Source organism: Pseudooctadecabacter jejudonensis, from assembly GCF_900172275.1.
In the GTDB taxonomy this organism is placed as follows: Bacteria; Pseudomonadota; Alphaproteobacteria; order Rhodobacterales; family Rhodobacteraceae; genus Octadecabacter; species Octadecabacter jejudonensis.
The window spans coordinates 340,032-451,799 of sequence record NZ_FWFT01000003.1 but is presented as its reverse complement, the minus strand read 5'-3'; the positions used below and the strand labels follow the sequence as shown (position 1 = coordinate 451,799).

Annotated in this window: 110 protein-coding genes (2 of these 110 running past the window's edge); 67 read left to right on the top strand and 43 right to left on the bottom strand. The window is 60.6% G+C overall.

What is annotated here, in order from left to right:
* Together PSJ8397_RS11315 and PSJ8397_RS17400 are read left to right on the top strand one after the other, a co-directional pair.
* A protein-coding gene (locus PSJ8397_RS11315; RefSeq protein WP_085864705.1) for an alpha/beta fold hydrolase crosses the window boundary here: on the top strand, positions 1–1,828 show its 3' portion. It extends 170 nt beyond the left edge of the window; the window shows 1,828 of its 1,998 coding nt (coding positions 171–1,998); its start codon lies beyond the left edge, outside the window; its stop codon occupies positions 1,826–1,828.
* The gene (locus PSJ8397_RS17400; protein WP_085864704.1) at positions 1,825–3,099 is read left to right on the top strand and encodes an FAD-dependent oxidoreductase; all 1,275 of its coding nucleotides are present in this window, start codon (positions 1,825–1,827) and stop codon (positions 3,097–3,099) included. Before PSJ8397_RS11315 ends, PSJ8397_RS17400 begins: the two co-directional genes overlap by 4 nt.
* Here the strand turns inward: PSJ8397_RS17400 and PSJ8397_RS11305 are convergent.
* A complete protein-coding gene (locus PSJ8397_RS11305) occupies positions 3,096–3,530 on the bottom strand; it encodes a GFA family protein (RefSeq protein ID WP_159453134.1) in 435 nt (144 codons plus the stop codon). The two genes, PSJ8397_RS17400 and PSJ8397_RS11305, sit on opposite strands and share 4 nt — an antisense overlap.
* Positions 3,531–3,668: 138 nt before the next feature.
* Here PSJ8397_RS11305 and PSJ8397_RS11300 point away from each other — a divergent pair, with 138 nt between their 5' ends.
* A complete protein-coding gene (locus PSJ8397_RS11300; RefSeq protein ID WP_235000700.1) occupies positions 3,669–4,769 on the top strand; it encodes an alcohol dehydrogenase family protein in 1,101 nt (366 codons plus the stop codon).
* 27 nt (positions 4,770–4,796) lie between these two features.
* On the opposite strand, the gene PSJ8397_RS11295 is transcribed toward PSJ8397_RS11300, so the two are convergent.
* The 8 genes from PSJ8397_RS11295 to PSJ8397_RS11260 form a co-directional block, all read right to left on the bottom strand.
* On the bottom strand, positions 4,797–6,131 hold the full coding sequence (locus tag PSJ8397_RS11295) for an NAD(P)/FAD-dependent oxidoreductase (RefSeq protein ID WP_085864703.1): 1,335 nt from the start codon (positions 6,129–6,131) through the stop codon (positions 4,797–4,799).
* Positions 6,132–6,159: 28 nt separating this feature from the next.
* Positions 6,160–7,710, bottom strand: coding sequence for a trimethylamine methyltransferase family protein (locus tag PSJ8397_RS11290; RefSeq protein ID WP_085864702.1), 1,551 nt, complete (start codon positions 7,708–7,710; stop codon positions 6,160–6,162).
* A complete protein-coding gene (locus PSJ8397_RS11285) occupies positions 7,707–9,179 on the bottom strand; it encodes an aldehyde dehydrogenase (protein WP_085864701.1) in 1,473 nt (490 codons plus the stop codon). The genes PSJ8397_RS11290 and PSJ8397_RS11285 overlap by 4 nt, the downstream gene beginning before the upstream one ends.
* Positions 9,176–10,084, bottom strand: coding sequence for a dihydrodipicolinate synthase family protein (locus PSJ8397_RS11280; protein ID WP_085864700.1), 909 nt, complete (start codon positions 10,082–10,084; stop codon positions 9,176–9,178). Before PSJ8397_RS11280 ends, PSJ8397_RS11285 begins: the two co-directional genes overlap by 4 nt.
* Positions 10,074–10,778 (bottom strand): GntR family transcriptional regulator, encoded by a 705-nt coding sequence (locus PSJ8397_RS11275; protein ID WP_085864699.1) that lies wholly within the window; start codon positions 10,776–10,778, stop codon positions 10,074–10,076. Before PSJ8397_RS11275 ends, PSJ8397_RS11280 begins: the two co-directional genes overlap by 11 nt.
* A gap of 78 nt (positions 10,779–10,856) precedes the next feature.
* Entirely contained in the window at positions 10,857–11,426 is a 570-nt protein-coding gene (locus PSJ8397_RS11270) for a TetR/AcrR family transcriptional regulator (protein ID WP_085864698.1), read from the bottom strand.
* On the bottom strand, positions 11,416–12,492 hold the full coding sequence (locus tag PSJ8397_RS11265; protein ID WP_085864697.1) for a flavin monoamine oxidase family protein: 1,077 nt from the start codon (positions 12,490–12,492) through the stop codon (positions 11,416–11,418). Before PSJ8397_RS11265 ends, PSJ8397_RS11270 begins: the two co-directional genes overlap by 11 nt.
* 5 nt (positions 12,493–12,497) lie before the next feature.
* Entirely contained in the window at positions 12,498–13,166 is a 669-nt protein-coding gene (locus tag PSJ8397_RS11260; RefSeq protein WP_085864696.1) for a cupin domain-containing protein, read from the bottom strand.
* A 351-nt stretch (positions 13,167–13,517) separates the two neighbouring features.
* Here PSJ8397_RS11260 and PSJ8397_RS11255 point away from each other — a divergent pair, with 351 nt between their 5' ends.
* The 6 genes from PSJ8397_RS11255 to PSJ8397_RS11230 all read left to right on the top strand — a co-directional run bounded on the left by PSJ8397_RS11255 (position 13,518) and on the right by PSJ8397_RS11230 (position 18,510).
* Positions 13,518–14,279, top strand: a complete 762-nt coding sequence (locus tag PSJ8397_RS11255; RefSeq protein WP_143515445.1) for a TIM barrel protein — start codon at positions 13,518–13,520, stop codon at positions 14,277–14,279.
* Positions 14,280–14,352: 73 nt separating this feature from the next.
* Complete coding sequence (locus tag PSJ8397_RS11250; RefSeq protein WP_085864694.1) at positions 14,353–15,291, top strand: sugar ABC transporter substrate-binding protein; 939 nt, start codon at positions 14,353–14,355, stop codon at positions 15,289–15,291.
* A 113-nt stretch (positions 15,292–15,404) separates the two neighbouring features.
* Positions 15,405–16,487, top strand: a complete 1,083-nt coding sequence (locus tag PSJ8397_RS11245) for an ABC transporter permease (protein ID WP_085864693.1) — start codon at positions 15,405–15,407, stop codon at positions 16,485–16,487.
* A gap of 10 nt (positions 16,488–16,497) precedes the next feature.
* Positions 16,498–17,271 (top strand): ATP-binding cassette domain-containing protein, encoded by a 774-nt coding sequence (locus PSJ8397_RS11240; RefSeq protein WP_085864692.1) that lies wholly within the window; start codon positions 16,498–16,500, stop codon positions 17,269–17,271.
* Complete coding sequence (locus tag PSJ8397_RS11235) at positions 17,268–17,501, top strand: hypothetical protein (protein ID WP_085864691.1); 234 nt, start codon at positions 17,268–17,270, stop codon at positions 17,499–17,501. The genes PSJ8397_RS11240 and PSJ8397_RS11235 overlap by 4 nt, the downstream gene beginning before the upstream one ends.
* Positions 17,502–17,511: 10 nt before the next feature.
* Positions 17,512–18,510, top strand: coding sequence for a LacI family DNA-binding transcriptional regulator (locus PSJ8397_RS11230; RefSeq protein ID WP_085864690.1), 999 nt, complete (start codon positions 17,512–17,514; stop codon positions 18,508–18,510).
* Positions 18,511–18,516: 6 nt separating this feature from the next.
* On the opposite strand, the gene PSJ8397_RS11225 is transcribed toward PSJ8397_RS11230, so the two are convergent.
* Genes PSJ8397_RS11225 through PSJ8397_RS11215 form a run of 3 tightly spaced genes read right to left on the bottom strand, consistent with a single transcriptional unit; the run spans position 18,517 to position 21,703 of the window.
* A complete protein-coding gene (locus tag PSJ8397_RS11225) occupies positions 18,517–19,671 on the bottom strand; it encodes a Gfo/Idh/MocA family protein (protein WP_085864689.1) in 1,155 nt (384 codons plus the stop codon).
* Between the two features lie 28 nt (positions 19,672–19,699).
* Positions 19,700–20,587, bottom strand: coding sequence for a TIM barrel protein (locus PSJ8397_RS11220; RefSeq protein ID WP_085864688.1), 888 nt, complete (start codon positions 20,585–20,587; stop codon positions 19,700–19,702).
* Between the two features lie 12 nt (positions 20,588–20,599).
* Positions 20,600–21,703, bottom strand: a complete 1,104-nt coding sequence (locus PSJ8397_RS11215; RefSeq protein WP_085864687.1) for a Gfo/Idh/MocA family protein — start codon at positions 21,701–21,703, stop codon at positions 20,600–20,602.
* A gap of 122 nt (positions 21,704–21,825) precedes the next feature.
* Between PSJ8397_RS11215 and iolD the strand changes: the two genes are divergently transcribed.
* The 5 genes from iolD to iolG are packed head-to-tail and all read left to right on the top strand — an operon-like array spanning position 21,826 to position 27,364.
* Positions 21,826–23,697 (top strand): 3D-(3,5/4)-trihydroxycyclohexane-1,2-dione acylhydrolase (decyclizing), encoded by a 1,872-nt coding sequence (gene iolD, locus PSJ8397_RS11210; RefSeq protein WP_085864686.1) that lies wholly within the window; start codon positions 21,826–21,828, stop codon positions 23,695–23,697.
* Positions 23,697–24,677 (top strand): PfkB family carbohydrate kinase, encoded by a 981-nt coding sequence (locus PSJ8397_RS11205; protein ID WP_085864685.1) that lies wholly within the window; start codon positions 23,697–23,699, stop codon positions 24,675–24,677. Before iolD ends, PSJ8397_RS11205 begins: the two co-directional genes overlap by 1 nt.
* Before the next feature lie 11 nt (positions 24,678–24,688).
* Positions 24,689–25,549 (top strand): 5-deoxy-glucuronate isomerase, encoded by an 861-nt coding sequence (locus PSJ8397_RS11200; RefSeq protein WP_085864684.1) that lies wholly within the window; start codon positions 24,689–24,691, stop codon positions 25,547–25,549.
* On the top strand, positions 25,546–26,385 hold the full coding sequence (locus PSJ8397_RS11195; protein ID WP_085864683.1) for a class II fructose-bisphosphate aldolase: 840 nt from the start codon (positions 25,546–25,548) through the stop codon (positions 26,383–26,385). Before PSJ8397_RS11200 ends, PSJ8397_RS11195 begins: the two co-directional genes overlap by 4 nt.
* A complete protein-coding gene (gene iolG / locus PSJ8397_RS11190; protein WP_085864682.1) occupies positions 26,378–27,364 on the top strand; it encodes an inositol 2-dehydrogenase in 987 nt (328 codons plus the stop codon). The genes PSJ8397_RS11195 and iolG overlap by 8 nt, the downstream gene beginning before the upstream one ends.
* Before the next feature lie 8 nt (positions 27,365–27,372).
* Here iolG and PSJ8397_RS11185 read toward each other — a convergent pair whose 3' ends face one another.
* Positions 27,373–28,926, bottom strand: a complete 1,554-nt coding sequence (locus tag PSJ8397_RS11185) for a sensor histidine kinase (RefSeq protein ID WP_085864681.1) — start codon at positions 28,924–28,926, stop codon at positions 27,373–27,375.
* Positions 28,927–29,193: 267 nt separating this feature from the next.
* Between PSJ8397_RS11185 and PSJ8397_RS11180 the strand changes: the two genes are divergently transcribed.
* Together PSJ8397_RS11180 and PSJ8397_RS11175 are read left to right on the top strand one after the other, a co-directional pair.
* Positions 29,194–29,751: a biliverdin-producing heme oxygenase gene (locus tag PSJ8397_RS11180; RefSeq protein ID WP_159453133.1), complete on the top strand. Its 558-nt coding sequence runs from the start codon at positions 29,194–29,196 to the stop codon at positions 29,749–29,751.
* Complete coding sequence (locus PSJ8397_RS11175) at positions 29,748–32,330, top strand: HWE histidine kinase domain-containing protein (protein ID WP_085864679.1); 2,583 nt, start codon at positions 29,748–29,750, stop codon at positions 32,328–32,330. Before PSJ8397_RS11180 ends, PSJ8397_RS11175 begins: the two co-directional genes overlap by 4 nt.
* On the opposite strand, the gene PSJ8397_RS11170 is transcribed toward PSJ8397_RS11175, so the two are convergent.
* Positions 32,327–32,767 carry a hypothetical protein gene (locus tag PSJ8397_RS11170; protein ID WP_085864678.1) on the bottom strand — a complete coding sequence of 147 codons (441 nt, stop codon included), beginning with the start codon at positions 32,765–32,767 and terminating at the stop codon, positions 32,327–32,329. The genes PSJ8397_RS11175 and PSJ8397_RS11170 overlap by 4 nt on opposite strands.
* A 121-nt stretch (positions 32,768–32,888) precedes the next feature.
* Here PSJ8397_RS11170 and PSJ8397_RS11165 point away from each other — a divergent pair, with 121 nt between their 5' ends.
* Both PSJ8397_RS11165 and PSJ8397_RS11160 read left to right on the top strand, forming a co-directional pair.
* A complete protein-coding gene (locus PSJ8397_RS11165) occupies positions 32,889–33,332 on the top strand; it encodes a rhodanese-like domain-containing protein (RefSeq protein ID WP_085864677.1) in 444 nt (147 codons plus the stop codon).
* A complete protein-coding gene (locus PSJ8397_RS11160; RefSeq protein WP_085864676.1) occupies positions 33,332–34,159 on the top strand; it encodes an alpha/beta hydrolase family esterase in 828 nt (275 codons plus the stop codon). Before PSJ8397_RS11165 ends, PSJ8397_RS11160 begins: the two co-directional genes overlap by 1 nt.
* 5 nt (positions 34,160–34,164) lie before the next feature.
* Here the strand turns inward: PSJ8397_RS11160 and mdoH are convergent, their stop codons facing one another.
* The 6 genes from mdoH to PSJ8397_RS11130 all read right to left on the bottom strand — a co-directional run bounded on the left by mdoH (position 34,165) and on the right by PSJ8397_RS11130 (position 43,144).
* Positions 34,165–36,042, bottom strand: a complete 1,878-nt coding sequence (gene mdoH, locus PSJ8397_RS11155) for a glucans biosynthesis glucosyltransferase MdoH (RefSeq protein WP_235000697.1) — start codon at positions 36,040–36,042, stop codon at positions 34,165–34,167.
* Positions 36,042–37,559 carry a glucan biosynthesis protein gene (locus PSJ8397_RS11150; protein ID WP_085864675.1) on the bottom strand — a complete coding sequence of 506 codons (1,518 nt, stop codon included), beginning with the start codon at positions 37,557–37,559 and terminating at the stop codon, positions 36,042–36,044. The genes mdoH and PSJ8397_RS11150 overlap by 1 nt, the downstream gene beginning before the upstream one ends.
* Entirely contained in the window at positions 37,546–38,841 is a 1,296-nt protein-coding gene (locus PSJ8397_RS11145; protein ID WP_235000696.1) for an OpgC family protein, read from the bottom strand. The genes PSJ8397_RS11150 and PSJ8397_RS11145 overlap by 14 nt, the downstream gene beginning before the upstream one ends.
* 21 nt (positions 38,842–38,862) lie before the next feature.
* On the bottom strand, positions 38,863–40,230 hold the full coding sequence (locus PSJ8397_RS11140) for a tetratricopeptide repeat protein (RefSeq protein ID WP_085864673.1): 1,368 nt from the start codon (positions 40,228–40,230) through the stop codon (positions 38,863–38,865).
* 102 nt (positions 40,231–40,332) lie between these two features.
* Positions 40,333–41,559 (bottom strand): CaiB/BaiF CoA transferase family protein, encoded by a 1,227-nt coding sequence (locus PSJ8397_RS11135; protein WP_085864672.1) that lies wholly within the window; start codon positions 41,557–41,559, stop codon positions 40,333–40,335.
* Positions 41,546–43,144, bottom strand: coding sequence for a thiamine pyrophosphate-binding protein (locus PSJ8397_RS11130; protein ID WP_085864671.1), 1,599 nt, complete (start codon positions 43,142–43,144; stop codon positions 41,546–41,548). The genes PSJ8397_RS11135 and PSJ8397_RS11130 overlap by 14 nt, the downstream gene beginning before the upstream one ends.
* Before the next feature lie 196 nt (positions 43,145–43,340).
* Between PSJ8397_RS11130 and PSJ8397_RS11125 the strand changes: the two genes are divergently transcribed.
* The 13 genes from PSJ8397_RS11125 to PSJ8397_RS11065 all read left to right on the top strand — a co-directional run bounded on the left by PSJ8397_RS11125 (position 43,341) and on the right by PSJ8397_RS11065 (position 56,132).
* On the top strand, positions 43,341–44,630 hold the full coding sequence (locus tag PSJ8397_RS11125; protein ID WP_085864670.1) for a hypothetical protein: 1,290 nt from the start codon (positions 43,341–43,343) through the stop codon (positions 44,628–44,630).
* Positions 44,623–45,474, top strand: a complete 852-nt coding sequence (locus PSJ8397_RS11120; RefSeq protein WP_085864669.1) for a COG3904 family protein — start codon at positions 44,623–44,625, stop codon at positions 45,472–45,474. Before PSJ8397_RS11125 ends, PSJ8397_RS11120 begins: the two co-directional genes overlap by 8 nt.
* A gap of 131 nt (positions 45,475–45,605) precedes the next feature.
* The gene (locus PSJ8397_RS11115; protein ID WP_085864887.1) at positions 45,606–46,472 is read left to right on the top strand and encodes an urease accessory protein UreD; all 867 of its coding nucleotides are present in this window, start codon (positions 45,606–45,608) and stop codon (positions 46,470–46,472) included.
* Position 46,473: 1 nt separating this feature from the next.
* Positions 46,474–46,776, top strand: a complete 303-nt coding sequence (locus PSJ8397_RS11110) for an urease subunit gamma (RefSeq protein WP_085864668.1) — start codon at positions 46,474–46,476, stop codon at positions 46,774–46,776.
* Between the two features lie 66 nt (positions 46,777–46,842).
* Positions 46,843–47,148 carry an urease subunit beta gene (locus tag PSJ8397_RS11105; RefSeq protein WP_085864886.1) on the top strand — a complete coding sequence of 102 codons (306 nt, stop codon included), beginning with the start codon at positions 46,843–46,845 and terminating at the stop codon, positions 47,146–47,148.
* A gap of 1 nt (position 47,149) precedes the next feature.
* Positions 47,150–48,859, top strand: a complete 1,710-nt coding sequence (gene ureC, locus PSJ8397_RS11100) for an urease subunit alpha (RefSeq protein WP_085864667.1) — start codon at positions 47,150–47,152, stop codon at positions 48,857–48,859.
* A 5-nt stretch (positions 48,860–48,864) separates the two neighbouring features.
* Positions 48,865–49,299 (top strand): urease accessory protein UreE, encoded by a 435-nt coding sequence (locus PSJ8397_RS11095; protein ID WP_085864884.1) that lies wholly within the window; start codon positions 48,865–48,867, stop codon positions 49,297–49,299.
* Positions 49,289–49,924, top strand: a complete 636-nt coding sequence (locus PSJ8397_RS11090) for an urease accessory protein UreF (RefSeq protein WP_085864885.1) — start codon at positions 49,289–49,291, stop codon at positions 49,922–49,924. Before PSJ8397_RS11095 ends, PSJ8397_RS11090 begins: the two co-directional genes overlap by 11 nt.
* The gene (gene ureG / locus PSJ8397_RS11085) at positions 49,921–50,544 is read left to right on the top strand and encodes an urease accessory protein UreG (RefSeq protein WP_085864666.1); all 624 of its coding nucleotides are present in this window, start codon (positions 49,921–49,923) and stop codon (positions 50,542–50,544) included. The genes PSJ8397_RS11090 and ureG overlap by 4 nt, the downstream gene beginning before the upstream one ends.
* Positions 50,545–50,724: 180 nt before the next feature.
* Positions 50,725–52,368, top strand: coding sequence for a peptide ABC transporter substrate-binding protein (locus PSJ8397_RS11080; RefSeq protein WP_085864665.1), 1,644 nt, complete (start codon positions 50,725–50,727; stop codon positions 52,366–52,368).
* A 67-nt stretch (positions 52,369–52,435) separates the two neighbouring features.
* Positions 52,436–53,359, top strand: a complete 924-nt coding sequence (oppB, locus tag PSJ8397_RS11075; protein WP_085864664.1) for an oligopeptide ABC transporter permease OppB — start codon at positions 52,436–52,438, stop codon at positions 53,357–53,359.
* Positions 53,360–53,374: 15 nt separating this feature from the next.
* Positions 53,375–54,295, top strand: coding sequence for an ABC transporter permease subunit (locus tag PSJ8397_RS11070; protein WP_085864663.1), 921 nt, complete (start codon positions 53,375–53,377; stop codon positions 54,293–54,295).
* 1 nt (position 54,296) lies between these two features.
* A complete protein-coding gene (locus PSJ8397_RS11065) occupies positions 54,297–56,132 on the top strand; it encodes an ABC transporter ATP-binding protein (RefSeq protein WP_085864662.1) in 1,836 nt (611 codons plus the stop codon).
* Positions 56,133–56,259: 127 nt separating this feature from the next.
* Here the strand turns inward: PSJ8397_RS11065 and PSJ8397_RS11060 are convergent, their stop codons facing one another.
* The gene (locus PSJ8397_RS11060) at positions 56,260–60,027 is read right to left on the bottom strand and encodes a translocation/assembly module TamB domain-containing protein (protein ID WP_085864661.1); all 3,768 of its coding nucleotides are present in this window, start codon (positions 60,025–60,027) and stop codon (positions 56,260–56,262) included.
* Positions 60,027–61,811, bottom strand: a complete 1,785-nt coding sequence (locus PSJ8397_RS11055; protein WP_235000695.1) for an autotransporter assembly complex protein TamA — start codon at positions 61,809–61,811, stop codon at positions 60,027–60,029. Before PSJ8397_RS11055 ends, PSJ8397_RS11060 begins: the two co-directional genes overlap by 1 nt.
* A 145-nt stretch (positions 61,812–61,956) precedes the next feature.
* On the opposite strand from PSJ8397_RS11055, the gene PSJ8397_RS11050 reads away from it, so the two are divergent.
* The 3 genes from PSJ8397_RS11050 to PSJ8397_RS11040 all read left to right on the top strand — a co-directional run bounded on the left by PSJ8397_RS11050 (position 61,957) and on the right by PSJ8397_RS11040 (position 65,172).
* Entirely contained in the window at positions 61,957–62,940 is a 984-nt protein-coding gene (locus tag PSJ8397_RS11050; protein WP_085864660.1) for a membrane dipeptidase, read from the top strand.
* A gap of 121 nt (positions 62,941–63,061) precedes the next feature.
* Positions 63,062–64,708 carry a hypothetical protein gene (locus tag PSJ8397_RS11045; protein ID WP_085864659.1) on the top strand — a complete coding sequence of 549 codons (1,647 nt, stop codon included), beginning with the start codon at positions 63,062–63,064 and terminating at the stop codon, positions 64,706–64,708.
* Positions 64,705–65,172 carry a DUF3726 domain-containing protein gene (locus tag PSJ8397_RS11040; RefSeq protein ID WP_085864658.1) on the top strand — a complete coding sequence of 156 codons (468 nt, stop codon included), beginning with the start codon at positions 64,705–64,707 and terminating at the stop codon, positions 65,170–65,172. Before PSJ8397_RS11045 ends, PSJ8397_RS11040 begins: the two co-directional genes overlap by 4 nt.
* Here the strand turns inward: PSJ8397_RS11040 and truA are convergent.
* On the bottom strand, positions 65,169–65,945 hold the full coding sequence (gene truA / locus PSJ8397_RS11035) for a tRNA pseudouridine(38-40) synthase TruA (RefSeq protein WP_085864657.1): 777 nt from the start codon (positions 65,943–65,945) through the stop codon (positions 65,169–65,171). The genes PSJ8397_RS11040 and truA overlap by 4 nt on opposite strands.
* A gap of 106 nt (positions 65,946–66,051) precedes the next feature.
* Between truA and PSJ8397_RS11030 the strand changes: the two genes are divergently transcribed.
* From PSJ8397_RS11030 to PSJ8397_RS11020, 4 genes are all read left to right on the top strand, one after another.
* Positions 66,052–67,467, top strand: coding sequence for a YcjX family GTP-binding protein (locus tag PSJ8397_RS11030; RefSeq protein WP_085864882.1), 1,416 nt, complete (start codon positions 66,052–66,054; stop codon positions 67,465–67,467).
* Positions 67,464–68,483, top strand: a complete 1,020-nt coding sequence (locus PSJ8397_RS11025; RefSeq protein WP_085864656.1) for a YcjF family protein — start codon at positions 67,464–67,466, stop codon at positions 68,481–68,483. The genes PSJ8397_RS11030 and PSJ8397_RS11025 overlap by 4 nt, the downstream gene beginning before the upstream one ends.
* A 66-nt stretch (positions 68,484–68,549) precedes the next feature.
* Positions 68,550–68,828 carry a hypothetical protein gene (locus PSJ8397_RS17230; protein ID WP_235000694.1) on the top strand — a complete coding sequence of 93 codons (279 nt, stop codon included), beginning with the start codon at positions 68,550–68,552 and terminating at the stop codon, positions 68,826–68,828.
* A complete protein-coding gene (locus PSJ8397_RS11020) occupies positions 68,809–69,597 on the top strand; it encodes an NAD(P)/FAD-dependent oxidoreductase (protein ID WP_235000693.1) in 789 nt (262 codons plus the stop codon). Before PSJ8397_RS17230 ends, PSJ8397_RS11020 begins: the two co-directional genes overlap by 20 nt.
* Positions 69,598–69,601: 4 nt before the next feature.
* Here PSJ8397_RS11020 and PSJ8397_RS11015 read toward each other — a convergent pair whose 3' ends face one another.
* Positions 69,602–70,636 carry a M42 family metallopeptidase gene (locus PSJ8397_RS11015; RefSeq protein ID WP_085864655.1) on the bottom strand — a complete coding sequence of 345 codons (1,035 nt, stop codon included), beginning with the start codon at positions 70,634–70,636 and terminating at the stop codon, positions 69,602–69,604.
* A gap of 286 nt (positions 70,637–70,922) precedes the next feature.
* On the opposite strand from PSJ8397_RS11015, the gene PSJ8397_RS11010 reads away from it, so the two are divergent.
* The 4 genes from PSJ8397_RS11010 (at position 70,923) to PSJ8397_RS10995 (ending at position 73,591) form a co-directional block, all read left to right on the top strand.
* Positions 70,923–71,426, top strand: a complete 504-nt coding sequence (locus PSJ8397_RS11010) for a type III secretion system chaperone family protein (RefSeq protein ID WP_085864654.1) — start codon at positions 70,923–70,925, stop codon at positions 71,424–71,426.
* A 77-nt stretch (positions 71,427–71,503) separates the two neighbouring features.
* Positions 71,504–72,319, top strand: a complete 816-nt coding sequence (gene proC / locus PSJ8397_RS11005) for a pyrroline-5-carboxylate reductase (protein ID WP_085864653.1) — start codon at positions 71,504–71,506, stop codon at positions 72,317–72,319.
* Positions 72,312–72,650: a tRNA-binding protein gene (locus PSJ8397_RS11000; protein WP_085864652.1), complete on the top strand. Its 339-nt coding sequence runs from the start codon at positions 72,312–72,314 to the stop codon at positions 72,648–72,650. Before proC ends, PSJ8397_RS11000 begins: the two co-directional genes overlap by 8 nt.
* The gene (locus tag PSJ8397_RS10995) at positions 72,644–73,591 is read left to right on the top strand and encodes a 2-hydroxyacid dehydrogenase (RefSeq protein ID WP_085864651.1); all 948 of its coding nucleotides are present in this window, start codon (positions 72,644–72,646) and stop codon (positions 73,589–73,591) included. Before PSJ8397_RS11000 ends, PSJ8397_RS10995 begins: the two co-directional genes overlap by 7 nt.
* Positions 73,592–73,704: 113 nt before the next feature.
* On the opposite strand, the gene PSJ8397_RS10990 is transcribed toward PSJ8397_RS10995, so the two are convergent.
* Complete coding sequence (locus PSJ8397_RS10990; protein ID WP_085864650.1) at positions 73,705–74,301, bottom strand: thymidine kinase; 597 nt, start codon at positions 74,299–74,301, stop codon at positions 73,705–73,707.
* Positions 74,302–74,611: 310 nt separating this feature from the next.
* On the opposite strand from PSJ8397_RS10990, the gene PSJ8397_RS10985 reads away from it, so the two are divergent.
* Both PSJ8397_RS10985 and arsH read left to right on the top strand, forming a co-directional pair.
* Positions 74,612–75,064 (top strand): phage regulatory CII family protein, encoded by a 453-nt coding sequence (locus PSJ8397_RS10985; RefSeq protein WP_085864649.1) that lies wholly within the window; start codon positions 74,612–74,614, stop codon positions 75,062–75,064.
* Between the two features lie 16 nt (positions 75,065–75,080).
* Positions 75,081–75,773: an arsenical resistance protein ArsH gene (arsH, locus tag PSJ8397_RS10980; RefSeq protein WP_200811313.1), complete on the top strand. Its 693-nt coding sequence runs from the start codon at positions 75,081–75,083 to the stop codon at positions 75,771–75,773.
* A 170-nt stretch (positions 75,774–75,943) separates the two neighbouring features.
* Here the strand turns inward: arsH and PSJ8397_RS10975 are convergent, their stop codons facing one another.
* Positions 75,944–77,065 carry a beta-ketoacyl-ACP synthase III gene (locus PSJ8397_RS10975; protein WP_085864648.1) on the bottom strand — a complete coding sequence of 374 codons (1,122 nt, stop codon included), beginning with the start codon at positions 77,063–77,065 and terminating at the stop codon, positions 75,944–75,946.
* A 176-nt stretch (positions 77,066–77,241) separates the two neighbouring features.
* On the opposite strand from PSJ8397_RS10975, the gene PSJ8397_RS10970 reads away from it, so the two are divergent.
* The 3 genes from PSJ8397_RS10970 to PSJ8397_RS16885 all read left to right on the top strand — a co-directional run bounded on the left by PSJ8397_RS10970 (position 77,242) and on the right by PSJ8397_RS16885 (position 78,732).
* Positions 77,242–77,682 carry a BrnA antitoxin family protein gene (locus PSJ8397_RS10970; RefSeq protein ID WP_159453132.1) on the top strand — a complete coding sequence of 147 codons (441 nt, stop codon included), beginning with the start codon at positions 77,242–77,244 and terminating at the stop codon, positions 77,680–77,682.
* A 165-nt stretch (positions 77,683–77,847) separates the two neighbouring features.
* Positions 77,848–78,315, top strand: coding sequence for a Panacea domain-containing protein (locus tag PSJ8397_RS10965; protein ID WP_143515442.1), 468 nt, complete (start codon positions 77,848–77,850; stop codon positions 78,313–78,315).
* Positions 78,316–78,330: 15 nt separating this feature from the next.
* Complete coding sequence (locus PSJ8397_RS16885) at positions 78,331–78,732, top strand: hypothetical protein (RefSeq protein WP_143515441.1); 402 nt, start codon at positions 78,331–78,333, stop codon at positions 78,730–78,732.
* Positions 78,733–78,862: 130 nt separating this feature from the next.
* Here the strand turns inward: PSJ8397_RS16885 and carB are convergent, their stop codons facing one another.
* On the bottom strand, positions 78,863–82,213 hold the full coding sequence (carB, locus tag PSJ8397_RS10955; protein WP_085864644.1) for a carbamoyl-phosphate synthase large subunit: 3,351 nt from the start codon (positions 82,211–82,213) through the stop codon (positions 78,863–78,865).
* A gap of 194 nt (positions 82,214–82,407) precedes the next feature.
* On the opposite strand from carB, the gene PSJ8397_RS10950 reads away from it, so the two are divergent.
* From PSJ8397_RS10950 to PSJ8397_RS10930, 5 genes are all read left to right on the top strand, one after another.
* Positions 82,408–83,082, top strand: coding sequence for an HAD-IA family hydrolase (locus tag PSJ8397_RS10950; RefSeq protein ID WP_159453131.1), 675 nt, complete (start codon positions 82,408–82,410; stop codon positions 83,080–83,082).
* Positions 83,083–83,312: 230 nt separating this feature from the next.
* Positions 83,313–83,927, top strand: coding sequence for a bacteriochlorophyll 4-vinyl reductase (gene bchJ / locus PSJ8397_RS10945; protein WP_085864642.1), 615 nt, complete (start codon positions 83,313–83,315; stop codon positions 83,925–83,927).
* Between the two features lie 142 nt (positions 83,928–84,069).
* Entirely contained in the window at positions 84,070–85,923 is a 1,854-nt protein-coding gene (aspS, locus tag PSJ8397_RS10940; RefSeq protein ID WP_085864641.1) for an aspartate--tRNA ligase, read from the top strand.
* Between the two features lie 149 nt (positions 85,924–86,072).
* Positions 86,073–87,452, top strand: coding sequence for a DUF1800 domain-containing protein (locus PSJ8397_RS10935; protein WP_085864640.1), 1,380 nt, complete (start codon positions 86,073–86,075; stop codon positions 87,450–87,452).
* A gap of 2 nt (positions 87,453–87,454) precedes the next feature.
* The gene (locus PSJ8397_RS10930) at positions 87,455–88,690 is read left to right on the top strand and encodes a DUF1501 domain-containing protein (RefSeq protein WP_085864639.1); all 1,236 of its coding nucleotides are present in this window, start codon (positions 87,455–87,457) and stop codon (positions 88,688–88,690) included.
* A 37-nt stretch (positions 88,691–88,727) separates the two neighbouring features.
* On the opposite strand, the gene PSJ8397_RS10925 is transcribed toward PSJ8397_RS10930, so the two are convergent.
* The gene (locus PSJ8397_RS10925) at positions 88,728–88,916 is read right to left on the bottom strand and encodes a Flp family type IVb pilin (RefSeq protein ID WP_085864638.1); all 189 of its coding nucleotides are present in this window, start codon (positions 88,914–88,916) and stop codon (positions 88,728–88,730) included.
* A 107-nt stretch (positions 88,917–89,023) separates the two neighbouring features.
* Between PSJ8397_RS10925 and PSJ8397_RS10920 the strand changes: the two genes are divergently transcribed.
* The gene (locus PSJ8397_RS10920) at positions 89,024–89,734 is read left to right on the top strand and encodes a GNAT family N-acetyltransferase (protein WP_085864637.1); all 711 of its coding nucleotides are present in this window, start codon (positions 89,024–89,026) and stop codon (positions 89,732–89,734) included.
* Between the two features lie 31 nt (positions 89,735–89,765).
* On the opposite strand, the gene PSJ8397_RS10915 is transcribed toward PSJ8397_RS10920, so the two are convergent.
* Positions 89,766–90,482, bottom strand: a complete 717-nt coding sequence (locus PSJ8397_RS10915; RefSeq protein WP_085864636.1) for a response regulator — start codon at positions 90,480–90,482, stop codon at positions 89,766–89,768.
* A gap of 175 nt (positions 90,483–90,657) precedes the next feature.
* Here PSJ8397_RS10915 and mce point away from each other — a divergent pair, with 175 nt between their 5' ends.
* Both mce and PSJ8397_RS10905 read left to right on the top strand, forming a co-directional pair.
* Positions 90,658–91,062, top strand: a complete 405-nt coding sequence (gene mce, locus PSJ8397_RS10910; RefSeq protein WP_085864635.1) for a methylmalonyl-CoA epimerase — start codon at positions 90,658–90,660, stop codon at positions 91,060–91,062.
* 103 nt (positions 91,063–91,165) lie between these two features.
* Positions 91,166–91,462 (top strand): DUF1467 family protein, encoded by a 297-nt coding sequence (locus PSJ8397_RS10905; RefSeq protein WP_085864634.1) that lies wholly within the window; start codon positions 91,166–91,168, stop codon positions 91,460–91,462.
* Here PSJ8397_RS10905 and PSJ8397_RS10900 read toward each other — a convergent pair.
* The 5 genes from PSJ8397_RS10900 to PSJ8397_RS10880 are packed head-to-tail and all read right to left on the bottom strand — an operon-like array spanning position 91,452 to position 94,853.
* Complete coding sequence (locus PSJ8397_RS10900) at positions 91,452–92,144, bottom strand: EI24 domain-containing protein (protein WP_085864633.1); 693 nt, start codon at positions 92,142–92,144, stop codon at positions 91,452–91,454. The genes PSJ8397_RS10905 and PSJ8397_RS10900 overlap by 11 nt on opposite strands.
* The gene (locus PSJ8397_RS10895; protein ID WP_085864632.1) at positions 92,141–92,719 is read right to left on the bottom strand and encodes a nitroreductase family protein; all 579 of its coding nucleotides are present in this window, start codon (positions 92,717–92,719) and stop codon (positions 92,141–92,143) included. Before PSJ8397_RS10895 ends, PSJ8397_RS10900 begins: the two co-directional genes overlap by 4 nt.
* 54 nt (positions 92,720–92,773) lie before the next feature.
* Positions 92,774–93,466 (bottom strand): hypothetical protein, encoded by a 693-nt coding sequence (locus PSJ8397_RS10890; protein WP_085864631.1) that lies wholly within the window; start codon positions 93,464–93,466, stop codon positions 92,774–92,776.
* Complete coding sequence (locus PSJ8397_RS10885) at positions 93,463–94,560, bottom strand: class II histone deacetylase (RefSeq protein ID WP_085864630.1); 1,098 nt, start codon at positions 94,558–94,560, stop codon at positions 93,463–93,465. Before PSJ8397_RS10885 ends, PSJ8397_RS10890 begins: the two co-directional genes overlap by 4 nt.
* Before the next feature lie 53 nt (positions 94,561–94,613).
* Positions 94,614–94,853 (bottom strand): hypothetical protein, encoded by a 240-nt coding sequence (locus tag PSJ8397_RS10880; RefSeq protein ID WP_085864880.1) that lies wholly within the window; start codon positions 94,851–94,853, stop codon positions 94,614–94,616.
* Positions 94,854–95,056: 203 nt separating this feature from the next.
* On the opposite strand from PSJ8397_RS10880, the gene PSJ8397_RS10875 reads away from it, so the two are divergent.
* Complete coding sequence (locus tag PSJ8397_RS10875) at positions 95,057–95,818, top strand: M48 family metallopeptidase (protein WP_085864629.1); 762 nt, start codon at positions 95,057–95,059, stop codon at positions 95,816–95,818.
* Between the two features lie 49 nt (positions 95,819–95,867).
* Here PSJ8397_RS10875 and trhA read toward each other — a convergent pair whose 3' ends face one another.
* Complete coding sequence (gene trhA, locus PSJ8397_RS10870) at positions 95,868–96,530, bottom strand: PAQR family membrane homeostasis protein TrhA (protein ID WP_085864628.1); 663 nt, start codon at positions 96,528–96,530, stop codon at positions 95,868–95,870.
* A gap of 178 nt (positions 96,531–96,708) precedes the next feature.
* On the opposite strand from trhA, the gene PSJ8397_RS10865 reads away from it, so the two are divergent.
* Both PSJ8397_RS10865 and PSJ8397_RS10860 read left to right on the top strand, forming a co-directional pair.
* A complete protein-coding gene (locus PSJ8397_RS10865) occupies positions 96,709–97,242 on the top strand; it encodes a tetratricopeptide repeat protein (protein ID WP_085864627.1) in 534 nt (177 codons plus the stop codon).
* Positions 97,243–97,348: 106 nt separating this feature from the next.
* Entirely contained in the window at positions 97,349–97,699 is a 351-nt protein-coding gene (locus PSJ8397_RS10860; protein WP_085864879.1) for a YigZ family protein, read from the top strand.
* Here PSJ8397_RS10860 and PSJ8397_RS10855 read toward each other — a convergent pair.
* Positions 97,696–98,076 carry a thiol-disulfide oxidoreductase DCC family protein gene (locus PSJ8397_RS10855; protein ID WP_085864626.1) on the bottom strand — a complete coding sequence of 127 codons (381 nt, stop codon included), beginning with the start codon at positions 98,074–98,076 and terminating at the stop codon, positions 97,696–97,698. The genes PSJ8397_RS10860 and PSJ8397_RS10855 overlap by 4 nt on opposite strands.
* A gap of 63 nt (positions 98,077–98,139) precedes the next feature.
* On the opposite strand from PSJ8397_RS10855, the gene PSJ8397_RS10850 reads away from it, so the two are divergent.
* The 3 genes from PSJ8397_RS10850 (at position 98,140) to PSJ8397_RS10845 (ending at position 99,481) form a co-directional block, all read left to right on the top strand.
* On the top strand, positions 98,140–98,484 hold the full coding sequence (locus PSJ8397_RS10850; RefSeq protein ID WP_085864625.1) for a diacylglycerol kinase: 345 nt from the start codon (positions 98,140–98,142) through the stop codon (positions 98,482–98,484).
* Between the two features lie 67 nt (positions 98,485–98,551).
* Positions 98,552–98,716 (top strand): hypothetical protein, encoded by a 165-nt coding sequence (locus tag PSJ8397_RS17225; RefSeq protein WP_235000692.1) that lies wholly within the window; start codon positions 98,552–98,554, stop codon positions 98,714–98,716.
* Between the two features lie 141 nt (positions 98,717–98,857).
* The gene (locus tag PSJ8397_RS10845) at positions 98,858–99,481 is read left to right on the top strand and encodes an SLATT domain-containing protein (protein ID WP_085864624.1); all 624 of its coding nucleotides are present in this window, start codon (positions 98,858–98,860) and stop codon (positions 99,479–99,481) included.
* Positions 99,482–99,684: 203 nt separating this feature from the next.
* On the opposite strand, the gene rimO is transcribed toward PSJ8397_RS10845, so the two are convergent.
* The gene (gene rimO, locus PSJ8397_RS10840) at positions 99,685–101,079 is read right to left on the bottom strand and encodes a 30S ribosomal protein S12 methylthiotransferase RimO (protein WP_085864623.1); all 1,395 of its coding nucleotides are present in this window, start codon (positions 101,077–101,079) and stop codon (positions 99,685–99,687) included.
* Between the two features lie 129 nt (positions 101,080–101,208).
* On the opposite strand from rimO, the gene PSJ8397_RS10835 reads away from it, so the two are divergent.
* From PSJ8397_RS10835 to PSJ8397_RS10820, 4 genes are read left to right on the top strand one after another with little or no spacing between them, the layout of a single operon-like run.
* Positions 101,209–101,871: a tyrosine-protein phosphatase gene (locus PSJ8397_RS10835; protein WP_085864622.1), complete on the top strand. Its 663-nt coding sequence runs from the start codon at positions 101,209–101,211 to the stop codon at positions 101,869–101,871.
* The gene (locus PSJ8397_RS10830) at positions 101,868–102,569 is read left to right on the top strand and encodes an acylneuraminate cytidylyltransferase family protein (protein WP_085864621.1); all 702 of its coding nucleotides are present in this window, start codon (positions 101,868–101,870) and stop codon (positions 102,567–102,569) included. Before PSJ8397_RS10835 ends, PSJ8397_RS10830 begins: the two co-directional genes overlap by 4 nt.
* A complete protein-coding gene (locus PSJ8397_RS10825; protein WP_085864620.1) occupies positions 102,556–103,344 on the top strand; it encodes an SDR family NAD(P)-dependent oxidoreductase in 789 nt (262 codons plus the stop codon). Before PSJ8397_RS10830 ends, PSJ8397_RS10825 begins: the two co-directional genes overlap by 14 nt.
* Positions 103,338–104,264: a Gfo/Idh/MocA family protein gene (locus PSJ8397_RS10820; protein ID WP_085864619.1), complete on the top strand. Its 927-nt coding sequence runs from the start codon at positions 103,338–103,340 to the stop codon at positions 104,262–104,264. Before PSJ8397_RS10825 ends, PSJ8397_RS10820 begins: the two co-directional genes overlap by 7 nt.
* Here PSJ8397_RS10820 and PSJ8397_RS10815 read toward each other — a convergent pair.
* From PSJ8397_RS10815 to PSJ8397_RS10795, 5 genes are read right to left on the bottom strand one after another with little or no spacing between them, the layout of a single operon-like run.
* Positions 104,261–105,541: a 3-deoxy-D-manno-octulosonic acid transferase gene (locus PSJ8397_RS10815; protein WP_159453130.1), complete on the bottom strand. Its 1,281-nt coding sequence runs from the start codon at positions 105,539–105,541 to the stop codon at positions 104,261–104,263. The two genes, PSJ8397_RS10820 and PSJ8397_RS10815, sit on opposite strands and share 4 nt — an antisense overlap.
* The gene (gene neuC, locus PSJ8397_RS10810) at positions 105,528–106,652 is read right to left on the bottom strand and encodes a UDP-N-acetylglucosamine 2-epimerase (RefSeq protein WP_085864617.1); all 1,125 of its coding nucleotides are present in this window, start codon (positions 106,650–106,652) and stop codon (positions 105,528–105,530) included. Before neuC ends, PSJ8397_RS10815 begins: the two co-directional genes overlap by 14 nt.
* Positions 106,649–107,305, bottom strand: a complete 657-nt coding sequence (locus PSJ8397_RS10805; RefSeq protein WP_085864616.1) for a YrbL family protein — start codon at positions 107,303–107,305, stop codon at positions 106,649–106,651. Before PSJ8397_RS10805 ends, neuC begins: the two co-directional genes overlap by 4 nt.
* 36 nt (positions 107,306–107,341) lie before the next feature.
* Positions 107,342–108,415 carry a glycosyltransferase family protein gene (locus PSJ8397_RS10800; RefSeq protein WP_085864615.1) on the bottom strand — a complete coding sequence of 358 codons (1,074 nt, stop codon included), beginning with the start codon at positions 108,413–108,415 and terminating at the stop codon, positions 107,342–107,344.
* Positions 108,412–109,443, bottom strand: coding sequence for an N-acetylneuraminate synthase family protein (locus tag PSJ8397_RS10795; protein WP_085864614.1), 1,032 nt, complete (start codon positions 109,441–109,443; stop codon positions 108,412–108,414). The genes PSJ8397_RS10800 and PSJ8397_RS10795 overlap by 4 nt, the downstream gene beginning before the upstream one ends.
* 419 nt (positions 109,444–109,862) lie before the next feature.
* Between PSJ8397_RS10795 and PSJ8397_RS10790 the strand changes: the two genes are divergently transcribed.
* Complete coding sequence (locus PSJ8397_RS10790; RefSeq protein ID WP_085864613.1) at positions 109,863–110,159, top strand: SCP2 sterol-binding domain-containing protein; 297 nt, start codon at positions 109,863–109,865, stop codon at positions 110,157–110,159.
* A gap of 16 nt (positions 110,160–110,175) precedes the next feature.
* On the opposite strand, the gene PSJ8397_RS10785 is transcribed toward PSJ8397_RS10790, so the two are convergent.
* Positions 110,176–111,045: a lysophospholipid acyltransferase family protein gene (locus tag PSJ8397_RS10785; RefSeq protein WP_085864878.1), complete on the bottom strand. Its 870-nt coding sequence runs from the start codon at positions 111,043–111,045 to the stop codon at positions 110,176–110,178.
* A 162-nt stretch (positions 111,046–111,207) separates the two neighbouring features.
* On the opposite strand from PSJ8397_RS10785, the gene PSJ8397_RS10780 reads away from it, so the two are divergent.
* Positions 111,208–111,768 carry the 5' portion of a pirin family protein gene (locus PSJ8397_RS10780; protein WP_085864612.1) on the top strand. The gene runs 351 nt beyond the window's last position, so 561 of the gene's 912 nt are visible here — the first part of the coding sequence; the start codon lies at positions 111,208–111,210; its stop codon lies beyond the right edge, outside the window.

The following is a 111,768-nucleotide window of genomic DNA, read 5'->3' as shown; positions in this document are numbered from 1 at the left end:
GCCCTATGAGGAACGCCGGACCTATGTCAGCGATACAGATCGGGTGCTGTGTTATACCGCTCTCAGGGGGATCAACGGTTTGCTCAACTATGCGGCCCGGGTTGAGGTGACTGGGGCTGACGGCGGGTGCGTCGTCACATGGCACGCGGATATCGCAGCCTCAGCGGACAGGATTGACGGCATCGCGGCAGGGACCGAAGCCATTTTTGAGGCCGGGTTGGACGCACTTGACGCAAAGACAACGTCAAAATCCATTCCCCGCCCGAAGCTGCAACGCGGCGATGTTGTGCCTGATGTGACGGTGATTGGGGGTCTGCCCGAACTCAGCGTGCGGCACGGGGGGCAAAAGGCACAAAGCGATACGTTGGTGCTGTTTCTTCACGGGATCGGAGGAAACGCGACGAATTGGGACGCGCAGGTCACAGCGCTTGCCGCACAGTACAACGTCGCGGCGATGGATCTGCGCGGCTACGGGGGCAGTTCGCTGGGGACGGGGCCGTCGCAGATCGACGATTATTGCGACGACATTCTGTTTGTGATGACGGCGTTCGGTGCCTCTCGGCTGGTGTTGGTCGGGCTGAGCTATGGCAGCTGGATTGGCACGAGTTTTGCCATGCGCCACAGCGACAAACTGGTGGGGCTTGTCCTTGCGGGCGGTTGCACCGGCATGTCCGAAGCCGACCCGCGCGAGCGTGAGACGTTTCGTGTCAGCCGCGAGGTGCCGTTGGACGCAGGCCAAACCCCTGCCGATTTCGCGCCCGCGGTGGTGGACATTATCGCAGGGCCGGACGCCACTGAGGCCCAGCGTGACGCGATGCGGGCATCCATGGCCGCGATCCCCAGTGCCACCTATCGCGATGCGCTCCAGTGTTTCACCAACCCGCTGGAACAATTTGATTTTTCCAAGATAGATTGCCCCGTTTTGTTGATGACGGGCGAGCACGATAAACTGGCCCCCCCTGCCGAGATCCGACGTGTGTCCGAACGTATCGCAGACGCGCGTACGCTGAACGGGCGTATCGCGGATGTCCAGTTTGAGGTCATCGCGGGGGCGGGGCATATCTGCAACCTTGAGGCCCCCGCAGTCACCAATGATCTGCTGCACCGGTTTTTGTCACGGCTGCCGGACGTGGCTGTGGACTACAAGGCCAGTCTGCCGGAACGTCAGCGCGAAAAGGCGGACCGTATCCGGCAGGCCGCCCATGATGAGTTTTGCGAAAACGGATTTGATGGCGCGTCGATGGATCGCATCGCAAACCGCGCCGATGTGTCGAAACCAACCCTGTATCAGTATTTTGGTGGCAAGGACGTGTTACTTGAGGCCGTACTGGATCAAGCGCGCACGCAAATCGTGGCCCCGTTGATGGCCAAGGACGGCCCCTTGGTCGAACGATTGTGGCGGTTTTCGTGGGTCTACGCGGATTTCGTGTTGCGCCCTGACATGTTGTCGTTGGCGCGGCTGATATTAGGGGAGGCCTCGCGGCGTCCGGAAACAGCGATCGCCTATCATCAGAACGGGCCTGCGCGCGCGTTTGAAGGTCTGGTTGATTTCATCAATGACGCCGTGCGTAGCGGTGAAATTCAGACGGATGCGCCGGATCTGGCAGCCCAAAACCTCTGGTCGCTGATCTTGTCCGGCCCGCGTGACCGATACCTCCATTATGCCGAAGAACGCCCGACCCAAGATGAGCTACTGCGCAGTATTGGCCACGGGTTGTGGGTGTTTTTGAAGGCTTATGGAACCGATCCGCAGGCGCAGCTTGCGACGCTGGACAGTTTCATTTCGGCAAAAACAGATAACCTCCACCAACAGGTGGAAGACGCGTGACCAATGCAATGCTGGAACGGGCGCAGCAGCCACTGGACCATTCGAAGCACGATATGAACAGACGCCAGTTTATCACGGCCGCGTTGGGCGCCATGACCGTTGGTTTTGCTCCGCTGGCTGGCGGTGCGCAGGGCGGGCGTGCTCCGACTGGATACATCCGCACAAACTGGAGCCGCGATCCCTTCAGCTTCGGATCCTATTCCTATCTCGCGAAGGGGTCGTGGCGTCGCGATCACCGCGCGTTGGGGCAGCCGATCGAAGGGAGGCTCTTTTTTGCGGGCGAGGCAACCCATCCGTCCTACAACAGCACCGTGCATGCGGCCTACGAATCCGGGATCATCGCAGCAGAGGCCCTCTTTGAAACCGATGCGCGGAAGGTCGGGATTGTGGGCGCTGGCATGAGTGGTCTGGCAGCCGCGGATGCCTTGACGAAAGCGGGATATGACGTGTCGATCTGGGAGGCGCGCGACCGGATCGGTGGCCGGATTTGGACAGACACCCGTTTGAATGCGCCCCTCGATTTGGGGGCCAGCTGGATACACGGCACAGACGGAAACCCCTTGGCGCAGCTTGCCCAACAACGTGGCATCGTTACCCAAATCACCCAAGAGAGTTATGTGACCCGTGGCGCAAGTGGGCGATTGATCCCTGACAGTGAAGCGCCTGATTGGCTTTATTCACAGGTTGCAGTTCAGCACAGTTTCGGGGCGGAGGCGGACGACATCAACATGTCTGCTTATGTGTGGGATGATGACTATGATGGGGACGAAGTCATCTTTCCTGGCGGCTATGCGCAATTGTTTGATGCGTTTGCGGCGGATTTGAACATTCAGTTGAACCGCAGTCTGGGGGGCGTCGATCTGCGGGACGGGGGCGTTGAGCTGACCGACGGGGTAGGACACGCCGAGACCTTCGACGCCGTCATTGTGACCGTGCCTCTTGGTGTCCTGAAAGCAGGTAATATTGCCTTCACCCCCGCGCTGCCCGATGAGAAACAACATGCCATTTCCCAATTGGGCATGGGTCTTCTGGATAAGCTGTACCTTCGATACGACGACGTCTTCTGGGACGCGGATGTCACGTGGATCGCCACACCGGAAAACGGTTTGCCGCGCGGCCAGTTTAACGAGTGGCTCAACTTTTATCCTTATATCGGTGAGCCCGTGATCATGGCGTTCAATGGTGGGCAACCGGCCAGAGATTTGGCTGGGTTGTCTGATGCAGACGTGGTCGATCGGGCGCTGCAGACGCTGGACATGGCCTATCTTTAAGGACGGTCAGAAGGCGGCCCTGCCGGTTCGCTGTCTGCGGATTGCGCAAAGCGGGGCAGATCATCTGAGAGGCGCAGCCAATCGAGGTGTTCGTCAGTGTAGCAATGCAATTGGGGCACGTAAGCCTCCGGCGTGTCCAAGCTGACGCCATAGAGGTGGATTTCGCCGGGCCAGCGGTCGCTTTCGAAACTCATCTGGCTGCCACAGGTCGGACAGAACCCGCGATTGGCATGGGGGGAAGATTTGTAAAACTGCCGTTCGCCTGACCAATCCACGGCGTCGGGGGCAAACCCCATCCACGCCACAACAGGGGCTGAGGCCGCGCGCCTACAGCTGTCACAATGGCACAGCGCAGTCCATTTTGGCGGGGTATACAGCGTATAGCGGACAGCGCCGCACAGGCACCCGCCCGTCTGCCAATGATCCGTCATCGCTTGTCGTTCCGCATTTAGTGACTTGTGGTTTGGTCGTATTGCGGGGGAAGGTTGTGTCTGCGTATTGGTCGGGTCAAGGGGCATTTGATCGATCAGGGCGCGACGACAAACAAATCCCGGGAAAAGGACCAAGCGATGACAGATATTCCCAAAACCATGCGTGCTGTTGTGTTGAAACGACATGGCGGGCTGGATGCCCTGTCCTATGAGGCCGCCTGGCCAGTGCCGCAGCCCGCACCGTCCCAAGTTTTGATCAAGGTCTTGGCCACCGGCATGAACAACACCGATGTGAATACACGGGCGGGGTGGTATTCGAAATCGGTGACGGAGGCCACGACCGGTGACGCCTACGACAGTCTGGATGGGGCCGCCGATAACACATGGGGCGGGGCCGGCATTCAGTTCCCGCGCATTCAAGGGGCGGACATTTGCGGCAGGGTCGTGGCCGCAGGGGCCGAGGCAGATCAATCGCTTATCGGCAAACGGGTGATCGCCGACAATTGGTTGCGCGATTGGGATGACCCGCTGAACATGCACACGGCGGGGTATTTCGGATCAGAGGCCGATGGCGGCTACGCGGAATACACGGTCATTGATCATCGCAACGTCGCCGCGGTGAACAGTGATCTGACCGATGCGGAGCTTGCGACGTTTTCATGTTCTTATGCCACCGCCGAAGGGATGCTGGATAAATCCGGTGTCGGGGCGGATGATGTGGTGTTGGTCACCGGGGCGTCTGGCGGTGTGGGCGGCGCGTTGATCCAATTGGCCAAACGGCGTGGCGCGAGGGTTGTTGCGCTCGCCTCTCCTGCGAAACATGCAGAGGTGGCCAAATGCAGCCCCGATGCCATTCTGCCACGCGCGCCCCAGAACCTGAAGCAGGCGCTGCAGGATGCCATTGGGCGAGATCATGTGACTGTGGTGGCGGATATCGTCGCGGGCGATTATTTCGCGACATTGATCGAGGCGCTGGATCGGGGCGGGCGTTATGTGACGTCTGGTGCGATTGCGGGACCGATCGTGTCGCTGGATTTACGCACGCTGTACCTGATGGATCTGACGTTCTTTGGGTCCACCGTGAACCCACCGCAGACGTTCCGCAACTTGGTCTCCTACATCGAAGCGGGGGAGGTGAAGCCAATGCTGGCGGCAACCTATTCCCTTGAGGATTTCAAGGAGGGCCAGCAGGCCTTTATCGACAAGGTGCACACCGGCAATATCGTTGTCGTTCCATAAACGGGGGCCATGGTGCGGGCATTGGCCCTAAAGCTCACGTCCAGCGCGCCATTCCTGCACTTTGAGGAGCATGTTCGCGCCCAATTTGGCGATGGGTGCGGGCGGCAGGCGCTGTGGCGGTGCTGCTGCAAGGGCGCGTTCCAAGGCTGGTGATGTCATGCCCAGTGCAAGTTCTGCAGCAAGCCCCCCTGCGAGGGTTCCTTTCGCGATGCCCAGCCCGTTCTGGCAGCAGGCCGAAAACAGGTTTTCTTCGACTTCACCGATGACCTGAACACTGTTGCGGCTCAGGCAAAGGCGCCCGCCCCAACGGTGTTCCATCGTCACGCTGTTCAGCATCGGGAAACGTGCGGCAAAGGCCGCGTCATGGTCGCGCGCGACCGCATCCATGCGGTGCTGATCTACCTCAAGCGTGGGATCGAAGGTAAACCGGTTGCGGATGATCAGGCGATCGCCACCGGTGCCGCTGATCCGCCTGACGGTGGTGCCCATTGGGTCAGCGGGGGTGATGCCCCAGCGGCTTTGCCCGCCCAGCTGCACAGAGTCTGACGCCGTCAGCGCCCGCGTCATCGACGCATACGTAAACACATGCATCAGCCGGTTCTGCATCACGCCAAAGCTGTTGAGGTGGCCATTGACCGCCAGTATCACGCGCGGCGCGGTGATTTGGCCGGCGGGGGTTGTGGCGACCCAGTCGCTTTGCGTCTTATTCAGCGCTGTGACAGGAGAGTTTTCATGCACCGTCACCCGGTTGGACCGCAGTCCGTTCGCCACACCGCGCACAAAAAGCGCAGGCTGGATCATGGCCGTGCCCGGTGAAAACAGCCCACCCTGATAATAATCAGTGCCCGTCATGTCGCGAATGTGTTGCGCGTCGAGGATCTCATACGTCTCGCCCATAGCCGTCAAATGGCGGGCAAATGTGGCGTTGTGGGCCATGCCTTTGGGGGTGACAGCGCCGTTGATCTTGCCCGAAAGCGAAAAGGCCTCATCGCTAAGCCCGTAGTCCGCGACCATGTCGGCGGCATGGGCAATGGCGCGGCGGTTGTCTTGCGTCTGGGCGATGTCTGCCTCAAGGGCACCGCCATAGTCGTCCGAGGTCAGATCATGGGGCAGATCAATCATGAAGCCTGAGTTGCGCCCCGCAGGGCCGTCGCCCACACGGGTGGCATCAAGCAAAACGATCTTGTCGCCCCGCGCCTGTTTCGACAGCTTATGTGCCGCCGCCAATCCCGCAAAACCCGCGCCGATGATCAGCCAATCCGCGGTCATATGACCTTCTAGCGGGGTCGCAGGGGCAGGGTCGCCCAACAAGCGGTTCCAGCCCGCAGGGCCGGGGTCGCGCGGCAGGCGGGACACTTTCATGGGGCGCGCCGTCCGTCAGGGTTCATGATCAATGGTCCTGATTGAGGGCATCGGCCGCCGGAATTTCCCGTTCGCGGCGGGCGATATAATCGCGCAAAGCTTCGTCCACGGCGATGTCCAGTTTGGGCTCCTCATATTCGTTGAGCATGGCGCGGGCTTTGGTCAGGGCGCGTTCGGTGATCTCAACGCTGCCTTCGGCCTGCCATTGCTCGATCGAGTTGTTGTCGAACATCTCGGGCATGAAAAAGGCCTTCTGAAAATGATCAAGGGTGTGCGGATGCCCAAGATAGTGCCCGCCCGGGCCCACATCCGGCACGGCCGCCAAGGCTGCGTCGAAATCTGTCCAGTCGATGCCTTGGGCCATGCGGTAACCCATTTCGCACATTTCGGCGTCGACGATGAACTTGGCGGTGGAACAATGCATGCCGGCCTCGTTCCAACCGGCCGAATGCCACATGTAATTGGCCCCCGCCATCAGTACGGCGTTCAAGGTCATGGCACTTTCGTAGCCTGCTTGCGCGTCAAATGTTTTGGCACCGCCAAGGGTGTTTGAGGTCCGCCACGGCACGCCGTAATGCCGCGCCATCTGCCCGATCATAAAGTTCATCAGGCTGATTTCCGGCGTGCCCGCCATGGGGGCCCCTGATTTCATGCTGACGGTGGACAGATAATGGCCGTAGATTGCTGGGGCACCACGGCGGACGACCTGCGTGTAGGCCAGCGCCGACAGCGCCTCTGCGTTCAGCTGCGCCACGGTGGCGGGTACGCTGGCGGGCGTGTTCGCACCGCCCAGCACGAAGGGAGAGCACAAAACCGGCTGGTTGCGTTTGCTGAAGGCCCGCAGCGCCCCCAGCATTGTTTCGTCCCAGACCAGCGGCGAATTGCCGTTGCAGTTGCCGGTGACGACCGGGTGGGTGTCCAAATACGCCTCCCCAAACAGGATCGCGCACATGTCCATCACGTCCTCGGCATTCTTCGGGCTTGTGGTCATGCCCATGAACGTCTTGTCCGAATATTTCATTGAACTGTACGTGATCCGCAAATGCCGTTGGCTGATCGGGTGATCGTAGGGTTCAACAATGTGATGGGCGGAGCTGTGCAGGCTGGGCAGCATATGGCTGAGCTTGTGAAAATTCGCGAGGTCCTCAAGTGTGGGATTGCGCCGCACATCATCCAGATCGCGCAGGAACGGCGCGCCAGTCATGGGCACGAAGATGCCATGATCGCCGCCAAAGGGCAGGGAATTTGCCGGGTTGCGGGCGTGATAGGTGAAGGTTTCCGGGATCGTCGCGATCAGATCGCGCACAAGGTGCCGATCCAGATAGACCATATCGCCCACAACCTTGGCGCCTGCCTGTTTCCAGTCGGCCAATGCGATGTCATCGCGGAACTGCACGCCCACGTTTTCAAGGATATCCATGGACGCCGCGTCGATCTGTTCGACCTGATCCGGCGTCATCGGTTCGGTCAGCGGCAGTTGCCGTTTGAGGGCGGGCAGCATCGAGATGTCGCGCGTCTCGCGGCTGGCTTTGCGCGCGCCGCGTCCGCGGCGGACGGTTCCGGTGGCCTCCACGCTCATCCGACGTTGTTTCCGTCTGCAGGGTCGTTCAGATCGACCCAGATGGTTTTGATTTCCGTGTATTGATCATGGGCGTGCAGGCCATTGTCGCGCCCCCCGAAGCCTGAGTGTTTGTAGCCGCCAAAGGGCGTGGCGATGCTGCCTTCGCCGTAGCAGTTGACGGTCACTGTGCCCGCTTTGATGTCGCGGGCTGCGCGCAATGCCGCACGCCCCTCGCCTGAAAACACCGATGCTGCAAGACCGTAGCTGGTGTCATTGGCGATCTGAACAGCCTCATCGTTGCTTGACGCCTCAATCACACACAGCACGGGGCCAAAAATTTCATCGCGGGCGCGGGGATCATCTTGCGCCACATGGAGGATCTGCGGGGCCACGAAGGGGCCGGCACCGACGTTGTCCAGATAGCTGCGCACCTTGGCGCAATGATCAGCATCAATCAGCGTTCCGATGTGGGTTGTAGGGTCCAATGGATCGCCCACTTTCCAATCGCGCAGCCGTGCGGTGATCTTGTCCATCAGTGAGTCTTTGACCGACGCATGCACAATCAGACGGGACGCGGCAGAGCAGTTTTGGCCGCCGTTCCAGAACGCCGCATTGACCACGTGTTCGGCCACATGATCGAGGTTTTCAGCGTCGTCGAACACCACTGCCGGGTTCTTGCCGCCACATTCCAGCACCACCTTTTTGAGGTTGCTGTCCGCTGCATATTTCAAGAACATACGCCCCGTATCGGTGGACCCCGTGAACGTCACCATGTCGACATCCATGTGACGTCCCAAAGGCTCGCCGACGCTGGGGCCATCGCCGGGCAGCACCTGAAACACTCCGCGCGGCAGGCCTGCTTCGTAGGCCAGTTCGGCCACGCGAAGGGCGGTCAGACTGGTCTGTTCGGCCGGTTTGACGATGACAGAACACCCCGCGGCCAAAGCAGGCCCGATTTTCCAAGCCAACATGAGCAGCGGGAAATTCCACGGCAGCACGGCTGCGACCACGCCCACCGGTTCACGGGTGATCATGGCGATTGCACCATCGCCCGTGGGCGCAGTTTGATCATAGATTTTGTCGGCGGCTTCTGCGTGCCATTTGATGCAGTCGATCGCTTCGGGGATATCGATGGTTTCGCAATCCAGGATCGGTTTGCCGGCCTCAACGCTTTCCATCACCGCCAATTCACGACGATTGCGCGTCATCAGTTTACACAGCCGGATCAACACGTCTTTGCGTTGGGCGGGGTCGAGTTTGGACCACCGGCCCTGATCAAACGCCTCACGTGCCTTGGCCACGGCAAGATCGACGTCCTGCGTTGTGGCTGTGGAGATTTGCGTGATCTCCTGCCCTGTTGCGGGATTTGTCGTGGGCATCATCGGCCCCGCGCCGCGCTGGAACTTGCCGTCAATGAACGGGCTGCGCGGCGGATCAAGGCTGTCTGCGATGGCTTGATATTCGGCGTGGGTCAAAAGATCGGTCATGTCTGGGCCCCTTCGATGGCGGCGATCGCGGTGGTCATTGTGCGGATCACCTCGGCCAATTCGCGTTTGTCGTCTTTGTTCAGTGGTCGCAGCGGTTTGCGTGGGGGGCCTGCATCAATGCCGCGCAGGGTCAGACCGTATTTGATGCACTGCACAAACTTCCCCCCCTGTTCGAGAACCCGCATCAGCGGCAGCATCGCCGACATGATCGCGCGGCCTTTGGTGAAATCGCCCTCAACAGCACAGGCGCGGTATAGGGCGATGTGCGCTTCGGGGGCGAAGTTGGACCCCGCGCAGACCCACGACCGTGCGCCCCATGCGAAGAATTCCAAGGCCTGATCATCCATGCCGCACGACAGCGCGATATGGGGATAATCCCGCGCCAGCATATGCAGACGGTTGATATCGCCGGAGCTTTCCTTGATCGCGCAGAAATTCGGTGAGCGCCCGAGCCTGTCCAACGTTTCTTCGTCCATGTTCACGGACATCCGACCCGGATAGTTATAGAGCATCACGGGCAAGTTCGCGGCACGGTCCACGGCCAGAGCATGCAGCGCAATTTCGCGGCCAGTGGGGTAGGCGTAGGGCGGGGTGGCCACCAGCAGGGCGTCGGCGCCTGCGTCTTTGGCGGCCGTCGCGAACATGACGCTGTCCTCCGTGCGGATCGCGCCCGTGCCGACGATCATGGGCACCCGCCCTTTGATCAGGTCAGCGCAGCGGGTCATCATATCAAGCCGTTCCCGACTGGTCTGGGCGTAGTATTCGCCGGTTGAACCCGCCACGATGATCCCATGCACGCCCGCCTCAATCAGGTGCTCCACCGTTTGGGAAAGCGCGCTTTCATTGAGCGTGAAGTCGTTATGATAGGGCGTGACGAGGGGGGTATAGATGCCCTCAAACTGCATTTCGGCTGTCCTTAAATGGAATGATGTCAACTGGAAGGGGATCGGGGCGCACATAGCGTTCCATTCGGTCACGGCTGAGGTCCCAGTGCTGCAACGTCACGTCGATCACCATGCTGGCGTCGCGTACCTCAAGCGCGCTGATCATCGCGTCGTGTTGTTCAATGGCCTTTTGGACCAACAGGGCCTCGGACGGGGCGGCGGGGCGGTAGAACGTCTGACTGAGGCGCGTGTGATCAATCTGCAGGCGGGACAGGGACGCGACCAGATAAGGGTTCTGTGCCATGTCCCCGATCAAGGCATGGAACCGGTGATTGGCAAGCGCCGCGTCATCCGGGTGGCCGCCTTGGGCGGCGCGTCGGAACCCTTGTTGTGCGTCCTTCAGTTTCCCCAGCTGGGCAGAGGTTGCGTTTTCACAAGCCAGCCGCGCGACGTTGGCGTAAACCATCGGCGCCGTCTGGAAGAATGTCCGTAACACGTCGATGTCCATAGAGGCCACTTTGGCGCCCCTATGTTGCGCCAGCTGAACGTAGCCCTCACCTTGTAGCCGTTGAAGAACCTCGCGCAGGGGGGTGCGGGACATGCCGTAGTGGTCTGACAGGTCCGCCTCATCCAGATCGGCACCGGGGGGCAGATCTGTCGACAGGATGCGACGGCGCAGGTCATCGAGACATTCGTCTTTTGTTGAACGTGGCACGGGGACCTCCAGATTCGTTTGTATACAAAGTGTATACGCAATCACGATCCGGCAAGTGTTTTGTGAAGGCGGTGGATGTCAGCAGGTCAAGCGGTTGGTCAGCAGCGCGGTCGCCCCGTCGAAGAGCGAGATGTCTGCGGCCGTGTGGGCGGCCAGATGTGCCCCTTCAAGAAGGGCAAGGGTCGCGCGAGCCTCATCCTTTGGCACGTTGACGCCTGTGATAGACTGGTCCGTCTGTCCAGCTGCATAGGTCCGGGCCAGCCAGTCTACCAAGGTCTTTCGGAACGCCGCCATTTTCGCCACGACCCCATCGGTCAGACTTTCGCGACTGCCACTCAACGCCACGCACAAACAGACGGATTGGCCGTTGTGTGATGCAGCCCGGTAAAAGACCACAAGTGCCGCCAGACGCCCAGCCGCCGTGGGCTGTTCCGCATCAATTCGAGCCAGCTTGGCTTCGATCATGGTCTGATAGCGGGTTATCAGCGCGTCGGACAGATCTGCCTTGGTGGGAAAATGATAGTGTATGGACGCTTTGCGGATGCCCACGGTTTGCGCCAAATCGGCATAGCTGAACGCATCAAACCCGCGGGCGCGGACTGCGGCTTCGGCGCAATCAAGAAGGGCAGTTTTGGTGTCAGAGGGCATGGGTTGGGGCCTTTGATGTCAGGATTTCAGTCGCCGTCAAATCGGCCGCCTCCAGCGCGCCTTCAAGATAGCCGCCGAAGGTGGGGGCGGTTTCGGTGCCCGACAGGATCAGGCGGTTGCCCCAAAGCCCTTTTAGGGACGCGGGCAAGCCGTATTGGGGATGGAAACGCAGCGGCGCGCGATCCTCAGACGTGGCCGTGAGCGGGTCATGCGCCCAGTCTTTTGACACAACATCTATGGGGTTTTCTGCCTTTGACCCGAACAGGCGCACGAGTTGGGCAAGGATGTGGTGGCGCAGGCTGTCGGTGTCCTGACGTGCGTCGGGGGACAGACCGATAAAGCCAAACAAGGCCCCGCAGCTTTCGTCATGGGGCGATGCATCGTGGATTTCGACCATCGGACCAAAGCGGCTCATCGCGTCGCCAGACAGGCCCGCGTCACGCCAGAAGGGGTGCGGATAGACAGCGACCGCTTTGGCCTGTCCGGCCATCCATGTGGGCACCGCGGTCATGGCGTACAAGCTGTTGTCTGGCAGCGCAGGCGAAAACGACCAAGTTGCCGCGATGCGCGGCGGCAGGGCTGCGACGACGCGGTTGGCTGTAAGGGTAAGGCCTGATTGCGCCGTGGCCTCAACCCCGCCCGCGATTTGACGCAGGTCCGTGATCTGAGTGTTCAGGTGGAGGCGGTCGTGGGGAAAGGCCTGTGCCAAACCGTCGATGACACCGCCCAGACCACCGGCCACACGCGAGGACCATTGCATGGAGGCCATCCCGCGCCCGCGTTGGGCGCGGCCCTGTTCGTCCTCAAACATCAGATCGCCTGCGGCATGTTGGTCAAAAACATGCAGGCCAAGGGATTGGACCAAGGCCGCCATGCGCGGCTGGCCCGGCCAAAACCACGCAGGCCCCATGTCAAACTTCGCAGGGCCAGCTGGCTGGGTCAGGATGCGGCCCCCCAAACGGCCACCTGCCTCAACAAGGAGAAAATTGTGGCCTGCGGCGTGCAGGGTCGTGGCCAAGGACAGACCGGACAGACCGCCCCCGATGATCAGTGTATCCGTCTGCATCAGGGTCAGACAGTCGGCGCTTGCGCGTAGGGCAGGTGGCCTGTTTTCATCCAGACCTGCGCGCCCTGCGGCCCCGCTGCAGCATGCAGGGGCATGCCCTCAGGCAGACGAACCCAGGCGTGGCGGCGCAAAACGTCCTCATCGACGGTCAGGGCCCCATCTATAACCAGGGCCTCAATCCCGCCACTCGCGTCGGAGGTCAGCGTTGCACCGGCGTCAAGCCGATGGAAGGTCACGGTTTCACGGGCGTCTTGGTACAACGTTGCCGTGGCCACGCCGCCCTCAGGCGCCGCCAGTTCGTCGACCATCGTTTTGCGAAACTGCGTGCGATCGCCCATGTCAAACTGCCAGAGCTTCACGAAAATCGTGCAACCTTTGTCAGACCGTGGCGTATGCGATGTTGTGGGTGGGTTGCGCACATAGGTGCCTGCAGGAAAGTCGCCATGTTCATCTTGAAACACGCCGTCCAGAACGATAAATTCTTCGCCGCCCGTGTGCGTATGTGCGGAAAAAGCACTGCCCGGGGCATAGCGGACAATGCTTGTCGCGCGGGCCACTTCGTCCCCGATCCGATCAAGCATACGGCGGTCTACCCCCGTCATGGGCGAGGGCTGCCAGTCCAGTGTGTCGGACTGTACAACCACTTTGCGTAAGAAATCTGCGTTCAGGGTCATGGAAACGGTCCTTCTGTGACGGGACAATTGGGAGGGGAATTCGATTGAATTGTTTTGCCTACCTAATGATAGGTAGGCACGTTTTCAAGCCGTTGTCCGTGCCGATGTCGAAGCCGTTCCGGATGCCTTAGGTTCGCGCGATCAAAGGGTCGGTTTGATCCTCGTTTCTGCACCCATCGCCAAATCCGCGCTTGGCGGGCCGACGCACTTTCTTTTTGCAACCGGTTGCAAAAAATCGAATCGCGGTTAAGGTGAAGATCGGGAATTGTGGGGGGAGCACGTTTGCCAATGCCGACCTTTGGATTGAACCATATGACTGTCCCGCGGATACCTATGCGCGGCCTGTTTGCTATGGCGAAGTCGTTGGGCTGTGCAGGGGTGGAATTGCGAACAGATCTGGAGGGTCAGCCTTTTGACGGCCACGGACCCACCTACGCGGACGACGCGGCGCGCCAGACGGACCTCAAGATATTCGCATTGGCTGAAATGGCGGCGTTCAACCGTGATACGGCCCAGCGGCTGGGGGCGGCGACCGCTTTGATGGATCAGGCGGTGGCCTGTGGCGCGCGGGGGATCGCGTTGATCCCTGATGTCGGGGATGCGCCTGTGACGCGCGCTGAGCAACGGCGCATGTTGCAGACCGCGTTGGCGGTCTTGCAGCCGGAATTGAACAGCCGCGACCTGATCGGCTTCATCGAACCGCTGGGTTTCGCAAACGCAACCTTGCGCCATAAGGACGACGTGGTGCAGGTGCTTGAGGATATGGGGGCGTCTGCGTGTTTTGAACTCATACATGACACTTTTCATCACTGCCTTGCGGGTGATGGCACCATGTATGCCAAACGGACAGGCATGGTGCATGTATCCGGTGTCGCAGCGAACGTGCCGCCCGCGGCCATGACAGATGCGCACCGCGTGCTGGTGGACGCGGATGACCGTCTTGGCAGCATCGCGCAACTTCGTGCGCTTGCGGCAGATGGATATCGAGGGCCGCTGTCCTTGGAATCTTTTGCGCCGGAAATCCATGACTTAACCGATCCGGAGGAGGCTTTGGCCGGATCTATCGCATTCATCACACGCCAGCTGCAGGCCGATGCCGCGGGGGCGGTGTGATGGGTCAATCGCCTCGATCAGAGGTCCCGGAAAAATCAACCGTGTGCCGGGCACGACTTTTGGGAGGAAACCAATGAAAAAGATCCTTATGGCCGCTGGCCTTTCGACGATGATGATGGGCACCACTGCCATGGCGCAGAACATCGGCGCATCCATTGCACGGTTTGACGATAACGGTCTGACCATCATGCGCAACGGCATGACCGATCACATCGCGACGCTGGACGGTGTTGAACTGCAGATGGAAGACGCGCAAGACGACGTGGCGCGTCAGCTCGATCAGATCAACAATTTCATCGCGTCTGGCGTGGATGCGATTATCGTGAACGCGGTGGACACCAATGCAACCGAAGCCATGTCCAACGCCGCCGCCGCCGCTGGCGTACCGCTGGTTTATGTGAACCGTCAGCCGATCAACATGGATACACTGCCCGAAGGTCAGGCGTTCGTGGCGTCCAACGAGATCGAATCCGGCACGCTGCAGGCGTTTCAAATCTGCCGCAACCTGCGCGCCGAAGGCAAATCCGGCGGTGCAACCGGGTATCTGATGAACGGTCAGCTGTCCAATCAGGCTGCTGTTCAGCGTTCCAAGGACGTTTATGACGTGATCGGCATGGACATGTGTAACTTCATGACGCTGATCGATGAGCAGACGGCAAACTGGTCGCGGGATGAAGCCCAAGACTTGATGACCAACTGGTTGTCTTCGGGTGAAGAGTTCGACTTCGTCATCGCCAACAACGACGAAATGGCCATCGGTGCGATCCAGGCCATGAAGGCCAACGGCATCAGCATGGACGACGTCCAGGTGGGCGGCGTTGACGCAACACCTGACGCGCTGGTGGCGATGACTGCTGGCGACATGGACGTGACAGTGTTCCAGGACCTTGCTGGTCAGGGTGCTGGGTCCATCGACACCGCGTTGGCACTGGCCGCGGGTGAAGAGGTCGACAAGACCGTGTTCATCCCGTTCATTCTGGTGACCCCAGAAAACGCGGCTGAATTCCAGTAAGCGTTCCAAACTCAGGCAGGCCGCGTTCGCGTGGCCTGCCACACCGCAGGCGGGCGGTTCGGCCACATCGGCACACACCCACACCAAACCACTCCATAAAGGAAACATCCAAGATGTCCGAAACATCGCACGGAATTGGCGGGCTGACCTACGACCGCAAAAAGCGGTCCTTGCCGGGCGAGGTGAATATCTTTTTCGCTTTGATCCTGATCGTCGCAGTCTTTGAGGTGTTGGGTCAGGTGTTGCCGTACATGAACGGCCAAAGCTTTTTGTTCGACACCCAAGACCGCTTTGACACCATTTTCAACGAAGCGCGGCTGCGCATCATCATTTTGCAGGTCTCGATCATCGGGATCATCGCGCTGGGGGTGACGCAGGTCATCATCTCAGGTGGGATTGATCTGTCGTCGGGGCCCTTGGTCGGTGCGACGGCGATGATTGTGATGTCGTTTGCCCAGACCGAACTGGTCAATGGCAACCCCAACCCCAAGGCTGTGTTTGGGGAATGGGCGTTTGATTTACCGGTATTGATACCGGTGGTTGTGGGTCTTTTGTTTGGTGCCATGATTGGCGCGATCAACGGCAGTTTGATCGCCTACACCCGCATTCCACCGTTCATCGCGACATTGGGCATGTTCCTGATCTGCCGTGGCATCGCGCAAGCCTGGACCCGTGGTCAGCCTGTGTCTTTCCCCACGGAGGGATTTGCCGCGCTGGGCAAGGGGATGATGCCGGTCTTCTGGTTTCTGGGCATTGCGGTGCTGATGCACGTGATCATGCGCTACACCCTGCATGGCAAACACACCTATGCCATCGGATCGAATGAAGACGCGGCCCGCATGTCGGGGATCAACGTGAACCGCCATAAGGTGCGCGTTTACATGATTGCGTCGATGCTCGCGGCCTTTGCGGCGATCGTGCTGAGTTCCAAGAACCTGACCGCGCAATCGGGCATGGGCATTTTCTATGAACTCTACGCCATTGCGATGGCCGTCATTGGCGGTGTCAGTCTGACGGGCGGGCGCGGGTCAATCCCCGGGACGGTGCTGGGGGCCATGGTTTTCGGTGTGATCCAATCTGGCTTCACCTACATCAAGCTCGACGCCTTTTATCAACTGATGGCCATGGGGGCGATTATCATTGCGGCGGTGGTGCTGGACAAAGTGCGCCAAGAACGCGCGGCATCGCGCAGTTAGGGAGGCAAACATGGCCGACATTATTCTTGAGACCCAAGGTCTGACAAAACACTACGGCGGGGTGCACGCCCTCAACGACGCCAATTTCAAACTGGAAAAGGGCGAACATGTTGCCATCATGGGCGACAACGGGGCGGGCAAATCCACCTTCGTGCGCCAAATCACCGGCGTGGAACAGCGCACCAGCGGCAAAGTGATTTTCGACGGGCAAGAGGTGAATTTTGCAGGCCCCTTGGACGCGCGAGAGGCAGGGATTGAAACCGTGTTCCAGACGCTGGCATTGGCCGATGCGCTGGATGTGCCGGACAATCTCTTCTTGGGCCGTGAAAAGACGAAATGGGATTGGCTGGGGCCGTTCAAATTCCTCGATTACAAGGCGATGCGCGCGGACACATTGGCCGCCCTCGAAAAGACCGGCGTAAAAATCCCCAACATCCGCAACACGATCCAAAACATGTCAGGCGGGCAACGGCAGTGTGTGGCCATCGCACGCACCGCGTCGTTTCATTCCAAACTGACGATCATGGACGAACCCACCGCTGCCCTTGGCGTGCAGGAAACGTCGCAGGTGGAAAACATCATCCGAACGTTGAAAGATCAGGGGGAGCCGTTGATCCTTGTCAGCCACAACATGCGTCAGGTGATGGATCTGGTGGACCGGATTGTCGTCTTTCGCCGCGGGCGCATCGTTGCCAATCTGCGCAAAGAAGAGACAGACGGACAAGACATCGTGGCCTATATCACCGGTGCCAAAACGGGGGCGGAGTTCGAGGGCGCGGCATGACGCAACGCGCCCGGCTGCTGGATTTTGACATCCCGTTCTTTTTGCCTGTTTGGCGCAGGGTGGCCGTGGTCGCCGTGCCCGTTCTTTGGGCACTTTTCGAATTTTCCACCGGCGCCTTAACGTGGGGGTTGATTTTCATGGGCTTAGGCGGCATCGCCGGTTGGAAACTGCTGACAGCGGATTGGGATGCCGTGCGCGCCGCCGCCAAGGCTGAGGATCAGGGATCATAAGGGGGCTTTCGTGCCGGTGACGTTGAAAGAAGTGGCAGAACGTGCGGGCGTGTCCCGATCTGCTGTTTCGCGCACCTACACCGAAGGCGCCTCGGTCAGCCCCAAGACCCGCGCCAAAGTCGAAAAAGCCGCAGCCGCGCTGAGCTATAGCCCCAACGCGCTGGCGTCGTCTTTGACGACGGGACGCACGAAGTTGATCGGGCTTGTGTCCAACAACTTTCACAACCCGATCTTTTTGAACGTCTTTGACCAATTTACCAAAGGGTTGCAGCAACGGGGTTTGCGGCCTTTGTTGGTGAATCTCACGGATGAAACGGATCCGGCGGCGTCCTTGCGCATGTTGCGGGCCTATTCGGTGGACGGCGTTATCGTCGCATCTTCGACCCTGCCCGCCAGCTTTGCTGAGGCGTTCAAGGATGTGGGTATTCCAGTCGTGCATTCTTTCGGGCGGCAGTCACCCAGCCCAAAGGTCAACGTACTCGGTATCGACAACATCGAAGCCGGACGCATGGCCGCCAAAACGCTGATTGCGCGCGGTTACACCCGTGTGGCGTTTCTGGGCGGGCCGGAACTTGCGACGTCCACCCAAGACCGTCTGGCCGGATTTGAAGAGACGATTAAAACCGCGCCACAGGTGCAAATGTCCGTCAGTTTCGCCACAAACTATTCGTTCGACGCAGGCCGTGCCGAGATGTTGAAGCTTTTGGAAAGCACCCCGGCTGAGGCCTATTTCTGCGGGGACGACGTGCTGTCCATCGGGGCGCTGTCGGCCATTCAGGACGCAGGTTTGCGGGTGCCAGACGACATAGGTGTCATCGGGCTAAACGACATGGAAATGGCAGGCTGGGAGAACATCAACCTGACAACTATCCACAATCCCATCGCGCAGATTATCAATTCGTCGATTGAATTGATCGAGGCGTCGTTGAAAGACGAAAACCGCCACCCTGAGGCGCGGCTTTTTGCCTGCACGATTGTCGAAAGGGGCACGTTGCGCCCCCTTCCCTAGGCCGCATTAGCGGAACATCGGCGGACGCGCATCCATCCATTTGCCGTCCTCTTTGCCCGACTGTGCCACCGCGAACACTGCAGCCATGGACCGCAAACCATCCTCGGCACGGGGGTAGAGATTGGCAGCGGAGTCCATGATGCGGCTTTCCTTGCGGGCGCTGATCGCCTCGGCCAGATCGGCGTAGATGTTGGCAAAAGCCAGCGGCATTCCTTCGGCGTGGCCAATGGTGACGCGGGATGTGCGGTCCGCTTCGGGCGACAGGTTTGCCTCCCCCCGTTCGATGACCTGAAGGCGTTCGCCCAGGGGCATGTAGTACAGCTGGTTGGGGTGTTCTTGTGACCATCGCAGGCCGCCAGTTTCGCCAAACACCTGAATGCCCAGCCCGTGTTGGCGACCAATGGCAATTGAAGACGTCCACAGCCGCCCCACCGCGCCGCCGTCCATACGGAAATTCACCATGGCGTCGTCTTCCAGCGTGCGCACGTCGATACACGACACCGTGTCGGCGGAGAGCTTTTCAACCTCCTGGCCTGTCACAAAGCTCGCCATATGGAGGGCGTGAATGCCGCAATCGGCAAATTGCGCGGACACCCCCGCCTGCGCGGGATCGTAACGCCAGCGCACCCGCGGATTGTCCGCATCGGTGGCGTCTGCGTGGTGGCCGTGGGCAAATTCCGCGTTGACCAAGCGGACCTTGCCGATGTCGCCGCGCGCGATCATCGCCCGCATATGGCGGACCAGTGAATATCCCGTGTAGCCATAGTTCACTGCGCAGATGTTCCCGGTTTTCTTGGCGATCTCGACGATGTCTTCACCCTCTTCGATGGTCATCGTCATCGGCTTTTCGCACAGCACATGAAACCCGTTTTCCAGAAACGCCTTGGTGATTTCAAAGTGGGTCGCATTGGGTGTGGCGACGGTGACCAGATCCACGCGGTCATCGCGCTTTTTCTCAGCCTCCAGCATTTCTTCCCAGCCACCATAGGCGCGATCCCCAAGGCCAAGGCGCTGGCCGTAGTCGATGCCGTAGTCGGGGCGGTGGTCCAGCGCACCAGCGCTGAATTCGAACACCCCATCAAGACCTGCGCCAAGACGGTGGGCCGGCCCGATCTGGCTGCCTTCGCCGCCGCCAATCATGCCCCATTTCAGTTTTTTCATGGTCATTTCTTTCTGTCAGGGAGCGGCCTTAGAAGCCGATAGATTCCAGATAGGTGCGATTGGCGATCGCGTCTTCCAGCGGGGTGCCGGGCAACGACGGATCACAGTCTTGTTCCACCGTGCACCAGCCTTCGAACCCAGCGTCCAGCAGGATTTGACGGACCGCAGGGAAGTCCACATCACCTTTGCCCAAGTTGCAAAAGATGCCTTGGCCGCAGGCTTTGTAGAAATCGGTTCGGTTGGCGACGACGTCGGCTTTGACGACGGGATCGATGTCCTTAAAGTGCATGTAGCTGATGCGACCGATGTGTTTTTTCATGAAGGCCACAGGATCAAAACCCGCATAGGAATGATGGCCCGTATCAAAACAGATTTTGAGGATGCTGTCGTCGACCTCGTCCAGAAGCCGTTCCAATTCAGGCTCAAAATCGATGAAGCCCGCGGCGTGGGCGTGCATGCCGACGGTCAGGCCGTAGTCTTCCGCGCCCATTTTGGCGATGGTGGCGATGCGGTCGCGAAAGGCGGACCATTCGGCGGTGTCCATCTGTTCGGCCTCATCCGCGCGGCCCGCTGTGGGCGCCCGACGTGGTGAGATGCTGTCGATCAGCACAAGATGTTCAGCGCCATGGGCCACGAGGGCTTTGCAGGTGCGCTGGGCGGCGTCCAGCACCTCATCCCATTTGTCCGCATCATGGAACGGGCGGAAGACAACACCACCGATGATCGAAAGCTCATTCTTGGCCAGCTCATCCGCGAGAATCGCCGGATCTTCGGGCATGTAGCCGATGGGGCCAAGCTCTATCCCCTTGTATCCGGCCTGCGCGCATTGGCTGAGAACAGATTGCCACGTGGGATAAGCCGGGTCAGAGGCGAATTCGATGCCCCATGAACACGGGGCGTTGCCAATTTTGATCATGGTGTTTTCTTTCTAATAGTCGGCAACATTGACCCAAGCCCCTTGGGCGCTTGAGGCGAGTGTCGCGGAGACGACGCGGTTGACTTCTAAACCCTCAGCGAAGGTGGGCCAGATGTTTTTCTGAGTGGCGATGGCTGTCAGAAAATCCTTTGCCTCGATGATGATCTGATCCTGATAGCCCGTGCCGTGACCAGGGCCGAGGCAGAACGGTTTGTAATCAGGGTGGGCGGGGCCTGTCAGGATTTTGCGAAAGCCACGTTCGGCCTCTGGCCCCTCCATCGTGTAAAGATGCAGGGCGTTCTGGTCTTCCTGATCAAAGCGGATCTGACCCTTGGTGCCGTGAATTTCGTAAGCATAGCCCATCTTGCGACCCGTTGCGACGCGACTGAAAAACAGATGCCCCTGTGCGCCGTTTTCAAACCTGCACATGAATTGCGCCTGATCATCATTCGTCACCGCAACACCGCCACGGGTGGCATGGACGGTTTCGACCTGCGCACAAAGGGACGTGATGGGGCCGATCAGCGCGCGGGCGCCATTGATCATGTGCGGGGCCAGATCGCCCATACAGCCGTTGCCCGCCCCTTGGGTGCGCCAATCGCCTTTCAGGCTGGCGTCTGCGAGAAAATCCTCGGTGTGTTCGCCGCGAAAATACGTGACCTCCCCAATGCGTCCTTCAGTGATCAGCTGGCGGGCGAATTGGGACGCGGGCGTGCGGATGTAGTTGAAGCCGACCATGTTGATCTGGCCGCTGGCGGTTGCGGCATCGACCATCGCTTGAGAATCGGCCACGCTCTCACCCAGTGGTTTTTCACAAAACACCGGTTTTCCTGCCGCAAATGCGGCCAGCGCAATGTCGCGGTGGGTGGATTGGGGGGCGGCAATGATGACAGCCTCGACCTTCGGGTCTTCCACCAGATCGCGCCAGTCGGATGTGCCTCGCGCAAAGCCATAGGCTGCGCGGTAACGTTCTGCAGAAGCGTCGGATGTGGCACAGACCACCTCAAGCCGCGGGCGCAGATCGGTTTCAAACAGGGTGGCAACAGCCGCATAGGCCGCTGCATGGGCCTTGCCCATGTACCCCCCCCCCACGATGCCAATTCCGATGTCCGCCATCTGCGGTGCCCTCCCAAAAACCGTTTGCAACCGGTTGCAATTTTGCTATCGTCATTCTACGTCTGAGGTCAACAGCAAACGTGATGGCTGCAGATTTCAAGGGGCCTAGGGGGGGACATCTTATGGGGCAATCGCCGCAGACAGTCACGTTGACCACAGCGCAGGCGATCATTCGATATCTGGCCAACCAGTGGATCGAAATCGACGGGCAAGACCTCCGCATTTGTGGTGGCGGTTTTGGCATCTTCGGGCATGGCAATGTGACCTGTCTGGGGGAGGCCCTGTTTGATCATCAAGACGCGCTGCCGCTTTATCGGGGCCAGAATGAGCAGGGCATGGGGTTTGCGGCTGCGGGCTACGCCAAGGCGTGGTTGCGCCAACGTTTCATGTTCTGCACGGCCTCTGCCGGGCCGGGGACGGCGAACCTGCTGACCGCTGCGGCGCTGGCCCATGCGAACCGTCTGCCCATGTTGATGTTGTGCGGTGATGCCTTTTTGACGCGTCTGCCGGATCCTGTGCTGCAACAACTGGAACACTTCGGCAATCCGACGTTCGGGACCAATGATGCGTTCAAGGCGGTGTCCCGGTTTTGGGATCGGATTACGCATCCTGCGCAGGTGCTTCAGTCGTTGCCTGCGGCCTTGGCCACGATGTTGGACCCCGCCGATTGTGGTCCTGTGTTTATCGGTTTGCCGCAAGATGTGCAGGGCTGGACATATGATTACCCTGTCAGCTTTTTCGACAGACGGGTGCACCGCATCCGCCGTCAATCACCCGACAAGCTTGAAGTGGCGGAGGCTGCGGCACTTCTCAAATCCGCCAAGCGCCCGATGATGATCGCGGGCGGTGGCGTTCAGTATTCAGGTGCCGTTGCGGAATTGACAACCTTTGCCGAAGACGCGGGCATTCCCGTGGTCGAAACCATCGCGGGCCGTGCCAATCTGGTCCATGATCACGGCCTGAACATTGGGCCGATTGGTGTCACAGGGTCAGACAGCGCCAACACGATCGCCCAAGAGGCGGATGTGATCCTCGCTGTCGGCACGCGGTTGCAGGATTTCACCACGGGATCATGGACGGCCTTTGCCCATGACGCCAAGATCATCGGCCTCAACGTTGGGCGCCATGATGCGGCCAAACACATGTCGACGACAGTGGTGGGCGATGCGAAAATGGCCCTGCCTGCCTTGGCCGACGCCTTGGGCGGGTATCGCGCGCCGACAGGCTGGACGGAGAAGGCCAAGGCCGAGCGCACCAAATGGGATGAGTACGTGGCAGAAAACACGCGGGTCGGAAATGGCCCCGCGTCCTATGCGCAGGCCATCGGTGAGGTGAACCGTCTGTGCGATCCGCGCGACCGTGTTGTCGCGGCGGCGGGTGGTTTGCCGGCTGAGGTGACGGCCAATTGGAAGACGTTGGATATTGGCACGGTGGACGTGGAATTCGGGTTCTCTTGCATGGGGTATGAGATCGCAGGCGGATGGGGCGCGCGCATCGCGCAGGCGCAGCGCGAACCGGATCAAGACACCATCGTGTTCACCGGTGATGGGTCTTATCTGCTGATGAATTCAGACATCTATTCCTCCGTGCTGACGGACAAAAAGATGATCATTTTGGTGTTGGACAACGGCGGCTTTGCCGTGATCAACAAACTGCAAAACAACACAGGCAACGAAAGCTTCAACAACCTGATCGCCGACACCCCAACCGCAACCCGCCAAGTCGGCGTTGATTTTGAGGCTCACGCCCGCGCCATGGGCGCCGAAGCGGAGACCGTCGCCTCCCCGTCAGAGCTTGAGGCCGCATTCAAACGGGCCAAGGCCGCCGACCGGACCTATGTGATTTCCATGAAGGTTGACGCCTATGAGGGCTGGACCACCGAAGGTCACGCCTGGTGGGAAGTCGGCACGCCGCATGTCACGACGTCCGACAAAGTGCGTGCAGCACATGAGGATTGGGAAGCGGCGCGGCCCAAGCAGCGGAAAGGTGTCTGATGACATCGCTTTTTGATGGTATCGCGCAAAACAAGTTCCTCGTCATCGGACGGGCGGGCATTGATTTCTTTACCGACCCAGGCGTTGCCGCAGAAGATGCGGAAACGGTGGGGGTGGGCCTTGGGGGATCCTCGGCCAACATCGCAGCGGGCATTTGCAAATTGGGCGGTCAGGCATCGCTGGTGACCCGTGTGTCTGATGACAGCGCAGGCAGCTATTGCGTCGGTCAGTTGAAACGCTACGGCGTGGGGACGGAATATGTGACGCCCGTTGGCGGCGAATACCGCAATTCACTGGCGTTTTACGAAAGCCGCATGGAAGGCCACCGCAACGTGATCTACCGCAACGGCGCGGCGGATTTCCAGATGGATGCGGACGATGTTGCGGCGGTGGATTATGACAAATTTGGCGCCTTGATCACGGCGGGCACGGTCTTTGCGGCGGAGCCGTCTCGGTCTGCCACGTTTGCTGCGTTTGACCGCGCCAAGGCTGCCGGATTGCCCATCATCTTTGACGTGGATTATCGCCCCTATTCGTGGCCATCGCCACAAGTGGCTGAAGATGTGCTTAGCCGCGCGGCCGCGGCCTCCGATATGATCGTGGGAAACGATGAAGAGTTTGGCTTCATGGCGGGCGGTCTTGATAAAGGGCTCGCGAAGGCCAAGGCGCTCGCTGAGGAGTCGGCGACTATCGTTGTCTATAAAATGGGCGAAGACGGTGCGATCACGTTCGCGGGCGGTGAGGAAATCCGCACGGGCATTTGGCCGGTGGAGGCGATGAAGCCCACTGGTGCAGGGGACAGTTTCATGGCCGGTCTGGTGACGGGGTTGGCCGGTGGCCAAACCCTGCGTGATGCTATTTTGCGCGGGTCTGCCTGCGCCTCTGTCACCGTTTCGCGGCCCGGCTGCGCCCCCGCCATGGCCGATACGCCCACGCTTATGACATTCATGGCCGAACACCCCGGCCCGACCGACGCCTGAGAGGACCCACCATGCACATCCCCCCCTTTGATAACCAAAACAAACCCATCGTTGATGTGGACGACCCGCTGGTGCCGCTGAATTACTTCAACATTGTGAAACTCAAAAAAGGACAGGCGTTTGAATATGCTGTGCCTGGGTATGAAACCTGTATCGTGCCGGCGACCGGTACGATTGATGTGAACATCGAAGGGTTCAAATCCGCAGGCCTCGGTGAACGGGTCGAAGATGTCTGGGACGGGGAGCCTGAGGGCGTTTATGTGCCCACCGCCGCCAAGGCTGAGATGGTGTGCACCTCCGATGAGGCGGAGATTTTCGTTTGTGGCGCGCGCTATGACAAGGTGCTGGACGCGTTCGACGTGCGAAAGGATGAGTTGGATTTGGTGCAATACGGGTCTGACGACACCAAAACGCACCGCAAAATCAAACATATCTTGGGCACGAAATACCACGACAAGGTCGGCCGTTTGCTGGTGTCCGAGCTGTTTACAGTGGGGGAGGGCGGTTGGTCCGGTTTCCCAAGCCACAAGCACGACACGGATCGGCGGGACGGGCCCGAGGGGGACATTATAGAGACCCGCCATGATGAGACGTATAACTTCCGGTTCAAGCCCAACCACGGATCCGGCGTTCAGATGTTGCAGCGCGAAGATGGCAAGCCGGGTGATGCTTATCACATCGTGGATGGGTCCACGATCTGTCTGGATAAAGGGTATCATCCCTGCGCGGTTCTGCCGGGCTATCAGATGTATTATTTCACAATCTTGGGCGGGCTGTCTCAGCGGTCCTTGGTGCAATTCTTTCAGCCAACACATGCCTATCAGATCGAAACGATCCCTGGCATCAAAGACATGATCGCCAAGTTCAAATGACCCTTGTGACGCTGAAGGATGTGCTGCAACCCGCGTTGCAGCAGGGCTATGCCGTGGGCGGTCTGGTCTGTCTGGGATGGGAGGACATGCGCGCCTATGTGGCCGCAGCTGAGGCCGAGAATTGCGCGGTGATCTTGCAGGCCGGACCAGGGTGCCGGGCCCATACACCGTTGCCTGTTTTGGGAAAGATGTTTCGCCATCTGGCCGAACGCGCGTCTGTGCCGGTCGTGGCCCATCTGGATCACGGATACACCTTTGAGGAATGCGCCGAGGCATTGGAGGCGGGGTTTACCTCGTTGATGTTCGACGGGTCACGGCTCCCTCTTTCAGACAACATCGCGCAAACCCGCAAGATCGCCCAGCTGGCCCATGATGCAGGGGTGTCCTGCGAAGGCGAGATCGGCTTTGTCGGCTATTCGGGCGGTGAAGCATCGGCAGGTACGGACCCTGATGATGCCGCGACATTTGCCGCCGAGACAGGCGTGGATGCCATGGCGATTTCCGTGGGCAACGTGCATTTGCAACAGGACATGGAGGGCGGGTTGGACGCGGCACGCATCGCGGCCATACAGGCGAAGGCCGATGTACCGCTGGTGATTCACGGTGGGTCTGGCGTGCCGCATGCGCAACGCCGCACGCTAGCGCAGACCACCAACATCTGCAAATTCAACATCGGAACAGAGCTGCGGATGGCCTTTGGCACTGCCCTGCGGGACGCGGTGAATGCGGATCCTGATCGCTTTGATCGAGTGTCGATCCTCAAAGACACCCATGATCCGGTCGAGGCCGCAGCGCGCATCGTATTGCGCAATTTGAAAGGTGAAGCGCATGATTAACATCGGTATTTTGGGGTGCGGTCGCATCGGGCAAGTGCATGGTGCCACATTGCGTGGCATGACAAACGCCCGCGCGGCGGCTGTGGCTGATGCGATGCCCGCTGCGGCAGACGCCTTGGCTGAACAGACCGGCGCGCAAGTCATGGACGCAGAGGCCCTGATAAATGACCCTGGCATTGATGCCGTGATCATCGGGACACCGACCACCACACATTATGACCTGATCCACATGGCCGCGGGGGCAGGAAAGGCGATTTTCTGTGAAAAGCCGATCGATTTATCCGTCGACCGGATACGCGACTGCCTAGCGGCGGTTGAGGTTGCGGGGGTGCCCTTCATGGTGGCCTTCAACCGGCGCTTTGATCCCAATTTTGCACACCTTCAACGGCAGATCTCAGATCAGGTTATTGGCGATGTTGAGATCGTCACGATCCTGTCTCGGGACCCAGCCCCACCACCGATTGATTATGTCAAAACTTCTGGCGGTATCTTTCGCGATATGATGATCCACGATTTGGATATGGCGCGCTTTTTGTTGGCGGAGGAACCCGTTGAACTGACTGCGGCGGCGTCCTGTTTGGTAGACCCCGCAATTGGTGAGGCGGGTGATTTTGACACTGCCGTTGTGACATTGAAAACGGCGACAGGAAAACTGTGCCAAATCTCAAACTCCCGTCGTGCGACCTATGGCTATGATCAGCGGATTGAGGTTCACGGACGTGCGGGGATGTTGCGCGCGGACAATATCCTTGAGCACTCGGTTGAGGTTTCGAACGGTTCAGGCATCTCCAAAACCACAGTGCAGCCGTTCTTTCTGGAACGCTACGCCGCCGCCTATCGTGCGGAGATGGAACATTTCATCGATGCTGTGTCGCGTGGGGTGCCCGTGACACCAACGGGGCATGACGGATTGCGGGCACAAATGCTGGCGGATGCAGCCGATGCCGCAGCACGGGATGGTCAGCCCAAAACGATCTAATTTCCTGATTATATCAGCGCAACGGTTGGAATAGCCATTGTGTAAACGAGGCCAAAGGACTGCCAATCCACGTCGATGGATCCGCGCATCTGGCCTTTGATTGTCATCTCGATCAACCTTGACCCAAAGCCCTTTCCGGCTGCTGCGGCCGTGACAAGAGGTCCGCCTTTTTCAACCCATTTCAACTTCAGGTGCGGTTGGCTGTCCTTCTCTTCCAGATCCCATGAGACCGTCAGTGTCCCCGCACGATGGGATAAGGCGCCGTACTTCGCGGCATTTGTCGCCATTTCATGGATAACCAACGCGAGGTTTGCAGCCCCTTGGGTGCTCAGCGGAACGTTAGGGCCATCGCAGATCACCGCGTCCACGTTTTGTCGATGCGGCGCAAGCAATGTCTGCGTGAGGTTTTGCAGTGTCAGAGCGTTGTGCCTGTTCACGTCGCGGGACACGGCCGGTTGAATAAGGGCATGCGCTACCGCGAGTGCATTGACGCGCCCGCGAAGGGCCTCCGCCATGTCTGACGTGGTCTCACTCGCCCGTTCTGTCAAACTGATCAGCCCTGATATCACGGTGAACATGTTTTTGACGCGGTGGTTCAGTTCCGTTGATAAAAGGAGATCGCGATTTTGTGCAAATTTGCGCAACGTGACATCGCGCACGACACCAATCAGGCGAACGGGCTTGCCGTCCACGAAACTGGCCTGACCTATGGCATGCAGCCAGCGTTCTTCGCCCGTGTCCGGACGCAAGATGCGCATTTCCAACTCATGCAGCCCACTGCCCGCTGGATCAAGGGAGGCGGCGACATCGGCTTCCCATAGGGGTTTGTCTTCGGGGTGGATTGTTGACTCGATGACTTCGAACAGGTCGGAACTATCTTTCGAAACGCCCCAAATTTCATAAAGTTTGTCGTCCCAGCGTGTGGTGTGGGTCTGTGGGTCGAAATCATAGGTGCCAATTTGACCGGCCCGCAAGGCAAGGCGAAACCTGTCTTCCGCGACATTGGCGAGCGCTTCCATTCGTGCGCTGTAAGCCGCTGCAGATCGAAGGCGAATTTCGGTGTCTAGACTGGCTGCAATATCTTGCAGGGCTTCATGGTCTTCCACGCTCCACCGTTGGGGTTGCGTATGAAGCGCGCAAAGTGTTCCCAGAACGTCGCCGCGTGGTCCATGGATAGCGATGCCCAGAATGCCCGCCTGGTCCGCATGTCCGGCCCCCTCATCGCTTTGTCGCAAATTCACGTCTGAAATAGCGAGAGGGCCTTGGGCTGACGCGATTCGGCTGCTCAAGTGCACAATCTGATCTGTGGAGTCGAATTTGTCCGACAGCCCAAGGCTGACCTTCAGCTGGTGACTGTCATCATCAATCGTTGAAAAGAACCCGCATGTGGTGCCTAAACTGCGGTTCATCATGCGTATGGCGCGTAAAAAAACGTCATCCGGAACAGCAGCAATCGCATTGCCATTGCTATCCAGCCCTATTGGGGCAGGCAAGCTGTCGGCCATTTCCTTGACTGTCTGGGTCAGAAGGCCGGCAAGTGTGTCAGGTTCAATAGACATCATATGTCGTATAGCACATCTTTCAGCGGGGAGTCTCTAAGGCTCAGTTTAAAAAAAAGGCAGTCACGTCGTGCCCGTATGGCGGTATGGTGCTGTCTCAAGAGACGTGCAAACACTTAAAGTTAAGGTGCCGAACCGAACGGTCTGTCCATCAAAGGTTAAATTTTCGGTTGAAGACTTTCTCAGCGCGCTACTTCTTTCAAACTGCCGCAGTTTTTGACCTAGGGGAGTGGTTGGCGGCAAACGGGGGAATTTGCGGTAGGAGATGAAATGACAGTAAATTTCCGACACCATCTAAGGGTATCCACCGCATCTGATCACCAAGCGGTGGACGATATTATGTCAAATATGGACGTGATGACACATGCGGGTTTTGTTTCATTCTTAACCGTGCATCGTATGTGTTTTGACGCAATGTCGAAAGCATCGCCTGCAGGTCATACGGCCAAGTCTGTACTTGATGATCTTATAAGTCGGATTGATGCGGATCTAAAGGTTTTGGGTGCGCCTATCCCATCGCAGGATCCACAGCCCCTTGGCACGCTGGATCCTCTGGCGATTGACTACGTGGTCGAAGGATCGCGTCTTGGCAGCAAAGTTCTGCGTCGCAGGTGGGAAGGGACATCCGATCCTGTTGTCAAATCCGCAAACGCATATTTCAGCCACATACCACCAACATCTCGGTGGCAGCAGGTGTGTTCGGCCTTGGCCGAGATTGAAACAGCAGGCCCCCGTGCAGATCGCATCGGGGCGGACACAAGAAAACTATTCGGCATATTTCGACATGCCGCAGACCAGGCAACACGACAATTAAAGGTGGCCCAATGACGGACAACTACGGATCGCAGACCATTCACAACGCAGATGTTGATCTGACGAATTGTGACAAAGAACCGATCCACATTCTGGGCCACGTTCAGTCCTACGGCTGTCTGATTTCCACGTCGGCAGATCTGATGATCAACCATGTGTCGGAAAACTGTGAAACCCTGCTGGGCATCCAGGTTGAAAACATGGTGGGATGCAAGCTTGAGGATTTTTTGGGCGGCAAGATCATCCACGACCTGCGGTCAAAGTTGCAGATCAGCGCTGCGACAGGAACCGTTGCACGCATGTTCGGGCGTCAGCTTATCGAAGGCGGCGGCAATTTCGATATCTCGATACATGCATCCGGCGCGTCATTTATTTTTGAATTTGAACCTAAAGTTGAAGATCTGCTGCGGGACGATTTGGCAATGGTCCAACCGCTGATCGGGCGGGTTGCCCAACATGATAAGGTCCAAAAGGCCACCGATGAGGCGACGCGCGCTTTGCAGGTCTTATCCGGATTTGACCGGGTCATGGTGTATAAGTTTGCCGATGATGGATCGGGAGAGGTTGTTTCAGAACGGATTGTCGGTGATCAGGAGCCGTTCTTGGGGCTGCGTTACCCTGCCAGCGACATTCCCAAACAGGCCCGCGCACTTTACAAACGCAGCCCCCTGCGTCTGATCGCGGATATTGACGATACGGTGTCCCCCATTGTGCCGCAGAGAGGACCAACGGGTGAACCTTTGGATCTGTCGTTGTCTATCACCCGCGCTGTGTCCCCCATCCATCTGGAATATCTGCGCAATATGGGCGTGCAGGCCTCTATGTCGGTTTCTATTCTGGTGGACGGCGAACTCTGGGGGTTGTTTGCGTGCCATCACAATTCACCTCGCTACGTGGATTACGAACGCCGCACCGCGATAGAGCTGTTCGCCCAACTGTTTTCTTACGAATTGGCCCGCAAGCTTGACGCTGAACTGCGTCAGGAGGAGAGCGAGGCCCGCTTGTTGCACGACCGGTTGATGATGCGTTTGTCCTCTGGGGAAGGACTTGTCGAGAATTTCGCTGAAATCGCAGAGGAACTGTCCCAGATCATTTCGAATGATGGCATGGCGATCCTGTCCGAAGGCAGATATGCCGTGCTTGGTTCGGTTCCGTCGGAGGAGGAATTCAACCGCCTTGTGCGGTTCCTGAACACGGTGCCGGCTGGGCAGATTTTTCACACAGACAATTTGCAAAGCGTCTATCAGGGGGCCGATATTCTGGCAGACCGTGTGGCAGGTCTGATCGCGATCCCGATTTCGCGGACCCCCCGCGACTACATCGTCTTTTTCCGGCGTGAAATTGCCAAGTCTGTCACATGGGCGGGCAACCCGGAAAAGCCGGTTGAAATTGGCCCCAATGGCGTGCGCCTGACCCCGCGCAAAAGTTTCGAGGCCTGGTCAGAAATGGTGCGCCATACGTGTCAGCCCTGGTCTGGCGCAGAGGTTCGCGCGGCGGAAGCCTTGCGTATTTCGTTGATCGAGATCGTGCTGAAACTGACGGATGAGGCCAACGCGCAACGAAAGGCAGCCGCCGAACGTCAGGAATTGCTCGTGGCAGAATTGAACCACCGCGTGCGCAATATCCTGAACTTGATCCAGGGGCTGGTGTCTCAATCAAAGGTCGGGACAGCAACGATCGAAGATTACACGTCAGTCCTGGATGGCCGTATCCAATCCATGGCGCGGGCGCATGATCAGCTGACAAAGCGCGAATGGGGGCATGCGTCCCTGCGGGATTTGATCGAGGTCGAGGTCGACGCCTTCGCAAACAACGCGTTGCAAGATCGAGTGGAGATCGCAGGGGATACCCCGTTGCTGACACCTGATGCGTTTTCGACCATGGCGTTGGTCGTGCATGAATTGGTGACCAATTCGGCCAAATATGGCGCGTTGACGGATCAGAGCGGCGATCTGAGGATCGAACTTGAGATCGCGCCAGATGGGGCGCTGTTGATGCGTTGGCGCGAACGGGGCGGGCCTGCGGTACAGGCGCCCACCCGTCGCGGGTTCGGAACAACCATCATTGAACGGACAATTCCGTTTGAACTGCGCGGCACTGTCGAAACCCGCTATAAGCTCACAGGGTTCGAGGCGGACATCATGATCCCCGAACCGTTTGTGTCACGCGGTGTTCAAACTCCATCGAAGGACGTGGCTCAGCCTGATCAAGCGTCGGCACCCGAAGCTTTGAACGTGTCCGGTCGTGCGCTGGTCGTCGAAGATAATATGGTCATTGCCCTTGATGCTGCAGACTTTTTGTCAGGGCTGGGCGCGTCAGATGTTCAAATGGCCAGTTCGGTCGACGAAGCCATCAAAATCATCGATGCGAACGACATCGCTCTCGCCATTTTGGATGTAAACCTGGGCCAGCAAACATCTGTGCCTGTGGCCGAGAAACTCACTGAATTGGGGGTGCCATTTATTCTTGCGACCGGATACGGCGATGTGGCCAGTATCTTGGACAGCTACCCCAGTGCCCCTGTCGTTAAAAAACCGTATAGCAACGAGACATTGATCAAAAAGCTGACTGAGGCTCTCAACGCGGTGCATTAATCCGTCGTCGCCTCCCGCCCGCGATCTTTCCTTTGGGACAGGGCGTCGAGGGTCCACAGATCATCATGTCGCAAGATAAACAGCGCAATCGCAGCGCCCAAAGCAGGCACAGCCGCCCACATAAGATTGTTCGGGTAGGAGGTATAGTTCATCAGGTTCGATGCTGACCCCAGGACGCCTGCGCCTTGCATCAAAACCAGCGCTCCGTAGCTGAATGTGCGAAACAATCCCAATGCGAAGATCACGACAATGATCATCTGAACGCTGCCCACATAGGTCGACAAATCCTGCGTGATGAAGTCCAATCCGTACATATTGCGAAACACGTTCTCGAACCATTCGGGGCGGTAGAATTTCAACGAGGCCCACACCCCGAAAAACCCCGCAATGCTCAGCCGGATAATCAAAAGTGCAGCGGGGAGTTTGTGCGCCGTCATGCGGTCTTCCTTCTTGTGAGAACACGGACATGTGACAGCGCCCGCGCGCGTAAGACTTATCAATCGCAGTCTTAACCGCCATTGTGCAGTCAAGCGAAACACACATAGGTGAGGACGGCCCATGGCACTTTCATGGACACGCAGACATTTGGTCTTCGGGGGGGCTGCGGCCGCTCTTTTGGCGACAGGGGCTGTTGTCTCGTCCGGTTTTGCCCAGTCGTCTGACGGCCCGACACTGAACCCGGTTGAGGCCCACGCCGCCGCCGGTGCGGGCGAGATCCTGTTGGTCGACATCCGGCGTCCTGATGAATGGAACGCAACGGGCATCGGTGAACACGCCGTGGGGATCGACATGCGTGACGAGGATTTTATCGATCAGGTTCTGGCCGCACGGCAGGCAGATCAGCCAATTGCCCTGATCTGCGCGCGCGGTGTGCGATCTGCGCGCATGACGGCCCGTTTGAAGGACGCAGGCATCGGACCGATTATTGATGTGCCCGAAGGCATGCTGGGGTCATTTTCTGGCCCCGGTTGGGTGGGGCGCGGCGTGCCGGTTGTCCGGTGATGCGTTGGCTTGCTTTGGTTTGGGCGGCTGCGCTGGCGACCCCAGCTTGGGGCTGCACACCGGAGGCCCAGTGTGAGATAGGCGGGCGCGCCTATGTGGCGGCGCTGCCCCAGACCGCACAGACGCCCCCCGCCGTTATATATCTGCATGGCTTTGGGGGCAGCGGTCAGGGGGTGTTGCGCAACCAGCGGATTGTTGACGCCTTTCTGGCTCGTGGCTTTGCGATCATCGCGCCTGACGGTCAACCGCGCGCCGAAGGCAACGGCCGGCGGTGGGATTTTCACCCCCGATCACCGGACGCCCAACAGGCGGAGGTGGATCACTTAATTGCAGTACGCGATGACGCCGTCGCGCGCCTGGGCCTTGATCCGGACAATATCATCTTGGCAGGTTTTTCGATCGGTGGGTCGATGACCGCCTATACCGCCTGCCTCAGTCCTGACGCTTTTGCGGCCTATGCGCCGTTGGGGGGCAACTTCTGGCGGCCCCATCCTCAGGGTTGCGCGGGCCCCGTGCGGATGTTGCACACCCACGGCTGGGTCGATGGCACGGTCCCGCTTGAAGGGCGGGTGGTCAATGGTTTGCCCAGCGATGACCCCGCTGCATTTTCCCAAGGCGATGTGTTTGAGGCCCTGTCCATATGGCGCGACGCCAACGGGTGCCTTCATGAAAAGCCCGACCGTTTCGATGTCTCCGGCGAATACTGGATGCGGACATGGACAGAGTGCGCTGCTGGCAGTGCGCTGCAATTCGCGCTGTTCCCACGCGGCCATATCGTGCCCGTCACCTGGCCCGATCTGGTCGTGGATTGGTACGAAGGGCTGTAACCCTGCTATTCGGCGGCGATGGGGGCGGGGTCGTTCTGCAGCGTTTCACGCAGGGCCGCCCGTTCCTGCCGCGCCAGACGCACGATGCGCGGCTCAATCAAAGTGTCAGGTGTATTCAGTTGCAACGCCCCCTGTGCCAGACGTGCAATCGGCAAAGCGCTAAGCCGTGACAGGGGGACAGCAGCAGCGAGGCTGATCGCAATGGGCAGGATCAACCATGACACGTTTGCAAAGATCACTCCGCCCAACAGGGCCGCGCCCAAGACCGTTTCGACCCAATGGAACCGCATGGTTTCCGCCCACCCATAGCCTGCCGTGCCACGGTTTTGTGGCGACCATGCGGGCTGTCGTCCAAGCACGGCCCAGATCGTGGCTTTTGTCTGCTGCACCATCATGATGGGCGCGTAAAGGACGGACAAAAACAGCTCAAACAGGATCGACCCAACATACATCCGCCCCGATCCATAGGCGGCACGGGTGCGGCGGCGCAGGCCAAACAGAACCGCGCCAACGGCTTTGGGAAACAACAACATGCCATAAACGAAGATCAGGTAGATCCAGGCAACGTCCGTCTGCTCAATCGGCCAGACCGGCATCAACGGATTGGAGGATGAAAAATAGGCGCTGGGCGGGGCAGGGGTGGTGCCCACATAGGACCACAGAATGACAACCGCCAACCACGCGGGCGACATCAGGAACGCCAAGGCCCCTTGCAGCAGATGAACGCGGGAAATCACGTGAAACCCCCGTGCTGCCAAAAGCCGAAGGTGCTGCATGTTGCCATGACACCACCGTCTGTCCCGGATCACATAATCAATAAGCGTTTGCGGCGTTTCCTCAAAGCTGCCCGACAGACGCGGCAACAGGCGCACGGCCCAGCCCGCACGGCGCAGCATTCCCGCCTCGACGAAATCATGGCTCAGGATCAGGTGCTGCGCCCCGCGCCGCCCCCGCAGATAGGGCAGGCGTGCGCTTTCGGCAAAGGCGCGGGTGCGGATAATGGCGTTGTGCCCCCAATAGTTGCCCTCATGCTGGGCCCAACTGGTCAAACCCTCGGCGCTCAGCCAGCCGTAGACCGTGTTGGAAAACTGCTGCACACGGCCAAAAAGGGTCGTGGCCCCGATCAATGTCGGGCGGCTTTGGATCAGACCGGCGTCAGGGTCATCCGCCAAGGCCTGCGCCAACTGGCGAATGGCCGCGCCCGACATCAGGCTGTCGGCATCCAGCACGACCATCGCTTCATAGGCCGCGCCCCAGTTTTCGATCCAATCGGTGATATTGCCGACTTTCTTGTCCGTATTGTCGGCCCGCCTGCGGTAGTACACCCGACGGTGCGGATAGAATTCCACGTTGAGGGCGGCAAACGCCCGTTCTTCAACCGCTGCCACTTTGACATCCCGCGTGTCGGACAGAATGAACAACGTGTAATGATCCGCCTGCGTGCCTGTGGTCAGTTCTTTCAACATGGCAGAGGCGTTGCCGAACACCTCCCATGGGGTTTCATTATAAACCGGCACGAGCAGGGCGATGTCACGGGGCGAATGCGGAGCCCTCGGCGCGGGCGTGCCACGTACAAGGGCCACCCGCAAAAGGCCCAAACAGGCGGTGTTGACGGAAAACGCCAGCCAGATGAACGTCAACGCCACCAGCGCCAGAACGAACCCTTCTGCCACAGCCACACCACCTTGGCCCAAATAGGTGGTGACAGACATCACCAAAACGACCGTCAAAAACAGTGTCGGGATAAACGCGGACACACGCCATACGCGGTCTGCCCAATGGTGCTTTCGCGTCATTGCACGGACGGGCGCGGTTTTCGCAAAGGTCTGCGCTGGCATGGCCAGCGGCGCGCGCGGCGGCATGTGGGCTGCGGCATAGGACATCAGGCGGTCCACCGATAAAGCCAAACCTCACTTAGCGGGGCACCGTCCAGTCGCAGCTGGGCACGAAATTCAATCAGGGTCGCCTCGCCCGCCTCAAATGTAAACGCCAGCCGTGGGCCACCCGTTTCGGGGTTGCGTTGCAAAACGCCATCCGTGTTGGTGCCTGCACTGGCGGACAGTCGAATGTCGATGTCGGACAGGTTTTCCGGCACCGTGTCGTCGCCCATAAAATCGATGATCACGACGGTGCCTTGCCCGTTGAACCCCGCACCCATCATGGTGTTTAAAACGGGCAGCCCCGCTCCATCGGACAGCCGTTGATCCCATGTCAGCGTATAGGCAAACTCCGCTTCTGATCCTGCGACAAGCCCGCCCTCCGGGCGCCAGTAACACACGATATTATCGTAAATTTCACTGTCGGTCGGAATTTCAACCAAGGTCACCGCTCCGCGTCCCCAGTCGCCTTTGGGTGTGATCCATGCACCGGGACGTTTGTGATAAAGCGCCTGCAAATCCGCAAAATCTCCGTAGGTTTGCGCGCGTTGCCGCAGGCCAAAGCCGCGCGGGTTGTCGTCCACAAAGGCGCTGATTTGCAACGTCTTGGGGTTGGCCAAGGGCCGCCAGATCGTTTCTCCCGCACCGTTTACAATCTGCAGCCCATCGTTGTCATGAACAGCGGGGCGGAAATCATCAAACCGATGACGGTTTGTCTGGTCGTATTGAAACATCGACGTCAGCGGCGCGAGGCCCACGTGATCCATATCCAACCGTGGGAAAATGCGTGCCGTGATCTCCATCACCTGCGACGGACCGGGGGTGATCTCAAACCGGTAGGCACCTGTACAGCTGGGGCTATCCAGCAAGGCATGCAGGACAAAGGTCGTCTGGCCCGCGGCCGGTTTTTCCAGCCAAAAGGCACGGAAATCGGGGAATTCCTCGCCCGAAGGCTCGGCCGTATCAATCGCAAGCCCACGGGCGGACAGCCCGTAAATGTTGCCTGTGCCGATCGCGCGAAAATAGCTGGCGCCCTGAAACACCGCAAATTCCTGGTAGATGCCCGCATGTTCCAATTCCGCGCGCAGACGCAGGCCGGAATAGCCCAAGGTTTCATCCACCGGCAGGTCCGGGAACTTGTCGGTCTTGTCGAACACGCCCAAATCAAAGGGCAGGGGGCGGGCCTTACCGCCCTCGACCACGGACAAGCTGATCGGGGTCGGGAAATAAAGACCAGGGGCGAAGACGTCCAAGCGCAGCGGCGTTTCGGCCTCTCCGTTCCATAGGGCATTGCGGTCGGCAAACCAGATTGAGACATAGTCTTCGTAGGTGATTTCCGTCCACTCCGCTGGCACAGTGACGGGCGGCACATACGCGCGCGCCGCCAGATTTCGGGCCAGTGCGATCACATCATCGGGGTCAAACGGCGCGCCCTCTGCCAACCGCAATCCGCCCGACGACTGACCAAGCGCGGGGGCGGCGGCGAGGGCCGCGAGGCTTGCCAGGAACTCACGCCGCAGCATGCTTTTGGGCCCTTACGCGCCATGGTTGCGATTTCATCCAAGCCGCGCCGTATGCCGTGATGACAAGCAGCGCCATGCCAAGCGCATTGACCCACGTCATCGACCAATAGTCGCGCCCGACCAGATCAAGGATCACACCGTTTGTGCGGCCCACAAGGATTGACACCACAAACACCGCCAAGGACTGTTGTCCGACCTTCAGGATGATAGCGAGGATCGGCGCCCACATGCGGCCCAACGCGGACGCGCCCGCGCGGATGCGGTTGCCCTTGTCGCCAGCGATTACCCATCCCAGATAGGCCAGCGCCAGAAACTGAACGAACCGCAGCAGGCCGAAGTCGGATTTGGAAAACCACGCTGCATTCTCACTGCGCCACGCGCGGGCAAAATCGAACCCGAATTCGCGCACCCCGATGTTGGAAAACGGAATGTTGGCGATCACAATGGCCGCGCTGAACCCGATCAGCCAGACATTGACGGGCGGTTTGGGCAGCCAGCCCCGCATGAAGGCAAAACCGGTGAAAAACGCCAACTGCCAGCCAAACGGGTTGAGGAACCAGCGCCGTTGCCAATTGTCATCCCCCACCCAAGGTTCGGCGGTGAAGTTGAAATAGGGGATGCCGTAAGCGTCCGACAGCGCGCGCTGGGCAAAAATCCAAACCGTCACCACAAACAGCGCCACGAGGCCCAGATGCACCCGTGACAAAAGAACAATGACCGGCATCATCGCCAGGATCACCATGTACATCGGTAGGATGTCGAACAGATTGGGCACCCATTGCAGGGTCATTACGCTCAGCAGGATGTTGGGATTTTCCCACATGTCGCTTTCGACGAACAACATCCACAAGTTCAAATTGCCCCAGTAGTTGCGGCTCGTGGCCTCAAGATCGGTGAAGTAAACCATCAACGCGGCGGTGGCGAAGAACGTGCCGATGTGCGCCCAGTAGACCTGCCAGATGCGGAACACGACGCGGGCGGTGCCCAGCAGAATGCCCGCACGGTCGAACGTCGCGCCAAAGGCGATGGCGCTGGCCATCCCAGAGCAGAAGACGAACATCTCTGTCGCGTCCGAAAACCCCCAACGGGCAGGGATCCAAAGCGTGATCCAGTTGCCCGGCGTGTGGGCAAACAGGATGATGAACATTGCCACGCCGCGAAAGAAATCCAACCGCACATCGCGCACGCGCGGCCCACCTGACGTGGGTGCAGCGGCGCTGGGTGCAATGGCGTCAGGGGCCGCTTTGTCGGCGGCATTTGGATGTAATGTGGTGTCGGACACGGGGCTTGAGGTCTCGATTTGTTATTCGGCAGCGGTGCTGGCGGGCGTCACCGATTGCATCTTGGCGATCTGGGCCATGCGGCTGGCCGCAAAGCTGTCTTCCTGGCCGCCGCGCAAGGCAGTGCGGGCGTGCAACAGGGCCTTCGTTTCATCGACACGTCCGGCGCGCAAGCCTGCTTCGATCGTCAGCCGTTCAAAAATGTCGCGTTGGGCGTGGCTGCCCCCCATTGCCTGAAAATCGGGCTGGGCGCGGGCCAGATGGGCAAAGGCGGACCCGTAGTTGGCATCACCAAAGGCAGCAAGACCTTCGGAGGTGGCCAGCCCAGGTGTCATCATAACGACCGATGTGTCATCTGCGGGGCCTGCATCGCGGGCCACACGGGCGGTCATACGGGCGGCGGCATCCGCGCGGTCTTCACCGATCAGGGCCAACATGTAATGCATGTCCGCAAAGGTCAGACAGCCATCGTCTGTCCGGGCCTCGGCCAAATCAGCCAGTTCGGCCCAACGGTTGCCAACATCAATGCCCTCAATCTCCAACCGCATGAGAAGCGATGTCGCGTTTGAGATGTCGCGGTAATCGTCCGTCTTTTCGTCCCGCACCTTGGTGTCATAAAGATCCAGAACCGTGGCAATATCGCCTTGATCCAAATGCAGCAGCGCCTTGTGCCACCACACATGGAACCGGAAGTTGTTGCAGTGGTCCCACGCGGCCGCATTGCTGTCGATCAGCGCAATGCCTTGGTCAGTCAGATGCGTCATATCGTAAACATGGGCAACAGCGTGCAGGCCCCATGCATCATCACGGGCAAACTGCAAACCGCGCAGGCCTTGGCGTTCGGCGCGGTCATATTGACCCGTTTCCTCAAGCGCGAAGGCGTGGCACCCCAACACATACCCATAAAGCCCATGATCTGGGCCATGGGCGGGCAGGGCCCGTTCCACGGACCGCAACATGCCTGTGCCGTCCCCCAACATGAACCGGATGCCGTGGGACAATTTCATGCTGATTGTGTCGGCGGGGTTCAGGCGCAACGCCTCTTCCATCCGCGCGATGGAGGCTGTGGGCTTGCCCGCCAACCAGTCTTGCAAGGCCGCACACCACAGACGCTCACGCTCAAGCGCGCCACCAAGGGACAGGCAGCGCTGTGCCTCGGCGCTGGCCGACTTGGCTGTTTCCATCAATTCGCGGCGGCCCAGCATAAGGCAGGCCAAGCCTTTCATCGCGTGGCCCATGGCGAATTCGGGCTCAATCCGAAGAAGGTCCGTCAGGTGATCGCCAGTGGTTCGACCATGAGACAAGATGCCATGAACCACGCCGTTCCAAGCAGCAACAGCGCGTGTATCGGTCAAACTGGTCGGGCAGTTACAAATATCAGCTAATGTCATGGCATCCCCAATCGGCGTGCGCTTATTGGCGCAGTTGGGCCTGTGATAAATCAGCTGACAGAAAGCTGCCCCTCACCTGTCTGTTATGACGCGGGAATGTGATCAGCTTTGAACTTTTTGTGATCGGCGCCGTTTGGCATGCTGATCCAGAATGTCGCTCAGTTGATCCGAATCTGCCCCGAAACGTGGTGGGCTTTTGGCGTATTTGACCGGGGTCTTTGAGAATTTCAAAGGATTCCCCAACAATCGCACATCGCCGCCCACGGCATCAGCCGACGGAACGGACACCACCATATCGCGGGCCTGCGCCTGATCGGATGTCAGTGCCTGATCGACGGTGTGGATCGGCCCGCACGGCACGCCTGCGTTTTGCAACATCTGCAACGCGGTATCAGCCGCCAGATCTGCAAATGTTTCAGCCACCGATGCGGTCAACGCCACGCGGTTCTCGATCCGCAGGGGATTGGTCGCGTAGCGCGGATCCTCCGCCAGATCATCCCGCCCGAACGCGGTACAAAATGCCTGAAATTGTCGGTCATTGCCTACGGCCAGAATGATATGCCCATCAGCCGTCGGGAACACATCATAAGGCACGATATTGGGGTGCCCGTTGCCGCGCCGCTGCGGGGTATTGCCGGAGGCCAGATAATTCGTGCCCTCGTTGATCAGCCAAGCCATTTGGCTGTCGACCAAGGCCAGATCAATATGCTGGCCTTCGCCCGTGGCCTCGGCGTGACGCAGGGCGGCCAGCATTCCGATGGCCGCATTCATCCCGCACATCACATCCGCAATGCCCACGCCGACTTTCATCGGGCTGCCGTTCGGATCGCCCGTCAGGGACATGATGCCGCCATAGCCCTGCGCCATCAGATCATAGCCCGGGCGTGCGCTGTTGGGGCCAGTCTGCCCAAACCCGGTGATGGAGCAATAGACCAACACAGGGTTCAATGCGCTGAGTGCGGCATAATCCAGCCCGTATTTCGCAAGCCCCCCCGGTTTGTAATTCTCGATGACGATCTGCGCTTGGGCCGCGATTTCTCGTACCGTGGCTTGCCCCTCGGATGAGGACAGATCTGCCGCAACCGAGTATTTGTTGCGGTTGGCGGCCAGATAATAGGCGCTCAGATCGCTCTCGTCGTCGTGGGTTGGCACATAAGGCGGCCCCCACGTGCGGGTGTCGTCCCCGCCCGTTGCTGGGTTTTCAATTTTGATGACCGTGGCGCCCAGATCACCCAGCATCTGCGTGGCCGTTGGTCCGGCCAGAATGCGCGTCAGGTCCAGAACCAGAACGCCGTCCAGCGCGCCGCGTGTCCCCTCAGAATGCGCCATCATATGCCCCTCGATCAATCTGAACTGCGATGACACTAAAGGTGTCCGCAGCTTGCGCCTGCGTCAATGCAGCTGTCAGATCATCAGCGTTATCAACGGTGTATCCGTCGCCCCCAAAGGCGCGGCCCACGGCGGCAATGTCCGTGCCTTTGAAATCTACGCCCACGTTTTTCATCTGCCGCCCGCGCTGTTTCAGCTCAATCAACGCGAGGGAGGCATCGACGAACACAACAAAGATCGTGCGCACCTCATTTTCTGCCGCCGTCGCCAGATCGCCCACACACATGAGGAACCCAGCGTCGCCGCTGAACGAGACGACCGTGCGATCGGGGGCCGCAATCTGCGCACCCATGGCCAAAGGCGCAGCACAGCCCATCGTACAAAACCCTGACGATTGCGTCAGCGTTTTGGGGTGCAGACATGTCCACATCTGGCTGAGCAAAATGCGGTGCGCGCCACTGTCGGCGGTGATCAGCGTATCCTCTGGCAGGGCGGCCTGACATGTCGCGATGGCCTGCGCAGGCCCCCATGTCTTTGGGGGGGCGAAGGCGGTTTCGATGTCCGCCCGCACAGCGGCAGGGCGGGCGTCAGGCCAGCCCGAAAGGGGCGCATCGGGCAGCATCGCGGTGACGCTGGCCACAGGGTCGCCGATGATATTTTGGGTCGCGTGATGCATATAGTGGTGGTTGGGGGCTGCGGTGATGTCGATGATCGTCTGTCGCGCCGGATCCCACGGGTTTTGCCAGCCCGGACGCATTTCAATCGGGTCGTAGCCGATGCACAAGATCACGTCAGCCTCAGCCACCAGCGGCAACAGGATTTTGTCGGCCTTGGGTGACAGCCCCGCACCCCCCAATGACAGCGGATGGTCCTCACGGATCAGACCCTTGGCTTTGTAGGTTGTGATGACAGGGGCCTGCAGGGCTTCGGCCGCTGCGGTGACGGCGGCAGCGCCGTCCTCAGATGTGACATCCAGTCCGGCGATGATCAGCGGACGTTTGGCCCGGGCCAGTGCGCCCTTTGCCTGCGCCAGAACCTCAGGCGCGGGCACTGTGGGCACGGCAGTCGGTCGCAATACGCCGCCCCCGTCCGCAGGGGCATCGGCCACTGAAATCGGTACGTCAATGTGCACAGGGCCGGGACGGCCTTCGGTGGCGATGCCCACGGCCTTGTCGGCAATCACATGGGCCGCTTTGGCATCGAGCGTAAAGGTCGCCTTGGTGATCGGACGGAACACCTGCGGCTGATCCAGCACCTGATGCGTATACGTCTGCGCCTGATCGGCATCCACACAGCCCGTCAGCACGATCATCGGGACGCGGTCTTGGCGGGCGTTTTCCACCACGTTGATCCCGTTCAGCGCCCCCGGGCCCACCGTTGCCAGCAAAATGCCCGGTGCGCCGGTGCGGTGATACACACCTTCGGCCATAAAGCCCGCGGCGTTCTCATGGCGGCACAAAACAAAGGTGATGCCCGCCTTGTCCAACGCATCCAGCAGGGTCAAAACCTCCCCCCCCGGCATCCCGAATGCATAGCGGCATCCGGCGGCGTAAAGGCGTTGGGCGATGACATCTGCGGCGCGCATGGGGGCCTCCTGATCTATGACTTTGCCACCTTTTGGCGCGATTGCGGATGGGTCACAAGTAAGGTCTGCGTGTGGTGCTGTAACACGGCGCCGACCGTCCGCTCACGCGCGAAATCCCGCCCGCGTCCGCGTGATGTGATTTGCGCGCCGTTCCTTTTGCCCCATATATCAAGGCACTGAATTTGGGGGCTTAGCAATGACCGACGAACGATTGACCCATGCGGAGGCACAGGGCGTGCGCTACGCGTCCGAGCTTGAGGGGCATGTGCGCTGGCTCGATAGCTTTTCAGCGGCGGCTTTGGGCGTGCTTGCCGTGGCCTCGGGTATCTACACCTACCTTGGGGTCACGTCGCTTCTCGATGACAACGGCGCGCTCAGCTTTTTTGCCGCGATCAGCTATTCCATCGCGGTGTCCGTCGGGATCTTTGTGTTCTGGTCGTACCTGATGCGCCTGCTGCCTGCGGTGCGCACTGTGGGCGCGCGGATGGGGTTGTTTGTGTCGATGCTGTTCGGCTCACTTGCGATCATCGCCATGTCGTCATGGCTCAATGCTGCCGCCTTGGCAGGCGCTGCGGCCGTCGAACAGCATCTCGCGCGCACGGTTCAGGATTACCAAGGCGCGTTGGAACGCGCCAATGAGATCGCTGTCAGAGCCCAAGGGTTGGAACGGGACGTCGCCCGCGTGCGTCAATCGTTTGAGGACCTGTCAGAGCAAGAGGCGACAGGCGATCTGTCGGGCCTCGCCGGACGCGGCGCGGTGTTCCGTCTGTTGCGCCAGAAATCGGATGAACTTGCAGGGTTGGAGAACCAAATCGCAAGCCAGCAGCCGTTGGTCAACGCCGCCTTTGCCGAAGGCAACGCGATCCTCAGCCGGATGCGCCAATTGACGGTGGAACCCGGCCCGATTGAGGTGCGCTCTGTCCAGTTTTCCGAAGAAGCGGTGCGTCTGTCCGGTGTCATCACCCAGCTGCGTCAACTCAGCGTGGCGCCCTTGGTCAGCCGTGCCGCCCAAGATCTGAGCGCGTCAGTGGTGTTGCCCGAACTTGATGGCAGCACGGCGGCCAGCCGCGCGGGGCAACAATCCACGATCCAGTCGGTGTTGCAACTGTTGGGCCAGCGCGCCGAAACCCTGCGCCGCGCCGCCGATAGTGTTATCGCCATGCCGCCCCCGTCCGAGACGATCTATACTCCGATCAGCACCGCAGACGCCGTGATCCGCTATGCCGAGAACTTTGTGCCCAGCTGGGCGGGCGCCATCGCGATTGATCTGTTGCCTGCGGTGCTGGTGTTCATCCTTGCAATCACTCACGCGGCGATCCGGTCCGGCAAATCCCGTGTCGGCGTCGAAGACACGATGACAATTGCGGAATTGCGCGCCGCCCTCAACGCCGTCGGCGATATGGAAGCCGCGATGAGCCGCGCCAAAGACAACGCCGCCGATCCGCCTAAACCACTGCCGGTCTCGGCCCCCAAAGCCAATGACTGACACGCCCCCTGATTCCCATGCGGTCGCGGAGGAGACCACATCCGGCGCGAACCCCGTGCGCCGGATGATCTACGGCGTTTTGGCAGTCCAACTGGCATTGGCGCTGTTCCTGATGGGCGGCGATCTGCTGCGGGTGATCCCACAAATTGGTCTGCCGTCCACCCAGCCGCGTTTTGATCAACCCGTAAACCCCGGGGATCAGACGCGCCGCTACAGGCCCGCAGATATGCCGCTTGCCCCCGCACGCGACGGCAACCCCGCACGGCCCTATACCTCCACCGGGGATATGCCCGACCGCCTCGCATTTGATCTTCAGGGGGAGGTGCTGACGTTGACGGGCCGGATCGCGCCGGGCGACGCTGCAAGGTTTGAAGATTTTATGCAGGCCGAAGCGGATGCGGGCCGTGATCTGCCTACGGCGATCCGTCTGAACTCCCCCGGGGGGTCTGTCAGCGATGCTTTGGCCATTGGCACACGCCTGCGCGAGGACGGGATTGATACGGTCATGAACGGGGGCGATATTTGCCTGTCGGCCTGTCCTTACGTGCTGTCCGCTGGTGTGACGCGTTCGGTTGATGACGATGCGCAGGTGGGCGTGCATCAACATTTTTTCGATACTAATACTATCCTTCCGGCCTTTCTCGCGGTTGAGGATATCCAGCGCGGGCAAGGCCGCGTGATGACTTATCTGATTGAGATGGGGGTTGATCCGGAGGTGATGCAACACGCCCTCGTGACCCCACCTGACGAAATATACGTGCTGCTGCCTGAGCAATTGAATGACTACGGCATCGTGACCCCACCCAAAGACCAAGACGCCGAAGACCAAGAGGCCGAGGGATAAACGCGCGGAGCGCATTATGGTGCAGCCGCCCCGCGTGATCTGCCTAAAAAGCAGGCAAAACACCCGTATGATGTCGGCCCGTGGCCACAGAATTCATGGATGACCTTGTGGTCTGGGGCAGGATCAGCACCATGAGCGCCGAAACAATGGTCGCCCAAGAAATGTCCCTGTCGCATTTGTCTTCCTCTGCCGACGCTCCACACGTCGTTCAGCCCCGCGCACGCGGTCGCTTGCGCGTATCGTCAAAATTGCGCGACGGGCGCAGTGTCATCGACGAGTTGCATCAGGCCGGATCGTTCAAGGTGGTCTTTCCCAACACGTCACGTCAGACGCTTGAGGCGGTTACGGTTAACACAGCCGGCGGGATCACCGGCGGGGACCGGTTCAACGCCACGTTTGAGGCGGGCGCCGACACCCAGGTGACGGTCACAACCCAGGCGGCTGAGAGGGCCTACCGGGCCGTTGGCCCGGTTGCCGGATCGCTGTGCACGGACATCGCCGTACAGGCGGGCGCTGAATTTGCATGGTTGCCGCAGGAAACGATCCTGTTTGACGGCGCGCGGTTAAAGCGGCGGATGCAGATCGATCTGGTGGCAGACGCCGGATTGTTGTTTGTTGAACCACTAGTGTTTGGCCGAACAGCCCGCGGCGAGGCCCTGACCGACGTGATGTTTGACGACGCGGTGTCAATCCGGCGCGCAGGCGTGCCGCTGTTTGAAGATGCAGTCAGGCTGACGGGTGATCTGACAGCCCAAATGGCGCGTCGTGCGGGTGGTGCGGGCGCTTTGGCGACGTTGGTTTATGTGGGCAAAGATGCGGAACATCACCTCGGCCGGTTGCGCGAGATGCTGACATTGACGGCGGGGGCCAGCCTTTTGGCACCAGATATTCTGCACCTGCGGCTTCTTGCGCCTGACAGTTTCATTTTGCGACAAACCCTTGTGCCTGTGCTGGAACATCTGCGCGCAGGCCCATTGCCCCGCGTCTGGAGGATTTAAGATGCAACTCACCCCGCGAGAGAAAGACAAACTGCTGGTCGCCATGGCGGCCGAGGTCGCGCGCAAACGGCTGGCGCGTGGCGTCAAGCTGAACCACCCTGAGGCGATTGCCTTGATCACGGATGCGGTCGTGGAAGGCGCGCGAGATGGGCGGTCTGTTGCGGATATGATGGAGGCGGGCGCACAGGTGATCACGCGGGATCAATGCATGCAGGGCGTGCCCGAGATGATCCATGACGTGCAGGTTGAGGCGACGTTCCCCGATGGAACAAAGCTGGTGACCGTTCATAATCCGATCCGCTAAGCGCGACGTTGGATTGAGTTTTTCTGGTCAGATGAAGAGGAGACCAGCGCGATGACAAAAGATGCGATGATCCCGGGTGAGGTGATGCCCGCGAGCGGGGAGTTGGAGCTGAACGCAGGGCGCGAGGCGTTAACCTTAATGGTGGCAAACACCGGTGACAGGCCAGTTCAAGTGGGGTCACATTACCATTTTGCAGAGGCCAATGCCGCGCTGGATTTTGACCGCGATGCCGCCCGCGGGATGCGTCTGGATATTGCCGCCGGAACGGCTGTGCGGTTTGAACCGGGCCAGCGACGTGAGGTGCAGCTGATTGAAATTGGCGGGGCGCGACGGATTTTCGGTTTCAACCAAGCCGTGATGGGGGATTTGTAGGATGGCGACGAAAATTTCACGGCACGATTACGCAGCGATGTTTGGTCCGACGACGGGCGACAAGGTGCGTCTGGCGGATACGGATTTGATCATTGAGGTGGAACGCGACCTTACGACCTACGGGGAAGAGGTCAAATTCGGCGGCGGCAAAGTCATCCGCGACGGCATGGGGCAGGCGCAGACCACCCGCGCCGAGGGGGCCGTTGATACGGTCATCACCAATGCGCTGATCGTGGACCATACGGGCATCTACAAGGCCGACGTGGGTCTGCGCGACGGGTTGATCCATAAGATCGGCAAGGCGGGCAATCCCGACACGCAAGACGGTGTTGATATCATCGTCGGCCCCGGCACAGAGGCCATTGCCGGCGAGGGCCGTATCCTGACGGCGGGCGGCATGGACAGCCACATCCATTTCATTTGCCCGCAACAAATGGAGGACAGCCTGCATTCCGGCGTGACAACCTGTTTTGGCGGTGGCACAGGGCCGGCGCACGGGACGCTCGCCACCACCTGCACGCCGGGGCCTTGGCACATTGGCCGCATGTTGCAGAGCTTTGACGGCATTCCCATGAACATCGGCCTGTCTGGTAAGGGCAATGCATCCCAACCGGGGGCACTGGTGGAAATGGTCAATGCCGGTGCGTGCAGTCTGAAACTGCATGAGGATTGGGGCACCACGCCCGGCGCAATTGATTGCTGCCTGAGTGTGGCCGACGACATGGACGTGCAGGTGATGATCCATACCGATACTCTCAATGAATCCGGGTTTGTTGAGAACACTGTGGCCGCCATGAAAGGCCGTACGATCCATGCCTTCCACACCGAAGGGGCAGGGGGCGGCCATGCACCGGACATCATCAAAATCTGTGGCGATGCCAATGTGTTGCCTAGCTCCACCAACCCCACGCGGCCCTTCACGGTCAACACGTTGGAGGAACATCTGGATATGTTGATGGTGTGTCACCACCTTGACAAATCTATCCCTGAAGACGTGGCCTTCGCCGAAAGCCGCATCAGGCGTGAGACGATTGCCGCCGAAGATATCCTGCACGATATGGGTGCGTTTTCGATCATCGCGTCCGACAGTCAGGCCATGGGCCGCGTGGGTGAGGTGTTGATCCGCACATGGCAGACCGCCGACAAGATGAAGAAACAGCGCGGGCGGCTGGCAGAGGAAACCGGCGATAACGACAACATGCGTGTGCGCCGCTACATTGCGAAATACACGATCAATCCGGCCATTGCCCATGGGATTTCATCTCACATCGGGTCCATCGAAGAAGGTAAACGCGCCGATCTGGTGTTGTGGGACACGGCGATGTTTGGCGTCAAGCCTGAGATGGTCTTGATGGGCGGCACGATTGTGGTGGCCCAAATGGGCGATCCCAATGCGTCGATCCCTACGCCGCAGCCGGTTTATACACGTTCCATGTTCGGCGCGATGGGCGGGGCCTTGGCGCAGACATCGGTCAGCTTTGTGTCAGGTGCCGCACAGGACGCAGGCCTGCGCGACACGCTCGGCCTGTCCAAGCAGACGATTGCGGTCCAGAACACACGCAACATTGGCAAGAAAGACCTGATCCTGAACAACGCGTTGCCGGTGGTTGAGGTGAACCCCGAAACCTACGAAGTGCGCGCAGACGGCGAACTGCTCACATGCCAACCCGCCGAGGTCTTGCCCATGGCGCAGCGGTATTTCTTGTTCTGATGCCAATGCAGACAGCCCAAACCTATCGCGACCATGGGCATGGGCCTGCTGTCGATCGCGTGACGCTGACCTATGACGAACGGTTCTTGCGGCGAAAGGTGCTGACCACAGACAGCGGCGCGCAGGTGTTGGTGGATCTGGCGCAGACCACGTCGATGGACCACGGTGGCCGATTGATCACCGATGGCGGAGAGATCGAAGTCATCGCAGCACCGGAACCGCTGATCAAAATCACAGGAGATCTGACGCGGCTTGCGTGGCACATCGGCAACCGCCATACGCCCTGCCAGATGGGGGCGGACCATCTGCTTATCCAGACCAACCACGTGATGGAAGATATGCTCGGCAAACTCGGCGCCACTGTTGCCCCCATCACAGCGCCTTTTACGCCCGAAGGCGGGGCCTACGGGCACGGACGGACCCATGGTCATGCCCATTGATCCCGCACTGACGCTGTCGCAGTGGTTTTCGCCGGCCTATCCCGTGGGGGCGTTTGCCTATTCCCATGGGCTGGAACAGGCGATTGCAGATGGCGATGTGGAGGGTCCCACATCGCTTCATCAGTGGATCGCGGATGTGGTGCACCATGGATCGGGCCGCAACGACGCGCTATTTTTGGCCGCGGCTTATCATGCGGATGATCCCGCCCCTCTCGACGCCCGATTGCGGGCGTTTGTGGCCTCCAAGGAACGCCTGATGGAGGCGGATTTGCTCGGTGTGGCCTTTGCCGATATCACGGCGTCCGTTACGGGCCATGACCTTGGCGGGCTGACATATCCTGTGGCCGCCGGCCGGGCCGCACGGCTGGCGGGGCTGCCGCTGCCCCTTACGTCGGCGATGTTCCTTCAGGCCTTTGTCACCAGCCTTGTCTCCGTCGGCCAACGTCTGATCCCAATCGGCCAAACCGACGGGCAAAAGATCATCGCAGCCCTCGCCCCGGAGTGCGCCGCAATCGCGCAGGACACGCAGACGGGCGATCTGGATCAGCTGTCCTCCACCGCATTCCTGAGCGACATTGCCGCCATGCGCCACGAAACCCTGACGTCGAGAGTATTTCGCACATGACACAATCAAACGGCCCCCTTCGGATCGGTATCGGTGGCCCCGTGGGCGCGGGAAAAACCACCCTCACCGCGAAACTGGCACAGCATTGGGCGCAGACCTATTCGGTTGGGGTCATCACCAATGACATCTACACGCAAGAGGATGCGGAGGCGCTGGTGCGGATGCAAGTGCTGCCCTCAGACCGGATCATCGGGGTTGAGACGGGTGGCTGCCCGCATACCGCGATCCGCGAAGATGCGTCGATCAACCTGGCCGCCGTGGCTGAGATGCGCGCGCGTCACCCCGATCTGGATGTGGTGCTGATCGAAAGCGGTGGCGACAACCTCTCTGCCACCTTCTCGCCTGAGCTTGCGGACATCACCCTATATGTCATCGACACTGCCGCGGGCGAAGAAATCCCCCGCAAAGGCGGGCCTGCCATCACCAAATCGGACGTTTTGATCATTAACAAAACCGATTTGGCCCCCCATGTGGGCGCCGATCTTTCGGTGATGGACCGCGACGCCACGCGGATGCGGGCGGGCCGCCCCTTTGTCTTCAGCGCCTTGCGCCACGGAGAGGGTGTCGCGCAAATTGCGTCACTTGCTCAGCAAATAGGCGGCCTTGATCAATCAAATTGATCAATTTTTTGCCGATCGCATCCATTTTGGGCGATTGGCGCGGCGTAAACCGGTGGTGGCCCTTGCCTTCCTTGGCGACTCCCTCAAGGGTAGTGCGCAATCCCGCGCCCAGCCGCGGGACCCATAACCAGACAGAGACTGCACCGCGCAAGTGATCTGTCCAACATAGGGAGCAACCATATGACATTGCATACAAAACTTTTGGCCTCGACCGCGGCATTGATGATCGCGGGTGCAGGTGCGGTCTGGGCCGATGCCCACGCCACCCACCCCGAAACCGGTGAGCCACTCGCCTCAGAGCAGAGTTTTTCTTATTCCATTCTTGATGATTTCCCGTCCATCGACCCGCAAATGGTCGAGGATGTCGAAGGCGGTTCCGTCGCCCGTGACCTGTTCGAAGGTCTGACCACGGAAAGCGCCGCAGGCGAAGTGCTGCCCGGCGTCGCCGAAAGCTGGGACGTGTCCGAAGACGGTATGACCTACACCTTCACGCTGCGTGAAAATGCGGTGTGGTCCAACGGTGATCCGGTCGTGGCTGGCGATTTCGTCTACGGCCTGCAGCGCGCCGCCGATCCCGAGCTCGCATCCCCTTATTCGTGGTATCTTGAGGTTATGGGCGTCACCAACGCTGGTGCCGTCATCGCCGGTGAAATGCCAGTGGAAGAGCTGGGCGTGTCCGCCCCAGACGACCGCACGGTGGTCTACACCATCGACGCACCGCGCCCCTATTTCCCTCAGATGCTGACGTTCCCGACCACGTTCCCTGCGAACCGTGCAGCGATTGAGGCTGGCGGCGACAACTACACCGATCCGGAAAACTTCGTGTCCAACGGCGCCTATGTGCTGTCCGAATATGTGCCTGGCGAAAAGCTGGTCCGTGTCCGCAACGAGGCCTATTGGGACAACGAAAACACCATCATCGACGAAGTCACTGCGCTGATCATCAACGACAGCAATCAGGCGCTGACACGGTATCTGGCCGGTGAGATTGATCTGGTTATGGACGTGCCCGCAGGCCAGTTCCCCCGTCTGAACGCGGAATATCCTGGTGAGGCACTGTCTTTCCCAAGCTCATGTTCCTACTACTACCTGATCAACCACACCGACAGCGGCAACCCAGCCTTGCAGGACGCCAACGTCCGTAAGGCGCTGAGCCTTGCGGTGGACCGTGGCGTGATCGTCGACAACATTCTGGCCGGCGGCCAGCGTGAGGCCTACACCTTCACCCACTGGGCTGTGTCCGGCTGGTCCACACCAGACATCGACATTGCGAATATGACCCAGGAAGAGAGGAACGCCAAAGCACAGGAGCTGATGGCAGAGGCGGGGTACGGCGAAGGCGGGGAACCCCTGACGGTTGAGATCCTCTACAACACCTCCGACAGCCACAGGTCCATCGCTGTGGCCATCGGTCAGATGTGGAAACAGACCTTGGGTGTCGACACGGAGTTGGCCAACCAGGAGTGGGCAACCTACCTCGATACCCGTGGGGAGCAAAACTATCAGGTTGCACGTGCAGGCTGGTGTGCGGATTACAACGAACCCAGCACCTACCTGGATCTGTTCAACTCCGGCTCTTCCTACAATGATGGCAAATTCGTCAACGACGAAATCGACGTCCTGCTGGCTGAGGCCAAGGTCGCTGAAGACGCCATGCCGCTTTATCAGAAGATCGAAGAAATCGCTTCGGCCGAAACGGCAATCATCCCGATCTACCACTACGCGTCCGTGCGGATGAAGGATGAAAACCTGGCCAACTGGCCCACGGAAAACTTCCTGCAGAACTGGTACTCCAAGGATCTTTACATCACCGCGGGTGAGTAAGCCTTAGGATTTAAAATGTGCGTCGGGCCATCCGTGGCCCGACGTCTTTCTTTTTCAGGACGCCGTCATGTTAACCTTCATCGTCAAACGTCTGGTCATTGCTGTGCCGACGTTGCTGATCCTTATCCTGTTTTCGTTCGCCTTGATGTTCGCGGCCCCCGGTGGTCCCTTCGACAGTGAACGCCCTCTCCCGCCTGAGGTCATGGCCAACGTGCTGGAACGTTACGGCCTGGATCAGCCCTATTGGAAACAGATGTTCGATTACGTTAAAAACGTGGTGTTCCATTTCGATTTCGGCCCATCGTTCCAATACCGTGACCGCACGGTCAACGATGTCATCGCCCAAGGATTTCCGGTGACGCTGACCTATGGCGCATGGTCCGTGCTGGTCGCTGTGATCGTCGGCGTTTCACTGGGGGTGGCGGCCGCGTTGCGACAAAATACGTGGCTCGATTACCTCGCCGTAGGGATCACCATCGGCGCGCAGGCGCTTCCGAATTTTGTGATGGCGCCGATTTTGGTGCTGATCTTTACCCTGTGGCTGGGATGGTTGCCCGGCGGCGGGTGGAACGGCGGGCAATGGGATCATGTGATCATGCCGGTCATCGCGCTGAGTACATCTTACATGGCGTCGATTGCGCGGATCACACGGTCTTCGATGCTTGAAATTCTCAATTCCAATTTTATCCGCACCGCCCGCGCCAAGGGCCTGCCCATGCGCCGCGTCATCTGGCGGCATGCAATGAAACCCGCCATGCTGCCCGTCATTTCCTATGTCGGCGTGGCGATCGTGGGCATCATCACCGGATCGGTCGTCGTTGATGTTGCTTTCTCAACGGGTGGCATCGGGCAGTTTTTCGTGAACTCGGCCTTCAATCGCGACTACGCCGTGATCATGGGGATCACGGTTCTGGTGGGGGCGCTGACCATTCTGTTCAACCTGATTGTCGATATCCTCTATGCGTGGATCGACCCGAAAATTCGTTACTAAAGGGGGCTGACAAAGATGTTTGGAACCAGACACGCCGAAACGCTGACCGACGCCCCGCTTGAGGCCGTCAAGGGCCGGTCGCTTTGGCAAGACGCCCGCGGGCGGTTCTTGCGTAACAAGGCGGCCGTCACGGGACTGATCGTGCTCATCGCGATGACGCTCTTCGCCCTTTTTGGCGGGCTGTTGGCGAAATATGAACCCGATTTCGTGGATTTCAGCCTGATGGGCGCGAACGCCTTTCGCGGCGTGCCCTCATTTGAAACGGGCCACTATTTTGGCGTCGACCAAGACGGGCGGGATTTGTATGCGCGCGTTGTGCAGGGCACCGGCATTTCGCTGCTTGTGGGGGTCGTGGGCGCGTTCGTGGCTGTATTCGTCGGCACGCTTTATGGCGCTGTGTCAGGCTACATCGGCGGGCGCACGGACCAGATCATGATGCGCATCGTGGACATCTTGTTGTCCATCCCCTTCATGTTCGTGTTGATCCTGATGCTCGTGATCTTTGGCCGCTCGCTGTTGATGCTCTTTATCGGGATCGGCTTGATCTCATGGCTGAACATGGCGCGGATCGCGCGGGGGCAAACCCTGACGATCAAGAACAAGGAATTCGTCGAGGCCGCCATCGCCTCAGGCGTGCCAACCTTCACCATCATCCTGCGTCACATCGTGCCCAATTTGGCCGGTATCGTGGTGGTCTACGCCACCCTGCTGGTGCCCGAGATCATCCTGTTCGAAAGCTTCGTGTCCTACCTTGGCCTCGGCGTTCAGGAACCCAACACCTCGCTTGGGGCGCTCATCAACCTTGGCGCGCGGCAAATGAACAACGGCACGCTCTGGATGCTGCTGTTTCCGCTGGCCTTCTTTCTGACCACGCTTTTTGCGTTCTTCTTCGTGGGCGATGGCCTGCGCGATGCCCTCGATCCCAAGGACCGCTGACATGACCCAACCCATTTTGTCGGTCAAAGATCTGGCCGTGACGTTCGAAACCCCCGATGGATCCGTGAACGCCGTCAAAGGTGTCTCATTCGATGTGGCACCAGGCGAATGTCTGGGCATCGTGGGGGAAAGCGGATCCGGCAAAAGCCAATCCGCCCTGGCCGCGATGCAACTTCTTGCAAAGAACGGCGCGGCCACGGGTGCGATTGAGTTCGCAGGCCACGACATGTTGGCCATGCCGCAAAAGCAGCTGGAACGCATCCGCGGCGCCAAGATGTCGATGATCTTTCAGGATCCGTTGACGGCCCTGACCCCGCAACTGACTGTGGGCCAACAGATGCGTGAAATCCTTGAGGTCCATGAAGGCCTGCGCGGGGCTGCCGCCGACGCGCGCTGTATCGAATGGCTTGAAAAAGTCCGCATCCCAGAGGCCGCCCGACGCATGCGCCAGTATCCCCACGAACTTTCAGGCGGGATGCGCCAACGGGTGATGATTGCCATGGCCATGCTTTGCGCGCCGGAACTTCTGTTGGCCGATGAACCCACAACGGCACTCGATGTGACCGTGCAGGCACAGGTCCTTGAACTCATGGACGATCTGCGCCGTGAAACCAACACCGGCATCGCACTCATCACGCACGACATGGGTGTCGTCGCCCGCATGTGCCAACGCATCATCGTCATGCGCAAGGGTGAGATCGTCGAGGCCGGCGAGGTCGACCAGATTTTCTACAATCCGCAGCATGAGTACACCAAAATGCTGCTGGCGTCTGTCCCGCGCATTGATCAGGTGGATCGTGGCGCGCGCCCCTCTATTGATCCCGTGGCCCCGCAAGATCCGATTCTCAAGGTGGATGACCTCAAAGTGCAATTCCCCATCCGCATGAAGGGCGGGCTGTTCGGGCGCACCAAAATGCTGCGCGCCGTGGACGGCGTGTCGTTCGATCTGCGCCCAGGTGAGACTTTGGGCGTGGTGGGCGAATCCGGTTGTGGAAAATCCACCCTTGCCCGTGGGGTGCTAAACCTGATCCCTGCGTCCCATGGATCGGTGGCTTGGCTGGGTCAAGACATCTCCGGTTGGGAGCGCGGTAAAATGCGCGGCCTTCGCAAGGACCTGCAAATCGTGTTTCAGGATCCTCTGGCATCGCTCAACCCACGCATGACCATCGGCGCCTCTATTGCGGAACCGCTGCAACTCCATCGCCGAGACCTCAGCCGTGCCGAGCGCACAGACAAAGTCCGCGAAATGCTCACAAACGTCGGCCTCGACCCCAACATGATCAACCGCTACCCGCATGAGCTGTCGGGCGGGCAGAACCAACGTGTGGGCATCGCCCGCGCCATTATCACCGAACCCAAATTGGTGATCTGCGATGAGGCCGTCTCGGCCCTCGACGTCTCCGTGCAAGCACAGGTGATTGATCTGTTGATTGAGCTGCAAAAAAAGATGGGTCTGACGATGATGTTCATCTCTCACGACCTCAGCGTTGTGCGTGAGGTCAGCCACCGGATCATGGTCCTCTACCTCGGCCGTGTTGTCGAATATGCGGACCGCGATCAAATCTACTCCAACGCGACCCATCCCTATACCAAGGCGCTGATTTCAGCCGTGCCCACACCTGATCCCAAAATTGAACGGGCCAAAACCCGCACACTGCTCGAAGGCGATCTGCCCAGCCCGCTGGACACCCGTGCCGCATTACGGTTCATGCCCTCCAAGCTGGTCGATGACCCAGACGCGGATCAATACCGACCCAAAATGGTCGAAGTCGCCCCCAATCACGTGGTGGCCGAACACGACCCCGCCTTGGGGTCAGCGGGCCTCATAGCGTCTTAAATCTGGACATTCCAATCAACGTGCGTGGCCCGCTTCTTTGGGTCAAAAATACCTAAATTCGCGCGCAAAGCGCGCGCGGGTCGGATGGGCACAGCCCATTCGATCCAAGTGACCTCCCATCGGCAAATCAGTAATCCCGCTCAAAGAAAATCCCCACAGATGTTTCACCATCTGACGCGACGGTGCCCCGCGCTGTGAAATTGCGGTCGATGTCGATGTTCAGGTTGATCTCAGACGTCCCACCCGCACCCACAGTCACATCCGTATACACATTATCAGATATGTATTTGCCGGCCCGAACGGCCGCATTCCCGTCTTCGTCGGTGATGATGTCCAGATCATCCAGATCCAGATCCTGCCGGAACGAATTGATCACGCCGCCGCCATTGCCGGACCCCGCCAACGTCGCCACCGCAGAGGCCAGTTGAACCGCCTGCAGCGGAGAAATAGACGTCAGATCGCGGCCAAACAACAGCTGCGCAAGAACCTCATCTTGCGGCAATTCTGGTGTGCTTTCGAACCGTACGTCAATGTCGTCCGGTTCCCCTTCGACCACGATGTTCACAATCGTCCCTGTTTGCGCCTCTGTCCGTGCGACAAGCCGCAAGAACGGTGAAAAATCTCCCTGAAGCTGGGCGAACCCTTCGTCCAGTTCAAACCGTTGGCCCAAAATACTTAGCCGTCCGCGCACAAGATCAAACCGCCCGATGGGGATGATGTTGCTGGTCGTCCCACCAAGGCGCAACGATCCGCCCAGTTCCGCGTCCAACCCGCGCCCGCGCACGAAAATCTGGCTCGGCGCGCGGATTTCAAGATCCATTCCGTAGGATGGCCCACGGCTGGTGGTGCCCGTCTGCGAGGGAGGCGAGACCCCGACGCCTGCGCGGTCAAGCGTGGCACGCACATCGGTTCGTGGCCCAAGATGGGTCACTTCGGGCAGGCTTCCCAGCGCGCTTGATCCGGTGGTCGGCACCTGCACTTCGGCTGCGCCAAGATCAATCCGTCCCGCAATCCGCGCGCCGCCTGCCAATGGGCCGTCGACGCTGATCGATCCGTCTGCAGTGGTCCGGTAAAGGTTCGGATCTCGCAACACAATGTCTGCCAAATTGACCCGCAGACCCGCCTGAAAGGGCGCTGATAAATCGACGGGGCCTGTGACGGACAGGTCCCCGCCCGCGCTGCTTTGTGCGGCCAAATCCACACGCAGGGTGCCGCCGGCCAAAGTCAATGTGCCGCCCAGATTCTCCAAGGCTTGGCCAAAGGTCGGGGCGCTGAACCGCGCGTCGGAAATGCGCACCGGCCCGCGTACGGATGACAGGGCAGGGGGGCCGTTCACGCTAAGATCAAAAGTCGCGCGCCCGTTGATCTGGCGCGGTGCGATATAAAGATTGGCCAGCGCCAAAGGCGCCGATCCGCTGATATCCAGATCAAGCGTGCCGGAATTTGCAACCGTGCCGGATGCGCGCGCCGACGTGCCCGCGGGGCCGTCGGCATCGCCGGACACAACCCATCCGCTGGCCGTTTGCCGTGCGGAAATATCAGCGGTCAAAGGCCCGGAAAAATCGGAAACCAAAAGCGCCACGTCGCGCAGCCGCGCCGTGATGTCCGCCGTTGTGTCAGCGCCAGAGGTCACAACATCCCCCCGCACGGTCAGGTTGGGAAACACCGCGTCCAAGGCATCCAAACGCAACTGGCCTTCGTCGCTGCGCGATACATTCGCACTGATGCGGCCCAAGCCTGCCAAAATCCGGTCCACAGGCGCAGACCCGATGCCGATGTCTTGGGTGCGCACATCGACATCCGCAGATGCCACGCCGGTCGCCGTGTTGAACGAACCTGTAATGTCAGCGCCGACGCCACCGCGCAGGGTCTGACCCACAAGATTGCCATAGGCGCGCACGTTGGTGACGGACAGATCGGTCGCCCCCTCCAAATCATATCCCCCTTCAACGGGCCGGGCAGTCCCGTTCAGTGTCGCGCTGGCCTGCGGGGCCGTCAGGTCTGTTGACAGGGTTATGACACCGGCCTCATCCGTGGCGACCTCGGCCTCGATCACGGCTGGGCCAGACAGGTCTGTGACCACGCGGGCCAGATCGTCGATCTGCGCTTGGAAGGTTGCGGTCGCCCCGGTTGACGATAGCATGGCTTGTCCTGTGCCGGTCACCGCGTCGCCCGCAATGTCGATCCGGCGCACGGTGATGCCTTGCGTGCCGCGGGCCACATCCAATTGCACCCGTGTCAGCCCTTCGAGAAGGGCATCGGCCTGTTCAATGCCAAGGGCCAGATCCGTCGTGCGCGCGTCGATGGCCAGATCGAAAATGCCATCAAACGGTTGCGCTGTCCCCTCCAGCGCGATCTGTCCCATTCCGCGCAGATCAAGCCCCGTTAGCGCGGCAAACCGGCTGAAATCGTCGGCCGTGACCTCAAGATCTGCTCGGGTTGCAAACCTCTCATCCGGCCCCTCGATGAAGGCGCGGGCCGTTGCATCAATCCCCGCACCAGACAGGGTCAGCCCCTCCAACACGAAAGGCTCACCCTCAAGCCGCCCGAGTTTGATTGTCCCTTCAATATCCGCCCCAATCGCCTCATTCAGGGCGGCATCGTTCAAATCCAAGCCGCGCGCCGCATAGGACAGATCGGTCGTGAACCGGCCCCGATCTATGCCCGCCCCTTGTTGAATAATGCCGCCGCCGGACAACGCCAGCGCATCGATTGACAGACCGTTGCGGCGCAGTGAAGTCACATCAAATGCGCCCGTCCACGCATCTCCATCGGCCTTGTCATACTGAACATTCAAAGTGACGCCAGCGACCTCTGTCGGGGTGCCAGACAGTGGCAACAACACCCGGCTGCCATCGTCCGTCCCCAACCGGCCGCGCAGTTCAATCCGTTCGGGCCAGTTCGCAGGGTCCAGTTCAACAGCGCCTTGCAGGTCAAGCTGTTGCGATGACACGGTCAGATCGGACAGGCGCAAACCGCCCGCCCCAAACCGCGTGCCTTCGACCTGCAACACCGTTTCGGCCCCGAAAAACGGGTCATATTGATCGGCCAGCATGGGGCGCAGATCGCCGCTCAGATCCAGCTTGAACGCCTGATCCAGGGTGCCCGTGGGGGTGGACAGTTGAACCGTGCCGGTGATGCGGTCCTGCCCATCCGTCGCCAAAGCAATATCGCCCACGAAGTTATCAAGCGGCGCGTCGCCATCAACGGTCAGGCGGACGGCGGGTCGGTCGGGCAGATTGATCAGCCGTGCGGCGATGCCGTTCCGCCCTTCTTCAGCCAACACCATCAAGGCCAACTGGCGTGTTTCACTTTCAAAACGGGCATCAATGTCGAACAAGCCGGTTTTCTGGTCGATCCGTTCCAACAAAACGGTGGCCGCACCAACACCGTCCTTTAGCGTCAGATTGCCCTCAAAACGCGCGCGCACCCGTTCCCCCAAAAGCGCCTCAGTCAGGATGATTTCATCTGCACGCACGTCCGAGATTTCCACGGAAACGGGCAGGTCGGGCAGGCTGAAGGGCGTGGCCTCAGCCGTCGGCATATCGTCACCGGGTGGCGTTGAGGGCAGGCGGATCAACTCGATTACACCCGCGCTCAGGGTCTCAACCTCAACGCGGCCCCTCAGGAGCGCGGACCGATCCCATTGAAACACAAGGTCCTCCATCCGCAGCCAGACGCCGTCAGGGTCGGCGATGGTGATGGCATCCGCCGTCGCCTGAGAGCTGAGGGCACCGCGAAAATTGATCAGCCGGACCGTCAATTCGTCATTGTTGATCGCGTCTTCGATCAGGCCAGTAATGTAGGACCGGTCGTCCTCGTTCGTCTGGGCAACACCGGCGACAGGACTAAAAACAGACCAGATCAGCGCCACGCAAAGAAATAAGATCCGCATCAAAACGCCTGCCCAATCCCGATGTAAACTTCGATCCGTTCACCGGCCTTGTCGCCGGTTGTGGGGGTGGCCACATCCAGCCGGATGGGTCCGATGCCGGTGTTGTAGCGCAGCCCAAGGCCCGCGCCCGCGTGCCATTCACCGTTCTCGAACGGCAGGTCATCGGTGCCGACGAATCCGGTGTCGTAAAAGCCCACTACGCCGATGGTGTCCGTGACATTCACCCGTGCTTCCAGTTGGGCACCAAAGAACGATGTGCCCCCTGTTTCATTCCCTCCGCCCAGATCGACCGCCAAAGATTGGAAGGGTTGCCCGCGCACCGTGCCGCCCCCGCCGGAGAAGAACAGATAGGATGCAGGCACCGCATCCGCATCCGCCCCCAAGATCGATCCGATTTGGCTGCGAAAGGCCAAAGTCACGCGGTCATCTTCGCCAAAGCTGCGATAGATCCGGCCATCGCCCACAATGCGCGCACCGCTGTCGGTGTCGTCAAATCCTGCAAACGGGGCGATAGACAAATTGGCGAAGTAGCCCGATGTGGGGTTGAAGGGGTCATTGCGGCGGTCGATTGTCCCTTCAAGGGGCAGATAAATCAGGCTGTAGGATCTTTCGCCCAAATCATCCTCAACCTCACCTGCGGCAAGGCCAAGACCGAACTGCAATTCGACATCTTCCCCAATCCGCCGGATGATCCCCGCCTCAGCCGAGACGTCGCGTTCAAAGAAATTCGGCTCATCCAATTGGGCAATGCTGGCATTTGCGTAAAAGTCGGTGTCGCTGCGGAAGGTCGCGGGGCGCAAGAACGCGGCCCCGAGGCTGTAATCAATGCCGCCGGTGCCGCCCGATAGCCCTGTTACCTCTGCATCAATGCGCAAACGTTCCGCGCCGCCCAGCAGATTGCGGTGCAACCAAAAGCCCGACAACGTCAGGCCCGACACCGTGGAAAATTCAATGCCCGCACCGATGCGTCGCGCGGGCTGTTCGACAACCGACAGCGTCAAGGGCAGGGTGCCATCCACCGCCGCGTCCGCCTCAATCACGGTGGCTGAGGCAAATGCGCCCGTGCGCCGCAGGTTCGCCTCGGCGGTGGCAATCTCGGCGGGGTCGTAGGTTTCGGCCCGCAGCCCCGCGATGGCCAGAATGCGGTCCGTGCGCACGGCCTCGTTTCCATCGACCGTGATGGTGCCAAATGTCAGGCGCGGACCCGGGGCAAGTGTGACTGCAACATCGAGGGCGCTGTCCGCGTGCCGTGCCGTAATCTGTTCTGCGGCCACGCGGGCCAGCGGGCGGCCGTCGTTTCTCCAGCCGTCTATGCCCGCGGCAGCGGCCTGCGTGATGGCATCGGATCCCGCAGTCTGGCCCGTGCCAAACACCTCCGGCAGTTGTGTTCCCGGGGGCAGCGGGGCGATCTCGGCGCGGCCGAAGGTGAACTGCGGGCCAGGGATCACGCGCATCTCAACCCGGCCGACAGAGGTGCGGCGCACCAACGGATCAAGGCGTGACGCCTCAATCCCGTCGACAAGGATCGAAATTGTTCCGCCGTAATAGCCAGCCGAATACAACCCCGTCAGCAGGCGTCGATAATCTGCCCGCGCAGCGGCGATGTAATCTTGCGGAGAGGTGGCGCCATCCTCTTCCAAGGCCAGCCCCAAAGATGCCGTTTCAAGCCGCGTCTGCAACGTCTCGTCGTCGCCGGCCACATCCAATGAAACCTCTTGCGCGAAAATGGCTGCGGGCAGGCACGTCGAAAGGATCAATACACTCAGGAAGTTTCGTATCGCCATCTGATGTCCTTTCGCACGTATGATCCGTGATATCGGACAACTGCCGAATGCGAAACGCCCAAACACGGCTAAGCGTTCCACCGCCGATCACTTTTTGTCGTGAAAAGCACTGGCATTTTTGCAAGACCGATTGCAGGGTGCCGCCATGACGTATCTGATCGATAACCTGCAATACGCCAATTGGTCCGAAAAGATCTTTCGCCAGATGCGCGAGGGGGGCGTGGATGCTGTCCATGTGACCATCGCCTATCACGAAAGCTTCCGCGAGATGGTCTTGCAGCTTGAGGCCTGGAACCGGCGGTTCGAAGACCACGCCGATCTGATCATGCGCGGCACCCAAGCCTCAGACATTGACGCCGCCCGCGCCACTGGCCGCACAGCGATTTTCTTTGGGTTTCAGAACCCCAGCCCCATTGAGGACGACATCGGTTTGATCGAAATCGTCCACCAGTTGGGCGTGCGGTTCATGCAGTTGACGTATAACAACCAGTCTTTGCTGGCGACGGGCTGTTATGAAGAGGACGACACGGGCCTGACACGGTTCGGCAAACAAGCCGTGGCAGAGATGAACCGCGTCGGTCTGGTCGTGGACATGAGCCATTCAGGCGATCGTTCCACGCGTGAGGCCATCGACGCCTCAGCGCGGCCCATCGCCATCACCCACGCCAACCCCAGCTGGTGGCATCCGGCCCGCCGCAATTTTGGGGATGACGTGCTGCGTGCGCTTGTGGCGCGGGGCGGGATGCTGGGGTTCTCGGTTTATCCGCATCACCTCAAAGAGGGGTCTGACTGTTCGCTAGAGAGTTTTTGCCAGATGGTGGCAGAGGCCGCAGACCGCTACGGGGCCGAAAATCTGGGGATTGGGACAGACCTGTGTCAGGATCAGCCGGACAGCATTGTGGAATGGATGCGGGTGGGTCGGTGGTCGAAGCAAATTGACTACGGAGAAGGCTCTGCCGCGGCCCCTGGCTTCCCGCCCATGCCGGATTGGTTTGAAGACAACAGGCACTTCGGAAACATCCGTGCAGGGCTGACGTCAGTGGGCCTGTCCGAGACAGAGGTCGATGGCATCATGGGCGACAATTGGTACCGCTTTTACGCACAAAATTTCACCCCGCAACAGGCGTGATCCAAAGGCGCGCCTGCAGCGCATTTTTTGTTTTGGGGGTGCTTGACCGGTGAGGTTGGCCCTGCGCACTCTGGCCGAAGAATTTAGGTATTTTTGACCCAAAGAAACATGAGGTTGGTCTATGCTTGATGACCGTCATGATGTGCCCGCAAATGCACTGAGGCCTGCAGCACGGGTGATGCGTTTGCGCCGGATGGGCGCGTCTTTCCCCACGCGGCTGTCGTTCTTGCGTACGCTGTTGCGACGACTGTCGCGTGAGGGCGCGCAGGTTTCGCGGCCTGTCTGGCAGATGGATGCGGCGGGTTTTGGTCACGCGGTCTATTCAGTCGGTTTGGGGGGGCACACGTATTCGCTGGTGGCGGTGTCCACTGATCTGCCCCCAGACCAGCGGACGGATCGTGTGATCGCAACGGCCTGGGACACGGCCTACGTGCTGTATGACGGCGTCCCGACCGAGGCCGAGGTCGCGAGGATTGTGGCGACAGCCCCCCGCCAAGAGGCCGCACGGTTCACCGACCGTGATCTGGTTCTTAGTCGCGCTAACAAGTCGGTCCGTTTGTTTTCCCATGTTGTTGAGGCGTTGAAGGCAGGGCGGCAGCCGGATGCGGATCTGGTGCGCGACACGGGCTATCTGATGCGCACCACCGCCGTATATGGCAACGGCAAGTTTGGCATTGCGGACAGATCCCGTATTGCGGACCGATTGGGATTGGACGGGCCGTTTATGGCCGAGATGCTGACGGTCTGGCTGATCCGTGGGTTCACCCATGATTTGGTGGAACATGTAGGTGGGGCGACGCTGGACATCGGCTTGAAGCGTCACCTTGGCATCGGCAATTCGACAGGTCTTGGGATGGCGCCTTTTCTGGTGTCGCACCCTATGTTGCTAAACGCGTGGATCACCGCGCGTGAGACGGCACTGGCCCGCGTGCGTGCGGTTGAGTTTCTGACGTCCGCGCAGATTGAAGACCTTTACCGGCTGACCATGCGGGCGGCACAGCATCTGGCCGAATGGAACGTCGTAGATTGCATTGGCCAATCGCGGATCGACCGGATGCGTCAGGAATGGCCGCAGGTGGCGGCGCTCATGACGCCTGAGGTGATGGCCGGAGCCTTTCCCGCGGACCGTTTGATGCGGGTGGCCGAGACGTTCTCGGCCGACACGCAGGAATGTCTGGCCGCGCTGCTGATCGAACCTTTCGGCGAGCTGGTCGATGATTTAGTGGATGACATGGCCACGGACAGGCGTGCGCGGTTGGACCCGTCTATGTTGGGGACGGATCTGGCGGCGCTGATCGATCAAGAGTGGGCCTGGGCGATCTGTGATTATGAGGCCCCCGCCGCGTGTCATCAATTCTGGTATGTGTCCCAATCCAAGGCGGAGCCTCGTTTGGGCTTGCGGCATTCCGAACCGGGCGGGGAGCTGGAAAGCCCCCTCGATATCGCCCGTCAGGTCTGCCGCCTGGCCGCAGATATCAGGGCGGATGAAAAGGTTGCGGATTTGTTGGCGCGCTGCCCTGAACACCGCACCGCCGTGCGCCGCGTGCAGGCGCTGGCCACTGCACCTTATGCCGAGATTCGCGACAATCTGATCGGGGAAGACTGTCTGCCGATCGATATGCTGCGCTGCAAGCTGTCGTTCTTTGGGGCGGCGAAATTTGACCCGAAATCAGACCGTTGGACGCGGATCACCCTGTGTCAGGGCGCGCCACTTGCGGATGAATTGGATCACGCAGACGACTGGTGGTTGCCCACCTTTGCCCCATGACACAGCTGTCCGCGAATGAGATTGAGGCGCTTGTCCTGAAGGCGGCACGCGGGGGCGGGTGCCCCTTGGGGGTGGCCGAAGATTTGGCCGCAGCGACCGGCTACCTTGACCTTAATGCCTTGACGGAATGCCCCTGTCACACCGGTGCTGCCAGCGCGATTATTGAGGCATTTGATGCGGCCTTGGCCCATGGACGGGCCACGGCCCTCACGGCAGACGCGCCCTTGATTGCGGCCCTTTTGGCAGCCCGTGATGATCCGCGTTTGTCGATTGACGTCACATCAGGCGGTGCTGTGATATCGACCCATGGCAATCCCGTTCAGCCGCCCGACCGTTTGGGGCGCCGTACCGTGCGGGCTGATCTGCTGGATCATCTCAATGACATGGCCGCGCGGATTTTGGTGCCTGAAACCGAAGCGTCCCGTGCCGCGGGGGCGGGCGCCGGGCTCACCGATAACGACTAGGCGCCGTTGAACGGATCGTGGGGGTAGGACACGCCCGCCAAATAAAGACCATGGGGCGGGCAGACGGGCCCGCAGGCCGCGCGGTCTCGCGCCTCAAGGGCTGTGGCCACATCATCGGGCGACCATGCGCCCGCGCCGACGCGTTCCAAGGTGCCCACAAAGCTGCGCACCTGATTGTGCAGGAAGGATCGCGCGCGGACGTGAAAATTGACCTCCCTTGCACCATCCTGGCGGGTCACGGCCTCAACCCGCAACTCATCCAGCGTGCGCAGGGGGCTGTCTGCCTGACAGATGGAGGACCGGAACGTCGTGAAATCGTGACGGCCCAACAAACGATCAGCGCCCGCCTGCATTGCCTTCGCATCCAAAGAATGCCCGATCTGCCAGACTTTCCCGCGCTCAAGCACCAAGGGCGCGCGGCGCGTCACCAGCCGGAACAGATACCGCCGTTCAACGGCCGAAAACCGCGCGTGCCAATCGTCTGCGACCTGTGCACAGGCCACAATCGCCACCGGATTGGGGCGCAGATGATGGTTCAACGCACCGGCTAATCGATCCGGCGACCAGTCTTTATCCATGTCACAATGGGCCACCTGACCCAAACCATGTACACCTGCATCCGTCCGCCCTGCGGCGGCAATCGTGTGATCGCGGGGTTCCAGTTTGGCCAAGGCCGCCTCAATCGCGCCTTGCACGGACGGCAACTCTTTTTGGCGTTGCCAACCCACAAAGGGCGCGCCGTCATATTCGATTTTCAGGGCAAAGCGGGGCATGGTCCGCGCTTTAGGCGGGTGGACGGGCAAAATCAATCCCCACGCGGTGTCTACACAACCGCGCACGGCGTCCCTATCTTGGGCGCAGACGACGAAGGGGGCGGTTTTGGGTATAACGACACTTGCAGACGGTATCACGCGGCGGGTGGGCGACGTGGCCGACGCGCTGACGGCCCCGTTTACGGATCAGGTGATCCGCCTTGGCGTCACCGGCCTCAGCCGCGCGGGCAAAACGGTGTTTATCACCTCGCTTGTGGCCAATCTGCTGAACCGCGGGCGCATGGCGCAGTTTCACCCTGCGGCCTCGGGCCGGATTGATGCGGCCTACCTTCAGCCCCAACCGGATGATACCGTGGCCCGCTTCGCGTATGAGGCACATCTGGCGGACCTGACGGCCACCTCCCCCCGTTGGCCAGAGGGCACGGACCGCGTGTCAGAGCTTCGTCTGTCCCTCAAGGTGCAGCCAAACGGTCTGTTGGGAGGGCTGCAAGGCCCGCGTACGGTGCATCTGGATATCGTGGATTATCCCGGGGAATGGCTGCTGGATCTGGCCTTGCTGGACAAGGATTTCGCCACCTGGTCGGCGGAGGCGCTGAACCGTCTGCCCCAGCGCCCCGCGTCTGAAGAGTTTACGACCCAACTGGCCCAAACGGACCCCGCTGCTGGGTTTGACGAACCACATGCACAGGCCTTGGCAACTGCCTTTACCGCGCACTTGCGCACCGCGCGTGAGGCGGGCTTTTCCGACTGCTCCCCGGGCCGGTTCTTGTTGCCCGGGGACCTCGACGGCTCCCCCGTTTTGACCTTTGCGCCCTTGCCAGCTGTGGACAGCCCCGCGCGCAAATCCCTCTGGCGTGAATTTGAGAGGCGGTACGAAAGCTATAAGCGCAACGTCGTGCGCCCCTTCTTTCGCGACCACTTCTCAAAGATCGACCGTCAGATTGTCTTGGTGGACGTGCTGGGTGCCATCCACGCAGGCCCCCGTGCGGTAGAAGACATGCGCCACGCCATGGCCGATATTCTGGGCAGTTTCCGGCCCGGCACGAACAGCTTTCTCAGCCGCCTGTTTCAAGGCCGCCGCATTGACCGGATCCTGTTTGCCGCAACCAAGGCCGATCATCTGCACCACGAACAGCACCCGCAACTGACGGCCATCGCCGAGGCGTTGTTGCGCGATGCCAAGGACCGCGCGGATTTCTCCGGTGCGCAGACACAGGCCATGTCCATCGCCGCCCTGCGCACCACCGTCGAAGAACGCCGCAGCCACAACGGCGCAGATTTGGGCGTGGTGCGCGGCACGCTTTTGGGCGCGGGCAACGAGGCCGCCTTCTACCCCGGCCCGTTGCCCAGTGACCCCCGCCATCTGCTGGCCCCCGCGCGCGAAGGCGCGCAGGACTGGCTCGATGCGGATTATGAGGTCATGTCGTTTGCCCCCGCACCCCTGACCCTCAAACCAAACGAAGGCCCGCCGCACATCCGTTTGGACAAAGCCGCGCAATTTTTGTTGGGGGACAAGTTATGACAGACGACACCCGCCTTGGCCCCGTGATGTTTGATGTGGGCGACGGGCACGCAGAGGCGCCCGAACCCTCCCCCGCCACCGCCCCGCCCGTGCCAGATCTGACGCCCGCAGCCCCCGCCGCCATGCAACAGGCCGCCGCAATGGTGGCCTCCCCGCCCAACCGGTTGGCGCGCTGGTTCTGGGGGCTTTTGGTGTCGATCATCGTGTTCTTCAGCGGCATCGCCGCGTGGGAGTTTGTGACGGGGCTTATCGCACGCAGCCCCATACTGGGCTACGTCGCCACGGCGCTGATTGCGCTGTTTTGCCTGACGTTGGCGCTGATCACCCTGCGCGAACTGGCCGCGTTCGGGCGACTGCGTCGTGTGGATCAAATCCAGACCGCCGCCGCACAGGCCTTGGCCGATGCCGACATGACCGCAGCGCGCGCGACGACCGATCAGATCACAGCCCTGTATCGCAACCGCGACGACACCACATGGGGCCGCAGCGCCTTTGCCGATGCCAAGGCGGACATCTTTGACGCTGACGGCCTGTTGGGGCTGGCGGAAACCACGATCCTCGCCCCCCTCGACACCCGTGCCCGGGCAGAGATTGAGGCCGCCGCCCGTCAGGTCGCAACCGTCACCGCCGTTGTACCGCTGGCACTGGCCGATGTCTTTACCGCGCTGACAGCAAACATGCGGATGATCCGGCGCATCGCCGAGATTTACGGTGGGCGCTCTGGCGCCTTGGGGTCATGGCGCATGACGCGGCAGGTGCTGTCGCATCTGGTGGCCACGGGTGCTGTGGCCGTGGGCGATGACCTGATCAGTTCTGTCGCAGGCGGGGGCGTCTTGTCCAAGGTGTCGCGCCGGTTTGGCGAAGGCATCATCAACGGCGCGCTGACCGCCCGCGTCGGCATCGCCGCAATGGAGGTCTGCCGCCCTTTGCCCTTTGTGGCCCAGCCCAAACCGCGCGTTACATCCTTGATCAAACGCAGCCTCACCGGCCTGTTTGGATCAACTGCACAGGAGTAATCCAAGTAAAGCCTCGCCGCCGATCTGGCCACCATACTCCGCACGCCGCTGTACGATGCCCATGTCGTGGCCAGCGACACAGCGGGCACGCGATGCACCCTGCAGCCCGGCAATATCCTGCAGGACATGGGCAAACCGATTGAGGCATGTCTCGGCCTCATTTCAGGTGAGGTCGAGGCGATCGATGCGCGCACCGGCAAACGCTACCGCAACGGCACCTTGGCCCCCACGCAGGTCTTTGGCGAAATCAGCGTTCTCAGCGGGTCCAAAGCCCTGTGGTGGCCCCGCGGGCCTGGCCGCTGGCGTCTATGCAGGCGCCGAGGGCATGAAAGCACTGGTGATTGACGACCACACCATCGGCTGGCAGGCCGGAACCTCCAGCCGGATTGAGAATGACATGGGCTTTCCCGTGGGCATTTCGGGCGGTGATCTGGTGTGGCGCGGTGAGGTGCAGGCGATGAAATTCGGCCCCAAGTTCGCCGTGCCGCGGTGCGCGACCAGGATTGAGAAGCGTGACAGCGATCGCATATTCTGCGTCACCATGGACGATGATGCCATCGTCTGCGCCCGGTCGGTCATCGTGGCGACGGACGTGCAATATCAGCGTCTGCCCATCGACCGGCTGAAGACGTTTGAGGGCATCGGCATTTATTGCGCCGCGACCGAGATTGAGGCCCGCCATTGCTCCGACACCGAAGTGGTCGTCATTGGCGGCGGCAACTCAGCCGGCCAAGCGGCGATGTTTCTGTCCCGCACGGCCAAACATGTTTACCTGCTGGTGCGCGGTGACACCCTTGCCGCCTCCATGTCCGATTATCTGCTGTCACGTCTGCAGGCTGATCCCGCGATCACCATCCACTACCAGATCGAACTTGAGGCATTGCACGGCGACCGCGCCCTGACCTGCGCCACCACCCGCAACAAAGCCAAAGGCGAGACATTGGATCTGGACGACAAGGGGTTTGTGATCAGCCAAAAGGGCGGGCATGAAACGTCCCATCCGGGTATTTTCGCCGTGGGCGATGTGCGGTCGGGGTCCGTGAAACGGGTGGCCTCCGCCCTGGGCGAAGGCTCCGTTGTGATGTCCAAAGTCTGGGAATTCGTGAACCGCTGACCGTTCAGTCCTGAGCGGCCAGATAGGCTGTCAGGATGTCCAAAGCGGCCTGCAAATCGGTCTTGTGCACCATCTCTGTCACCGTGTGGATATACCGCGTGCCCACCACGATCCCCACGGCCCGAGCACCAGATGCCGCCTGTTGTGCGGCCGCCCCATCCTGCCCACCAGCGGCCAGCATCGTGCGTTGATAGGGGATGTCTTGGGCGATGGCGATGTCCTCAATCTCACGCACCAAGGCCCTGTCCGCGATAAAGCTGCTGTCGCGGACATGCAGGCCAAATCCGCGCCCTTGGGTCGTGGTGCTGAACTGTTCGGGAATGCCGGGCGTGTCGCAGGCCAGCGTGGTGTCGATGCCAATGCCAATGTCGGGCTGCACACGGTGCGATGAGGTCCGCGCCCCGCGCAGGCCGACCTCCTCCTGACAGGTGAAGACCACGTGAATCTCCGCCCCGCGGCCCCGGTCGCCCAACGCCTTCATCACCTCAACCCCCAGCCAGCAGGCAATGCGGTTGTCCAGCGCCTTGGACACGAATTTATCGCCAATCTCGATGAATGGCTCGTCCATGACCACGAAATCACCGACTTTTACGACGTCCTTGGCGGCCTCACCCATGCCAAGATCGACGAAGAATTCGCCCACCTCGGGGATCTTCTTGCGATCCTCTGGCGATGAAATGTGGATCGGCTTGCCGCTGGGGTTCATCACCCCTTTGAAATCGCCCTGATCGGTGCACACAAGCACGCGGCGCGAAAACAGGTTGCGCGGGTCAAATCCGCCCACGGGCTGCAGGTACAAATAGCCTTTGTCGCTAACATGGCTGACCAAAAAGCCGATCTCGTCCATATGGCACAGCAACATGATCTTTGGCGCGCCGTCCTTGGCGGCGCGGCGGGTGCACAACAGCGATCCCATCGGATCGACCGTGACCTCATCAAACAGCCCCTCAATCTGGCCCTTGATCAGGTCGCGCACGCGGTCCTCATGGCCGGGCACGCCGGGGGTTTCGCACAGGTCTTTCAGCAGGTCGGTATTCATATGGGGGCCTTTCCATCAGGTGGTACGGCCACCCTGCCCAAGGCGGCGCGCCTCCGCAAGAGGGGGCAAAAGGTTAACAAACCGCTGAAAATTCGCAAGAAAACCTCTGTTATCCCCCGATATTTTGCGCAACACGTCGGTTATCCCCAAGAAAAGACTTTACACAAAGCCCCCTCAGGCCGCACCATATATTGTAAGGAGTGTGGCAATGTACCCACTCCCTTGAGCAGAACACCAGATACCGCCCCTGCCAGGGCGCTCTGGATGGACAGGAGGGTTCAGGCCCATGGCACTCACCGAACATTTCGACAGCGTTGAAGACATCCACCCGATTGATCTGGTGGAACATATCGCCGAACACCATGACTGGGAATTTGACCGCATCCACGACGACCAGATCGCCTTTGCGGTCGAGGGCCAGTGGCGCACCTATTCCATTACATTGGCGTGGTCCGCATTTGACCAGACCTTGCGGCTGATCTGCACGTTTGAAATGGAACCGCCCGCCGACCGGCTGCCTGCGCTTTATGAATGTCTGAACCGTACCAACGACATGTGCTGGGCGGGTGCGTTCACCTATTGGGGCGAACAACAGCTGATGGTCTACCGCTATGGCCTTGTGCTGGCCGGCGAACAGATAGCCAGCCCCGAACAGATCGATACGATGATCAACGCCGCCGTGCTCAGTGCGGAACGCTTCTACCCCGCGTTTCAACTGGTCACATGGGCGGATCGTGATCCGCAAGAGGCCCTCAAGATTGCCATCACCGAGGCCTACGGCACCGCCTAAGGTGCCCCCACAGACAACCGTTTGACCCCCTGTCTTGCGCGGCCTAACGTCTGCCTCAACAAGGCAGAGGGTTTTTCATGTCGATGGATCGAATAGCGCGGGACGGGCTTGTCCTGCTGGGGTGCGGAAAAATGGGCTCCGCGATGTTGGCGGGCTGGCTGCAAGGCGGTCTGCCCCCGTCATCCGTCTGGGTGATGGACCCGTATCCCTCCGATTGGTTGAGGGGGACCGGTGTGCATCTCAACACGGATCTGCCCGACGCGCCCGCCGTGGTGCTTGTGGCGGTCAAACCGCAAATGATGGGCGACGCATTGCCTGCCATGGCAGCCCTTGGTGGTGGGTCCACTGTTTTCCTGTCCGTCGCCGCAGGCACGCCTATCGCCGCGTTCGAGGGCGCATTGGGTGCCACCACCCCCATCATACGGGCCATGCCAAACACCCCCGCCGCCATCGGACGCGGCATCACCGCCATTGTCGGCAACGCCCATGTGTCGGACGCTGATGTTGATATGGCGGACGGGTTGCTCCACGCCGTGGGGCAGGTCGTCCGGCTGACAGAGGAGGGCCAGATGGACGCCGTCACCGCCGTCAGCGGCTCCGGCCCCGCCTATGTTTTTCACCTGATCGAAACCCTCGCCGCAGCAGGCGAGGGTGAGGGCCTGCCCGCCGATCTGGCCCTCACCCTCGCCCGCGCGACCGTCGGCGGGGCAGGGCAGCTGGCAGAGGACGCCAGCGAAGACCCCAGCCAATTGCGCGTCAACGTCACCTCGCCGAATGGCACCACCCAGGCCGCACTTGAGGTGCTGATGGATGAAACAAACGGCTTTCCCGCACTGCTGCGCCGCGCCGTCAAAGCCGCCGCCGACCGATCAAGGGAGCTCGCCAATGGCTGAGATCACATTTGACGATTTTCTAGCCGTCGACATCCGCGTGGGCCGTGTCCTGCGCGCCGAACCCTTTCCAGAGGCCCACAAACCCGCCATCAAGATGTGGATCGACTTCGGCCCTGAGATTGGCGAACGCAAAACCTCCGCCCAGATCACAGCCCACTACACGCCGGAAACCCTCGTAGGACGACAGGTGATGGGCGTGGTCAACTTCCCGCCGCGCCAGATCGGCCCGTTCATGTCCGAAGTGCTGGTGCTGGGCGCTCATGATCCGATCGGCGGCGTTGTCCTCATCGCGCCAGACAAAGACATCCCTGTAGGAGAACGCATGTGCTGAAACTGTTGATCACCCGCCCCATCGCAGCCCCCGTGTTGGACCAAGCCCGCACCAAATTCGACGTGACCCTCCATGAGGGCGGCGCCATGTCCGTGTCCGACTGCGCCACCGCTTTGGCCACCTATGATTGTATCCTGCCCACCTTGGGCGACCAGTTCACGGCTGAGGCATTCGCAGGCGACATCCGCGCCAAGATGCTTGGTAATTTCGGGGTGGGGTACAACCACATCGACACACAGGCCGCCGCCGCCGCAGACGTCATCGTGTCAAACACCCCCGACGTGCTGACAGATGCCACAGCCGACATCGCCATGACGCTGCTGCTGGGCACCGCGCGGCGCGCGGGCGAAGGCGAACGCATGGTGCGGTCGGGCGCATGGGGCGGCTTTGACGTCAAGGGCCTGCTGGGCACCCACGTGACGGGCAAAACGGTGGGCATCATCGGTATGGGCCGCATCGGTCAGGCCATTGCGGCCCGTTGCCACTACGGGTTTGGAATGAACGTGGTGTTCCACAACCGCTCCCCCAAAGTAACGGCCGTGCCCGCGCAACAACTGGACGGGCTGCACGCCGTCATGGCCGCTGCCGATTTCGTCGTCGTGGCCACTCCGGGCGGGTCCGAGACCACAAAACTCATCGACGCTGCGGCCTTGGCCGCCATGAAACCCAGCGGCATTTTCATCAATATCTCGCGGGGTGAGGTTGTCGACGAAATCGCCCTGATTGAGGCCTTGGAGACCGACCAGATCACCGGCGCAGGCCTGGACGTCTACGAAAACGAACCCCACGTGCCCGACCGCCTTCGGGCTCTGGACAATGCCTTTTTGCTGCCCCACCTCGGCTCCGCTACAGCGGAAACCCGACAGGCCATGGGGCAAATGGCTTTGGACAATATCATCGCATGGGCTGAGGGGGGTGACCCGCCCCAACGGGTCAACTAGGCCCGACCTTCATCTGACCAAAAAACTCCCGCCGGAGGCCAAAATCTTGCAAAGATTTTGAAAGCAAAAATTTTTCAAATTTTTGCCCCCGCCAGCCGCAGGCGGAATGGCTCCTAAACCAGGGTGGCATCCCCGTCCTTCATGGCCTCACGCCAATGCCGCCGGCACAGACTGACGTAGCTTTCATTGCCCCCGATCTGCACTTGATTGCCACCGGTGACGACATCGCCATTGCCGTCCAATCGGACAACCATCGTCGCCTTCTTACCGCAATGACAAATCGTGCGCACCTCGCGCATTTCATCGGCCAACGCCAAAAGCGTCGCGGACCCAGGGAACAACTGTCCCATGAAGTCGACCCGCAATCCGTAGGCCATGACAGGCACCCCCAGATCATCCACAGCGCGGGCCAACTGCCACACTTGATCGTCGCTGAGGAATTGCGCTTCATCCACGAACACGCAGGCACAGGGGCCTTGCGCCAACCGGGCTTCGATCTTGCGGAACAGATCGTCTGACAAGGCAAAGGTATCGGCCTGTGCCCCTATGCCAATCCGCGAGGCAATCCGGCCTTCGCCCCCGCGGTTGTCAAATTGCGCCGTCAGCAAATAGGTCTGCATCCCGCGTTCGGAATAGTTGTGCGCGGCCTGCAACAGCACTGTCGATTTGCCGGCGTTCATTGTCGAATAATTGAAATACAGTTTGGCCATATCAGCGGTTTGGACCGCCGCAGACCCCGTTGCAAGGGTCTGCGGCGTTAGTTTCGTCCGTGAGTGGATGGGGCGCAAAACGCCGACCTACGAAACAGCGGGTCAAGGGACCTGAAGCCGCGAGGGGGTGCCCCTTTGGCCTAGGATGGGGTTAGGCCCCTTGACCCTTCAGCGCCCGAAGGCACCGATCCTTGTGATGTTCAGGCTTTCAAAGCCCGACACAGGGCTATATCTGTCACGGCAGGATGGGTTGGTTTATGGGAAAAGGCTGGGGGCATTCCCCGCGCCACCAACAAAAGGGGTTATTGGTATGGCTGGCATCGGGAGCTATTTGAAGAAACACACCGAAGCACTTGTCAAAGATGTCGGGATTGAGCCCGCATGCGAATTGACAGGTAAATCCAAGGCGACATTGGGCCGCTATTATTCTGATTCCGAAGAACATTCGGACAGATTCATGCCAGTGGACGCTGTCGCCCAACTTGAGGCCGCGTCAAGCTATCCGCATGTGACATCCGCCTTGGCGGAATTGCACGGCAGTACGCTGAACAAAGACAGCGCGCCCAAGAATTCGCAAGGGGGCATCAATTCCGACGTGATTGCGCTGAGCCAGCGGTTCGCGATGCTGATGTCGGAATATCAGCAATCCATCGAAGATGGCGTCATTACGGTGAACGAAGCCAAACGTCTGCTGCGCGAAACGGTCGAGCTGCAAAAAGTGCTGATCGATATGAAGCTGCATCTTGAGGATGAAAGTGGCTGATCTGGACACCTCCGACATGCCCAATATCGTCGAGGGGATGATGAAACCCCTCGATGTGGCGGCGCTGGCGGGGCCGGATGCGCCGAAGCATCCGCCGCGGATTTTGTTGCTCTACGGGTCGTTGCGCGAAACCAGCTATTCACGCGCTGCTGCAGAAGAAGGAGCGCGGGTGTTGCGGGCGCTGGGATGTGAGACAAAGGTCTTTGATCCCAGCGGGTTGCCCATGCCTGATGATGCGCCAGAAGATCATCCCAAAGTGTCGGAGTTGCGCGAATTGGCGCTGTGGTCCGAAGGCATGGTCTGGTCGTCGCCTGAACGGCATGGCGCGTTGACGGGGATCATGAAAACCCAAATCGATTGGCTGCCGCTCGCGCCCATCGGTGGCATTCGTCCGACCCAAGGAAAGACCTTGGCGGTCATGCAGGTGTCCGGCGGGTCGCAGTCGTTCAACGCCGTCAATCAGATGCGAATCCTGGGCCGTTGGATGCGCATGGTGACCATCCCCAACCAGTCGTCTGTGCCCATGGCGTGGAAGGAATTTGAACACGGCCGGATGAAGCCGTCCTCCCTCTATAATCGCATTGTGGATGTGATGGAGGAGCTGGCGCGCTTTACGATTATGACGCGTGGCCGCAAAGACATGCTGGTGGATCGGTATTCTGAGCGGGTCGAATCCCTTGAGGATGTGCACACACGTGTCACTACATGACGCCCCGCGGTGGCTGGGTCATTCTGATTGAAAGGGGCGCTGCCCCCGGCCTGCGGCCTCCCCCGGGATATTTTTGAAACAAAGACAGCCGGATCGGTCGTTTAGGTGAGTTTGGGCCCAAAAGATTAACGGGCCATGACGGGGCCGGTCGGTCGGTTGTTTTCCGCCCCTCAGGCCGATTTTTTGACGATGACGGAGCCCACGGAATAGCCAGCCCCGAAGGAGCAAATCAGCCCGTGATCGCCGGCTGCCAAATCTTCGGAATATTTGGAAAAGGCGATGATGGACCCTGCGGAGGAGGTGTTGGCGTAGTCTTGCAGGATGTTGGGTTGTTCACCGTCCTCGGGCGTGCGGCCAAGGACCTTTTTGCCGATGTAGTCGTTCATCGATTTGTTGGCCTGATGCAGCCATAACCGTTTGAGATCATTGGCCGCTATGCCCTCGTCTGCCATGTGGGTGGCGATGTGTTTGCTGACCAGCGGCAGCACTTCTTTGAACACCTTGCGGCCATTTTGCATGAATTGCATGTCGCGGCGGTCTTCCATCTGGTCGCGGGTGCGGCGCAGATAGCCGTTGTTGTTGCGGATGTTGTTGGAAAACTCTGTGGCCAGTCGCGTGGATTTTACCTTGAAATGAGGGGTTTGGAGGGCGTCGTCCCGTTCGATCAAAAGGGCTGTGGCCACGTCTCCGAAGATGAAGTGACAGTCGCGGTCGCGCCATTCGAGGTGGGCGGAGCAGATTTCAGGGCAGACCACGAGGGCGGACCGGATGGAGCCCGCGCGGATCATATCCGTGGCGGTCTGAATGCCAAAGGTGGCCGAGGAACAGGCGACGTTCATATCAAAAGCAAAGCCTTGAATATCCAGCATTTTCTGGATCTCGACCGCGATGGCAGGGTAGGCGCGTTCGTGGTTGGATGCCGCACAGAGCACGGCGTCCACATCGCCTGCGGCGCGGCCCGCCTGGGCCAAGGCCTGCAGGGCGGCGTCGGCGGCCATTTCGGCCATCAGGCTGGGTTCGTCATCGGCGCGGGCGGGCAGGTTGGGGTACATGCGGGTTGGGTCGAGAACGCCCGTTTTATCAAGCACATAGCGCCGTTCGATGCCGGAGGCTGCAAGGATGAAATCGGACGACGAATGCGGCTTTGCCTCGACCTCTCCGGCGGCGATTTGTGAAGCGTTTTCAGCATTGTAAACATCCGCATAGGCGTTGAATGCGGCGACGAGTTCGTCGTTCGTGATGACGTGTTCGGGTGTGAAAACGCCCGATCCGGTGATGGCTGCTGAATACATTTCGGTCCCCCAAGCTGGCCGACATCTGAGCCTGTTCACCCCAGAAATGCAAGCGTGACGGGGCGTATGGTTTGCGTATGGCAGGCGTATGGCTGGCGTATGGCAACGGGGCCAGCGCGGCGTGCTGCGGTTTCGTTAACCCTTTGGGCGCAGGTTGGGGGAAAGGAGACGCGGATATGAACGAACTTGACCCTGAAAAGATGACCAAGACTGAGCGCAAACACTGGGGCTTTGGCGTGGACGCCATGCGCATGTTTGAGGCGGATATGATGGGCCACCTGAGCCAGACCCGCGCGATCCCGGTGGAGTGGCATACCATCTGGAAAGACCAGGACCGGCGCGACCCCAAACGCCGCAAGGTGACGATGCGGCTGGATGCGAATGTGGTGAAGTTTTTTGCGGACATGGGGCCGGGCTACGCGGAGAGGATGAACCGCGTGCTGCAGGCGTTCATGTACTTCCGGTTGGCCAAGCTGATCGATGGGCCGGACACGATGGATTACATCACGAAGCCCGACGAGGTGCTGGCCCACGCGCGCAACAGGCCGGAGTGGGGGGATTTTGCGGTGGAAGATGAGAAGGCAGAGCGGCGGGTTGCGGGGGAGGGTGTGCGGTGATGCGTGCGGGAGAGGGTGGTGATGGGGGAAGGGGGGCCATCGGCTGTTGGGTGAGAGCAACAGGCGGCGAGCGCGAGGAGCAGCTAAAATGTTCTCTTTTTGTTCTTTTGCTATTGCAAAAGTGTTTCATTGCACGATATATCACAGAGTAATGGGAGCAGCGTTTTGATCGCCGTTGATGCGAGATCTGTAGCAAACTGGTTCATCGAGACCAGCGAATCGAAAGGTGATCGCCTTTCGATAATGGAACTGCTTAAGTTAGTTTATATCAGCCATGGCTGGCATTTGGAGATATATGACGAGCCTCTCTTTCGAAACCGAATTGAAGCGTGGAAATTTGGTCCTGTCATTCCAGACGTTTATAATGAGTTTCGTGGGCAAGGTGTAACACTTCAAAATCCCTCTCCGATGTTTGACTCAGCGGACTTGAACGAAGATCAACTGTCGCTTCTCGAAGAAATCTACGAAATATATGGGCATATGCCCGCATTCAAATTGTCAGATATAACTCACGAATCCAATGGACCGTGGGACGTTGCAAGCAGGGAATATGGTTTTTTCGCACCGATTGGAAACGACCTTATTCGTTCGCACTACAAGCAAAAGCGCGAGACGGCGAAGAAGCGGAAATGAGTTTGGTGTTTTTGAGTGAGCAATAAGTTACCGTATTCGTCTTCCGCTGAGGCGGAAGTTGATTTCGCAAATGAACCCGCGGTCAAAAACCTCGACGCAGAAGCTGAACTTCGGTCTGCAAGGGTACAACGCGCGACCTTGACAAATTCTCTCAGAAGACAAGCGTTTTCTCATGCGATCGCTGTCGTTGGTGGTATGGCTCTTCTGCTGTTCGTTTTGCTGCTTCTAATTTTTCTTGAGCATGATTTTACAACGATATCCGATACAGCTCAGGTCGCTCTTTTTGGCGGTCCAATTCTGTCCATAACAATTATTACGGTATTCGTTCTCAGAGGCGTTTTTCTTGCTGGCGTGGTTGACGCGAAGGACGACGAAAAGTCGTTCTTGAGTCCTGTAGTTAGGGCACTTGGGGATTAAGTATGCATCTTTGAGATGCACGGCACCAACTTGCTTCGGCTTAGACACCCCGTAGACTTTCCGTGGCTCCGCCCGTGAACCACACAATCGGTCCACTGGACCGATTGCCGAGCGAGGCTCGGTCAGTCGTTCACCCCTGTAACGCCCTGACCCTCACGTCCCCCTCAACCTTCGCCTTGATCGCCAGTGCTGCTGCGTGGCTCCCGGCCAGCGTGGTGTAGTAGGGGATGCGGTCGGCCAGGGCGATGGCGCGGATGGAGCGGCTGTCTTCGACGGCGGCTGTGCCTTCGGTGGAATTCATCACCAGCGCGATTTCGCCGTCCTTCAGCAGATCCGCCACGGTGCGGCCGCCTTCGTACACTTTGTTGACGACTGCCGTGTCGATCCCGCGGTCCTTGAGCCAGCTGGCCGTGCCTTTGGTGGCGCAGAGCGACATGCCGAGGCCTGCGAGGATCTGGGCGGTCTCAACCAGTTGGTCGGTTTTGTCGGTGTCTTTGATGGACAGGAAGACCGTGCCGGACGTGGGCAGATCGACGCCCGCGCCCATTTGCGCCTTCAGAAACGCGCGGTCGAATGACCGCGCCCAGCCCATGACTTCGCCGGTGGAGCGCATTTCGGGGCCCAGGATTGTGTCGACCCCGGGGAAGCGGTTGAAGGGCAGCACGGCCTCTTTCACGGAGAACCACGGGGTGTGCGGGTCGGCCAAGGTAAAGGGGTTGCCGAGCGGCATGACGTCCATCGGATCGTCGGCGGGAGCGTAGGGTTCGCGCAGCGGGAAGTTGGACAGAGGCTCACCGGCCATGAGGCGCGCGGCGATGGAGGCGACGGCGCTATCGGTGGCTTTGGCGACGAAGGGGACAGTGCGGGAGGCGCGAGGATTGACCTCGATCAGATAAACCGCACCGTCTTTGACGGCGAATTGCACGTTCATCAGGCCCACGACTTTGAGGGCCAATGCCAGTTCGCGGGTTTGACGTTTGATTTCCGCGATGATGTCTGCGGGCAGGGTGTGGGGCGGCAGGCAGCAGGCGCTGTCACCGGAGTGCACACCTGCCTCTTCGATGTGCTGCATGATGCCTGCGACGTGGGTGTCTTTGCCGTCGCTGAGGCAATCGACGTCCACCTCAACCGCGCCGGAGAGGTAGCTGTCCAGCAGGACGGGGCTGTCGCCGGAGACCACAACGGCCTCGGCGATGTAGCGTTCCAGTTGGGCCATGTCGCGGACGATTTCCATGGCGCGGCCACCCAGCACGTAAGAGGGGCGGATGACGAGGGGGAAGCCGATGTCTTCCGCGATTTTCATCGCCTCATCATCGGTGGAGGCGATGCCGTTTTTGGGCTGTTTGAGGTTCAGGTCGTTCACGAGCGCCTGAAACCGTTCGCGGTCTTCGGCCCAGTCGATGCTGTCGGGTGAGGTGCCGAGGATGGGGATGCCTGCGTCGTGCAGCGCCCCCGCGATCTTGAGGGGGGTCTGGCCGCCGAACTGGACGATAACGCCGTGCAGCGTGCCGTTTTCCTGCTCAACCCGCAGAATTTCCATGACATTTTCAAACGTCAGCGGTTCGAAATAGAGACGATCAGAGGTGTCGTAGTCGGTCGACACTGTCTCAGGGTTGCAGTTGACCATGATCGTTTCATAGCCCTGATCGGTCAGGGCGAAACAGGCGTGGCAGCAGCAATAGTCAAATTCGATCCCTTGGCCGATACGGTTGGGGCCACCGCCCAGGATGACGACCTTTTTGCGGTCTGAGGGTCGCGCCTCACATTCCACGTCGCCCATCATCGGGGCCTCGTAGGTGGAATACATGTAGGGGGTCTGGGCCTCAAATTCTGCCGCGCAGGTGTCGATGCGTTTGAAGACCGCCTTCACGCCTGCATCAAGACGGGCCTTGCGAACCTCAGCTTCGCTGTGACCCGCAAGGCTGGCCAGACGGGCGTCGGTGAAGCCCAGCATTTTGAGGGACCGCAGGGCGGAGGTGCCGGTGGGCAGGCCACCCGACTTAACACCCTCTTCCGCGTCGATGATTTCGCGGAACCGGTCGAGGAACCACGGATCAAAGGACGTGACCGCCTGAATGTCTTCGTTGCTGAGCCCATGGCGCATGGCTTGGGCGATGACGCGGATGCGGTCGGGGGTTTGTTTGGCCAGTGCTTTGGTGATGGCGGCGCGGTCGGGTGCTCCTTCGATTTCGATCTCATCAAAGCCCGTCAGGCCGTTTTCCATCGACGCCAGCGCCTTTTGCATGCTTTCGTGGAAGGTGCGGCCGATGGCCATGACCTCGCCCACGGATTTCATGGCGGTGGTCAGATAGGGTTCGGAGCCTGGGAACTTCTCAAACGCGAAGCGTGGGATTTTGGTGACGACGTAGTCGATGGAGGGTTCAAACGACGCAGGCGTGACTCCGGTGATGTCGTTGTCGAGCTCATCCAAGGTGAAGCCCACGGCGAGCTTGGCGGCGATCTTGGCGATGGGAAAGCCCGTCGCCTTGGAGGCCAGCGCGGAGGAGCGCGACACGCGGGGGTTCATTTCGATGACGACCATGCGGCCATCGGCGGGGTTCACGGCCCATTGCACGTTGGACCCGCCGGTTTCCACGCCGATTTCACGCAGCACGTTGATGCTGTGCGTGCGCATGATCTGATATTCTTTGTCGGTCAACGTGAGCGCCGGAGCCACGGTGATGCTGTCGCCTGTGTGTACGCCCATGGGGTCCACGTTTTCGATGGAACAGACGATGATGGCGTTGTCGGCAGTGTCGCGGACGACCTCCATCTCGTATTCTTTCCAGCCGAGCAGAGATTCGTCGACGAGGATCTGCGCCACGGGCGACGCCTCCATGCCTGTGCGGCAGAAATGTTCGTAGTCTTCGCGGTTGTAGGCCACGCCGCCGCCGGTGCCGCCCAACGTGAAGGCGGGGCGGATGATCGCCGGAAGGCCGATGTCTTCGAGCGCGTCCATGGCCAGACGCAGGCCTTCATTGATGTCGAATTTATCCGTCACGCGGGCGGCGTCTTTGTCCAGCGTGGGGGCTGTGACGATGGTGGCCTTGGGGTTTTCGATGCCCAGACGGTCCATCGCCTCACGGAACAGCTGGCGGTCTTCGGCCATTTCGATGGCTTCGCGTTTGGCGCCGATCATCTCAACGCCGTATTTTTCCAGCACGCCCATGTCGGCCAGTGCCAAGGACGTGTTCAGGCCCGTCTGCCCGCCCATGGTGGGCAAGAGCGCGTCGGGGCGTTCTTTTTCGATGATTTTGGCGACGGTCTCTGGCGTGATGGGCTCGATGTAGGTGGCATCGGCCAGCCCAGGGTCCGTCATGATGGTGGCGGGGTTGGAGTTGACGAGGATGACGCGGTAGCCTTCCTCACGCAGGGCCTTGCAGGCTTGCGCGCCGGAGTAGTCAAATTCGCAGGCTTGCCCGATGACAATGGGCCCCGCACCAATGATCATGATCGACTGGATGTCGGTTCTCTTTGGCATGGCAGCGCCCCCATTGTAGTCCCAAGTGCTGGGATTTTTTCAAATTGTCCGCGTTATAGGGAACGGCCAAGCTGGCGCAAGGGGCAATGGCAACCGGTGGTGGGGTATTTTTCGGTTTTTGGTCACAGGCGCGGGAACCAAACGCAGGCGCCACACGTATCATGTCACGTCCAACTGACAGACAGGAGCGCCCAATGACATCATCTGCCCTCATTTTTGGATCCATCGGATCTGTCGCCGAAACCTCTGATTTGCAGCGCCGTGCGTTCAATGCGGCCTTTGCCGATGCGGGGCTGGAGTGGGAGTGGTCCTTGCCTGAGTACAAGGAGATGCTGCGCAAGCCAGGTGGGCGCAACCGCATCGCGGACTATGCCGCCGCCCGTGGGGACGATGTGGATGCCGAGGCCCTGCATGAGGCCAAGGTCGAAGCGTTTGAACGGATGGTGAAACAGGAGGGGTTGGTGCCCCGTCCCGGCGTGGTTGAGGTGATCACCGCGGCACGGGATGCGGGGATGTTGCTGGGCTGGGCCACAACCACCACGCCGCGCACGGTTGAATTGATGTTGAGCGGGCTGTTTCCCACCATCCCGCGATCGATTTTTGAATTTATTGGCGATGCAACGATGGTCGAGGCGGGCAAACCCGCCCCCGATATCTACACCCTTGCCCTGTCAGAGATGGGCGTGCGCGCAGACGAGGCCGTTGCGGTTGAAGACACGCCCGAGGCCGCCGAGGCCGCCGTTGCCGCGCAGTTGCGCACGATCGGATTTGCAAATGAGATGGCGGCGGGGCGATCTTTTCCGGAAGGGGTGACGCTGATCACGAATTTGTTGGATGCCGATGTTGTGGTGCACAAAGACGCAGCTTAGGCTTTTCATTTGTGGAAAAATGAGAAATATCAGCACTGTACCTGTGTAAAAAGATGTGGCTTGGGTGCAGTTTGCTGCAGGGCAGCGAAACATGACAGGGTGGTATGTAAACTTTAGTTGACAGAATGAGTGTCACTTTAAGTTTGCAGTCCGCTATCTAACCCCCTTACTTTTAAGGACAATATTTGCGGGCTGCCGTGCGGCCCCATGTCGACTTCTTAGGTGGTTTCATGGCAGAACCTCTTGTTGCGCCTTTGCGCCGTCCCAATCGGTCGGGCTTTATGGCCCCGTTTTTAGTGTTGGAAATGGTCGCGGCCATTGGGTCCGCTATGGGGGCCGACAGTTTGGAAGAGGTTCTCAAAGAGGCGCAGTTATACCGGTTGCCGGACGCGGATGAACCGGTGCGCGAGGACAAGGTGGCGCGGTTGCATCAGGCCATGCGCCGGAAGTGGCCAGATGAGGCCGTCGCGATGTCGACCCGGGCCGGGGCCGAAGCCGGGCAGCGGATCATGGAAACCCAGATCACCACCAAGGCCCAAGGCATGTTGGCGAAAATGCCGCGCGCTACGGGCGCCTGGCTGTTGGCCAAGACCGCGCGGCAGAACGCCTGGACGTTTTCAGGATCGGGTGAGTTCGTTGTGGAAAGCGAAAACCGGTTCATTTTGCGTGAGAATCCCATTTTGGTGGGGGAAACATCCGAGGTGATGGTGTGCGATTTCCATGCCAGTCTGTTTGAGAGGCTGTTCAGCACGTTGATCCATCCACGGCTGGTCTGTCGTGAGACGCAGTGCCATGCGCGCGGTGATGAGGCCTGCGTGTTCGAATTCACCATGTCCGAGGCGTAAGCCAACAGATCGACGCCCTTGTGGTGCCGATGGGCGGGGATGGCCGTCCTGACGCGCTGTCCTTGCTTGACTTCGCGCGCTGATCAGGGTGTAGGGGGCGGACGTATTTTTTCGCTCATCGAACGCCCCGAGGATCTGACCCATGCACGCCTACCGAAGCCACACCTGCGCAGAATTGACCAAGGACGCCGTGGGGGAAACCGTGCGCCTGTCGGGCTGGGTGCACCGCGTGCGCGACCACGGCGGCGTGTTGTTCATAGACCTGCGCGACCACTACGGCGTGACGCAGGTGTTGTGCGACCCTGACAGCCCCGTCTTTGCCGAGGTCGAGAAGGTGCGCAGCGAATGGTGTATCCGCATCGATGGCACGGTGAAGGCGCGGGACGAAAGCCTTGTGAACGCCAAACTGCCGACCGGTGAGATTGAGGTCTTCATCCGCGACATGGAGGTGTTGGGCGCCGCCAATGAGCTGCCCCTGATGGTCTTTGGGGATCAGGAATATCCAGAAGAAACCCGTCTGAAATACCGCTATCTGGATCTGCGCCGCGAGGCGATGCAGGACAACATGAAACTGCGGTCCGACGTTGTGGCCTCCATGCGCAAACGCATGTGGGACACAGGGTTCCGCGAATACCAGACGCCGATCATCACGGCGTCTTCGCCCGAAGGCGCGCGGGACTTCCTTGTGCCGTCCCGTTTGCATCCCGGCAAGTTTTACGCCCTGCCGCAGGCGCCGCAGCAGTTCAAACAGCTGATCATGGTGTCGGGCTATGACAAGTATTTCCAGATCGCACCGTGTTTCCGGGACGAAGACCCCCGCGCCGATCGTTCACCGACCGATTTCTATCAGTTGGACCTTGAGATGTCGTTCGTCGAACAGCAGGACGTGTTCGACACGATCCAGCCCGTTCTGACAGGAATCTTTGAGGAATTTGGCGGGGGCCGCGTGGTCGATCAGGAGTGGCCGCAGATTTCCTATCGTGATGCGGCCCTGTGGTATGGCACCGACAAGCCTGATTTGCGGAACCCGATCAAGATGCAAGTGGTCTCTGACCATTTCCGCGGGTCCGGTTTTGCCATCTTTGCCAAGCTGTTGGAACAGGACGGCACCGAGGTGCGCGCGATCCCTGCACCCACAGGCGGCAGCCGCAAGTTCTGTGACCGCATGAACGCCTTTGCGCAAAAAGAAGGCCTGCCCGGGATGGGGTACATCTTCTGGCGCAAGCAATCGCCAGACACCATTGCGCAGGAACGCGGGATCACGGTGAAAGAGGTCAACGCGCTGATCAAATCCGGTGAGATCACATTGGGTGAGGAGGCCGCAGGACCGCTGGCCAAGAACATAGGGCCCGAGCGCACGGAAGCGATCCGCCAGCAGCTTGGCCTTGGCGTGGGCGATGCGGCGTTCTTCCTGGGCGGCAAGCCCAAGGCGTTTGAGGGCGTGGCCGGCAAGGCACGTCAGGTGATCGGTGATGAGTTGGGCCTGACGGATACGAACCGGTTTGCCTTTGCCTGGATTGTGGATTTCCCGATCTACGAACGGGACGCTGAGACCGGTGAGATTGATTTCGAGCACAACCCGTTCTCCATGCCGCAGGGCGGGATGGAGGCGCTGAATGGCGCGCCGGAGGATGTTTTGGGGTATCAGTATGATCTGGCCTGCAACGGCTACGAACTGGTGTCCGGTGCGATCCGGAACCACCGCCCCGAGATCATGTTCAAGGCGTTCGAGATTGCCGGATACGGCAAGGATGAGGTTGAAAAGCGGTTCGGCGGGATGGTCAACGCGTTCCAATATGGCGCCCCGCCCCACGGGGGCTGTGCCGCTGGCATCGACCGGATTGTGATGTTGCTGGCCGATGCGACCAACATCCGTGAGGTCATCATGTTCCCGATGAACCAGCGCGCCGAAGACCTGATGATGGGCGCCCCGAATGAGCCGATGAACGAACAGCTGCGCGAATTGCGCCTGCGGGTGCTGCCGCCTGAGGATTGATCCTGCGGGTCCGGTGCCTCTAAATTTCCGGAAATTTAGAGGGCTGTTACAGGCGATGTTTGTGGACGATGGGCGGGGATTCTCCGCCCATTGTTGTGCGGGGAACGATAAACCTTGTCCCGCCCACCTTGCGTTGCCAGATATAGGCCATGTCTTTTGATCCCACCCGCGCGGCCATCCGGTTTGGCAATGGGCTGTCCCCCACTGTGACGCCGCCCGTGTCTGTGGCGGATATGATGGCCCGTGTGACAGGCCCCGATGTCGCGGCGGCGGCGCATCCGATCCCCCACTTTGATGACATGTATCCGACCCAATGGGATTTCCGTCTTGCGGGTGGGGCTGTTGCCGATGCGCAAACCGATGCCGAACGAGAGGCCGCAGAGGAGGCGCGGCGCGAAATGCGGGCCGCCGCGGGCGATTTGTGGGCGCTGAACACCATGCGGCAACTGGCGCGCGATGTCACCACCGAAGACGGGTTTCGCGAACGTCTGGTGCGGTTTTGGGCCGATCATTTCACGGCGCCGCCCACCAACGGACAGTGGCGGTATCAGGTCTATCCCACCATCGAACAGCGCATCCGGCCCTATATCGCCGGTCCGTTTCGGGACATGTTGCGGGCGGCTGTGACCAATCCGATGTTGATCCAGTTTCTTAGCCAGTCGGGATCGATGGGGCCGAATTCGCCCTTTGGGGTGCGGCGCGGGCGGGGGCTGAATGAGAACATGGCGCGTGAGGTGTTGGAGCTGCACACCTTGGGCGTGGGCGGGCGCTACACCCAAGACGACGTGCGCCAGTTTGCAGAGCTTTTGACGGGCCTGACCTACAGCGCGCGACGCGGGTTTCAGTATGACGCCCGCCGCGCCGAGCCGGGGGCAGAGACGGTGTTGGGCCGGTCCTATGGCGGGGGCGAGGCGACGTTGGATCAGGTTCTGGCGGCCCTCGACGATCTGGCGTTGCATCCGGACACGGCCCATCATTTGGCGCGTAAATTGGCCGTTCATTTCATCGCGCCCGATCCGGATCCGGATTTGGTGGGGGCCATGGCCGCCGCCTATTTGGCCGAAGGCGGCCAGTTGGCCGCGCTCTACCAAGCGATGTTGCAGCATGAGGCCGCCTGGGCCACCCCCGCGCGGCGCGTGAAACGGCCCTACGGGTTTGTGGCGGCGTCGCTGCGGGCTTTGGCTGTTCCGCCTGATGAGTTGACGGGCTACAGCTACGGGGATGTGGCGCGCGGCGTGTTTCGCCCGCTGACGGCCATGGGCCAGACCATCCACCAGCCGCCCGGGCCGGACGGGTGGCCCGAAGAGGATGAGGCCTGGATCACGCCGCAAGGCATGGCGGGCCGCATCACCTGGGCCATGCAAATGCCTGAACGTCTGTTAGACCGCTTACCCGATCCGCGTGACTTTGTCTTTACCGCCCTTGGCCCCACCCCGCCCGAGGCGGTGTTGTTTGCGGCCAATGCCGCCGAAACCGTGCCCGATGGGATCGGTCTGGTGCTGGCCTCATCGGCGTTTCAAAGGAGATAAGCATGGATCGCAGACGGTTTTTGCTGAATGCAGCGGCGGTTGGGTGCTCAGCGGCGGCGTCGCCCTTGATCACGCCGGTGGCTTTGGCGGCAGCACCTTGGGACACGCGGCTGGTGGTGATCATTCTGCGCGGCGGTGTGGACGGGCTGGATGTGATCCAGCCTTACGGCGATCCGGCGCTGGCGGCGTTGCGGCCCAATTTGCCTGTGGGAGAGGCCGCAGGCGCGCTGGATCTGGACGGATTTTACAGCCTGCACTCGGGGTTTTCGGCGCTCAAACCAATGTATGACGCGGGGGAGTTCGGGGCCGTGCATGCGGTCTCAACGCCCTATCGCGGCAAACGCAGCCATTTTGACGGACAGGATATTCTTGAGGCTGGCCTGCCCGGATTGGGGCAGGGAGGGCTGCGCGACGGGTGGTTGAACCGCATGTTGCAGATCATTCCGGGGCTTGAGCCGGAGATCGCCTATGCCATCGGGCCAGAACAGTTGTTGGTTCTGACCGGTGAGGCGCGGGCGGCGCGGTGGTCGCCCGAGGCGGAGTTGCGCATTTCGGCCAATGCGCGCGCGCTGTTGAATGTGGTGCACCATGATGATCCGCTGTTTCGGGATGCATCGGAGGATGCCATTGAAATCGTGGAACAAATCGCCGCCGAAGCCGCCGCGATGGAGGCCGCGATTGAGGCGGGGGAGCCTGTGGACGACGGCATGATGATGGGGATGGCCGCAAGCCAAGGCGGCAATCGCACCACCCGCAGCCTTGCCCAATTTGCGGCCTCACGTCTGAGGCGGGACACGCGGATTGCCGCGTTTTCCGTCAACGGGTGGGACAGCCATGCGCGTCAGTCGCGGCAGTTGGACCGGCGCGGATCTGCTTTGGCGGAGGTGTTGATCACGCTCAAAGACGGGTTGGGGCCGGTGTGGGACAAAACGGCGGTGCTGTGCATGACGGAATTTGGCCGCACGGCGCGCGAAAACGGCTCTCAGGGCACGGACCACGGCACGGGAGGGGCGCTGTTTTATGCGGGCGGCGCGCTGCGCGGCGGGCAGGTTTTGGGCGACTGGCCCGGCGTGGGGGAGGGCGCGCTGTACGAAGGGCGCGACCTGCTGCCCACGCGGGACGTGCGGGCCTATGCGGCGCACGCCATGCGGGGCTTGATCGGGTTGGACCGCGCCGCATTGGAAGGGGTCATCTTCCCGGGGCTTGAGATGGGCGACGCCCCGCGATTTGTTCTTTAGGGCTGTCGCGCGGCCCTTTGGGGCCGATCAGGGCCGATCAGACGCCCGTTGCAGGCTCAATCTGTTCGATCACGGCGTTGGTGTCGTCCGCCAGATCCTGCGCCGGTGTGCCAACGGTCGCCATAACAGCGGCGCCCAGCAAGACCAGGCCGGCGGTCAAAACCATCCAGTCGATGGTGGTGTTGCCGTCTTCTTCTGTCCAGAATTTCTTAACAAAACGTTCCATGGGAATTCCTCTTGATGAAATCAGGGTCTTGAGGGTCTTATGTCCGTAGATTGCGGCAACATTCTGCCGGAGGTGCGGCAAAGGTCGGGGCATTTGAGGGTTTGATCATGGTGGTGACGTCACGGCCGGTGGGCCCGCAGGTGGTGTTTGAGGGCGCGGATGTGCCGCCCGGCGTCCCGCTTCGGGGGCGTTTTGTGCGGCTGGAGCCGATGGCGCCTGCGCGCCATGGCCCCGCGTTGTGGCCCCACATCAAGGATCACGCTGCGGTCTGGGATTACCTCTATGAGGCCCCGCCCGAAGATGAGGCCGCGTTCATCCAGACGTTGGAGGTGTCCTGCGCCAAGCCCGGTTGGCATGGGTATGCTGTGGTGCAGCCTGACGGGGCTGTTGTGGGCTATGCGTTTTATCTGAACACCGTGCCGGACATGGGCACGATCGAGGTTGGCAATATCAATTTCTCGCCCCTGTTGCAGCGCACCCCTGCAGCGACCGAGGCGATGTTTTTGATGATGCGGCAGGCGTTTGATTTGGGATATCGGCGGTATGAATGGAAGTGCAACGCCCTGAATGCGCCGTCCCGCCGTGCGGCCCAAAGACTGGGATTTTCCTGGGAAGGAATTTTCCGCCAACATCTGATTGTCAAAGGGCGTAACCGGGACACCGCATGGCTTGCCATGACGGACGCAGAGTGGGGGGGGTTGCGCGCGGCGTTTGAGACATGGCTCGACCCCGCAAATTTTGACGCGGGCGGGCAGCAGGTGCGGGCCTTGGGGCCGTTGACCACCCCCCACCGTGTGGCCAGCGATCCGGACCAGTGACATCCATAGCGCCGCTGTCAAAGGGTGGCTGTCACAGAGCAGCTGTTCGCGCGATGCGGTCTTGCACCATGGCTGCGATTCGCGCGACCTGACTGCCGACGGCGCTGCCGTCGGTCTGCAGCTGCGCGAGGGTTTGGGTTTCTTGTGCCAAGGGCGTGTCACCTGCGCTGCGGGCGATGCCGCCCAGAAACTGTGTCAGATAGCGCAGGGTGCGGGCGTCGGTGGGGTCTTCCAAGGCGACGGCGGCGGCGGCCAGATCGTCGCGTAGGGCGACCTCATCTGGAATAACCGTGTCATCGGACAGCACGCGCAGGCCTTTGGGCTGACGCTCGGCGGGCAGATGTTCGAGGATTTTGGACTGAAAGAAGCCGATGTTGCTGATGGGTTTGTCGAGGAACCCGTCAGCGCCTGCCTTGCGGGCCAAGGCCTCCCCCTCCGGATCGCCGGAGGTGCCGAGGACCACATCCACCCGTGGGCGGGCGGCTGTCAGATCACGGATCAGATCCACGCCCGACCCATCGGGCAAGCCAATGTCGATGATCACGACGGAGGGCCGGTAGACGGCCAGGTGCCGCTGTGCGCTGAACAGGCTATCGGCGCGGCGGATGCGCGCGCCAGAGCGCAGGCAAAGAAGGCGCAGCGCCTCAGACGCGAAGCGGCTGTCTTCGACGACCAAAACGGTCAGACCCAGAAGCGGGCGGTTCGCGGTCGGCGGGCGGGTTTGCATAAAATCGTCAAGGCTGTCCATGGTGGTCCCCCTTGGGTGGGTGTGTTTGCGGATCACTGTCTGCGACTCAGTAAACGCCATTGTGGTGAATGTTCCGTTAACGGTGATTCTCCACAGTGACGCTGCGCTGCGGCAGGGTGTCCGTTGTACCCGGCGCGCGGCTGGATCATAAGGGGCCAAGACGAGGAGAGAGACCATGATCGGACGATTGAACCATGTGGCCATCGCTGTGCCAGACCTTGAGGCCGCGTGTGCGCAGTATCGCAGCGCTTTGGGCGCAAATGTTGGCGCGCCGCAGGATGAGCCGGACCACGGGGTCACGGTGGTGTTCGTTGAGCTGCCCAACACCAAGATCGAGTTTTTGTATCCCTTGGGCGAGGACAGCCCGATCAAGGGGTTTCTGGAAAAGAACCCTGCGGGGGGCATCCATCACATCTGCTATGAGGTGGATGATATTCTGGCGGCCCGCGACACATTGCAGGCCGAAGGGGCCCGCGTTCTGGGGTCGGGTGAGCCCAAGATCGGCGCCCATGGCAAGCCGGTGTTGTTTTTGCACCCCAAGGATTTCAATGGCTGCTTGATTGAGCTGGAAGAGGTCTAGGTTCTGTTTGGCAGACGGGCCCTGCGGGGCGAGTTTTTCGGGTCGGATGAAGCGGGTCGAGGCGTTAGGCGCGATCTGTCAGAGAGTTTGGAGAGGCTGAGATATGGGTATCACATCGGCAATTGTCTTGTTCGCCGTCGTCTGGTTCATGACGTTCTTTATCGTCTTGCCGTTGCGGTTGACCACCCAAGGGGAAGAGGGCGAGGTCGTGCCGGGCACCCATAAATCTGCCCCAGCGGATGCGCAGATCGGGCGGCGGGCGCGGATCACCACTTATTGGGCGTTTCCGATTTGGGCGGTGTTGGCGACCATCATTCTGTCGGGCTGGATTTCGGTGCGCGACATTGACTGGTTTGACCGGATGGCGACGCCTCAGGGTGCGCAAGAGGTCAGCGAGTAGCGGCCACACGGTGATAGAGGTGCGTGAAGGTTGCCGCGCCCAAGATCGGGACCAGCAGATTGAGCACCGGAATGGTCAGCGGAACCGCTATAAGGGTTCCGGCCATCCAGATTTGAGGTAAGTTGCGCCGCCGCAGGTCCTTGGCCCCTTGCCTGCCGGCGCGGCGCATGGCGGCCACGGTGAAATATTCCCGCCCCAGCAAAAAGCCGTTGATCAGGTAGAACATCACCGGTGCGGCGAACCAAAAAAGCGGCAAGAGCAGCAACCCCACGAGGTTTACGAAGATCAGCAGCGCCATAAAGGACAGGGTGTCGCGGATCCCGTCAGCCCAGCTGACAGGGGTCGCGGCGGGCAGGTGGGGGTAGTGCTGCGCCTCAACCGCCGCGGCCACGTCTTCCAGGAACAGCGATGTGATGGCCGAGGCGACAGGGATCATCAAAAAGATCGAAAAGACCAGCATCAGTGCCATGCTGCCCCAGCTGAGAAGGCCGCCCACAAAGGCATTCGGCCCCAGAAACGGCAGATCGAGCGAGGCCGGATCAAGCCAGCCCAAAAACCCCAAGAAGGCCGCATAGACCGCAACCAGCAGCGCAAGCGTCAGCCCGACGCCCAAGGCCAGCACCCGCCGAAACCGCGGATCGCCCATTTGGGCCAGCGCCTTTGTCACGTCGGACAGGATCATGTGCTGACCCAGCTGACTTTCTGGGCCAGATCGGGGCGGGGCCGTTCTGGGGGCGCGTTGGTCTCAGTGCCGATGTGGATGAACCCCGCCACCCGTTCGTGGGATGCAAGGCCCAATCCGATTTCCGCGAATGTGCGATCATGGGACGCCCAACCGCTCAGCCAGTTTGCCCCCCAGCCCGCCGCCAATGCCGCGTTGAGCAGGGACAAACACACCGCGCCTGCGGAATAGGTTTGTTCAATCGCGGGGATTTTGTCCGAGGCCACTTGGGTTTCGATGACGGCCACGGCGAGGTCTGCATCGGCATATTGCGCGATGCCCTTGGCGCGTTTGTCCTCTGCCACGCCCAAGGGGGCAGCGCGGGTTTCGGCCAAGGCGGCCAGCCGTGTCAGGGCGGGTTTTTCCAGCACGATGAACCGCCACGGTTCCAGTTTGCCGTGATCGGGCGTGCGGGCGGCTGCGGTCAGGATTTCCGTCAACGCGTCGCGGTCTGGCACCGGCGCCTGCAGGGTTTTGGCAGGCCGCGACCGGCGGGTCAGTAGAAAATCGAGGGCGGGTTGATTGCGCGGCGGCATGAGGTCTCCTGTCCGTTTTCCGACATATGGGGGCGCGCCGCGCCAGATGCCAGCCTAGCTGATGGGCGCAGGCAGAAAACCGGTCAGCCAGATGCGAAATATGTCGGGATGTTCGGCGATTTCGAAATAGCCAATATGTGCGCCCGGGGCCCTTGCGTCGCGCAGGACGACCCAATCGTAGCCCTGCGGTTGCGTGTAAGGCCCATCTTGGGTGATGTCGGTGCGACTGCTGTAGGTGTCTGCGACCGCGTCAAGATAGGGGATCGCAACACCGCCCTCAAACAGAGGCGCGCCTTGCCATCTTTCGACACTGAAATAGCAATCCATGCGGGCGATGGCGTCATCGGGCCAATTCACATCAGACCAGAACGTGAGCGGAATAGGCCCGGCTGAGGGAGAATAGGACAAGGTCAACGGGTCGTTTTGGCGGAGGGCCTGTTGGTCTTGCGACAGCACGCGCCCTGCGCGGCTGCAATAATAGGTGGCGATGTTGGCCGGGGTGTCGATGACGCCCTCGCTGTGCCAGTAAAACGGATCCTCTATGCCGTCAGGCAGGCTGTCAGGCCCAAGATGATAATAGAAGGTGCCTGCGCCGAACTGGGGGCGCAACACGTCCAGAACGTCTGCCAAGGCGATGTTCGGTTGGGTGCTGAGCCTCTGGGCGGCCTGCAACAGTTGGGCGGGGTCCGGCGTGGTTTGTGCGCAGACGGGGGTGGCACAGATTAGCGCGAGGACCAGCCCCCTCACAATGCGTCCCGCATGGCGTCGATCTGGGTCTGCACGAAGGTGTCGAAGGCGGGCCCGGGTTGGCGCAAAGGAAAGACATCGCCAAAGGGATCAGGGGCGGTGATGGCGCTGCCCGACATCTGTTGCAGGACGTGATGGCCGCAAAATGGAACGTAGACTTCGGAATAGCCGCCCTCATGGGCCATCATCAAACGACCCGCGCAGAGGTCATCGGCCAGCGTCATGACACGGGCGGTCATCTGCCCGAAGGTGTCGGCTGTGGCCAACATGCGCCCCAACGGATCAATCGCGGCGGCATCAAAACCGCAGGCGATGACGATGACATCGGGGGCAAAGGCGCGGATCTGATCTGCCACGATCTGATCCATCACCGCCAGATACCCCGCATGGCCGACCCCGGCTGGCAAGGGGATATTAAGGTTAACGCCCGTCCCCGCGCCCCGGCCGCGATCGGCGAAATGGCCGCTGTCCATGGGGTAGTTGCGGTCTTGATGGATCGAAACCGTCAACACATCTGGGTCTTCGTAGAAAATCGCTTCTGTGCCGTTGCCGTGGTGCACGTCCCAATCCAACACCACAAAACGGTCCGCCAACCCCTTGGCGCGGGCGGCCTCAATCGCGATGGCGAGGTTGGCCATCAGGCAAAATCCGTTGGGATAATCCGGCAAGCAGTGGTGCCCGGGCGGGCGGCTGAGGGCGTAGGCGTTCGTCACCTCACCGCGCAAAACGGCCTCCAACGCGGCGACCGAAAGGCCCGCGGACAGGGCCGCAATCTCATACCCGCCGGGCCCGAACGGCGTGCGGCGGCCCATCTCGCCGCCGCCCTGATCGGACAGGTCTTTAAAGGCATCGAGGTAGGAGGCCGGATGCACCCGCAACAGATCCGCGCGCCCAGCCTGCGCCGCGCCGCGCAGGGACAGATCCCCAGACAAACCGGTCACATCGATCAGGTTCTTCAGACGTCGTTTGCTTTCAGGGCTTTCGGGCAACCCGCCATCCAAAGGCTGCACAAGTCCGCCCACAGGCAACATGCCCGCATAATTGCCACCCCCGTGCCAAAAACATCTCTCGTCAAAGAAAAAACCTGTGGTCATGGCGCGCGGCCTCCCTTCTTTGGGTCAAAAATACCTAAAATCCAACTTGCGCCTCACTCGGGCCGCAACCGGTAGGCGCCTTCGGGCAAATCCAGCGCCATGGACAGATCGCGCAGTTGCGACATCGACAATGTGACGGTGACAGGCATGTCGGTGCGCGGGTCCACTTGGGTCACGGTCACGCAGTCCTCGAACGCGTTGATGATGACGTCCTCGCGAAAGGGCGCGTCGTCCTCGGCTTCATCCACGAGGGTGACGACGGTGGCGTCGAAATCGTGCTCTATGGTGAACATGGGGCCTCCAGCGTGGGTTACGTTCAGCTTGCGGCGGGGGCGGTGTGGCGTCAACCGCCCCGTGGCGCCATTGGGGTCCGTCATTGGGGTCCGTCATGGGGGTCGGCACTTGACAGCCATGTGACTGGCGGGGCGGTGATCTGGGGTGGAAGCCAGCAGTGGGGGTGCTAAATTATGTCCCGAACAAGCAAAGGACATGAAGAATGATGCGTGCGATGTTGGTCGCCTGTTTGGTCGCGACCTTGGCCGCCTGTGAGGTTGTCCCCCAGGTCGGGCCCCAGGTTGGGTCTCAGGGGCAGACGACTGCGGGCGGTGTTCGTCCGACGCCGGTGGCCGCACCGGCACCGGCCCCTACGGCAGGGGATGCGATGGGCCCTCGGGCCGCCGCGCGGGCCTTTGTGCAGGTGGTTGATCAGCTGGAACCGGTGGCCGAGAGGGAATGCCGTGCGCGGTCCCCGCAGCTGAATTGCGATTTTCTGATCGTGGTGGATGACCGCCCCGGTCTTCCGCGCAACGCCTTTCAAACCGTCAATGACAACGGACGCCCCATCATCGGCTTTACCCTGTCGCTGATCGAAGACGCGCGCAACCGCGATGAAATCGCCTTTATCATGGCCCATGAGGCCGCCCACCACATCGAAGACCACCTGACCCAACAGCGCCGCATCGCCGTGCTGGGGGCGTCTGTTTTTGGCCAGCTGGCAGGTGATTTTGGTGGCACGGGGGAGGCGGTGCGCACCGCGCAAGAGTTGGGCGCCATCGTGGGCGCGCGCAGCTATTCCAAGGATTTTGAGCTGGAGGCCGACCGTCTGGGCACCATCATCGCCGCGCGGGCGGGCTATGATCCGGTATTGGGGTCAGAATTCTTTTTCCGCATTCCCGATCCGGGTGATCAGTTCCTGGGCACCCATCCCCCCAATGCGCAACGTATTCAGGTGGTGCGGGACACAGCGGCGGGGTTGTAGACCTGACCGGGCACCGCCCTTGCCACCTCTGCCCCCCTCACGGCCCCAGTCACGCAACCTGGGGCATCCCGATGACGATGGCTGCGAAAAAGCACACGGAGGCCGCCAGAACAAAGCCATGCCAAATGGCGTTTTGATACCGCAGTCCCTCAAGGCTGAAAATCACGGCCCCCACCGTATAGGTCGCGCCGCCCACGCCCAGCAAAACCAGGCCGGCGGTCGGCACGACGGGAAAAAGCGACGTGATCAGCGCAAGGCTGAGCCAGCCAAGCCCGAGATACAACACCGTGCCCATGTGGCCGGAGCCGCCACGGGTGCCCCAGAAAAACAGCTTTGCCACCGCCCCGATGGCCGCCAAGACCCAAACCAAGGTCAGCACGCCATAGGCAAAGGCAGACCCGATCAACACGACCAGCGGCGTATAGGTGCCTGCGATCTTGAAATAAATCGCCGCGTGATCAATCCGCCGCAGCGCAGGCCGCAGCCGTTCCCACGGGGTGAAGTGATAACAGGCGGAGGCCACAAAGGACGCAATCAACGCCGCCCCATAGACAGATGCGCCCACAATCGTGCCTGCATCCATTGTGGCCGTTGCCCAGATCAACAAAAAAACCGTGCCCGTGATCGCAAAGCCCACGCCCGCTGCGTGCATCACGCCATCCGCAATCCGTTCAGCGAGGGCGTATTTGGGGTAGGGGTCAGAATGGGTCATGCCATTAAGGTAGGGCATATTTGTAAACTATTCACTCACACTTCCGTGGCGTCACGAAAGGGTCATTGGGGTGTTGGGCGACATATCGCTATCTCTTGCCGCACGAATTGCAACTTTTTTGAAACTCTGGTCCTCGGCCCTACGTGGCTTAGGGACACATCAACGACGGGAGACCCCAATGCGTCTTACACTTGCAGCAACTCTTTTGGCCGCCACACCGATGATGGCTCTTGCCGCCGGATCCGGCAGCAGCACACCCCCCACCCCCACCGAGACCACGGAACAATGCGTTGAAGGTCTGGTGTTCGATCTGGCCACGCAGACCTGCATGACGCCCGAGCAGTCCACCAACGATGACAACGCGATGATGGATGCCGTGCGTGAGCTGTCCTATGAGGGCCGTTATGCAGATGCGCGTCAGGTGCTGGACCTTCTCGATCCTGCCGACAGCATGGTACAGACCTATTACGGTTTCACCGCACGCAAGATGGGCGACATGGACGGCGCGATGTCCTTTTATCAGGCCGCGTTGACGATTGATCCCAACAACAATCTGGCGCGGTCCTACATGGGCCAGGGCATGGTCTCCATGGGTGATCTGGTCGGCGCACAGGCCCAGCTGACCGAAATTCGCGCCCGTGATGGCCGCCAGACATGGCCCGAGATTGCCTTGCGCATGGCGATCGACACCGGCGTAGGCCCGTCCTACTAAGCCTTTGGTATTTTGAGTACGAGTATTTGCGCGGGTCCTGAAACAGGGCCCGCGTTTTGCGTTTGGGGGTTGCGCCAAGGGCGCGCGCGCCGTCATGTGGGGCGCGATGTTGGTTCTCGACAACATATTTACTGACCGAGGGTCGAAATACGCGGTCTCCGGCGGGCCATGTGCGGATGCGGCGGGGGCCAAGGCCTTTGTCAAAACGCTCTGCCGGACCAAGAAATTCGCCAAGGCCACCCACAACACCTGGGGCCTCATCCTGCCCTGCGGCACCCCGATCAAGAACGACGACGGCGAGGCCGGCGCGGGCATGGTCATCCTGCGCATGTTGGAGCGAGAGGGCGTAGTGGGCGAAATTGTTGTCGTCACCCGCTGGTTTGGCGGCACCCATCTGGGTGGTGACCGGTTCCGCCGCGTCCAGGACGCCGTGCGCGTCTATCTGGACGCGCGCTAGGCCGCCTGGGCCTTGGCCTTGCGGCGGATGTGCCACCGATAAATCAGCGGGGCCAACACGCGGTCATAGGCAAAGACCGTCAGGGGCCGGATGACGGGCCAGCCGGTGACGCGGGCCAGCCAATGATAGCGCGGCATCTGCGCCCACAGCACGCGAAACGCAGGCATGCCGGACAGCAATTCACCGTCATGCAGCACATAAAGCCGCCGCGCGGCCTGATCGGCCGTCAAATCCCATGTGGCCAGCGCGTCTGAATTCAGATCGTCAAACCGGATCGGCAGCGCGCTGTCTTGCGCATATTTTTCATAGTGCCGGATCTCGAAATTGCAGACGGGACAGTCTGCGTTGAAAAGGACTTTGGTGTTTTCTTGTTCCATGTTCCTCAGATAGGCTGCGGCATGCGACGTGCCAGTGGGGCGCGCCGCCGCAGGGGGCAAATCATGGGCTTATTCGAATGGCTGAAAACGCGCATCATCTGGTCTTGCGCAGGCCTGCGTGACGCGTGGCGGCAGGAGCAATCGTTTCGGGTCTGGTCATGGGTCAATGTGGTGTCCGCTGGGCTGGCGTTTTGGCTGCTGTCGGGGGCGGAACTGGCGCTCATTCTGGCGCTGGGCCTGTTGATCCTGGCGGTGGAGATGGTGAACACCGCCGTGGAACGCGCCGTCGATCTGGTGTCCTCAGAGCGCAGCGAACTGGCCCGTCAAGCCAAGGACGCAGGATCCGCGGGCGTGATGTTGGCCGCCATTGCGGCAGGGGTCGCCTGGGTGGTGGTGCTGGTAACGTAACGTCGCTTGGGGAATTGTGATCGGCTTTCCCCCTGCGGACTGGGGGCGGTTGCGATAGATATAGGACATGTCTGCTGCCCAACCCAAACCCCGCCCCGACGCTGTGCCAATGCAAGATGCAACGCTTGGCGATGCCCCCAACCTGTCCGTCGTCGACACCCCGCCCCCACGCGACATGGTGCGCAAACTGGACGCGTTTCTCGCGCGGATGGATGATGAGTTGGGGCGGTGAGTGTGAATTATTTTACATAATAGACTTCTGGAAATTGCGCGACAATCCAAGTGATGGGTCGCTGCTCATTTCCAAATCTTGCCTTGCGCCATCCTGTTCAAGGATGACAAGCTGCTTCACGACTGAAAAGCGGGGGCGGAAATGGCTGGAAAATATGATCAAGGACTGCTCTTACAGCTCAATACTGAAGAGGCTTCAGCTGAACGCACGCTCGAATTGCTACGCATTTGGTCCCAGCGGCTGCTGAGAGGTTCCGTTGCGCACTTCAACGCGTCTATGAAATATGAAAGGCGGGAAAAGCTGCTGTCGGTGTTCAATATTTTTGCAGCGATTATTGTCTTGTTTTTTTCCGCATCGCCAGAGTTTCAATCGATGTTCACGCACAGTCTAGCGCCCGATGGATCTATAACGAGAGATGCCCAATCTGCGTGGACACTTACAAGTGTTGCTGACGCCTGTCTTCCATTCGTCGCTCTTTCTGTCGTCTTATCATCCACTTATCAGTACATCAGTCAGTATCCCAATAGGGCGGCACGGCATAAACAAGCTGCAATTGAATTTGCGAACCTTAGACGCAAAATCGAAAGATACTCGGTGCGGATCGCGATACACCCTGAGGCGGTCCATGCATTAAACCGTACCTATAATTCGATTGCGAAACATCATCCATTGGTGCCGAACGGACTTTGGAAATACGCAGAGAAAAAGGCTGAGCCAGAGCTAAAACAGATACTTGAGTTTTTTGAAAATAGAGGATCAGCGTGATCATCGGCTAAAATGCACTTGGCCGTTGGTCTCAGCAATGCCATGCGAGCTGGCCGGTAGATTCGGGATTGTTAAGTCACTCTGAAATCGAAGCCAAAACGCGCAGCGGCGCCGCCCGTTGATCCGGGAAAACGTCCACTGGACGTTTTCTATTTCGCGCTTTCAGGGTCTCCGACCATGCTGGGCTGAATTGATCCCCCGGATCAATTCCTATACGCCAAGCATCCCCACAAATCATACTCCCCGGCCTCGTCTACCTCAACGGTCACGACTTCCCCCACGGACAGCCCGTCCGTCCCCTCATCGATAAACAGGTTCCCGTCGATCTCTGGTGCGTCGGCCATTGTGCGGCAGGTGGCGATGCCGTCTGCGTCGATGTCGTCGATGATGACGTCCAGGGTTTGGCCCACCTTCGCGGCCAGCTTGGCTTCGGAGATGGCTTGGGCTTTTTCCATGAATCGGTCCCAGCGGTCCTGTTTGACCTCCGGCGGCACATGATCCGGCAGGGCGTTTGAGCGTGCGCCGGCGACGTTTTCGTATTGAAAACAGCCCACGCGGTCCAATTGCGCCTCATCCATCCAATCGAGGAGGTGCTGGAACTCCGCCTCGGTTTCACCGGGGTAGCCCACGATGAAGGTCGAGCGCAGGGTGATGTCGGGGCAGATGTCGCGCCATTCGGTGATGCGGTCGAGGGTGCGTTCAGCCGCCGCAGGCCGCGCCATGCGTTTGAGGGTGTCGGGGTGGGCGTGCTGGAACGGGATATCGAGATAGGGCAGCACACCGGACGCAGGGTCCGCCATCAGCGGGATCATTTCGCGCACATGGGGGTAGGGGTAGACGTAGTGCAGGCGGATCCAGGCGCCCAAAGACCCCAGATCGCGGGCGAGCGTGGTAATGGGCTGCTCGGTCAATCCGCGCCGCACCTCGCGGTCCCAATCTGTGCCAAAGGCGGAGGTGTCCTGGCTGATCACCAGCAACTCGCGCACGCCATTTTCCACCAGCTTTTCAGCCTCGCGCATCACGGCCCTGTGGGGGCGAGAGGCCAGTTTGCCGCGCATGTCTGGGATGATGCAGAACTTGCAGGTGTGGTTACAGCCCTCGGAGATCTTCAGATAGCTGTAGTGGCGCGGGGTGAGCGAGACGTTTTGCGCGGGCAACAGATCAATGAACGGGTCGGGGCTGGGGGGCACGGCCGCGTGAACGGCATCGAGGACCTGTTCGTATTGGTGTGGCCCTGTGACGGCGAGGATGTTGGGGTGATGGTCGCGGATATAGTCAGGTTCCGCGCCCAGACAGCCGGTGACAATGACCTTGCCGTTTTCCACCAGCGCCTCCCCGATGGCATCAAGGGATTCCGCCTTGGCGCTGTCCAGAAAGCCGCAGGTGTTGACGATCACGGCCTCGGCCCCGGTGTAATCGGGGGAGATCGCGTAGCCTTCGGCGCGCAGGCGCGTCAGGATGCGTTCGCTGTCCACCAGCGCCTTGGGGCAGCCGAGAGACACCATACCAATGGTGGGCTGGCCGGAGCGGCGGTCGTCGGGCGTGGTGATGCGCGCGTTGGCTAAGTCGGGGCGAAGGCTGGGTGGGTTCTGGGACATGGGGCTGCATGTAGCGGGTAATTGAGGCGGCGGGAAGGGCTGCGCGGGGGGGTGCCTCCGGCGGGAGTTTTTTGGGCCAGATGAAGGAGGGACGTTGTTTCACCCCTGCGAGCGCGGTATTGGCAGGATATGAGCACGCGGCGGCCCCATCATTTGAACACCCCTTGGGGGCGCATGCGGGCGTGGTTGCATTTTTACCTGAAGGATCATCACCTAATCCGCACGGTTTGGTGGAATACGGACGAGATTGCGCCAGGGGTCTGGCGGTCCAATCAGCCGTCGCGTGGGCGGTTGCGGCGCATGGCGCGGCGTGGGGTCCGGCATGTGGTGTCTTTGCGGGGCGGGGGCGCCAAGAGTTTCAACGTGCTGGAGGCGCAGGCCTGTGCGGATCTGGGGTTGGGGTTTGAGACGTTGACGGGGATTACGGCACGCAGGCCCTCCCCTGCGGCGGCGATGTTGCGGATCGTCGACGGGATCGCGGCGGCGCCCAAGCCTGTGATGTTTCACTGCAAATCGGGTGCGGACCGGACGGGGCTGATTGCGGCGCTTTATCTGATCCTGATCGAGGGTGTGGATGTGGCCGAGGCGGCGCGCACGCAGTTGGGCCTGCGCTGGGCGCATCTGCAGCGCACCCGCGCCGGTGTGCTGGACCACATCTTTCGGGTCTATCTGCGGGATGCGGCGCCACGCGGTCAGGGCTTTCGGGACTGGTTGGAAACGGTGTACGATCCGGCCGACATCAAAGCGGATTTTGACGACTGGCGCGCGGGCGCGGGAAGGTGGGCGACATGATCATCGGGCACATCGGGGCGCGCAAGGGCAGCAAGGGAGTCGTGGGTAAGAATTTCCGCGACATGTGCGGCAAGCCGTTGATTGACTGGTCGTTGGACCAGCTCTTGGAGAGCGGCCGCGTGGGTGCGGTGGTGGTCAGCACCGACAGCGAGGAAATGTACGATCACGCTGTGGCCAAGGGGGCGCTGGACATCGGCCTGCGGCCTGCGCATCTGGCCACGGATGACGCGCCCAAGTGGGGCGTGTGGCAGCACGCGTTGGACGCGGCAGAGGCCATCGTAGGGGCGTCCCGCGCGTTTGTGGATCTTGATTGCACGTCGCCCTTGCGGTTGGCCGAAGACATCGACGGCGCGTTGGATCTGTTCGAAAAGGAGGCCCCCGACATGGTCATGTCGTGCTGTCACGCGGGCAAGAATCCCTATTTCAACATGGTCGAGCCGGACCCGACGGGCGCGCTACGTGTCTCCAAACCTCTGCCCGGTGGCGTTTGGGCGCGGCAGAATGCGCCGGTGGTCTATGAACATGCGGCGTCGACCTATGTGCTGGACCCCGCCTATTTGCGGTCCGCGCAGACGATTTATGACGGGCGGGTCATTCCGTTCGTGATGCCAGCAGAACGGTGCATGGATGTGGACGACCCGCTGGATTGGAAGATTGTGGAATTTTTGATGAAGGATCGGATCAATGGGACAGCTTGAGGGCCGCACGGTCTTTATCACCGGATCAGGCGGCGTGTTGGGCAGCACCTATGTGCGCCGCATGTTGGCCCAAGGGGCGCGCGTTGTGGCCACAGACCTGCCAGGCCACCGCTATGACGGGCTGGTGGAGGCCCATGGCGACAACCCCGATTTCGCCATCTATCCTCTCAACGTTTCGGTGGAAGAGGAGGTCGTGGAGATCTTTAAACAGGTCGAAGGCGACGGGCATGTGGTGGATGTTGTGTTGAACAACGCCGCCATCACTGGTGAGATGCTGATGGGCGCGGGCGGCACCTTCCCCGACTTTGCCGACACCACCGTGGACGATTGGGAAAAAACCATGCGAACCAACCTGACGGGGGCGTTTATGGTCGCCCGCCAGATGGATCGTGACATCGTCGGCAAACGCCCCAGCACGCTGATCAACGTGGCGTCCATGTACGCGCTCAACGGCGCCCATCATCCGATTTACGACGGCATGCCGTTCAAGAATTTCAGCGCTTATGGCGTGACCAAGGCCGGCATCCACGGGCTGACCGTCTGGCTGGCGGGCTATTGGGCCAAGCGGCGGGCGACGGTCAACACCATCGCACCGGGGGCCGTGTTCAACGGCCATTCGGAGGAGTTTCAGGCCCGCGTGGGGGAGCTGATCATGGCAGGCCGGATGTGCGAACCCGACGAGATTGCGGACGCGATGTTGTTCCTCGCTTCCGCCCAGTCGGGCTATATCACGGGCCAGATGATCAACGTTGACGGGGGCTTTTCCGCGTGGTGATTGCCGTCATCGGGCAGGGGTCCATCGGGCGGCGGCATGTTGGAAATCTGCAAGACCTCGGTGCGGATGTTGAGGGGATTGCCTGGCGGGATTTTGATCGCGGGTCCTTTGAGACGCGCAGCGATATCAAAGGGATCGTGATCGCCACCGCCACCGAAGTCCGGCTGGAACTGGTGCGTATGGCCGCAGGGATGGCCGTACCGGTCTACATTGAAAAACCACTACATTGGACCCGCGCCGGTGTGGCTGACATTTACGACACTTTGGGTGATCTGGCGCAGCGGTCCATGTTGGGGTTCATGGCGCGCTATCATCCGGTGGTGCAGGCCTTGGCCGCGCAGGATTTGTCGGATGTCTACGGGTTCACGTTTGAGATCGGCCATGATGTGCGTCAGTGGCGGCAAGATTGGTCGTTCCCCAAGTCCTATGCCGCCCGGGCCGAGGGCGGCGGGGTGCTGCTGGATTTGTGCCATGAGGTGGACATGGCCAAGGCGCTGTTTCCGGATCTGACGGTCGATCACGTGACCAGCGTGGGCCACGCCGATTTTGTGGGCGTGGATTTCGCCAGCCGCATCGCCCTGTCGGGCGGTCGCGTCGCGGGCACGGTGGCGATGGATTATCTGTCGCCGGTGTCTTTGCGCCGGGCGGAGGTGAATGGCACCCGCGCTGCGCGGTCGCTGGATTTGCTGGCCGCGACCTTGACGGTGGACAGCGGGACGGCTGAGACGACACCCTATCCCTATGACCGCAACGACATGTTTCGCGCCATCACCCGCGATTGGCTGGCGTTGATTGAGGATGCGGAGGCGCCGTTGCAGCCGCTGGCGCCCCGGTTGTCCGACATGCGCGCCTCAAGTGATTTGATCGCGGAGGCATGGGGCAAACGGCAGTTTGCGGGCACCGCCCAGATGTCGTTTTAGCGTGCCAGAAGGCGCAGCAGATCGTCAGTGATCTGCTGCAATCCGGTTGCGGCCTGCGTCCGTATTGAGGCCGCGCGATCCGCCTGTTGTGACACATCAGAGGTCTGCAGGGCGGTGATCAGATCTTTCGGGTTTGTCACCTGTAGGGCCGCACCGGCATTGTCCAACATCTTGTAATCTGTCGCAAAATTGGCCGTGCGGGGGCCGTGGAAGATGGCACAGCCAAGGGCCACGGCCTCCCACGGGTTGTGGCCTTCGGTGGCGTCAAACGTGCCGCCGATCAGGGCCGCACGGGCGGCGCGATACCAGACGCCCAATTCCCCAAAGCTGTCAGCGATGAAGACAGCGGTGGTCTCGTCCGGCCATTCATCACGGCTGCGACGGCAGGCGGTCAGGCCCATGTCACGGCAGTGGGCGGCGAAGCCGTCGGCGTCTTCCATGCGCCGCGGGGCGAGGATCAAAAGGTCTGTGCCACCTTCACCCATCAAGCCACGTTGGGTGTCCAGCGCGATCCGCGCATCGGCAGGGTGGGCAGGGGCCGCAACCCAGACGCGCCGGCCCTGCGGCAGTTTGGCCCGCAGATCGGGCGCATCGGCCAAGGGGGCGGCAGCGGCCTTCAACGAGCCGGAGACGTGAACATCGCCCCCCTGCATCAACCCCTCCAACCGCTGAGCCGTGCCGGTGTCTTGCGCGTGAATCACATCCATCAAGCCATAGAGATCGCCATAGGCGCGCCCGAACCGCGCGCGGGCCTTGGCGCTGGCGTCGGTGATCCGTGCAGCCACATAAGCTTGGTGAATGCCGCGCCTGGCGCAGGTCGCCGCCAGTCGGGGCCAGACCTCTTGATCGGACCAGATGGCCAGATCGGGGCGCCAGTGGTCCAGAAACCGCGCCACGGGGCGGGGCAAATCAAGGGGCAGGTAGTGATGGATCGTGCGAGTGGGCAGATTGGCGGCAAAAACATCGCCCGAAGACCGCGCCGAAGATGTGACCAGAAAGTGTAGATCAGGCCGCGCGTCAGACAGGGATGCGATCAAGCCGCGCAGGGCCATGACCTCCCCCACGCCGACGCCGTGCAGCCAGATGAGGGGGCCGTGGGGGCGCGCAGCACGTGGCTGCCCCAGCTTCTCGCAGAGCCGCAAAGGGTCTTCCTTGCCGCGGGCCAGCCGTCGGCGCAGCAGTGGGCCTGCAAGGGGCTGCAACAGCCATCCGGCGGCCAGAACCAGCCGCAACATCGGCCCGATTTTGGCTCGCTGGCGGGGCTTACTTTGCGTCATGGAACCGTTTTTGCAGCCCACCTTCCCAGAAGGCCGCATCGCTGACGATCTGGACAAAACGGTCGGCGGCATCGCCGTGGCCGAATTCCTCATGCCGGTCGTAGCGTTTGCCCCACTCGGCCTGCAAAAACGCCCCAATCGCCGCCCCGTCCGAGGCCGCAACAGACGTCAGAGAGGGCGCATCGGCGCGGTTGGTTTGCCGCGTGCCCACATCAAGGGATGGCGTGCCCAAAAACGGCGCCTCGCGCACGCCCGCACTGGAATTGCCGACCATCACGGCGGCGTTCTTCATACATTCGGAAAAATGCGCGAACCGCATCGACGGCAGGATGCGGAACTGATCGGCGGGCAGGTCGTTCAGCACGGCGAAAATATCATCGGACCCTGGATCATTGTTGGGCGCGATCACGACGAACATGCGGCCTGAGGCCTGCAAGGCCCCGAACAGATCCCGCGCCTGCCGGCCCATGGTGCCCGCTTCGGACGTGACGGGGTGGAACACAACGATGCCGAATTCGCCCTGCGGCAGATCATAGCGCGCGCGGACGTCCTCCATGGTGACACCGCTGCCTGCGGCGTGAAAATCAAGCTCGGGTGAGCCGATGACATGGATCGCCTCGTCAGGTTCCCCCATTTTCATCACGCGGGCTTTGGCGTCCTCAGAGGACACAAAATGGTGGCTGGCCAGCTTGGAATTGCAGTGGCGGAAAATCTCGTCAATCGTGCCCGAGACCTCACCACCTTCGATATGGGCCGAGCGGATGTAGTTGGTGGCGGCCACCAACGCACAGGCCAGCGCCTCAATCCGGTCGCCGTGGATGACCACCAGATCGGGGCGCGCATCGGCCACGAAATCGGAAAAGCCCAACACGGTTTTGGCCAAAATCTGATCCTGCGGATCGCCGGGCCGCTGGTTGAGGTATTCGTGAACGGTGACGCCGGTGGTCCGCGCGACCTCCATCTTGGTCAGGCCGTAGCGGTCCAGCATATGCATGCCCGTGACCCAGAAACTGACGGTGTGGCCTGCATCGCGCGCAGCCACCGCCAGCGGTTCCAGCTTGCCAAAATCCGCACGGGTGCCGGTGACGAAAAGGATGGATTTGGGTGTCATGCGTCCCCCCTTGCCGCCTTGCGATAGGCCGCCTGCATCTTTGCGTGATACCTGTCACAGGCTTTGGCGTGAAGACGGCGCGACATGGATTTGATGGGAATGAAGGTGCGTTCCCCGATCCCGTCGACGGCCACCAACCTGTACCCATTTTGGGTTGTGACAACCACTTGATTGCGCAGGGCGCGGTCTGACAGGACGATCCAGTTGTCTTTCACCTCGGCCCAGAAGGCATCAATCGCGGCTTCCATCGCGGGGTCATGGCCGTGGGTTTGGGCGTGGGTTAGGGCCGTCGGCGCGAGGCTGCCATCCGCCGCGCGGACCGCGTCAAACATTGCACCGACGCCTTTGTTGGTGGACACCAGCCCGCGAAACTGCGCGCAACAGCGGGCCACACGTCCCACGCGGCCCGCAGCCCGCAGCAATTCGCGCGCCTCAACCTGGCTGTTCCACAACGGCCCAAAGGCGCGGGGCCCAAAGCCCAAAGCGGAATGCAGCCGCAACGCCCTGTCTGATGCCGGGCGCAGTTTTGCGATCTTGATCACCACAGACGGATCAAAGGGATGGTTGTAAATCTGTCGCCCATAGCCCTCGGCCAACATACCGTCTTCCGGCAGGGTCAGTGGCGTGTCGTTGAAAGGCTGCGGTGGTGTCATGTGACGAAGCGGATCCCTTGAGGCCAAGCTGAACCCTCACTTTTCAGATGTTGGGGCGCGCGTGTCCAGTGAAACAGACGCGGCGGGGCGCGGATCAGGCGCAGGCACAAGGGCAGCGATGTCATCAAACAGCTGGCTCGCAGCGCCTGCCCATTCTGCCAGTTTCGCCTCGATGGCCTGCGCCTCGGACGTGGAAAAGGCCCATGCGTCCGGGGTCAGCCGATCTGCCGTCAAGGCATCGACCGACAGCAGCCGGTCTGCCGACAGGCCAACATCCTCAAGCAGGGCTTCGATTTTCCACGAATTTGATCGCACCGCCACAAACGGCGTGCGGGTGGCGACCGCAAGGCAGGCGGCGTGAAACCGCCCCGTGACCGACAGGGCCTTGGTTTGCACATGCGCGACGTAGGCGGCTTCATCGGGCAAAAACTGCGCTTTCGGGTTCTGGCGCAGATACTGACGTTGGCGCAGTCCGGCGTACCAGATGCGCAAGGCGCGGCGCAGGCCCCGTTTGTGGGGCGAAATAAACTTGAGCGAGGATGTCACAGGCACAAGGGACGCCTCCGGCATCGTACCTGCCACCTGTGCCAAACGCGCCGTGACAGAGGCATGCAGACTGTCGCCCACCAGCACCCCCGACCGCGAGGTGTGCGCCCGCCCAAGGGGGACGCACATGGACAAATCGCCCATCACCCGAATGTCGCTTCGGCCCGTTTGTCTGGCCATGGCAGCAGCGGACCTGCTGTCGCGCACCGACAAGATATCCACCGACGCAATTAACTCCGCCCAATCCTCGGGGTTGTCCTGCCAAAGCGCATTGATCAGCGCAACCCGTGCACCGCGCGCCTTTGTGGCCTTGGCGGCGTCCAGCAGCCACCGCCCCTTGCGGGAGGCGTGATGCAAGGTGCCTTCGCCATTGATTACCAACAGATCGGCGCTGTTCACCAAATCCGCGTGGGCATCCTGCCAGTTCAACGACACCGGCACGGACCCGATGGGCGCCAATCCTCTGTCCGCCAATTGGCGCCGGATCACGCCCATGACCCGTGCGCAGCCAAAATGATAGCCGTTCACATCAGTATCGTTCAGCAGGACGACACGGGCCGTCATTCCGACAGATCATCCCAGGTCAGCTGTTGATTGCGCGTGACCGCTACCTTCAGCGTCCGGCCCACGACCTTGTCAAAGTCATACCCCGCGATGGCCCCCGACCCCGGGCGCCGCGCCCAGATGTCGGCGGGTGTGATCACATGGCCCGCAGGCAGATCTGCGTCCGCCACAACAGACGCCCGCGCAAACCGGTAGACGTCCTCTTCGGCGGCGGTGCGCTCTTTGGGGTTGTGCAGGGCGGTGTGGATTTCGCGGGACCGATCAATCAGATGGCGCAGCTCCGCGGGGTCCATGGAACAGCTGATATCGGGCCCCTTGCGGTAGCGCGTGTCGGTGTAATGCCGTTCCAAAATACACGCCCCCAAGGCCACGGACGCCAGCGCCATTTCCGGCCCGATGGAATGGTCAGAAAAGCCCACGACCGCATTGGGAAAGGCCGCCCGCAGGTCCGTTACCCCCTGCAAAGACACAATTTCCGGCGGGGAAGGGTACAGGTTCGTGCATTCCAGAAGCGCATAGTCAACGCCCGCGTCTTCCAAGATTTGCACGCTGGCCCGCACACTGTCGATCGTCTGCATGCCCGTGGACATGATCACCGGTTTGCCCTTGCTGGCGATGTGGCGGATCAGCGGCAGGTTGTCCGCCTCGCCCGATCCGATCTTGTAGGCGGGCACATCCAAGGTCTCCAGAAAATCGCAGGCCGCGCGGCTGAACGGGGTTGAGATAAAGATCATCCCAAGGTCTTCAACATAGGCCTTCAACGCCGCCTCGTCCTCGCGGCTCAGCGCGCATTGCTCCATGACCTCCCAGATGGACACGTCGGCGTTGGGCGGAAAGATCTGCTTGGCCTCCTCGGTCATCTCGTCTTCCACAATGTGGGTCTGATGTTTGACCATCTCGCACCCCGCACCGGCAGCCAGGCGCACCATTTCTTTGGCGACGGCCAGATCGCCGCCGTGGTTGATCCCGATTTCGGCAATCACAAGGGGGGGATGGGCAGGGCCGATGTTACGGTTGGCAATTTTCATGGGACACACCTTTGGACGATTTGACATGTGATGCCACGCCTGTCTGGCAAAGACCAGATCTTGGGACAGCTTGAGGCGGCTTCGGGTCTCCGGCCATTCTTCGCCTGACCGCCCCCCCAAGGTTTTACGGATGGGGCCGCTCCGAGACGGCTCGGGTCTCCGGCCATTCTTCGCCTGACCGGCCCCCCCAAGGTTTTACGGATGGGGCCGCTCCGAGACGGCTTCGGGTCTCCGACCATTCTTCGCCTGACCGGCCCCACTGGGGCCGCTCCGAGACGGCTCGAATTCTTTGGGTCAAAAATACCTAAATTCCACCCTTGCTTTCACACAAAGCCCTCGCCGTAAAAACGCCGCCAACCCAACGTCACCAGTGACACCACCGACGCTGGCCGTCACACAGGACGCAACCGGAGGACCCCATGACCGACCTGACCAAAGACGAGATGATTGCGCTTGTCACCGCGCGCGCCAAAGACCGCATTCGCGGCACCGTCCGCCTTGAGATGCCTGATCTGTGCAGTCTCTTTGTCGATGCCACAGGTGCTGTGGAAAACGACGCAGAGGCCGAATTGACCCTGACGGCAAAGGCGCAGGTGTTTCACGACATCGCCATGGGCAAACAGAACCCCGGCACGGCCTTCATGACCCGCAAACTCAAGGTCGACGGATCGCCCATGCGCGCCCTGAAAGTGGGCGAAATCCTGTCGACACACTAGGCTGGTCCGCACCGCGTCAGTCCCAGCGGCGATGCACCCAGAAATACTGCTCCGGCTGTGCCTCGATCCGCGCCTCCAGCCGGTCGGTGACGTCGCGCATGATCTGGTCGGGAGTGGTCAGATCGACCGGCGCCTCAACCGCCACATCAAACGACAGCCCGTCGGGCTGGCGGGTGCCAAAATAGGGCACGATCAGCGCCCCCGTCTTCAGCGCGATGGACCCAAGACCCGTAGACGTGTGGGCCGGTACGCCCAAAAACGGGATCGCAGGGTATTTCTTGACCCGCACATCAAACAACATCGTGCCCATGCCCCCGTCGCGCAGCATCCGCATAAATCCGGCCATCCCGTCGCGGTCGATGGGAAACACAGGGCCGGACACTGTATTGATCGTGCTGACATAATGATCGTTGAAATAGGGGTTTGAGATCGGTTTATAGATCCCGCCAATGGTGTAGCCCAGACGGTTCAACACATGGCGCGGCGCATCGTGGTTGCCGAAATGCCCTGTCACAAACAGCACGGGGCGACCCTCGGCCTTGGCCTGTGCCAGTGCCTCAAGCCCCGCGCCGGTGGGGGTTACACCGGACAGATGCCGCGTGTATTCTTCTTTTGAATACCCCTCAATCATGGTGCGCCCGAAATTGTTGCAACAGGCGCGGGCGATGCGTTTCACGTCCCCCTCGGCCATGTCCGGCCAGATCATCGCCACCTGACGTTCCGCCCGTTTGCGGTAGCCCGACAGCGGGCCGACGCCTCTTTCAATCGCGGCCCCGAACCAGCGGATCCGGCGGGCATAGGGCAGGGCAAGGGCAGTGCCGATGATGCCGCGCAGCGCGCGGTCAACGGCCCAATCGGACCACGTGGCAGTGTCATAAGTGCGCATGGTGGGGCTGGTGTAGGCCGCGGCGCGCGCCCTCGCAAGCCTTGGATGCCGCCACAGGGCCTCTTCTGTGCGGCGCTGCACAATATGCGTGTTGCAACGCCCGTTGCCCGCATGGCTGCAGGGGCTTATCAGTGCGTCATCCCTGATGAAAGGAGGCATATCATGTCCATCAGACCCACACTTGAGACCCGCCAGGCGACCCCTACAATGGAAGGCGCAGGCGTGCATCTGCACCGCGCATTCGGCTTTCAGGACCCGTCCGAACTGGACCCGTTCCTGCTGTTTGATGATTTTCGCAACGATGTGCCCGCCCATTTCGAAAAGGGGTTTCCGTGGCACCCGCACCGCGGGATCGAAACCATCACCTATGTTCTGAAAGGCACGGTGGAGCACGGCGACAGTCTGGGCAACACCGGCACCCTGGGCGCGGGCGACGTGCAATGGATGACCGCCGGATCGGGCATCCTGCATCAGGAAATGCCCCACGGCAACGCCGCAGGCCAGATGCACGGGTTCCAGCTGTGGGGCAATCTGCCCAGCAGCCAGAAGATGACAGCCCCCCGTTATCAGGATGTTGAGGCCAAGGAGATCCCAGAGGTGATTGACGATGACGGCACCATCGTGCGCGTGATCGTCGGTGAATTCTGGGGCAAAACCGGCCCCGTCGACGGCATCGCTGCCGATCCGCAATATCTGGATGTGACGATCCCTACGGGCGTCAAA

Excerpts from the sequence above, each read along its gene's own strand:
- PSJ8397_RS10885 (WP_085864630.1), bottom strand. The coding sequence starts at position 94,560 with ATGACCACAGGTTTTTTCTTTGACGAGAGATGTTTTTGGCACGGGGGT.
- PSJ8397_RS11240 (WP_085864692.1), top strand. The coding sequence starts at position 16,498 with ATGGCCGACATTATTCTTGAGACCCAAGGTCTGACAAAACACTACGGC.
- PSJ8397_RS10825 (WP_085864620.1), top strand. The coding sequence starts at position 102,556 with ATGGGACAGCTTGAGGGCCGCACGGTCTTTATCACCGGATCAGGCGGC.
- trhA (WP_085864628.1), bottom strand. The coding sequence starts at position 96,530 with ATGACCCATTCTGACCCCTACCCCAAATACGCCCTCGCTGAACGGATT.
- PSJ8397_RS10915 (WP_085864636.1), bottom strand. The coding sequence starts at position 90,482 with ATGGACAGCCTTGACGATTTTATGCAAACCCGCCCGCCGACCGCGAAC.
- PSJ8397_RS10900 (WP_085864633.1), bottom strand. The coding sequence starts at position 92,144 with ATGATCCTGTCCGACGTGACAAAGGCGCTGGCCCAAATGGGCGATCCG.
- aspS (WP_085864641.1), top strand. The coding sequence starts at position 84,070 with ATGCACGCCTACCGAAGCCACACCTGCGCAGAATTGACCAAGGACGCC.
- PSJ8397_RS11225 (WP_085864689.1), bottom strand. The coding sequence starts at position 19,671 with ATGAAAAAACTGAAATGGGGCATGATTGGCGGCGGCGAAGGCAGCCAG.
- PSJ8397_RS10845 (WP_085864624.1), top strand. The coding sequence starts at position 98,858 with ATGGCTGGAAAATATGATCAAGGACTGCTCTTACAGCTCAATACTGAA.
- PSJ8397_RS11060 (WP_085864661.1), bottom strand. The coding sequence starts at position 60,027 with ATGCGGATCTTATTTCTTTGCGTGGCGCTGATCTGGTCTGTTTTTAGT.
- PSJ8397_RS17225 (WP_235000692.1), top strand. The coding sequence starts at position 98,552 with ATGTCTGCTGCCCAACCCAAACCCCGCCCCGACGCTGTGCCAATGCAA.
- PSJ8397_RS11290 (WP_085864702.1), bottom strand. The coding sequence starts at position 7,710 with ATGAGCGTGGAGGCCACCGGAACCGTCCGCCGCGGACGCGGCGCGCGC.
- PSJ8397_RS11065 (WP_085864662.1), top strand. The coding sequence starts at position 54,297 with ATGACCCAACCCATTTTGTCGGTCAAAGATCTGGCCGTGACGTTCGAA.
- PSJ8397_RS11055 (WP_235000695.1), bottom strand. The coding sequence starts at position 61,811 with ATGGCGATACGAAACTTCCTGAGTGTATTGATCCTTTCGACGTGCCTG.
- PSJ8397_RS10835 (WP_085864622.1), top strand. The coding sequence starts at position 101,209 with ATGAGCACGCGGCGGCCCCATCATTTGAACACCCCTTGGGGGCGCATG.
- neuC (WP_085864617.1), bottom strand. The coding sequence starts at position 106,652 with ATGACACCCAAATCCATCCTTTTCGTCACCGGCACCCGTGCGGATTTT.
- PSJ8397_RS11160 (WP_085864676.1), top strand. The coding sequence starts at position 33,332 with ATGCGTTGGCTTGCTTTGGTTTGGGCGGCTGCGCTGGCGACCCCAGCT.
- PSJ8397_RS11150 (WP_085864675.1), bottom strand. The coding sequence starts at position 37,559 with ATGCTGCGGCGTGAGTTCCTGGCAAGCCTCGCGGCCCTCGCCGCCGCC.
- PSJ8397_RS10985 (WP_085864649.1), top strand. The coding sequence starts at position 74,612 with ATGGCTGGCATCGGGAGCTATTTGAAGAAACACACCGAAGCACTTGTC.
- rimO (WP_085864623.1), bottom strand. The coding sequence starts at position 101,079 with ATGTCCCAGAACCCACCCAGCCTTCGCCCCGACTTAGCCAACGCGCGC.
- PSJ8397_RS10925 (WP_085864638.1), bottom strand. The coding sequence starts at position 88,916 with ATGGAACGTTTTGTTAAGAAATTCTGGACAGAAGAAGACGGCAACACC.
- PSJ8397_RS10815 (WP_159453130.1), bottom strand. The coding sequence starts at position 105,541 with ATGACGCAAAGTAAGCCCCGCCAGCGAGCCAAAATCGGGCCGATGTTG.
- PSJ8397_RS11080 (WP_085864665.1), top strand. The coding sequence starts at position 50,725 with ATGACATTGCATACAAAACTTTTGGCCTCGACCGCGGCATTGATGATC.
- PSJ8397_RS10795 (WP_085864614.1), bottom strand. The coding sequence starts at position 109,443 with ATGAAAATTGCCAACCGTAACATCGGCCCTGCCCATCCCCCCCTTGTG.
- PSJ8397_RS11170 (WP_085864678.1), bottom strand. The coding sequence starts at position 32,767 with ATGACGGCGCACAAACTCCCCGCTGCACTTTTGATTATCCGGCTGAGC.
- PSJ8397_RS10970 (WP_159453132.1), top strand. The coding sequence starts at position 77,242 with ATGAACGAACTTGACCCTGAAAAGATGACCAAGACTGAGCGCAAACAC.
- PSJ8397_RS10990 (WP_085864650.1), bottom strand. The coding sequence starts at position 74,301 with ATGGCCAAACTGTATTTCAATTATTCGACAATGAACGCCGGCAAATCG.
- arsH (WP_200811313.1), top strand. The coding sequence starts at position 75,081 with ATGCCCAATATCGTCGAGGGGATGATGAAACCCCTCGATGTGGCGGCG.
- PSJ8397_RS11215 (WP_085864687.1), bottom strand. The coding sequence starts at position 21,703 with ATGGCGGACATCGGAATTGGCATCGTGGGGGGGGGGTACATGGGCAAG.
- PSJ8397_RS11270 (WP_085864698.1), bottom strand. The coding sequence starts at position 11,426 with ATGCCCTCTGACACCAAAACTGCCCTTCTTGATTGCGCCGAAGCCGCA.
- mdoH (WP_235000697.1), bottom strand. The coding sequence starts at position 36,042 with ATGTCCTATGCCGCAGCCCACATGCCGCCGCGCGCGCCGCTGGCCATG.
- PSJ8397_RS10975 (WP_085864648.1), bottom strand. The coding sequence starts at position 77,065 with ATGTATTCAGCAGCCATCACCGGATCGGGCGTTTTCACACCCGAACAC.
- carB (WP_085864644.1), bottom strand. The coding sequence starts at position 82,213 with ATGCCAAAGAGAACCGACATCCAGTCGATCATGATCATTGGTGCGGGG.
- PSJ8397_RS11045 (WP_085864659.1), top strand. The coding sequence starts at position 63,062 with ATGCTTGATGACCGTCATGATGTGCCCGCAAATGCACTGAGGCCTGCA.
- PSJ8397_RS11165 (WP_085864677.1), top strand. The coding sequence starts at position 32,889 with ATGGCACTTTCATGGACACGCAGACATTTGGTCTTCGGGGGGGCTGCG.
- PSJ8397_RS11255 (WP_143515445.1), top strand. The coding sequence starts at position 13,518 with ATGGCGAAGTCGTTGGGCTGTGCAGGGGTGGAATTGCGAACAGATCTG.
- PSJ8397_RS10875 (WP_085864629.1), top strand. The coding sequence starts at position 95,057 with ATGATGCGTGCGATGTTGGTCGCCTGTTTGGTCGCGACCTTGGCCGCC.
- PSJ8397_RS11295 (WP_085864703.1), bottom strand. The coding sequence starts at position 6,131 with ATGAAAGTGTCCCGCCTGCCGCGCGACCCCGGCCCTGCGGGCTGGAAC.
- PSJ8397_RS11010 (WP_085864654.1), top strand. The coding sequence starts at position 70,923 with ATGGCACTCACCGAACATTTCGACAGCGTTGAAGACATCCACCCGATT.
- PSJ8397_RS11025 (WP_085864656.1), top strand. The coding sequence starts at position 67,464 with ATGACAGACGACACCCGCCTTGGCCCCGTGATGTTTGATGTGGGCGAC.
- PSJ8397_RS10930 (WP_085864639.1), top strand. The coding sequence starts at position 87,455 with ATGGATCGCAGACGGTTTTTGCTGAATGCAGCGGCGGTTGGGTGCTCA.
- iolG (WP_085864682.1), top strand. The coding sequence starts at position 26,378 with ATGATTAACATCGGTATTTTGGGGTGCGGTCGCATCGGGCAAGTGCAT.
- iolD (WP_085864686.1), top strand. The coding sequence starts at position 21,826 with ATGGGGCAATCGCCGCAGACAGTCACGTTGACCACAGCGCAGGCGATC.
- ureC (WP_085864667.1), top strand. The coding sequence starts at position 47,150 with ATGGCGACGAAAATTTCACGGCACGATTACGCAGCGATGTTTGGTCCG.
- PSJ8397_RS11260 (WP_085864696.1), bottom strand. The coding sequence starts at position 13,166 with ATGACCCTGAACGCAGATTTCTTACGCAAAGTGGTTGTACAGTCCGAC.
- PSJ8397_RS11265 (WP_085864697.1), bottom strand. The coding sequence starts at position 12,492 with ATGCAGACGGATACACTGATCATCGGGGGCGGTCTGTCCGGTCTGTCC.
- bchJ (WP_085864642.1), top strand. The coding sequence starts at position 83,313 with ATGGCAGAACCTCTTGTTGCGCCTTTGCGCCGTCCCAATCGGTCGGGC.
- PSJ8397_RS11200 (WP_085864684.1), top strand. The coding sequence starts at position 24,689 with ATGCACATCCCCCCCTTTGATAACCAAAACAAACCCATCGTTGATGTG.
- PSJ8397_RS11000 (WP_085864652.1), top strand. The coding sequence starts at position 72,312 with ATGGCTGAGATCACATTTGACGATTTTCTAGCCGTCGACATCCGCGTG.
- PSJ8397_RS11175 (WP_085864679.1), top strand. The coding sequence starts at position 29,748 with ATGACGGACAACTACGGATCGCAGACCATTCACAACGCAGATGTTGAT.
- PSJ8397_RS11125 (WP_085864670.1), top strand. The coding sequence starts at position 43,341 with ATGACCGACGAACGATTGACCCATGCGGAGGCACAGGGCGTGCGCTAC.
- PSJ8397_RS11245 (WP_085864693.1), top strand. The coding sequence starts at position 15,405 with ATGTCCGAAACATCGCACGGAATTGGCGGGCTGACCTACGACCGCAAA.
- PSJ8397_RS11020 (WP_235000693.1), top strand. The coding sequence starts at position 68,809 with ATGAAAGCACTGGTGATTGACGACCACACCATCGGCTGGCAGGCCGGA.
- PSJ8397_RS10785 (WP_085864878.1), bottom strand. The coding sequence starts at position 111,045 with ATGCGCACTTATGACACTGCCACGTGGTCCGATTGGGCCGTTGACCGC.
- PSJ8397_RS11305 (WP_159453134.1), bottom strand. The coding sequence starts at position 3,530 with ATGACGGATCATTGGCAGACGGGCGGGTGCCTGTGCGGCGCTGTCCGC.
- PSJ8397_RS11105 (WP_085864886.1), top strand. The coding sequence starts at position 46,843 with ATGATCCCGGGTGAGGTGATGCCCGCGAGCGGGGAGTTGGAGCTGAAC.
- PSJ8397_RS11285 (WP_085864701.1), bottom strand. The coding sequence starts at position 9,179 with ATGACCGATCTTTTGACCCACGCCGAATATCAAGCCATCGCAGACAGC.
- PSJ8397_RS10950 (WP_159453131.1), top strand. The coding sequence starts at position 82,408 with ATGACATCATCTGCCCTCATTTTTGGATCCATCGGATCTGTCGCCGAA.
- PSJ8397_RS10935 (WP_085864640.1), top strand. The coding sequence starts at position 86,073 with ATGTCTTTTGATCCCACCCGCGCGGCCATCCGGTTTGGCAATGGGCTG.
- PSJ8397_RS10855 (WP_085864626.1), bottom strand. The coding sequence starts at position 98,076 with ATGGAACAAGAAAACACCAAAGTCCTTTTCAACGCAGACTGTCCCGTC.
- ureG (WP_085864666.1), top strand. The coding sequence starts at position 49,921 with ATGACACAATCAAACGGCCCCCTTCGGATCGGTATCGGTGGCCCCGTG.
- truA (WP_085864657.1), bottom strand. The coding sequence starts at position 65,945 with ATGCCCCGCTTTGCCCTGAAAATCGAATATGACGGCGCGCCCTTTGTG.
- PSJ8397_RS11050 (WP_085864660.1), top strand. The coding sequence starts at position 61,957 with ATGACGTATCTGATCGATAACCTGCAATACGCCAATTGGTCCGAAAAG.
- PSJ8397_RS10800 (WP_085864615.1), bottom strand. The coding sequence starts at position 108,415 with ATGACGGCCCGTGTCGTCCTGCTGAACGATACTGATGTGAACGGCTAT.
- PSJ8397_RS10805 (WP_085864616.1), bottom strand. The coding sequence starts at position 107,305 with ATGACACCACCGCAGCCTTTCAACGACACGCCACTGACCCTGCCGGAA.
- PSJ8397_RS11110 (WP_085864668.1), top strand. The coding sequence starts at position 46,474 with ATGCAACTCACCCCGCGAGAGAAAGACAAACTGCTGGTCGCCATGGCG.
- PSJ8397_RS11250 (WP_085864694.1), top strand. The coding sequence starts at position 14,353 with ATGAAAAAGATCCTTATGGCCGCTGGCCTTTCGACGATGATGATGGGC.
- PSJ8397_RS11120 (WP_085864669.1), top strand. The coding sequence starts at position 44,623 with ATGACTGACACGCCCCCTGATTCCCATGCGGTCGCGGAGGAGACCACA.
- PSJ8397_RS11180 (WP_159453133.1), top strand. The coding sequence starts at position 29,194 with ATGACAGTAAATTTCCGACACCATCTAAGGGTATCCACCGCATCTGAT.
- PSJ8397_RS11140 (WP_085864673.1), bottom strand. The coding sequence starts at position 40,230 with ATGACATTAGCTGATATTTGTAACTGCCCGACCAGTTTGACCGATACA.
- PSJ8397_RS11280 (WP_085864700.1), bottom strand. The coding sequence starts at position 10,084 with ATGCAGTTTGAGGGCATCTATACCCCCCTCGTCACGCCCTATCATAAC.
- PSJ8397_RS10790 (WP_085864613.1), top strand. The coding sequence starts at position 109,863 with ATGACCGACCTGACCAAAGACGAGATGATTGCGCTTGTCACCGCGCGC.
- PSJ8397_RS11040 (WP_085864658.1), top strand. The coding sequence starts at position 64,705 with ATGACACAGCTGTCCGCGAATGAGATTGAGGCGCTTGTCCTGAAGGCG.
- PSJ8397_RS11135 (WP_085864672.1), bottom strand. The coding sequence starts at position 41,559 with ATGGCGCATTCTGAGGGGACACGCGGCGCGCTGGACGGCGTTCTGGTT.
- PSJ8397_RS11220 (WP_085864688.1), bottom strand. The coding sequence starts at position 20,587 with ATGATCAAAATTGGCAACGCCCCGTGTTCATGGGGCATCGAATTCGCC.
- PSJ8397_RS10830 (WP_085864621.1), top strand. The coding sequence starts at position 101,868 with ATGATCATCGGGCACATCGGGGCGCGCAAGGGCAGCAAGGGAGTCGTG.
- PSJ8397_RS11235 (WP_085864691.1), top strand. The coding sequence starts at position 17,268 with ATGACGCAACGCGCCCGGCTGCTGGATTTTGACATCCCGTTCTTTTTG.
- PSJ8397_RS10880 (WP_085864880.1), bottom strand. The coding sequence starts at position 94,853 with ATGTTCACCATAGAGCACGATTTCGACGCCACCGTCGTCACCCTCGTG.
- PSJ8397_RS10905 (WP_085864634.1), top strand. The coding sequence starts at position 91,166 with ATGGGTATCACATCGGCAATTGTCTTGTTCGCCGTCGTCTGGTTCATG.
- PSJ8397_RS11205 (WP_085864685.1), top strand. The coding sequence starts at position 23,697 with ATGACATCGCTTTTTGATGGTATCGCGCAAAACAAGTTCCTCGTCATC.
- PSJ8397_RS10865 (WP_085864627.1), top strand. The coding sequence starts at position 96,709 with ATGCGTCTTACACTTGCAGCAACTCTTTTGGCCGCCACACCGATGATG.
- mce (WP_085864635.1), top strand. The coding sequence starts at position 90,658 with ATGATCGGACGATTGAACCATGTGGCCATCGCTGTGCCAGACCTTGAG.
- PSJ8397_RS10920 (WP_085864637.1), top strand. The coding sequence starts at position 89,024 with ATGGTGGTGACGTCACGGCCGGTGGGCCCGCAGGTGGTGTTTGAGGGC.
- oppB (WP_085864664.1), top strand. The coding sequence starts at position 52,436 with ATGTTAACCTTCATCGTCAAACGTCTGGTCATTGCTGTGCCGACGTTG.
- proC (WP_085864653.1), top strand. The coding sequence starts at position 71,504 with ATGTCGATGGATCGAATAGCGCGGGACGGGCTTGTCCTGCTGGGGTGC.
- PSJ8397_RS10850 (WP_085864625.1), top strand. The coding sequence starts at position 98,140 with ATGGGCTTATTCGAATGGCTGAAAACGCGCATCATCTGGTCTTGCGCA.
- PSJ8397_RS11095 (WP_085864884.1), top strand. The coding sequence starts at position 48,865 with ATGCAGACAGCCCAAACCTATCGCGACCATGGGCATGGGCCTGCTGTC.
- PSJ8397_RS10895 (WP_085864632.1), bottom strand. The coding sequence starts at position 92,719 with ATGCCGCCGCGCAATCAACCCGCCCTCGATTTTCTACTGACCCGCCGG.
- PSJ8397_RS11130 (WP_085864671.1), bottom strand. The coding sequence starts at position 43,144 with ATGCGCGCCGCAGATGTCATCGCCCAACGCCTTTACGCCGCCGGATGC.
- PSJ8397_RS11070 (WP_085864663.1), top strand. The coding sequence starts at position 53,375 with ATGTTTGGAACCAGACACGCCGAAACGCTGACCGACGCCCCGCTTGAG.
- PSJ8397_RS11015 (WP_085864655.1), bottom strand. The coding sequence starts at position 70,636 with ATGAATACCGACCTGCTGAAAGACCTGTGCGAAACCCCCGGCGTGCCC.
- PSJ8397_RS11185 (WP_085864681.1), bottom strand. The coding sequence starts at position 28,926 with ATGATGTCTATTGAACCTGACACACTTGCCGGCCTTCTGACCCAGACA.
- PSJ8397_RS10860 (WP_085864879.1), top strand. The coding sequence starts at position 97,349 with ATGTTGGTTCTCGACAACATATTTACTGACCGAGGGTCGAAATACGCG.
- PSJ8397_RS11195 (WP_085864683.1), top strand. The coding sequence starts at position 25,546 with ATGACCCTTGTGACGCTGAAGGATGTGCTGCAACCCGCGTTGCAGCAG.
- PSJ8397_RS11090 (WP_085864885.1), top strand. The coding sequence starts at position 49,289 with ATGCCCATTGATCCCGCACTGACGCTGTCGCAGTGGTTTTCGCCGGCC.
- PSJ8397_RS11115 (WP_085864887.1), top strand. The coding sequence starts at position 45,606 with ATGAGCGCCGAAACAATGGTCGCCCAAGAAATGTCCCTGTCGCATTTG.
- PSJ8397_RS11300 (WP_235000700.1), top strand. The coding sequence starts at position 3,669 with ATGACAGATATTCCCAAAACCATGCGTGCTGTTGTGTTGAAACGACAT.